The sequence below is a fragment of the Huaxiibacter chinensis genome (genome assembly GCF_022171985.1).
GTDB lineage: Bacteria > Pseudomonadota > Gammaproteobacteria > Enterobacterales > Enterobacteriaceae > Enterobacter > Enterobacter chinensis_A.
The window spans coordinates 114,700-224,159 of the sequence record NZ_JAJVHF010000003.1 but is presented as its reverse complement, the minus strand read 5'-3'; the positions used below and the strand labels follow the sequence as shown (position 1 = coordinate 224,159).

Below are 109,460 nucleotides of genomic sequence, written 5' to 3'. Positions count from 1 at the left end.
GCCTGCCGCTACCTCAGCGCTATGGCGCCATTGCCACCATTATTATCGGTATTTCAATGGCCGTGCTGGATGGCGCGATTGCTAACGTTGCCCTCCCGACAATTGCTCACGACCTCAACGCCTCACCTGCCAGTTCTATCTGGGTGGTTAACGCGTATCAAATTGCCATTGTCGTTTCGTTGCTCTCTTTCTCTTTCCTTGGGGATATGTTTGGCTATCGCCGCGTGTACCAGTGCGGGCTGGCGGTATTTACCGTCACCTCGCTTTTCTGCGCCCTTTCCGACTCTCTGCATACCCTTACGCTGGCACGAATTGCACAGGGTTTTGGTGGCGCGGCGTTAATGAGCGTCAATACTGCGCTGATTCGCCTGATTTATCCCCAGCGGCATTTAGGTCGCGGAATGGGAATAAACTCCTTTATTGTGGCCGTCTCTTCCGCCGCAGGCCCGACCATCGCCGCTGGGATACTGTCGGTTGCCTCATGGCAGTGGCTCTTTTTAATTAACGTTCCGCTGGGCATCGTCGCGCTATTCTTTGCGCTGCGTTACCTTCCGGGAAATGGCAATAAAAGCGCCAAACCGCGCTTCGACCTGCCGAGCGCCGTGATGAATGCGCTGACGTTTGGCCTGTTAATCACGGCCTTAAGCGGCTTCGCTCAGGGGCAATCGTTGCGTATTATTGCCGCAGAATTCATCGCAATGCTCATCGTTGGATACTTCTTTATTCGTCGCCAGCTGGCGTTGCCGGTGCCTTTGCTGCCGGTGGACCTGCTGCGTATCCCTCTCTTTTCCCTGTCGATTTGCACGTCGATTTGTTCCTTTTGCGCCCAGATGCTGGCGATGGTCTCTCTGCCTTTCTTTTTGCAAACAATCATTGGCAGAACGGAGGTGGAAACCGGGCTGCTGCTCACTCCCTGGCCGCTGGCGACAATGGTCATGGCTCCGCTGGCAGGCTACCTGATTGAGCGCGTACATGCGGGATTACTGGGGGCGATTGGGCTGACGGTGATGGCGACCGGGTTATTTGCGCTGGCAATGTTGCCCGCGGCGCCTTCGGATCTCGATATCGTCTGGCGTATGATTCTGTGCGGCGCCGGATTCGGTTTATTCCAGTCGCCGAATAACCATACTATTATCTCTTCTGCCCCCCGCGACCGCAGCGGGGGTGCCAGCGGCATGCTGGGTACGGCGCGTCTGCTTGGGCAAAGTACAGGGGCCGCGCTGGTTGCCCTGATGTTTAATCTTGCCGGAAATGATGGCACGCATCTCGCGCTGTACACCGCAGGCGCCCTCGCCACCCTGGCGGCCATCATCAGCGGGTTTCGCATTACCCAGCCCCGCGCCGAGGCATAAAAAAAACCGGGCAACATGCCCGGCTTTTAAAAGTATAAAGCGGTTACTTCATGTATGCGCCGCTACGCAGTGCTTCAATGCGTTTATCCAGCGGCGGGTGCGTCATAAACATTTCGCTCAGCGACTTGTTCTTGCCGTTGATGCAGAACGCCATCATGCTGCTCGCTTCCTGCGGCTCATAGCTGGTTTTCAGACGCTGTAGCGCAGCGATCATCTTCTCGCGACCCACCAGTTTCGCTGAACCGGCATCCGCATGGAATTCACGATGACGTGAGAACCACATGGTAATAATGCTCGCCAAAATCCCGAAGAGCAGTTCAAGCACCATGGCAACAACAAAATAAATCATCGGGTTGCCGTTACTCTCTTCACCCTCATCGCGGTTGCCGCCCATAAAACCTGCGGCAATTTGCGCAAGAATACGTGAGATAAAGATAACGAAGGTGTTCACCACACCCTGAATCAGGGTCATGGTGACCATGTCACCGTTGGCAATATGGCTGATTTCGTGCGCGATGACCGCTTCCGCTTCATCACGGCTCATGTTTTGCAATAACCCGGTACTGACCGCAACCAGAGACGCATCGCGGCGTGCACCGGTGGCGAAGGCATTAATATCCGGCGCGTGATAGATAGCAACCTGAGGCATAGCGATGCCCGCCTGTTTCGATTGCTGTGCCACCGTACTCATCAACCAACGTTCCATATCGTTACGTGGTTGCTCGATGACTTCACCTCCCACTGATTTTAATGCCATCCATTTGGACATCAGCAGGGAGATGATAGAGCCACCAAAACCGAACAGCAGCGCCATAATCAGCAGGCCTTGAACGCTGCTCGATTGAATTCCCGTCAGGCTTAGCACCAGCCCAAAGACCACCATAACCGCAAGGTTAGTGGCCAGGAAGAGCGCGATTCGCATCATAATTTTCTTTTAACCTCTGTTTAACAAAACGCACTATGCGATTACCCACATCGTATGGGTATTGTGGCTATTTTCAAGGATCCGAGCGGCGTAAGTCACCAGAAAGACACAACTTTACATTGTTAAACGGCTTCCTGACGCGAGGATGCAGAACTAAAAAAACAGGCACAATTTCTTGTGCCTGTTGGGGGGATTATTTAGCCGGAGCGGGTTGCACGGCAGGTTTCTCTTTTTCCTGCTTCGCAAGGTCGAGAGCGATGTGTACCGTCTCGTCCAGATACGGATCGGGTTCCTGATAATCCTTCGGTAAATCATCCAGTTTTTTCAGCAATGGTTTACCTTCACGTTTTAGGCGATCGTTGATACGCGCCAGACGTGTTGCATCATCTTCGGTGTTCTCTTTCTCACGCTGGGCGTAATTGAGAGACACAATATTCCGTTTATCCTTCATGGCATTGAAACGCGCAATATCTTTCATGATGTACTGGAATTCAGGATCTTTCGCGATACGCTCGTTGTGCAACTTAAGCAACTCAGGACCGAACTGCTTCATGTCGCCTGATTTAACGAATGTCGCGGCATTAATGCTGTCCCACGGCAACGCGTTATCTTCAAACTTCTCGCCGGTTTCCGTCTCTTCCGTGCCGGTTGGCATCATGATGTCAGGCGTCACGCCTTTACGCTGCGTACTGCCGCCATTCACGCGGTAGAATTTCTGAATGGTGTACTGTACTGAACCCAGCGCAGGCCATTCCGGACGCAGCATCTGGTCGTAGATGCGGTTCAACGAACGGTACTGCTGGACGGTCCCTTTACCAAAGGTCGGTTCGCCCACAATCAGCGCACGCCCATAGTCCTGCATAGCAGCCGCAAAGATCTCCGAGGCAGACGCACTGAAGCGATCGACCAGCACCACCAGCGGGCCTTTGTAGTACACCACGCCATCGGTATCGGCATCTTCACGCACTTTACCGTTGTTATCACGAACCTGTACTACCGGGCCCGACGGAATAAACAGGCCTGAAAGCGAAACCGCTTCCGTTAAGGCGCCGCCGCCGTTAGTACGCAAATCGATGATCACGCTGCTGACATTCTGCTTTTCAAGCTTTTGCAGCTGCACTTTAACATCGTCAGTCAGCCCGACATAGAACCCAGGGATATCCAGCACGCCGACCTTTTCTTTGCCGACCGTTTTCACCGACATCTTCACGGCACGGTCTTCAAGACGGATGCGCTCACGCGTCAGCGTGACCGTACGGGTTTTGGTCCCCTTCCCGGCAGGCAGGATCTCAAGGCGGACTTTGCTGCCTTTCGGGCCTTTAATCAGCGCAACGACGTCATCCAGACGCCAGCCAATGACATCGACCATACTCTGGCCGGTCTGACCCACGCCCACGATCCTGTCGCCCACGCCGATCGCTTTGCTTTTCGATGCCGGACCGCCTGCCACCATCGAATTGATGACGGTATAGTCCTCGTCCATTTGCAGCACCGCGCCAATCCCCTCCAGAGACAGACTCATCTCTGTATTGAACTGCTCGGTATTACGTGGTGAGAGATAGTTGGTATGCGGATCGATTTCGTGCGCAAAGGCGGTCATCGCCAGTGAGAACACATCTTCACTGTTGGTTTGCGCCAGACGACGAAGAGCAGATTTGTAACGACGAGTGAGCGTGTCACGAATCTCTTTCTCATCTTTACCCGCCAGTTTCAGGCTCAGCTCGTCAAACTTAACTTTACCGTCCCACAGCGCGTTAAGCTCGGCTTCATCTTTCGGCCAGGGCGCTTTACTGCGGTCCAGATTAAAATTGTCGTTGCCGGTGAAGTCCATAGGCCGTTCCAGCACTTTTAGCGCGTACTGGTAACGTTCAAAACGGCGCTTCTGCGACAAGTTATACAGGTCATAGAACAGATCCAGTTTACCGCTGCGAAGCTCATCGCCCACTTCGGATTTACGTTTTGCGAACTGTTCAATATCACTGGCTAACAGCACGTTATGGCTGTAGTCCAGTAGGTTCAGGTAGCGATCGAAGATTTTGGCCGAAAAAGCCGGATCAAGATCGAACTGACGATAGTGCGAGCGGGTGAAGCGCGAGGTTACGCGCTCACTCACCGTCGCATGCTGAGTCTCTTCCTTTAGAACAGGAATTTGCTCAACGCGCGTTATATCGTCCACAGCAAAAGCATGGCCTGTTATCGCAAACAGGCCAGCCAGCGCGGTGATCTTAAAAAGAGTGTTCATGCCAGGCTCGGCCTCCGTTTCAGAACACCAGGTGTTCTGCGCGTACAATCATTGACAAACCAGAAGTCAGCTGCACACGAACGCCATCTTTGGTGATTTCCAGCACGGTGGCATCCATCGCGTTGTTGCCCGCTTTCACTTTCAGTGCCTGACCGACGTTTAACGCGGTAATGTCAGATACTGGCGTGAGGCGCTGCTCTTCGCGTGGTGCACGAGGTGCTTTTGCAACGGCTTTTTCAGCACGCGGCTTGCGATCGCTGTTTTCGTTACGACGTGGCGCAGGACGCGGTTTGCGTTCGCGGCGAGGCGCTTCTTCCTGGCCGTTCGCTGCTGCAGCTTCGCGTTTTTTCGCCTGCTGCTCAGCACGCTGTGCCTGAACACGCGCTTTGGCTTCTTCAAGCTGTTTACGCGCATGTTCAACGTGCTGCTCATCCAGCTCACCGCAAGGGTTGCCGTCGAGATCCACACGCGTTGCACCCGCTTTGATACCGTACAGGTAACGCCAGCTTGAAGTGTAAAGACGTAAAGCAGAGCGCAGCTGGGTTTTGCTGAGATTCATCTCACCCTCAACGCGCGCTACCAGATCCTGAAAAATACCGACTTTCAGGGGGCGTGCTTCACCTTCCGCGGTGAAACACTGGGGGAAACGTTCCGCCAGAAAGGCGATAACTTCTTTACTACTGTTCAACTTAGGTTGATTTTCCATGAAATTTCCTGATTACAACGGACGTTGCCAACAAGCGCAGGCATGAACAGGCGTCATTATAATGACGCTATCAGTAAATGCTACGTTATCCGTTGATTATCCTGCGACGCTCGCAAAGAATTTTTGATAATCGGTCGCGGTTAAGACATTTTCCAGATTCACGACCAACTCGCGCAGCCCCTGCTCATCCTCGGCGGTGAAGCGACCGAAGGCGGTGCTGTCGATGTCCAGAACGCCAATAATCTGATTTTTGACGACCAGCGGCAGGACGATTTCAGAATTGCTCGCGGCATCGCAGGCAATGTGTCCATCGAAGGCGTGAACATCTTCTACGCGCTGCACCTCATTTTGCGCAACGGCGGTCCCGCAGACGCCACGCCCCACCGGGATTCTCACGCAGGCGAGTCGGCCCTGAAAAGGCCCAAGCACCAGCGTATCGCCTTCCAGCAGATAAAAACCGGCCCAGTTGACCTCCGAAAGACGTTCAAATAACAGCGCACTGGTATTGGCCAGAGTGGCGATAAAACTGGTTTCCCCTGCCACTAATGCCTTAAAATCGCGGTTCAAATCCGCGTAAAATTCTGTTTTGTTCATTATTCAATCACTTGGTTGTCGTACAAAAAAATGAAGCATAGCCTAATAAAATAAACATTAAATGCGCTCATGCTCAAGATGATTCCCGAGATGAGTTAATATAACGTTAATTATTACTTTAATGCGTGAATGATGGCACTCAAAAATCCCAGGATCACTCCGGCAAAAAAGATCACTGTTCACTCGGTCAGCGATGCGCTACCCCGTGCACATTATCAGCGTTGCCCACAGTGCGATATGCTTTTTATGTTGCCGAAGATGAAATCGCACCAGAGCGCATTTTGTCCACGATGCAACGCGAAAATACGTGATGGTCGCGACTGGTCGCTTGCCCGTCTGGCGGCCATGGCGGTCACCATGATGTTGCTGATGCCCTTCGCCTGGAGCGAACCGCTTCTCAAGCTGTACCTGTTAGGCGTGCGAATTGATGCCAATCTTTTACAGGGCATCTGGCAAATGACCCGTCAGGGCGACCCGCTCACCGGCGCAATGGTGCTGTTCTGTACCGTTGGCGCGCCGGTGGTGCTGGTGCTGGCCATTGCTTATCTGTGGTTTGGTAATATTCTCGGCATGAACCTGCGCCCGGTCTTGTTGATGCTTGAAAAGCTCAAAGAGTGGGTCATGCTTGATATCTATCTCGTGGGTATTGGCGTGGCGTCAATCAAAGTCCAAGACTACGCTTTCCTGCAACCGGGTATTGGTCTGTTTGCCTTTATCGCGCTGGTGTTGCTGAGCGTGCTTACCCTGATCCACTTAAACGTAGAGCAACTCTGGGAACGCTTTTACCCCCAGCGCCCCGCCACGCGTCCGGATGAAAGTCTGCGCGCCTGCCTGGGATGTCATTATACCGGTCTACCCGATGCGCGCGGTCGTTGTCCTCGTTGCCACATCCCCTTGCGGGAACGGCGCAAAGACAGCTTACAAAAATGCTGGGCGGCACTGATCACCTCGATGGTGCTGCTGATCCCTGCTAACCTCATGCCGATTTCGATTATTTACGTCAACGGCCAGCGGCAGGCAGACACCATCATGTCAGGGATTATCTCGCTAGGAAGTAGTAATATTGCCGTGGCGGCTATCGTGTTTATCGCCAGTATTCTGGTGCCCTTCACCAAAGTGGTGGTGATGTTTACCCTGCTCATCAGCATTCACTTCAAGTGTGAACAGGGATTGCGCACAAGGATTCTGCTGCTGCGTTTCGTGACCTGGATTGGCCGTTGGTCAATGCTGGATTTGTTTGTTATTTCGTTGATGATGTCGCTCATCAATCGCGACCAGTTGCTCGCATTTACCATGGGACCCGCGGCTTTTTATTTCGGCTCTGCGGTGATATTGACTATTCTTGCAGTGGAATGGCTGGACAGCCGCTTACTTTGGGACGCACATGAGTCAGGAAACGCCCGCTTCGCCGACTGAAGCGAGAATTAAAACAAAACGTCGTATTTCTCCTTTCTGGTTACTGCCAGTCATCGCCCTCTTGATCGCGGGCTGGCTTATCTGGACCAGTTATCAGGACCGCGGCAATACTATTACCATTGATTTCCAGACAGCGGACGGCATCGTAGCCGGACGCACGCCTGTGCGCTTCCAGGGCGTCGAGGTGGGCACCGTTGAGGATATCCGGCTGGGTAAAGAGCTAAATAAAATCCAGGTTCGCGCCAGCATTAAATCCGATATGAAGGATGCGCTTCGCAGCGAAACGCAGTTCTGGCTGGTCACGCCTAAGGCCTCCCTTGCCGGGGTGTCCGGTCTGGATGCGCTGGTTGGCGGTAACTATATCGGCATGATGCCCGGCAAAGGGGAACCGGAAGAGCATTTTACCGCGCTCGACACGCAGCCCAAATATCGGCTCAACAATGGCGATTTGATGATTCATCTTCACGCGCCAGATTTGGGTTCCCTGAACAGCGGTTCGCTGGTCTATTTCCGTAAGATCCCCGTCGGTCGCGTGTACGATTACGCGATTAACCCCAATAAGCAGGGCGTCACGATTGATGTCCTGATTGAGCGCCGCTTTACTTCACTGGTGAAAAAAGGCAGCCGTTTCTGGAACGTCTCAGGCGTGGACGCTGACGTCAGCCTGAGCGGGGCCAAAGTGAAGCTGGAAAGCCTGGCCGCGCTGGTAAACGGGGCTATCGCCTTCGATTCACCCGAAGATTCCCAGCCGGCAGCGGCAGAAGATAGCTTTGGTTTATATGCAGACTTAGCCCATAGCCAGCGTGGCGTGATCGTCAAACTGGCTCTGCCGGATGCTAAAGGCCTGAAGGCCGGTAGCACCCCGCTGATGTATCAGGGGTTAGAAGTTGGGCAATTAACCAAACTCACGCTTAACGCGGGCGGTTCGGTGACGGGCGAAATGACCGTCGATCCGAGCGTGGTCGATCTGTTACGTGAAAACACGCGTCTGGAGATGCGGAGTCCGAAGCTTTCGCTGAGCGATGCCAGCATCAGTCGTTTGTTGACCGGCAATACCTTCGAACTGATCCCCGGCGGCGGTGAGCCGAAGAAAAGCTTCGTGATTGCCCCGGCCGACAAAGCGTTATTACAAAAACCGGGCGTCCTGACCCTCACCCTTTTCGCGCCAGAGAGCTATGGCATCGAGGCCGGACAGCCGCTGATCCTGCACGGAGTCCAGGTGGGTCAGGTCCTTGAGCGCACCTTAACCGAAAAAGGCGTCACGTTCTCGGTGGCGGTCGATCCGCAATATCGCGACCTGGTTCACGGTGACAGTAAATTCGTGGTGAACAGCCGTGTCGATGTCAAAGTGGGTCTGGACGGGGTGGAATTCCTGGGCGCCAGCGCCAGCGAGTGGATCAATGGCGGCGTGCGTATTCTGCCGGGCACCAAAGGCGCGATGCGGGATTCGTATCCGCTGTATGCCAATCTGGATAAAGCGATTGAAAACAGCACGAGCGATCTGCCTACCACGACCTTAACCTTAAACGCGGACACCCTGCCCGATGTGCAGGCGGGTTCGGTGGTGCTTTATCGTAAGTTCGAAGTGGGTGAAGTCATTACCGTGCGGCCGCGCGCGGAGGCGTTTGATATCGAACTGCATATCAAACCGGAATATCGTCATTTGTTAACGTCAAACAGCGTCTTCTGGGCCGAAGGCGGCGCAAAAGTACAGCTTAACGGTAATGGATTGACGGTACAGGCCTCGCCGCTCTCCAGAGCGCTGCGCGGCGCCATTAGCTTTGATAACTTAAGCGGAGCCAGCGCCAACCAGCGTAAAGGGGACAAGCGGATTCTGTATCCTTCTGAAACCGCCGCCCGTGCCGTTGGCGGCCAGATCACGCTGCATGCCTTTGATGCGGGTAAACTGGCAGAGGGGATGCCAATCCGTTACCTCGGCATTGATATCGGCCAGATTCAGAAGCTGACGCTGATTACCGCCCGTAATGAGGTGCAAGCCACCGCGGTGCTTTATCCGGAATATGTGCAGAATTTTGCCCGCACCGGCAGCCGGTTCTCGGTGGTCACCCCGCAGATTTCTGCAGCCGGCGTCGAGCATCTTGATACCATCCTGCAACCATACATCAATGTCGAGCCAGGCCGGGGTAACGCGCGCCGCGACTTTGAACTTCAGGAAGCCACCATCACCGACTCGCGCTATCTGGATGGGTTAAGCATTGTGGTGGAAGTGCCTGAAGCCGGTTCACTGAACATTGGCACCCCGGTCCTGTTCCGCGGGATAGAAGTAGGTACCGTCACCGGCCTGACGCTGGGAACAATGTCCGATCGCGTGATGGTGGGAATGCGCATTAGCCAGCGCTATCAGCATCTGGTGCGCAACAACTCCGTGTTCTGGCTGGCATCCGGTTATTCACTCGACTTCGGTATTATCGGAGGCGTCGTGAAAACAGGGACCTTCAACCAGTTCATTCGGGGCGGCATCGCCTTCGCCACCCCGCCAGGCACACCGCTCTCGCCTAAAGCCCAGCCCGGAAAACACTTCCTGCTGCTTGAAAGCGAACCAAAAGAGTGGCGTGAATGGGGCACCGCCCTGCCACGGTAATGGTAATGCTCCGGTGTCAACGCACCGGAGCGTTTGTGGTACACTGCGCGCCTGAATGTTTCCCGGTGGTACGCTCGTGGCTCAAAACTCTGTATTTCTCCCTGATGAATTCCTGGCGCAAATGCGCGAGGCCCTTCCTGCCCATCTCTCAATGGATGATTTTATTGCCGCCTGCCAGCGCCCCTTGCGCCGCAGTATTCGCGTCAATACGTTGAAAATCAGCGTTGAAGATTTTTTGCAGCAGGTCGCGCCCTGGAACTGGCAATTGACGCCGGTACCCTGGTGCGCCGAAGGGTTCTGGATCGAGCGAAACGACGAAGATGACCTGCCACTGGGCAGCACCGCAGAACATCTCGGCGGCCTGTTTTACATCCAGGAAGCTAGCTCAATGCTGCCCGTCGCTGCGCTATTCGCCGAGGGGAATCAGCCTTCTCGCGTGATGGACGTTGCTGCCGCGCCAGGTTCTAAAACCACTCAAATTGCGGCAAAAATGGGCAATCATGGGGTGATTCTGGCGAACGAATTTTCGGCCAGCCGGGTAAAGGTATTGCACGCGAATATCAGTCGCTGCGGCATCCGTCATGTCGCCCTGACCCATTTTGATGGCCGCGTTTTTGGCGCAGCCTTACCGGAAGCCTTCGACGCTATTTTGCTCGATGCCCCCTGCTCTGGCGAGGGCGTCGTGCGCAAAGATCCCGGCGCGCTGAAAAACTGGTCGGTTGCCAGCATTCTGGAGATCGCCGCGACCCAGCGGGAGCTGATTGATAGCGCCTTCCATGCGCTGCGCCCCGGCGGCACGCTGGTTTACTCGACCTGCACCTTAAACCGCGACGAAAACGAAGCGGTCTGTCATTGGCTGAAAGCGCGCTATCCGGATGCCGTGGAGTTTCTTCCCCTCGATTCGCTGTTCGACACCGCGAAAGAGGCCTTAACGCCAGAAGGCTTCCTGCACGTTTTCCCACAAATTTATGATTGTGAAGGCTTCTTTGTTGCCCGTCTGCGTAAAACCGCAAGCGTAACGCCGCTTCCTGCTCCAACCTTTAAGGTCGGTAATTTTCCCTTCACGCCAATGAAAACCCGCGAATCGGCGCAGGTCACAGAGGCGGCGCATCAGGCAGGGCTCATCTGGGATGACGGTCTGCGTCTCTGGCAACGCGATAAAGAGATTTGGCTGTTCCCGTGCGAAATCGAACCGATGATTGGCAAGGTGCGTTTCTCACGTATCGGGCTTCGTCTGGCTGAAGTGCACAATAAAGGCTATCGCTGGCAGCATGAAGCGGTTATCGCCCTGGCCGGCAGCGAGAACACTTTTGCACTGAACCATGCCGAGGCAGAAGAGTGGTATCGCGGGCGTGATGTCTACCCCGAATCAACCCCGCAGCGTGATGAAACGATCGTCACCTACCAGGGCTTCCCGCTGGGCATGGCGAAAAAAGTCGGCTCGCGGCTCAAAAACAGTTACCCACGAGAACTGGTCCGCGATGGGCGCTTGTTTACCGGTAACGCCGACACTGAATAAAAAAACGCACGTTTTGACTGGCACTTTCGCGCGCCTTAGCTAGGCTCAAAAATGGGCGATCATACTGGTCGTACCAGATTCTTCTGATTTTTGGAGCGTACTATGACGAAAACCAGCGTGCGAATTGGTGCTTTTGAAATTGATGACGCCGAATTACAAGGCGAATCTCAGGGTGAGCGAACGTTAACCATTCCCTGTAAGTCCGATCCGGATTTATGCATGCAGCTGGATGCCTGGGATGCCGATACCAGCATTCCGGCCATTCTTGATGGCGAACATTCCGTTCTTTACCGTGAGCACTACGATCAATCTTCCGATGCCTGGGTCATGCGCCTTGCGTGATTCAAAAAGAACCCGCCCGAAGGCGGGTTATTTATAGCAGATCGTTTCCCCCGCCGTTAATCCTCTCCTACACTAACCCTATGGAAGTCAGAACTGAGGATGCGATGTTCGCCCTGGTACTTTTTATTTGCTATCTGGATGGGGGTTGTGACGACATCGTGATTGACGTCTACAACACGGAGCAACAGTGTGTTGTTTCAATGAATGAACAGCGTATCCGACATGGAGGCTGCTATCCCATTGAGGATTTTGTCGATGGATTCTGGACGCCTGCGCAGGAGTACAGCGATTTTTAACTACTGCAGTTGTGCCAGGGTGAGTACGCCGCCAAACACTGCGCCGGTATCGATATAATGCAGATTGCCAAAATCATAGCGCTTATCCACCGGGGTATGGCCAAACCAGAAGTGATCGGCACCTGAAATCCCCTCGCCTTTGCCGCACATAAACGTGGTGAGACGATGCCTCTCCCATAAAACCTGCTGCTTATTCACCGATTTATCCCACGCGTAATGGTCGGAGGGATAATCCGCGTGCGCCACCACGTTCCTGCCGTTGTCACACGTTATTTCAATAATATGCGGTAAAGCAGAGGTTTCTTTTAGTAATTCCATGGCGAGTAATTTCTGCGGATGAGAAAGCGATGAAAACCATATTCCACCGTTAAGCGTCCACAGTGAAAAATCATTTTTGCTTATCGCATCCAGAGCCATTTGCTCATGATTACCCCGCACGGCGTAAAACCAATTTTCGCGCATTAATTCTAAACATTTAATGCTATCCGGCCCGCGATCGATCAGGTCGCCCACGGAAATAAGGAGATCCTGTGCGGGAATAAAATTCCGGCGCGCCAGTTCATCCATAAGCCATTGATAACAGCCATAAATATCACCTACTATCCAGATATGCCGCCAGTTCCTGCCGTCGAGTTTCTGATACATAAGCCCTCCCGTTATCAGTATAGCTGGCCGGTTTATTTAAACGATCAGCCAGGCTGTGGCGCAAACTTCAATCATCATTAAACGAAGCCGAAATAAAGATGTAGCCGCACTTAAATTCATGGAATGAGGGACCTAAAATAGCGCCATAACGTATAAAGAGGTCTCCATCGTGACGAACACCACCCTGCAAATCGATGTGCCTGACGCACAGCCCGTCAATATTATTTCCGCGCTGACGAATGGGCAGCTCGTTCCAGGCCCAATCTGGAATAAGCGTGAATACCGCTTAAAATTCTTTCTTCGTTCACTGATTTTCTGGTCTTCCACCAGACGCATGCTCAGTGCGCTGTCCCGTCGGGCCGATTTCGGCAAGCTCTTGTCCGCACAGGTGACGTTACCCAGCAAGACGCATCGCCAGTATCTTAGCCGCGGCTTAACGCCCGGTCAGCGCGCCGATGCGATCATTCATCACTATGAGTGGCTCGATACGTTACCCGATACCGAACTCCGTCATGCGCTGACGCAGCCGACGGCCCAGCCTGTTTTTCAGTTTACGGCAAAAGAAGACGCCCGTTATTCCGTTTCCGTCTCCTCGGCCAGCAAAGCCGAACGTGAAGGTGAATGTACGTTATGGCTGCGTGACGAAGAGGACACCCTGCTGGCAAGCCTGACCTTTAGCGTGGTCAATGAAGACGGACATCCTGCTCTGGTCATAGGCGGTCTGCAAGGGCCACGCCGAAACGTCACCCGTGACGCGATTAAAAAAGCGACCCGCGCCTGCCACGGTCTTTTTCCAAAACGCGTGCTGATGGAAGTGGTGTTCCAGCTTGCGGCGAAAAGCGGCATTCACTCTCTTTACGGAGTCAGCGATGAGGGCCACATCTTCCGCGCCCTGCGCTACCGGCTGAGTAAAGGTCGACACTTCCATGCCAGCTATGATGAATTTTGGGCCTCCCTCGACGGCGAAAAGACCTCTGCCTTCCGTTGGGCGCTCCCGCTGTGCATGGAGCGAAAATCCCTTGAAGAGATTGCCAGCAAAAAACGCGCCGAATACCGCCGCCGCTTTGCGCTGCTGGACGAGATCGCCGGGTCAGTGGGATCGCGCTTTTAATCGTCCTGATAGCGAATAAAGCCTGCACACTAAAATTTAACAAAATCGCCAAAAAGCGCTGGACTTCCGCCTGCGGGGTTGTGGTATGGTTAAAAGCGCAGCACAGGACGCGCTGGCTGATGCAGAAAGCGATAAACCAAAAAGTTTACTTTCATGCAGATAAAAAGAGACCGAATACGATTCCTGTTTCCGTTTCATCCAGCGCTTTTTGTTTATATTCAATAGTTTAACACCAAAAAACCCATTAAATATGGGTTGCAATACTTATCATTGCATCCATTCAAGATCAGACCCTTACCAATGTTTTCGAGTGAGCGACGAGTAATCTTCGTGAACGCCTCGCTTCGATACGCCTTTCAAACTTTGCGTAGCTCCTTCCAGTTTCGCAATGCCTCGCTTTACGCCAAAACTTCACATCTGCATAATCGCCATCGATCCGTTTGTATGACTTAAACAGCGCGCGCTATTTTTTTCTATGAGGAATGCTCAAAACGGACAGCCATCATCCAACGCCCTGTTGATGAAGAATGTCACTTTCCCGAGAACCTCGACATCTGCGAGTACATCCCCTTCTATCGCTTCACCATCATCGGTGATGAGCGCCCCACCCATCAATTTTGCAAACTGCGTGTGCCCGTCACTCAATATGAGAAATACATCGCCGGGGAGTTTCTTGCTGGCAGGCTCAATAACAGCAAATCCCAAATCAGTTTCAAGCACCCGGCTTTCATCCCCGATGTTGCAGATAACCTCAGGTGACAAGGAGCGCTCGATATAGTCCATGGCCGGAGAAGGAAACCCCATCAGTGAACCCTCCCCATGTTGCGAAGAATCCAGTAACGGTTCTCGCCCTGACCGTCTGTCTTGTCGGCGAAGTCCGGCTGGTATCGCTCAATCCAGGCATTTGCGTCTGCACGGCTAAAGTGCCAGTTAAGATCACGCAGCTTCATAACGAAGCTGTCTGTGTCAAGGTAGCGGTAGCCCTTCGGGTTTTGCTGTATTGCCGCAGCAAAGGCTGCATTGATATCTGATGTGCGTGGCATGATGCCCCCAATATAACTGTACATACATACAGTATATTCATAGGGCAATGTTGATCAACTTCAATTACCAGCTTTTGCGCGTTGCTTGTAAGAATCATACTGTTATTATTACTTATTATTTTTCTAGGAGTTATCTCATGGTTGTGACATGGCTTGTGCGAGTAGCCGCTTTGATATCACTGATAGGCTTTATCTTTCAATGGCCTGACAAAGAAATGTCAACAAGGCTTATGGAGGTGGTAATGATCGCCATTTGGGCGCAGATGGAATATTCTGCATACAAAATAAAGCGAAACGAATAAATAATGTGCACTTATTAACTGAGATAAGAACTATTGTAAAAACATTAAACGATAATGTTGAAATAGTTTCTTTTCTTCAGATCTAATCGCTTGCATTGACCATAGATACATCCTGCCTAAGTGTTAGGGTCGATCAGATGCCAATCGAGTGCTAAACTTCACGCCTTTCTCAGAAAGCTGATTTCTACCATGTTAAAGCTATTCGCCAAGTACACATCAATCGGCATTATCAACACACTCATTCACTGGGTGGTGTTTGCTGTCTGCGTCTATATTTTCCAAACAAACCAGGCGCTGGCGAACTTTTCTGGGTTCGTTGTTGCTGTATCATTTAGCTTCTTTGCAAATGCCCGCTTCACCTTTAACTCTTCAACCACGACGATGCGCTACATGCTGTATGTTGGGTTCATGGGTACTCTGAGCGCTGCCGTTGGCTGGGAGGCTGACCGTGTGTCAATGCCTCCAGTCTTTACCCTTATTCTTTTCTCCGCGATCAGCCTAGTCTGCGGTTTCTTTTATTCAAAATATATCGTCTTCAGGGATAAGAAATGAAAATCTCTCTGGTCGTACCGGTCTTCAATGAAGAAGACGCAATTCCAATTTTTTATAAAACCGTCCGCGAATTCGAAGCATTAAAAGAGCACGTCATCGAAATCGTGTTTATCAATGACGGAAGTAAGGATTCAACCGAGTCGATAATTAACGCACTTGCCGTAGCTGACCCGCTTGTGATTCCACTCTCTTTCACACGCAACTTTGGGAAGGAGCCAGCGTTATTTGCAGGGCTTGATCGCGCGACAGGTGATGCAGTTATTCCAATCGATGTAGATCTCCAGGACCCTATTGAGGTCATCCCACATCTTATTGAGAAGTGGCAAGCTGGGGCGGATATGGTTTTGGCGAAGCGGACTGACCGATCTACTGATAGTCGTTTAAAGCGTAAATCAGCCGAGTGGTTCTATAAGCTGCACAACAAGATAAGCAATCCACAGATAGAAGAGAATGTTGGTGACTTCCGCCTGATGTCCCGTGAGGTCGTCGAAAACATCAAACTTATGCCTGAACGCAACCTGTTCATGAAAGGCGTTTTGAGCTGGGTTGGAGGTCATACTGATGTCGTGGATTATGCCCGGGCAGAACGAATCGCGGGTGACTCGAAGTTTAACGGCTGGAAACTTTGGAACCTTGCTCTTGAGGGGATCACCAGCTTCTCCACATTCCCTCTAAGAATGTGGACTTATATTGGTTTGCTGGTAGCTGGTGCAGCGTTCCTATATGGGTCATGGATGATTATAGATACCCTTGCCTTTGGAAATGCAGTTAGAGGTTATCCGTCCCTCCTCGTTTCCATCCTGTTCTTAGGTGGGATCCAGCTTATTGGCGTTGGCGTCCTTGGTGAATATATTGGAAGAATATATGTTGAAGTCAAAGCAAGACCTCGCTACATATTAAGGAAGAAATAGTCATGACCACGACAAATAAACGGATTTTTGCATCATTATTTATGTTCATATTCACAACATTAATATTTGCGATGTATGTTGGTGTGAATGTTCTGGACTTCAAAAGAGTAGGATGGCTTATGATAGGAGATCCAGGTCAGAGCTGGTCTGGATGGAATTTTTTCCGAAACACTCCTTTGTTGCAGTGGCCTCTTGGTCTCAATTACAACTATGGGATGGGCGTGGGTGGGTCAATAGTCTACACAGACTCCATTCCCATTATGGCGTTTATATTTAAGCCTTTTAGTGACATTCTTCCCGCAAGATTTCAGTATCATGGGCTTTGGATGTATCTTTGCTTTTTGCTTATGACTTTTTCAGCATATCTTCTTCTTATTAAATCAACCAAGAACGAGATATTTTCTGCTGTTGGCTCATGCTTCTTTTGCATCGCCCCCATTTTTCTAAACCGCGCCGGCGGTCACTTCGCATTAGGCGCTCAATGGCTAATTTTATTTGGATTTTATTTATACATTCATAAGTCATTTTGCTTCAAGCGTTGGGCCTTACTTTTAGTTCTCGCTACAACAATTCACGCATATCTCCTCATAATGGTGTATGCGATATTTTCTTTTGACGTTTTAAATAAGCTGCTATCAAAGAAGATATCTTTAAAGAGAGCTTGTGTGTTTTTTGCAACTTACTCTTTAATGATATTTTTCGCAATGCAAGCAACCGGATACTTTGTTATAAAAGGCTCTGACCCATACCCTGGCTTCGGGTTCCTTAACATGGATCTTGCTGGCTGGTTCAATCCAGGAGACCAACGATACTCTCACCTTCTTTTAAGCCATGGAAGTCAACAGGCTAACTTTGAGGGCATAAACTATCTAGGTATAGGCATCATTACGCTATTATTGTTTATGCTGGTTGACTCCTCTATGCGCAAAGTGGTCGATTTAAAGATAATCATAAAGTCTCCAGTATTTTACTTCTGCTTAGTTTTGGCTGCCGTTTCTGTAACATATCGTATAAACTTCTATGGTTTTAATCTCATTGAAATTCCGATGACTGATTTTATCCTAAAAATTGGCGGTATTTTCCGGTCTTCAGGAAGGTTCTTCTGGCCGGTAACAATGATAATGATGATGATTGTTTTGATTTACTTAACAAAAAGGTCAAAAAGAGCTACCTATGTATTGATTCCTATTCTTTTAGTATCTGTTGCTGATGAAAGTAACTTTTTCAAAGCTGTACGAGATATATATTCAGGAAAGCCATACAGTTCTCAGATGCTGAGTAAAGAGTGGGAGGTAATATCAAAAGGAAAGGATACCATCATTACTACTGATTACGATGAGTTCAGCCTAAATCATTGGCTGCCCTTTGCAGAATTCGCTTCGTCTGAAAAGATGAAACTTAATTTCGGTTACTTTGCTCGAGCTGACAAAGAAGCGATTAATAATAATAAAAGATACATAGATGAAATTAAAGAAACTGGAAATTTAAGAAATAATGAGATTTATGTCGCCACAAATGAGGACTGGCTTAAAAAGCCAATATCCATCTATGGCGACAAGCTAAAGATTAAAAAAATTGACGGTTTTATTGTCGCATATTTGTAACATATGACGGCCGCTTATGCGGCCTTTCAATGGGCTGAATTACATGACCATAACATATTAGGATCTAATTACAGTGAACGATTGGCCTTTTGTATCAAGCTTAAGTTTTGACAAATCAACAGTTAGACTTAGAGTTGTCTGTAATGTGCCAACCGTTACTATCACACTCTTCGATGTAATACCGAAAGATGTGTAATATGTTCCAGCGGTTACTGACGTACTCATATTTACTCCAGATAACTCCACCCCATTTGCCCAGTAAGCAGCTCTGAGAGTGCTACCAGACAGAGTGACAACAATGACTTTATTGTTTGGCAATGTCGAGCTTAGGTCTTTAAGCGAAACTTCTGTTCCTGTTGCCCATGACTGAACGATCGCAATGGTATCTCCATTAAGTACATAGTCACTTGGAGGATAGTTTCCACCCATATCCGTTACGGAAGTAAAGCTCGGACCAAGTACGGTTAGTCCCGAATACGTTGCCCCTGTCCCAACTGACGCTCCAGAAGATACCAGGACACCAACCACACATAAGCCAGCAAATATATTTCCTGATATTTTTGTGATCCCATCCCAGTCTAAAAATGAAGTAGACCCTGTAGTTTTTCTTGGCTCATAGTTGGCAAGAACAGATGTAGCATTGATGAAGTAGTTATGTATACCTGAGGATGGCCAATACAGTTCATTAACACCAAGATATTTAAATCCTTGGTCAAGAATTACTGCGTGATTTATCCCCGTTTGTGTTGATTCTTTTTCCCAAATGAATGTTTCTCCACAGCGTGCCGCATGATCTTCTATTCTAGAATTTGTTGAGTTTGTATAGAAACTACTGCTGTTAATTCCGGCGGTATCGCCTGAAGATCGTAGCGTATGTGCATTGACCAAAGGTATGGCTAGATTGTAACCATATTGCCTATATGCAGCCGCACTAAGATGAACGCCATCTGGAATGACTACCAATGGCTGGTATACATTGAATGATCTTGACATGTAATAGAAATTGTCAACCAAATCAACCGCCATGTCTTTGGCAACGCTTCTAATGGTTTCTACAAAGTATCTAAATCTCTTCCCGTTTGTAGGGGTTCCTGTTAGTACGTTTAACTGTGGGTTTGGAGTTACGAGCACTGGCGTGGCGTTATTCTGTCTTGATTGCTTAACAAAGGTAATGAGATCTTTTCTGTATTGTAGAATGTCTTTACCAGTTTGGTTATCGTTGATGCCATGGTTACAGTAAACGATATCACATGGCGATTCGGTAAGTCTTTGCTCATAGGTCTTCCCATCCGGGTTATCCGTCCCTCTAATCATGTCATAAAGAGTTGTTCCTGGTAGGGCGTAGTTTGAGGTGATTGGTGTGGCAGATGTTCCAAATAGTGCAACCAATGCTTCCTTGCACATTTTTGGTGGGTTATTAACGCTTTGTGTTAATGATGGTGGCTCGGAGCCATACATTGTTGAATCGCCAAAGAACTTAATATTTTTAATCACTCCTGCAACCATGTCTTTCCCATGCGTCGCTGCAGTTTTACCAGAGTAAAAAATCGATTCTTCTACATCATCGACACGATCAGCAAGGGCATTTAAGTCAGTTTGCTTTGCGGCCCCGTTCACCAGATTCACCCCACCGGGAGCGGCTAATGCGGCTCTCAGTGAAGCATCACCCACTCCAATCCATACTCCCGGGCCAATTCCGCCTGTAGAAGCTGGTGTTGAGTTTTCAGGCACAACCTTCCCACCAGAGGCAAATGAACCGGTCCATTTGTAATATTCGCCGTCAGCAGTGTTCAACAAAACTTCGTTAGGATTATTGATGGTGGCGCCGGTTGTGAATGTCTTGCCGGTCAGGATCACGTAACCGTACGCAGCCATTGCCTGCTGAGACAGATAGTTGATGCCCTCAATGGTGTAGTGTTTCTGCCCAAAGCGATCGGTGTATGTCCAGCCCATCGATGTGACGAATTCGTCAATTTTCCCCGCGTTAAATTTCAGGTCGCGAGGTGACTCACTTGGAACAGGAAGGTTTGTTGGTTGCGTAGCCATATTGATTCCATAAAAAAACCCGGCGCAGTGGCCGGGTTGTGGTGATCGGGATGGGTCTCATTGGTAAATCAGATCGCTGTACTCAGCGAGGGTTAAAGCGGTGCTGCCTTTTCCGTCTGGCTGCTTGCCTGTGATAGTCCACTGTCCGTAATCCAGTTCTTCGGAGGTTGCTATCACGTACCGCGAAGGCGACTGAACATCAAGCCCGTCATACAGATTGAGCTCGATATTCGGTACAGCGGCTGTGAAGCCGAACTGAGTATCAGCTCGAGGCGATGCGGGATATCTGGCTGTTGTTGCGCCCAGATAGTCTGTTATCTGCACAAACATTTGACCTGAGAAGTTGATGCGCTCACTGGTTTCAAAGTCGTTCCCGTTCCTGGCAACGATATACCCCGCCTGCTGATTGGTGTCGTAAGTGTCCGGCACTTGAACCATATCGCCAATGTTTACCCACTCGCCGTCTGCCATTGCAGTGACAGACATAGTCATGCGCGAATATATGAGGCGCCTACATTCGCGTAATGCCCTTTCGTTGGCCTGAAACCTGTTCCTGATATACAGCAGCTCAAATTTCTTAGCCTTCGCTGGCGCCCCCTCTACAATGCTATTACCTGACACCCTGTAGCGAACAAAGTCCTGTTTATTCGTATCAGGGTTACGGAACTGCACTTCGACACCGTCATACCCGCCGGGCAGCGTCATATCGAAAGAGAGGGAATATCCGTCTGGCTTTGTATTGGACCGGTTGAATATCGTTGCAGCTGACGTTTTACGACTATCCCTGGTAAAAGAAAGCACACCGTTATCGTCATATACCGACACGCTTGCAGCGTCACAGATACTCTCCATTCTCGAACCGAGCGAAACATCTTCATCATCAAAGGTGTAATCGAAATAGCCCAGCCTCGGGTCAATCGCGTCGATTTCAGCCTGAATCTGATACAAGCCGTAAATATCAATGCTCGATTCCGGCTGCTCACCGACCATTAACCAGTTATGAATGGCTATATCGGCAAACTTTCGTGACGGGCGGATCGTGTAATCAACCTGCTGAGTAGTCATGTTGTAGCTGATGACATGCCGGGTGATCAGCGCGTTATATTTGCGGTCACGTGAGCCGGTGGCATTCTCCGTGGCCCTGACCTTGACCATAACCAGCGTATCGTCAGGATGGACGACGTTGTTCCGCACGTTAACCGCATGAATTTCTTCAACCTGAAGTTTGCTGGCGTCGCTGCTGTTATCGGTGCGCTGGAATGATATTGCGTATCGCCCATATCCGCCCGTCGGCGTAATTTTATCCGTTCGATAAAACGTCTCCGACGTGTGGTCGTGTGGCGTTGTCTGCTTATAGGTGAAAGTCTGTTCGGTACCGGGTATCTGGGCATTGTCATCGTCGACTTTCCAGATCGTCACCTTCCAGTTCGTCTCACTGTCGCCACCAAGCCCGGATTGCGTATGCAGCCACAACTGACTCGACGGCAGTGGGGAGAAGAACGGACCCACGATAAGGGCTGCGTTGTCATTCAGGATGAATTTGGTGGTGTTGATTGTTGCGCTCTCGATCGGGATGTTTGGTCCGTTGAGGCGGTCGAACGTGAATGTGTAATAGTAAACCGGGTTAACTACTGCACCGTTATTTGTCTCTGCAAAGCTGATGAGGTTTGCGGACAGAGTTATGTCCTCTGTCTTCGTGCCGCCCCCAGCAACGGGATATGACACGTTGATCGTAAAGGTTACCGGGTGCGGAAATGCAAGGTCGGCAAAGTAATCAAACGAAGCCTGCTTGACTATCTTCATGGCTATCTGACCGCCAGCATAAACACCGCTGACGACAGTATTTGCAGTTGCGGTCTCAATCGGGAAGTCGCCGCTCTCATTAAGGCCGGGAACCTCCTGACCATCGACGTCATCAAACTGATAGCCTTCGAATACCTGCGGTATAACAGCGCCGGGGTTGTAGATGGTATACGTCGCGCCGGCCATCGACCCGAGGTTGGTTTCAGAGAATCTCACCGAGGAAATGTCATAACGGCCAAGACCGAAGCTCATCAGCTCTGTGATGTATTTCAGGTTGCTATCGTACTCAAAAAGCGACTCTTGCGTCAGGTCCGGATAAGCTCTGATCTGGCCGAAGTTATCAGGCTTTGCTTCACCGTTGCGCGCGATGTTTGTCTGGCCCTTGAGGCTGTTGTTAGGTGACGTCTTACTGCTGCCACTTGCGGCGCTTGCGTTGGGCTTAGGCATAAGCCCTGAGAGGACTTTTTGCGTGAACTTGATTGGGTTGAGATGCTCGAGCGGGTTCAGGATAGTGCCTATCAGGCCGCCGCTTTTAGGCTGATCAAAGATGATGACGCGGTCATTTTCCTGAAGTGTGAAAGCGAGCTCGTCATCTGCCGCCAGTTCATTGCCATTTACGTTGATGCGGATATCGCGATGAAAGCTTTCCTGCATTAGCCAGTCATAAAACACCGTCCCTGCTTCAACTACCGCCCTGTCCTTCGGCATCCCCGGGACGCGCTGAATTTCGATTACCGGCATACTGGTAAAACTCCACTCTGGTGAATAACTTCTGAATTGTCCGTATAGCGTCAGGCCTGACGTGCCCGTTTTCCCCGCGACTGTGGAGCGCCCGTCCGTCAATAATCAGGCCAACGTGAACCGGCTTGCTGCCAATCCAGGCGACAAAGATCCCGTCTTCGGTAAACGTGTCGACACGATGCCAGAACACAACATCAGAGTCATAACACGTCATGAACTCGCGGCCGGCTTCGTAATCGGCAGTCTGATGAATCTCAATGCCCAAAACGTGTCGGTAATAAAGCACCACCACTGCCCAGCAATCCATCGCGTCAAAGGTACAGGCGCGGTTCTTCCATGGCTTACCGATGACAACCTGGAGAAAATCATCTTTAAGCATTCTGGAGCCCCGGATATTCTTCGACGGTGTAAAGCCGTCCAACGTTACGATTCAGAGGGTTAATCTTCGTCAGGCTACATGTCACGTCCTGATCATCCATAGAGCAGTCACTGACATAGAGCGTCCATGTTTTCTGCGGCGTTGCTGTGTCTGCTGCGTCGAACCGCTGATACGTCGCCGATATTGGCGTGATGCGGGCGAAGGCCTTCCACAATTTCAGCTTCTGTTTAAAGTCCTGCGCCAGTCGGCTGAACTTCACTGAGCTGTCCAGTATTGGCGTATTGCTTTGCTGGCTTTCAGTAAGCTCCATGCGGCACGGCGTGTAGACCTGGCCGCCGAGCGTTTTCGGGAATATCTGGTTGTTCACCAGACGCACATATCCGAACGTCTCGTTGTAGAAAGTGATCGTCTCGTACAATATCCGGTTCGGTCTCTGGCTCTGAAATTCTCTAAGTGTGGGCATTACGGAACCCTCGGTAGTGATTCCGGATCTCGTCCGTCCGGGTAACCGGTGACGATGATATCGAGCCATGAGCCCCACGGTGGCGGAAGCTCGACGATAATGTCGTCAAACTCATCATCCGAGTTAACCAGTTCCCGAGCGATAACATCACCACTCCAGGTGAATATTGAACCGCTCTGTGACCACGTCGGCCATGACAGGAAGTGCAACTCCTGCACTTCCAGCCCTGTGTCACCTGTTCCGGTACCGAGCGGCATCGTGAACCACTGATTGCAGTTGTCCAGATAGTTCGGACTCCGCAACCATTGCATGAAGGCCCGATGCTGATCCCGGGTAAATATCCACGTCAGATTGAAAGTTGTCTTCAGGTCATCGGTGAGCTTCTGGAAAATGGGAGCGCCTACTGCGGGCTGATCTGTACGAAAGCCAGTGTCAGTTGTCGGGGTCTTCGCCTTCTGTGCCAGAGGGAGCCAGTCTGGATAAGGGATGGGCATTAAATATCTCCAGGTAATAAAAAACCCGCCGGAGCGGGTTTCATACTACTTCTGTTGGGCCTTTGGGTTTATCGTAAATATTGACGTTAATAGCCTCTATATCGCCAGCGCTGGTCACCTTAAACTCGATGCCTCCAGGAAGTTCAACTTCAATTACTGAACCGCTGGCTGTAATAACCTTATAGGTTACCGGCCTGTTATGAATTAATACCGTTTCTTTACCCAGCGGCAGTTCTATCTTTCCTTTCTCACCCGGACCTATTTCCATTATTCTCTCGCCTTTCTTGGTGCCTGAAGATTTCTGGTTATTGACTGACTCATCTGCCCTCCCCGATCCATATCCATAATAAAGGCCTGGACAGTTAAGGCGTTACCATTTTGCGTAGCTTGCGCATCAAAAGAATGCGTACCCGAAGAATAGTCATTGAATTGGATGGATACCTGAATTTGACCACCACCAGAACCTATATCTTTGTTGCTGATCACCTTACCATTGTCGCCGGGGATCATGTATTGCTTGCCGGTACTGGCCTGATAGATTTCAGGCATGCCGCCCTCACCCACCTGGTACATCGAGCCTGCTGATACCGGTCCGCCGTTCTTACGCTTGCCTGCAATCCCGCCAGCCATCGCCATCGCTGCTATCAGGGCCGCAATACCGATCGCCGCCGCGCCGCCGAAAGAACCGATTGAGGCTACGGCCGCCGCTGGCGTCCATACCGCCATCGTTGTTGTGGCCGCCGCTGTGCTTGCCGCAGTGGTTGTCGCTAAGCCTGCGGTTTGCGCCGCAGTGGTTGTCGCAATCGCAGACGTTTGGGCCGCAGCACCCATCACTGCGGATTTAACCCACTCAATGCCCATTTGAACGAACGTATTGATGACGTTGTTCAGAACGGTGCTACCGATGGATTGCAGAGCTTCAGAAGCTGACATGCTGCCAGTAATGATCCCGGTCAGAGCATTGGATGCGTTGTTGCCAAAAGCCTCAAACGCAGCTGATGCGGCCTGAGTGGCGGCATTTTGCTGCGACCACTCTTGCCACATAGCAGCATTACGCTGTTCACGGTATTGCTGCTCGATTGAAGCGCGCGCCGCTTCTGCCTCAGCAACTTTTTGCGGGTAAAGCTGGGCATACAAATTAAGATCGGCCATATCCTGCTGATACTGGCTATCAATACCGGCCGTCTTGTTTGCTCGACCCTGAATGGAGCTAAACTTATTGGCCGCATCAGTTCGCTGCTTCTCAGCCTTAGCCTGCTCACGCAACGCATTTGCGCTATCCCATGCTTTGGCGGCGTACTGCCCGGCCAGCGCAAACTGGTCCTGAGTTGCGTCCTTGCCGAGTGATTGCTGCGCGTTGAGGATTGACTGTGCCCTGGATAGTTCGCCAACGCTATTGGCTGCCAGTTCAGATTTCTGCTTCAGTTCGTCAAGTTTGGAATTAACCGACTCCTGAGCCTTAGCGTATTGCTCTGCTTCTTTCTGCGCGGCAGACTTTCCGCCTTTCGCTTTACTTCCAGTAGCGGAGCCGGTGGTTTTGATCTCGATCGGCTTTGTGTTGGCCGCGTTCTGAGATGCCTTGGAAACAGCAGCCAAGTCGCCAACCAGCATCGCGGCCTTATTGCTTAGTCCGGCAAGCGCTTTGTTTTGAGCCTCCCAACCATCAAGCCCAAGCCATGACCAGGTACGCGCCCGGCGGTTAAACATATCTGCAGTACTGTTCAGATCAGAGATCTGGGCATCTGCGGAAATAGCTTTACCTGCCAGTCGATCTAACGCTGCAGTTAGCGAGTCAATTACCGTTACCATTCCTGAGCTTGCGCCAGTCGCCTGGTTAACGGAGTCAATCATCGAAAGGAATGAGTTGGTCAGTGCGTTATTGGCTTGAGCCAGAGTACGAGGAAGTTTTTCAAACTCTGCATTTACTGAGCCGGTTTGTTTCTGGATGGCGTTCAGTGCGTCTTCAGCAGTCAGTTTCCCGTCCAGCATAAGCTGGCGAAGCTCTCCAACACTTACGCCCATCCCCGCGGCAATCTGACGCGCCAGCTCAGGCATTTGTTCAAGGATGGAATTGAATTCCTCAGCCCGGATAGTACCCGAGGATATCGACTGGCCGAACTGACGAAGAGCATTAGCCATTTCCTCGGTTGAAGATCCGCCGATGCGCCCGATTTTCTGAAGTGTCTCGGTGAGCTGAATTATCTGCCCGTTAGTCGCTCCAGTGTCACGCAGAGCTGTACTGAGGGTTTCCCACAGTTTCGCTGTGTCCTGCAATGAGCCACCCGTTGCCGAGCTTATGCGCATCAAGCCCTGCATCGTCTGGGTTGCTGTTGCTGCGCTGCCGGTTAACCTCTCTATCCTGGCCTGCATTTGAGACATGGCGTCAGCCGCTTCAAGGAAGCGCTTACCATAATCAACTATTTGAGACACAGCGATCGCGGAAGCTATTGCAGACAGCCCTGTCTTTAACCCGACTGAAGATTTTGCTGTCTGATTTTGCGCTTGCTTGAGGTCGTATAATTTCCCGGCAAGCTCGCCAATTTCTTTCCTTTGAGCCGCAGTAGCAGATGAACCAGCCTGGAGTCTGGCCGATAGCATTGCTGCACTTCTCGCTCCATTCTTCTGCTCTTCATTGAGAACAGCTATCTGCTGGGTAAGGCCTGAAGAAATGGAGCGCAATCTTGCAGCGTCATTGGCCTGCTGCGCCGCCTGCTTTGCTGCTTCAGACGATGCTTTAGCTGATGCATTTTGTGCAGATTTTAGGTCATAGAGCTGGCCGGCAAGCTGAGAAATGCGCGCCTTTTGCTCGTCAGTTGCCCCATTTCCCGCTTTCATTTGGGCAGACAGAATGGCGGCGCTGCGAGATCCCTCAATCATCTCAGCATTAAGGACGGACAACTCACCCTCTAAGGACGTGATCGCCGATTCTGAAGCTCTGAAAGCAGCGGCACTATCACTATTCGCCTTGGCTGCATCGATCGCAGCCTGCTTTACGTCAAAGAGCTTTACCGCAAGGTTCCCAATCTCCCTGCTCTGCGCCTCTGACGCATCACCTGACGCTGCAATCTGAGCCGCCAGGGCTGCGGAACTGCGGGCACCATTTTTATTTGCCTCTTCAAGAACGGCTATTTCATTTCCAAGCCGCTCCATAATTTTGGCTGCATTGCTCGCATCATCCGCAGCCCTTGCGATCGACTTTCCAGATTTATCAGCAGATTTTTCAAGCCCGGAAAAGTTATCGGCGGCTTTACCTGCGCCATCACCCATCCCGTCAAGTGACTCAATGGCTTGTCGGCCAGCCTGAAGTAAAGGTTCTATATCAGCGCTTACTGTATAGACGATGCTACCGGCATCTTTCTCACCTGCCATGTCATTCTCCGGTTATTGCTTTGCTTTTGCCCTGCGTGCGGCCTGTTTAGCCAGGTAATCGTCCGCGAGGTTGTCGTACTCTTCGCGAGTAAAGCCTTTCTGGTCAGGGTATTTCGCCGCCAGCAGCATCTGAAATTCGGTCATCGTTAACTGCGATGCTTCGTCGCGGCTCATGCCGAAATGGCTACGTGCCGCGCTGATGTAGTCGAAGGCTTTGAATTCGTTCGTTCTCGCGCCCGTTTCGTGGCGCTGCAACTGGCGAACCTTGGCCTTTCCGACGACGCCGTGCTGCATGAGGTGCTGCGCCAGCACGATGATGTCGTTCTTCGGCATCTGTCCGGGTCGGTATACAACGCAATGTCTCCAAGCCTTCCACTCGCCGATCATGGGCGTGAGATCGTCTTCGCAGCACGCCTGTAGCACCAGCATGCTCGTCGATAACAGCTTCTCAGCAGTCCGGTTGAATGATGGCGATAGCCAGGAAGGAAAACGCCCCAGCACGCCAGCACACACTTCAATGAGCTGAGCAACGTCATTCCCATGAATGGTGGCGTACATCTGCACAATCTCTTCCGGAGCGCCTATCCTCGTCATAGCCTCGAATGAAGGCCGGAGCAGGTAGTCTTTCCCGCCTTCGCGGCTATCGCTGATAGAGAGTTCGCCAATATCGGTTAAAGCGGTCATAGGCCTTCCAGTAAACGTTCATTATCAAGGGCAGCACGCCGCCCTTTGGAATGTCCGTTAGGTAACGGTAACCGTATGCACGGCCACAAAGTTGCCGTCTTCGGTATTGATGATGATCTGCGCGCTGCCGGTGGCTACGCGGTTCACCGTGACGGTGGTGCCGGTAGCGCTGGCAGTGGCTTTGGTTGAGTCGGTTGACGCAACGGTGAAGTCCTTGTTAGATGCGCCGGCTGGAGCGATATTCACCGTGAAGGTGCTGGTACCGCCAACTGCACCAGTGCTGGTTGCCGGGGTCACCGTTACGCCGTTCACCGCCACTGCCGTCACTTCGTTGACTTCGATGGTGCTAGCATCTCCGACTTTGAACTCGGTGGAGAACGTGACGATGTCGTTGGTACCACCATTAGAGCTCAGCGTCGTGATGTTCATGTAGCCGATGAATTCTACCGGGCCGTAATCCATGCGCACCCAGATTCCAGGCTGGCGCTTGGCCTTCAGCTCGTCAGCGAAATACTTGATGAACTTGCCGACACCGTACTGATCCAGTTTGTCCTTCTTGCGGACTTCACCTTCAAAGCTCAGGGTGAAATCACTGTTGGTGATGATGGTCTCGACATAACCGCCGCCGTCATCCGCATCAGAGGTAACCGAGTTCGGGTTAAAGTCGAAGCCTTTCGACGTACCAGCGGCCAGCGCCATCCACTCAGATTCAAGTGGTTTGACGTCCGGGCAGCCATCGGCGACTTCCAGCACGACCGCACCGCCGAACAGGCGCTCGTTCGAGTTCTGGCAATTAGCCATGTGAAACTCCTCTTTGACTTATAAAAGAAAACCCGCCGAAGCGGGTTATTTGGTTGGGATGGCTATTCGCCGTATGTGCAGGCGAACTGGAGTCGGAAGACTATTCGCCCCTCTTCTGTGAGCACCGGCGCGGGGATTGAGCCCATGTTCTGGATGTAGCCGACACACTCGTCAGCCATGGGATTGGCCTGGACGTAATCGACGATTCGCTGCACGGCGCTGAGCGCGTCTTTGCGCTTATCTTTCGCGCCTACGATGTCGACGAGGACGTGGTACTCAGAACCGAGGTCAGTACGGATATTCGATCCGCCGTTTGGCCTGAACACCATGATCGCCTTCGACAGGTCGCCCGGGTCGTCGTACATCAGCTGCTGCACCGTGAAACCGGTAGTTAGCCCAGCGTCGCCGAACATGTTGCGCACCCTCTCATGCATCATGGGTGTCATAGTGAAAGCTCCTTAAGCATCACTGCGTCAAGGTTTTTGCGCTCGTCATTCGCGCCTTTAGTCAGGAATTGCGGCTCACCATGCGGATCCCAGTAGTTGCCCTTTCCAGTTCCGCCGCCGAACTCTTTCGGTTTCTGCGGGCCAAACTCAGAGCGGTTGCTGGTCACGCCGAAGTGCGCGCGCGGCTGGCCTTTAAGCTTGCCTGACGCCTCATGCACGTACGCAGCATAGTTGGCTGAGTAGCCGATGCGCCCAGTAATGAAGACACCGCCAGCATCAATTTCACGGAACTGGCTGTTAATCAGCGTGGAAGTGTCGATCGGGGTGTAATAGGCTGCCCGGGTGCCGATAAGCATCATCGCCGACTGCAGCGCGCGGATTACCTTGCGGCCCTTAACTTCGTTGATGACATCGTTCAGGTGTTTCTTAGCCTGGCTGATGCCCTTCACTTTGATGCCCATGGCTTTCTCCAGGCGATAAAAAAGGCCGCAGGAGCGACCTTTTAGAGCCACGAAATTTTATAGACGATTGAATGCCGTAAAATATACGCTGCAATTATGCCGAGAGATTAACTCTTTGGTTTGCAAATCACCCATGACCTCTTCGGGGTCGCTAAAATCAATGGCTAGTATGTCTGCATCTTTAAAACATGCTTTCCCAGGGTAAACCCCTGAAAAACGTTGTATTACTTCACCTTCTTTGATTACTTCATAGGCGTAAAACCACTGCTGCATTCGAATAGTCCTTAGTTTGTTTTGGGTATCAACAGCAAACTTCTAGTACTGTCCACAGCCCTAATTCTATGAAAGTAATTTGCAGAAAGCATTGTCATACTCCTGTCATAATGGCGTAATCATCTGCCAGGCGCTCAAACGTATCGGCGTAGCGGATAACCTGCCGCACCTCGTCGGCACCGGCGACAACCGGATCGGCTTCGGTCGATATGCCAATCAGCAGGTAATCACCGGCTGCCGCCAGTGCAAACTCAGTCCAGACTGTGTTCTTCACGACGATTTCGGTGCCCAAGCTGGCTAACCTCTTGCTGAGCCCACCCTCGTAATCACAGAGGATTTGCTCAGGCTCGGCATAGCCCAGCGGATCGCCGTATTCGTCATTGCCCTCCAGCTTGCGCCAGATGGTCGCTGTCGCGGTATAGCTCCAGTTCGCTACCGATGACATCAGCCCTCCTTCCAGCGCAGCACCTTCGCGCCAGTCGCACGAATGCGCGGGCAGTTGATGAACCACTCACCGTCCGACTTCACGTAGCCGGTAGTCTCCCGCCCGGTGTCTGTCATCACCCAGACGCGGGTGAACGAGCGCGGAAGGCCGTGCTTAACTGATTTGTAGGTCATCAGCAGCCCCCGACCACATCGAAGAACCCGACACTGTTACCAGCGCTAATCGGCAACTCACCGGTGCAGCCGCTGGTATCGAGCCGGGCCAGCGAGTCGCGCAGCCAGGTGACGCCATCGTCGCCGTACTCAAATGAACGGGACGCGCCAGACGGCGCACCCTGTGATTTGATGCGGCGCGCACCGGACGACGTAGCCATGAGAGCGGCGGCGTACATCAGAATCAGCTTTGCGGAGCACTCGTCATACCCTGCGCCATCGAGACACGGGATAATCTTGTTCACCACGCAAAGAATCGGATCCAGCAGCGCGCCCGGGATGGAGTAACCCAATTCACCGAGGAACGCCTGCACGTCTGCCGCTGTGATTGGGTCAGCCATGGTTATTTCGCCTTCTTGGTTGCTTCCGCCAGTGCTGCTTCGGCTTCGTCAGCGCGTTTTGTTTCTGCGTCCAATTTAACTGCACTTTCCTGTTTCAACTGCTCAATCACCCCGGCATGCTCTTTATCCTTAGCCTCAATTTCAGATCTGGCATGTTCCAGTTGTACCAAAGCTTCGTTGAGTTTTGCCTGCAGATCGGATGCACCGGATGCAACAGGCGCAGACGGTGTCGCCACTTCGAAGACGAGCTTTTCACCCTTCTTCTCCGTAGATTTCTCAACCTTGCCCTGCTCAATCCACTTTTCAGCGATTGAGTCGTCGACGTCATAAACCTGTCCAGCCTCCAGCTTTTGAAGGCTGGCACCGGCAAAGAGGTTTGCTACCAATACCTTTACGAGTGCCATATTGTTTCCTTAGCTCGAAGCGTGAATAACAGAGTAGTGACCGTTGATGTCCTGCTTAACCATCAGGCCAGCAGCACCCCAGGTACGCCAAACGTAATCTGAGTTGTAGAACTGACGCGGATCAGCGACGGTGCCGAACGCCTGGCCGACGATGGGAGCAATCACGCCAGCCTGCAGCGGCACGATTACGATTTCATTGCCGGTAAGCTCTGCATCTTCTTTGATTGCCGAGATGCCTGACAGCTTGGAGATCTCTTCCAGAACGGTGCGGAGAGAGTTCACATCGAAGTACTGCTCCCAGTTGGACATGATTTCGCTGGAGACGTACCACGTCTGCTGCCCGTACTGCATGTTCTGCAGCTTGAGGACGTCACGTAGGGCGATCGCCGCCGCACGCATCGCTTTCGGGTCGGTGCTGGTTGCGAAGTTAACCGTCAGTGTGACCTGCGCTACACGCTCATCGTGACGCAGCCCTTTCCAGGTCTTGTCATCAAATTTGATGTAATTACCGGCCGCATCGCGGAAACCTTCCCAGATGTAGTCCACATACTGGCGACGAACATCATCAACAGATCCGGCCTGAGCGTCAGCTAGGGACGAGAGCGCAGAGCCTTTATTGAATACCGGATCACGCCAGTTGAACTTAAAGCCGCTGTCGTGGATCGGCACCATGGTGCCATCGAAGGTGTAAGACTTCGCATCCAGCGCAGCACCAATCTGACCGGACATTGAGGTATGCGCCCAGCCACGGCCGCCAGTGCGAGCGTATTCGTACACAGACTCTTCCAGACGAACAGAGCGAGACAACGGCATTAGGTCGTTCAGCAGCGTGAACTCGGTGTTCGGCTCAAACTGCTCGAGTACAGTCTGGTCATAGGCCTTGTACAGGCGGCGGATGTCGTCGACAGCATTGACTGCGTCAAGAGCTGGGGCATTCGCAGCTTCGCCGCGCACACGGGTGCGTGCGATGAAATCAGCCACAGCCTGAGCGCTTGAGTTACGAGCGAACTTCAGTTCTTTGAACTGAGCCATGTTGGCTTCGAGGTTCCCGCTTTCGGTCGCCTGCTTAGTGGAGAATACAAACATTCAGGTGCTCCTTATTTGATGACAACGCGCAGGAGCTGGCCTGCTGTCGAAATGGTGTATGAGCGGTCTTCTTCTACGTAGCAGCGGACCGATTCATCAGTGCCGACAGCTTTAACGCGACCGTTGGCTACAGAGAGTGGCTGCCCTTTTGTGTAAGTTCCTGCTGCAGCTGGAACGTTGAAGAAAACGCCCGGAGTTGGGTGGAAAGCAACAACCCAATCGCCAGCCTTGATGACGTCGTCTACAGTTTTGCAACGCAGGTAGTCATAGTTGGCTACGTAGAGGATCGCGGCTTCATTACCATCCACGGAAGCGGTGAATTTCTTCGTGGTGTTATCGAAGAAACCAATCGTACCGGGAAGAGTATCAGCGGCTGCAGCACCTTCACGATGAAGTTGTGGGTTCGCGAAGATACCGCCCGCGTGAATTACGTGTTTTCCATCTTTAGCCATTTTTTACTCCGGCATTTCGCTGACTGATTGAGAGGAATTGACCTGACGGAATGCACCATTCAGGCCGGTAGATTTCTGGCTGTTGGCATACAGCCGGTCGAGAGCCTTGCCGTCCAGATCTGCGACTTCGTCATCGCTCATGTTCAGTGCCAGTTTCACGGCCGCGCGCTTTTCGCCTTTCTCTTTGTCAGCGTTGGCGTTCAGGCTGTTGAAAACGACGTCCACGCGATCGGAGAGTTTCTGCGCCCACGCCGGCATGTCTTCACCATTGGTCGCGGTGTCTTTCGCCTTCTTGTCATCCGCCTCTTTCTTCTCGCGGGCGGCCTTCTCTTCAGGCGTTTCCTCTTTTGGCTTTGCCTTCTCGGCGGCCATCTGGTTGTAAGCGTCTATCAGCTCGGCATCAGACTTGCCATCAGTCGGCTTACCAGCGGCTTTCAGCGCATTGATAATCAGTTCTTTCATCGGATCGTTCTCTCCGTTGGTTTTAATCTCGTACTCAGTGGGTTTGCGCACGACTTCTACAGGTTCGCCGACGAACACGGCCTTGCCGCCATCATCGATGAGGTACTTCTGCTTCAGGTATTTGGTGTCATTGCGGTAGATGAAGCTGTCCGGCCACACCGTTTCAGGCCAAAGCCACTTATCTTCGGTATCACCCTCGCGCAGCTTGTCGCTGATAGCCTGGGAGATGTCGTCGAATGAGAAGTTTGAGGCGTTGGTGAAGAAGAATTTGGTCTTGTTGAGCAGTCCGTCGCGGGTGCAGTCGATACCATCGGAAAGGCGGGCAACTTCGATCTGCTGCTCATCACCTTCTGAGTTAACGAAGATGCCCACGCCCTCCTCCGGCGTTCCGGCGCCCGGCTCATCAAGCAGCACCGCCACATGGTCAAACATCATGTTGGTGGCGATCTCGTTGTACTTTTTGCCCTTCGACTCGCCATTGGCGGCAATGCCGGAATACAGCAGGCCGGTAGAGATATGGATCGGGTCGGCGTTGGTACCAGCCAGCATCTCATCCAGTCGGTTAATCAGGCGCTTGCCCTTCTCGCTGGATTCGGCGTACTGGCGGTTGACGTACATGTCGCCCGTCACCTTCCCGTCGTTATGGCTGACATTCTGTAGCCAGGCACCTACGTGATACTCATTCACCGCCCGGACATCGCGTGCCGACACATGCTTTCCGTCCACTTTCGGGTGGCCCAGCGGCATCGGGTTACGCTCAAGCGTGTTGTAGGCCTTTTCGATTTCTGCTGCCGGGTACAACTTCCGGTTCATCACGATATCGTCCACGACAGGCGTGATGCCGCGAACCACGATATGTGGCTTGCCGTCGATGGTTTCAGTGGTGATGTTTGAAGCGGAGTTGACGACGGTCAGCACGTTAACGCGGTTGCGTTTCATGCTGTGTCCTCATTAGTGGAGCTTGTTTTTACGCGCTTGGCGGAGTTGCTTCTTGGTTGGCCTGACAGGGAAGAAATGGCATAAGCGGACATTCTCAACGCTTCCATTGTCCCAGCGCATTTCTAAAGGCTTTGAGTAAACCCAGCCACGGATTGGGAAGTTAAGGTCATAGGATAATTGCCACATAGCGTCCTCATTGATGGATTTCAGGCAATAAAAAAGGCCGCCGGAGCGACCTATTTTGATTGTTATGCTTATTCGACTTCGCACTCTTCATAATATGCATAGCTAAGCGAATCATTATCTAAGGTGGCTAGCTTTTCCTTTGCCTTTTCTTCAGAAGAATAAACGCCCTCGATAGCTTCAGACGATTCATATGGAACCCCAGAGATTACAACCCATACCTTCATGCTGCCTCCTTAACTGGTTTCCAGTCCTTTCTCTCTTTGGCAAGTTTATCAGCCAACCCTTCATTGAAGATACTGCCGTCGTCGTTGAGCAGAACCGGGATCTGGCTGCAATAGCAGTTGTAGCGGTTGCCGTTCTCAGCGTAGAAGTCCCGCACTTCTTCCGTGGTGTAGACCCTGCCATGACGGCTGGCGTGCCAGAGGCGTGTCGTAGGCTTGAGCGCTGACAGCCACAGCAGGCCGGTATTCAGCCCCAGCCGATCAGCGGCCCAGTCCGTTTCATTCCATTGCGCCTGCCGCAGCGCGCCGACCTGCTCAGTCTGAGCGATGTTCTTGGCCTTCGACATCGACACATCGAGGCGCTTACTGATGACGCTTGCCGTTTCGCGTGGATTCACGCCGCGCGCTACTGCATCGGTGATGATACTTGTCAGATCGCCGCGGGCGGTGTCACTGATAACCTTCCAGTCACTGAACGTTGTCAGCCTGGCCGCCGCCACCTGATTAAGATGACCGGGGCTGCTTAAAAGCTGCTGCAATGTCGTCTGGCTGGCGTACACCTGCGACTGCACCGACAGGTTGGTGAAGGCGTTTAGCGTGCCGCGGTCATACTCCGCAATGACGTAGTCCATCGCCCAGAGGTTCTGACTGTCACCATCGAGAAGCTCATCATCCAGTATCGACTGCACAACCTGCAGCAGGTCAGCCAGTTCAGCGGCGGTCATGTTGTAGATGAACTTACCGGCATTGACCTGATACAGCGAAGGCTCTGCACCCTCGTTGTTGCACATCATCCATGACCGCTCGGCGTTAACCTCGTGCTGTTGCCCGGTCAGGCGCAGATCAAACAGAGCCTTAAGTCTGCGCTTGATGTTCAGATACCGTTCTTCGATATCGTTGAACATCCGGCTGACCTGCCGCGATGATTGCGTCGGGTCAGCCTTATTGCGCGGTACGATTGGCGTCCCGATTCTGGTTTGCGCTGTCATCATCATCTGTCAGCGGATCCTTATCGGTTTGCTTTACATCGGGGTTAGGGGTCTTGACGACCTTGCGAGGCTCCATCTCACCAACCGCGCGGATTTCGTTTTCATCCACCGCCGGTGTGCCGTATGCCTGCTGGGTATCTTTCGCCACGACAGCCATCGCCTGCATATTGGCAATCTTCTCTTTCTCGCTCGGTGCGAGCAGATCGGACCATGCCAGTGTGACCTCTCCGGATGATGGCGGGTCAATTACACCAACCGTCCAGAAGCGCTCAAGAACGCTCTCGACCACCATCGACTGGAATCCCCAGCGGCGTCCGTTACAGCGCTTCGCCCAGTCTGTTTTGTCCTCATCGGAGGCAAGGCGCCCCGTCTGTTGACCAAACAAGATAGTGAACGGGCACTGAATCGAAGATGCAAACTCGTTAGCGGCCACTGTCCAGGTAGGAGATGGATCGGCAGCTGCCACGGAGAGAACTGTCGGCGTCCCGGCCTGCATGACCAAGGCCGCATCGGTGCCACGGTTCATCTTGCCGACTTTGTCGTTTAGCGCTTCGCCAAGGTCTTTGTAGCCAGCGTCTGTTGCTGCCTTTGTCAGGTTGGCAATGTTGGTCTCCTTGTCGAACGCAATCCCGAGCTGGCGACTGGCGTTCTTCAGGAACCCTTCTGCGCTGCCGCCCGATACCTTTTCAAGGTCGAGCAGTTTGTTGTAGCCAGCGCGCAGGAAAGGTACGCCGGAGAGCATGCTTTCGTCTTCAGATCCTTCACTAAGGATGATGATTCTCTCGGGATGAACAGTTACGCCGCGCACCGGGCCATACGTGCCATCATCACCAACTGGCTGCTCGTTGAAGTTGTACGAAACAGGCTGCCCGTAGGTTTCTGAAAGAGTGTCTGTGTCGAAGTTGCCCGGTTTGACCTGCGATTCCCACGCGGGGATCAGCTTAACGATGGCCTTGTCTTTCAGCCTCGTCACCACTGACCTGTCTACCGGCTCACTCCACTCCCTGCCGTCGCGGAACTGAATGAGCAGCGCTGAATACCGACCGACAAGGTTACGGCGATCCGCATCCTTAATTTTCGGCCAGTGCTTCTTCAGCAACTTAGTGACTGACTTTTCCCAGTCCGTTGTCTCCGTTGACTCTTTGCCGTCGTCACCGTCGATGATCGTCGGGTTATCAGCCCAGCATGAATCGAGAAGCTTATGCACGGCGGCAAACGCCACAGCGTTGCGCTCATAAGCCCGATAATAGCGGTCGAACTCAAGATTGTTTGGATAGCCAAACTCATCCCACAGCTTCGTGCGTTTGGTATTCCCCGGCTGGCCTGCGTACAGCATGCGCTGCCGCCCGATAGCATCAGCAAGGGCATTAACGAGGAACTGCTCCCCGGTGCTTATTTCACTCACTGATGAGCTCCTTAGAAGAATACTGCGCCGACCTGCTTGTGGTTGTTCTTGGCTACTGCAAAGTAGCGGAAGCCGTCAGCGCCGTGTGATGTGAAGTCATGAAGCGGTTTATCTTTCCAGCAGCCGCGCTTGTCGTCCCACTCCTTGCGGTAGCCTTCGAGGTGAGATATGCCCTCGGCACACTTCTCCTCATCGAATACACAGGACGGGAGTATTTCACGCACCGACTCAATGCCGGTATCGACACCAGTTTTAGGCACAACGTTGAATGTCATCGAGTACACCTGGCCGTCGATTTCATAGCCTTCCTGCGCAAGCTCTTTGCGCGATTTAGCGTCAGCGCCGAACTCGCGGTTCTCGATATCATGCGGGCCCCAGTGCTCGCCGTACTCATAGCCGCGGTCTTTCAGCACCTTCATGTAGTGCCGCAGCCCTTCGCCTGAGTTTTCGTAGTAGTCGATGACATGGAACTCAGTACCAACCTCACGAACGAACCATATGGCCGTTGAGTCGCCCACGCCAATATCCCAGAAAGTGTGTACCGGGAGGTGCGAGTTGTCGGGGATTTGCCCGATCCGCTTGTTGGTGTAAAGCCAGCGGAACTGCTTGGCGTAATACGCGCCCTCGACCGACTGCTGGAATGCCTCGGCCGGAATGGTCGGGTATTCGCGCTTCATGTCGTCGCCGAGAGTTTTCTCTTTGGCGTAATACCAGGCCTTCTGCCGTTCGTTAACGACGACGCCGTGCTTCGCCTCCATTTCAGCGAAGTAATCAATCAGGCGTACCGGCAGATGCTCGACCGGGTCGATTGCGTACTGCGGATTCTTCCACCAGGAGAAGAAGAAAAACTTCCAGTCCAGTGCGGATAAGGCCTTGCCCTGAAGCAACGCTTTCTCTGCAGTCTGGCAGTAATCGAAAAAGTAACCTGCCCGGCCCTCAGCTGTGCTCTCGATTGTCGCAAAGCAACCCGTAGATACCGCCTCAAACGCACCAGTGACGATCTCACGGGCTTTGTCCGGATACTTGGCGCATATCTTCCCGAACTCGGAAACGTGCAGGTAACGCAGCGTACCGCCACGAAACGACGTGCTGACGTAGAGCGAGCCGCCCTTCTTGAATACGAGCTCTCCGGAAGAGTCATTGCTCGCCGGGTTGGCCGCCTTTATCTCTGCCGGTAGCTTGTCATATGCGTACTTCACCTTTTCGCGGAACAGGCGCTTTGCGTCATTCAGCGTGTGAGCAATCAGCGCGCACTTCGCAGACTCGAACAGCGCCGCGTCGAGCTGGATGATGCACACCTCGGTCGTGAAGCCGAGCTGACGAGCTTTAAGGATGATGTTGCGGGTGTGGATCCCCTCGAAGTATTCCCGCTGCTCAGGCGTCATCCTGAACCGCGTTGGCTTTCCCTCTTTGTCGGTGATCCAGTAGAGATTGTTCAGCCGCCAGTCTTTATCGGACAGCAGCTTGATGTGCTCAGGTTTCATTACGCCCCCTGAGACAGCGAATCCATCAGGTCAGAGAGTTGCTTAACAGAATTGTCGCCTTCCGGCCCGTCGATATCGTAGGCCTGGCGCTCAAGTCCAATCAGATTCTTCAGTGCGTCGCTAAGCGCCTTCACCGACTTAACGCGCTCCGGCATGCTGATGATCTTGTGGTAAATCTCATTGAGCTTGTCCTGACCTTTGTCGTCAGGGTTGAACATTAACTCACCGAGCGTCTCCAGCGCGGCCACGTCTGCGCACTCGGCGCCCAGTTCATCAAACAGCGCATTCGTTATCTGTCTGGCACGCTTAATGTCACCGCGATGCTCCATGCGGACGTTGGCGATTACCTCAGCCGTCGCCTCTATGAGTACGCGTTCGTTAAAAGTGACTTCACTGCGTACCTGTTTGCGTACCTCTGCTTTGCGTACCAGATCGTCAGCGCGTTCTTTCACCTTCGCATTGAGATCTCGCGACCAGTCGTCACGCTTGGCACGCTTACGGATAGCGCCTTCGCTGATACCGTGCTGTGATGCTATTTCACGGAGGGACATCACTCCGGCCCGGTACGCCGTCTCGATGGCCTCCCAGTCCGGTTTGCTCATTCGTTACTCCGTTTTGTCTTCTGATTCTTCCGCCACCGGAACAAAGTGGAACTGCTCCACACTATCAGGGCGGAAGTAACGCCACTCGCCTGTGTCTGTCGCCAGAGCCACGAATCCATTTACGATTTCAGGCTGGCTGCGCTTCATCAGGCCGGTGAAGGTTTCTTTCGATGTGGTGGTGATCGTAATTTGGTAGGTATCGGACATTGAGAGCCTCTTTATCCGCTTGCGGGTGTAATTTCGATTTATCCCGACAAGGGGATATTGAGCACTGAATTCTTGCAGCACATGGGCAGATTGCTCCTGTCGTTACTGCTTCCTAAGGTGCCCTGGGTCCGGTATCATTTCACCGCTCCTTAACTGCCGTGCAGGCAGCTTTTCAAAAGGAGAAATTATGAAAAAGTTACTATTGATTGAATGGCTTATTACTTACGAAAAAATCCTGAAACGCAGGCTTGATTCGGGTGAGATTAAGCAAAAGACGGCCAACGACTATAAAAGGATGATTTGGTTTTGCATAAATAAATGGCCCATGGTTCCTCTGATAGAGATAACGGTATCCGATATAACCGAAGCGATTATGGAAAAAGGCAAAGATGCGCCTTTTGCTGCCCGGCGGTTGCGTATCAACATTTCTGATGTGTTCGTGGAGGCGCAAAGAGCGGGCTGCATTCCTCTCGGGCATAATCCTGCGATCGTATCGAGAAAGCCTTTCACTTACGTAAGCACTGAAAGGCTCACGCTTGAAGAATTCCTGAGGATTTTCCGGGCCGCAAAGTATGTCGCTCCGGACTACTTTCAGGTCGCACTGCTTCTGGCGCTAGTAACCGGCCAGCGGCCTTCAGATTTATGCAAAATGAAGCGGTCAGATGTCATAGCTGGTTTTCTGCATATCAAGCAGTTCAAAACGGGAGAGCGTATTGCACTGCCGCTGGGTCTCACACTGGAGGCCATAAGCACCTCTTTGGAGGATGTACTGTCCATTTGTGAAGATCAGGGGCCACTTATTCAGAGTCGAGGGAAGCAAGTTAATACATGGACCCTATCCCGTTGGTTCAGGATTTGCAGGATGCAAGCCGGGGTTACAGCAATTAACGGAACGCCGCCCACCTTTAGAGAGCAACGATCTTTGTCTGAGCGTTTATACCGCGCTCAAGGCCTCGACACTCAAACTCTCCTCGGACACAAATCTCGAAAGATGACTGATTCGTACAATGCTATACGTGGAAAAGGGTACAGAGTGTTGAATTTGTAGAACTTTTTTAAGGTCTTTATCCCTTACAGTCATTTTCTTTTCGATTATGCGCTGTAGGGGATACTGTTATTACGATGGGACAGCCCACCGTGATGGCAGTAAAAAAACCGCCACGAGGCGGTTAAAAATAATCGTATAACTCAGGTGGAAAAACATACAACTCCTGAATTTTCATTTGAATTTCATCTCTTGTTGCTTTCCCTTCTTCGTAATTATCGAACATCTTAATTAATTCCAAGTAGGCTCTGGCATATTTTTCTAAAATATTTTTCCTTAACCTATGATTCTGCTCCAAAGTCACAAGAAGTGACGACCAGCAAGCAACAGACGCATCAATGAGAGCGCGGAGGTCTTCTCTGTGATATGTATCATAAGAAGCTGACCTCTGAGGGGTTACGGTTCCGAAAGCAGAGCTCAACCTCATGTTGAGATTAATTATCGATTTTTTCCATTCTCGTTTCGCTGTTTCAATAGCCTCATCCCTCCATGTACGCAAAGCGAAGAATGCTACTACAGCGGTTATTAAACTGATGAATGCAGCGCCAGTTGAAACTACGACAGACCAAAACGCCCATCTTGCAGATTCGAATGCAGCTACCATTGAACCTGCTGAAATTGGGTCAATATCCATGTTTTCATTTTGCCATTCAAAAAAGAGTAAGAGAAAACATTATCGCCAAACTAAATGGTTTGTTTACAGAGATTTTCCCTTTTCTTGTTTTTAAAACCTTTCAATCTTCGCTTATCTGAGGCACTGCTCTTTGATGAAGTCCTGCAGATAGCCAACCTGCTTCGTCACTGTGACGATTCGCTCTCTGAGGGTGAAATAATTTCGTTCAGCGGTGTCAGTAAGTCGGGGGCTGGTAGCATCGCCCATGCCGCCGGTGCCGGTCGTTCCGTTCGCGGGACAGTTTGCGTTGAGCTGCAGCCGCTTACGGCCAGCAATGACATCGCTATGCAGACGCTCAATGGTTTCTTTCGCATCAGCCAGTTCTCCTGTGTACTTGGCATCCAGTGCGGCCACATCACGCTGGCGCACCTTCATGTCATCGATGGTATTGTTCGCAAGGCTGAGATTCTCAGTTGCCTTGTCGCGCTGGTCTTTGAAGGTGATGGCGTTGTCGCGGTAGTGATTAACCGCCCATACCAATGAACCCAGCAGCACTATCCCTACAATCGGCAGCCATAGCTTCCTGATAATGGCGGCGATCATGATTTTGGCTCTGCCACAAAACCCCCTGCCTCTTTGAATTTCTTCAGGAGGTTTTCAATCTTGTGCTCGTGTTGGCCGTAACCTGCCCCGGGCAGTGATGCCCAAATGTTGCTACAGCGGTCAATGGCCTGGCGGATGTTACCGTTGTCGATCAAGTCCAGCGCGCGTCGCTCTTTAATCTGCTGCAATGCCACCGCATCCTGGCTGGCCGGGGAGAAGTCCTTCAGACCAAGCTGTGACCGGTAAGCATCCCAGTAGCGAGAAAGCAGCTGGTAGCGGCCGGCAGCCGTAGATTTCAGTCTGGGGTTAAGGGTGATCAGCTTGCGAGGGTGATCTGCGTAACTAGTGAAGAGCGAGCCGCCCACAATCACGTCATAGCCATGGTTCTTAGTTGGCTGACCTGACTTATCGGTTCCCTCTGACCATGCGAGCATATCCAGAAAGGCTTTCCGCTGTGCGTTGATTGCTTGCATGATTTACTCCGTGATAACGACCTTCGCCAGGTTCCCGCGCGCCAGCCACACCGCCATGCAGATGACGGAGTTCAGGAGAAGATCGCCGAGATTAACCTGCACGTAGTGGCCGAGCAGAATGTTGAAGGCGTTGAATCCGGCGGCAAGGATGACCAGATAGGCCAGCACCGCGACACTCAGGCGATGACGCTTTCCCTCTTTCCGGAAAAACATCAGCCTGACCATGATTAACAGGCAAACTAAGGCGTTTGCATCCATGAGAAGAAGTTGCCATGTCATTTATCTTGCTCCCCCAGCCCCGGCATCTTCCCGCTTTTGGATTTGCGGAGAATACGCAGCAGGACTGCCACGGAAATGGAAGCAGTGACAATTGCGCCAACAGCTGGCGATACCTCAATGCTGGCCGGTGGTTTCATCAGGCTTAAAGGCGTGTTGATGATTCCGGCCATGATTTTCGCCATGGGCGCAGAAAAGAACACGCCACTGATAAACGATATCAGCGCAAAGATAGCCTGCTTCCAGAGTTGATGGGGATCTGAGGTCAGAACGTATAACGCCGTTCCTGCAAGTGACCCGAGCATCACTGCTGGAGTCGCCTCCGGAAACAGCGTGGCAAAGGTTACACCGACTGATGACGATGTAAGACCAACGCCTACGATAGTGAAGGTCTCAGACATATTTATTCCGCGTGTAGTTGGTTCAAGCCCTCGGGACGATTTAACAAGTAGGCGTGTCGATGATGGTTCCCGGGGCCTGAAAATAAAAAACCCGGCGACAAGCCGGGAATGTGAGGGTGTGGCAATTTCGGCTCTTCGGCCTAAGGATCCCAGGTAGTGGGTTCTACATGCGGCGCGCCGCAAATAAAAAAGCCCCGCACGATGGCGAGGCTCTTAATTCTTTGTCGACCTGCGAAGCTATGGCGACGATATCAGATTTACATGAAATATATGCGTTTCAGTTCGGTTTTGCAAGACTTGCATCCAAATTTGTAGCCTTTTGTTGTGAACGTGATCGCGTAACCGATATAAGCGCACCACTATCGAGACACTTAAAACTGCACCGCATTGCTAGCCAGTGAGGCAGATACGTTTCTGTCCAGGTGGATTTCGCCACGCCCGCCAGCTCCGCCAGCGCCTGGTATTCGTACGTCTCACGCCCCGTCAGTTCCGCTTTGACGTCCTGCGCCGCCAGCCAAATAAGCTTCTTCAGGCGCTCCATTGTCTTGCCGGCCACCTTTTTCGCGCCGAGCTGCTCCGTGAACTCTGCCCATGCCCACTGGGTGATCGCAACCTGGTACTCGAAGCGGATATTCTCGCTGTAGTTCCAGAGCAGCCATGCTTTTTGATGGTCTTCCAGAGACAGGACAGCGCGGCGCCATGATGCTGTGCCAAACTCTACCGGGCTGACCAGCGCGATGGATGAGCCTTTGGCGCGGGACTGGCTGCCACTCATAGCCGGTCCGTCAGGGTTAACTTTCCGGCCGGTGACCGGATCGGTGATTTTCTTCCGCCCCCGACTGCGTGCCGTCGCGGTGAATTGCGCGTTCTCGGCGAAAGCTACCAGCTGCCCTTTCGTTGCCCCGCTCAGATCTGCGGTCGCCACAATGAGCTGCTGACGTACGTATTCCAGTTGCTGACTGTTCATGCGGCTTCCTTATGTGGCTGGTTGGTTTTGTCCTGGCTGTGCTTTGCTACTGGCGGCATGCTGGCGCGTTTAACGCTTTCGGCTTGATACCTGAGGAAGTCGACGTGGTTCATTCGGCCTCCAGTTCGGTGATGGTTAGTTCAAGGAGGCCACCTTTTACGATCGGCATCTTCACAACGCGATAATCAACAACCTGGACGTCATCAGCCCAAAAGCCGGCTTTAGTCAGTGCGTCGAATGCCGCCTTTTGCAGATTATCCAGGTCACGACGGCGGCGGTCAGGCATATAGCATTCAATGCGAACCTTAAGCGGGCTGGTAACGCCTATATCGAGCATTTCCTTCTTGATAACTTCCGCTACCAGATCACGGTAAGCTTTTCCCTCTGTGCTGATATGGGTCCGTCCGCGGTTATGCCGGTAGTAGCGGTTATTGCTAGGCGGCCACGCCAGACTAATTTGATATGTATTCACGCTTTCACCTTCCCTTCTTTCAGCCAGATAACCTGGGTGCGGGCCATACCTTCAAGAGCGCATTCCTTTGCATATTCCGCATCTACCAGGTGAGTTCGGCGATCAATCTCGTCGTGGCAGCTGCTGCATGCGATGGCGGCGATCAGGTCAGGCGGCTTAATTTCGGTACCGCACAGGCCCGCCAGGCGTATATGTGCCAGCACTGAGGTTTCAGGATTGCCATTGCACACACCTGGTATCCGGACTTGGCATTCACGTCCGCGTGCCGCTTTACGTAAGTCAGCCATGAGTCCTCCGTGCCGCCAGTCGCAGCCATTTCTGATCCACAAGGCGGGCGGTGTAGTCTTTAAGTGTCGGGATGTCGGACGGCTTAACCGCTGGCTTACGCTTGCGGCGCTCCGGTACGCGGAAGATTTCGTTCGTGATGACGCGGGATAGTGGAGTAGACATCAGGCCTCCTGCTTATCGCGCAGCTGCTGGTACTCGCAGCTCTGCGGAATGGTCAGGTGGCAGCCGATATTCATCGCCCAGGCTTCGACTTTGCACAGGAAAATGTACATCTCGCCGGTTTCCAGTTCTGACGTATGGCGGAGTGATTGAACCGTGGTTACCTCTCCGGACACGACGTCTACCCGGTCTTTGCTTTCGTAGCCGAGATAGGTGTGCTTCATCGCATCTTTGACCCACTCAGGTGTAGCGAAGGTCTTACCGCGGGCGATGAGATAGTCGCTAATTTCCGTGTACCACATGTGACTGAGCGCGTTCTGGGAAAGGCTACGTTTCTCGCACCACTCTTTCACCTGCAGGCGAAGTGATTGACCTGTTGCGAGGTGCTCACGGAGAATCTTTCCGATAGCATCGAAGTTACCGGAGTGCAGCTTTATGCCGCTTTGCGGGATATTCATGCGCCACCTCCGACAGGTAACGCAGAATGCAAAAAATCGCAGGTGCATTTCTGCATCTGTGACAAGGTGAGGAGTTCAGATTGTGGTCGCATTTAAGTCCCCTTAAATGCGCAGAAGTCACCGGAGTTGTTCAGGCTCTGGTGAAGTAATTATGGCTGGTTGATTATGGAAAATCAACGCGAGAAAAAGGCCTCCGAAGAGGCCACTTGGTTAGTCGTCTATGTGCTTAAAGCAAAGCGAGCATATATCGTTGCCACCATGCTCTTCGTACTTCATTTTGACGGTATCCGTCATGTCTCTAAAACTTTCAAATGGATGCAAGTCATTGCTTTTTTTATACTCTATAGCCGCATACTTATAGATTTCAGATTGCTCAATGCCCTCGTCAACGTAAACGCCTTCATGCCTATCGCATTCCGTTAACGCCCCACATCTGACCAGCACCATCATTGCCCAACTTTCTTGATCCATAGCCAAATCAGCAATACTCATAACGCCCCCTGTTGGTTTTGTTCAGAGCTATGAATGTACCACCAAAAAAGAATAATTAAAGTGCTGATAATGTAAATTATGTATATATATCAACATATTACTGAGCTAATACTCTACAGTAACTCCTCCTGCTGCGGTGCTGCTGAGGCGGCGCGATCGTATGATTCATCTGTCACATAAGATAGTGTTCCATACCCTGACAAGCTGTAGCCTATGAGCTGGGCCAGCTGCATCTGGTCTTCAGCGTCGAACTCCTCTCGCGCTATCTCATTGAGTCCGTAACCATGCTCTGTGGCGTAATCAAGCAAAGTCCTGACGATCGGGTTTTCTTTGAAGCGCAGCGTGCCATGAGAGTCGATTACTAACGGCTGCATGGGCAACTTGTAAGCCGTCGTTACAGGTTCGGCAGCCTGAAGCATGGCGGCGCGGTTGGCGTCTATCACTACTGCCAGCCGCTTGGCCATATGAGTAGCCTTTGGTGTTGGGCATGGAAGCAACAAAATCCAGTCGAGAATCGCTTCAAGCTCTTTCAAGTCAGGCACCACCGGCGCTAGCGGGGCGGTGTAAGGCAAGCCCGGCGCAACATCAAAACGACGCCAGCGAATATCACAGGTGCGCTCCTCTGATGGATGACTCCACGCAACAACATCAGCAACAGGCTCAGCTTCGAGCGATGCCAGCGCGATAGCAAGCAGCTCGTTATCCATCGCCAATCCATCAGCGTCAGGGTCCCTACTGATGCGGTATTTTTTGATTGCCGTTACCCGGTTGATACGGGCGATTAACTGCTCTTTGCTGAATTCTCTGGTAATAGTGCTCATGCTGTCGCTCCTTCCTGATACAGTTCGAACCAGAACACTACTGGTTTCTCCACTGCCTCGATAAGGCCGAAACGTTCTGCCGTGCGGAAGTTCATGCTGCTCTTGCGTCCGCGCTCGACCTGAAGAGATACCTGTTTTCTGAACATTTCCAGCGAATAGGACGTTTTCAGCAGGTTGCAGGGTGCACAGGCTGGGAATAGGTTTTCCAGCCTCTCAGCCTCTGGCCTGTAAAATTCACCCGTCGCCTTCAGTTTGAAGATGCCTTTCGCAGCGGCCTTCATACACTGCTCTGATTTACGCAGCACCGCCTCAACGTGGTCAGCATGCCAGCCCTTTTCGGGAAGCTCGCATCCACAATAAGCACAGCGACCACCGAACTTCATGCGCAGATCTGCGCGCTGTTTTTTCGTCAGTGCCATACTTACTCCCCCTCGATCTGCAATTTGATGCCAGCGGCTGGGTTATCTAACCCTGTCCCCATGCAGTGCTCGCAAGCGCCCCCCGGAAGCCCAGAATAAGAGCCATCAGAACAGTAACGGCATGACTCATCTTCGTCTGAGTTGATAATTTTCGGCATAAGATCGGATGTTGCCGCGTCGATATATGCGTCAGAAATATCTACGTCGCGACCGTCGAAAACGTAACAACTCTGATTGATAAACATTTCCAGCTCAGCAATCCGCTTCTCTGCCGCCTCAGCGCGGGCTTCCTGTTCATGCGCCTCCTTCCATCCAGCATTGGAGTGCGCCTCTGTTGCTTCAAGATCGACAATCTGCTTGTCTTTGGCTTCCAGCTCATCCAGCAGCACACGAATTACATCGGCAGATTTCTGGCACTGGTCAACAATGCTCACGTCACAACCTGTATCGAAACCGTCTTCAGTTTCAAAGCGAAGCTCTACAGTGTCACCGTCGATATCTGAAGGTTCAAACCCGGCAATGTTTTCCAGAATGCCGATAGTGCTTTCTGCGCTATCAAGTAATGCGCGTTTGTCGATGTTGCTCATGACTGCACTCCTTTTCGAAGCAGTGTTGCGAAAGATTGCAGCTCGTTAATCTGGCTGCGGATAAAATCGGCGGTAGCTCCGAAAGCATGAGTATCTGGATGCATACGTGCCAACTGATTAGTCTTGATATCTATCAGGCTATCTACCGCACTGGCCCGCACTTCAGCCATAAAAGCGTCGGTGGTTGGGGTTTCTGCCTTGATGATTTCAAGCGCTTGATGATGGCTGACGCTGCCGCGCATCTGATGAGTTGCCCATGCGTCTATGTCGTCTACTCCATCAGGGAAATCAAATCCAGGACCAGCAATAGTTCCGTACAGCCATTCCTGCGCGGCCTTCTGGTTGCCGTTATCCAGATACATAATTGCCGCTTGAATGCCGATGAGGTATTTATGCAGTACCCAGGCATTTGATAGCTCGCTCGCAGCCTTAGGCAGCAGCCCCGCATTCTCTGCAGCCAGCGCCGCGCACTTGGCTTCAAGTTCGGCGAACTTTTCTGCCACTGATTTCGGGCCATCTTCACCACAGGCCTGCATCATCGACGTCTCCCACACTCTCTCCGCCGCGATGGATGCCGACAACTGCTGCTCAAGTTCTTCGTAACTCGGTTTCATACCCCTACCCTCCCCCAAACCATCAAAACTCGCTTCATAGCCTTGCTGTTGCGGCACTCCTGGCAGATCACGTTTGACGCTGTGCGCAGCACCAGTTTCGTTGTGTCCGCACTCCTGGCGGGCACCGTGTCGGCCGCGTATTGCATTCCGTAACTGGTCAGCCGATAAAGGCGCTGGCCGTGCTTACCCTCACAGGCGATAAGTCCATCAGCAAGTAGTGCGCTGACGGTGCCTGACAGCTTTTTGGTGGTCATGCCAATCATGTTGGCTATACGAGCACTGTTCAGGCCCGGGTTGTTGCGCAGGGCTGCCAGCACCTGCCCACGGATTGTTATGGTCATGCTGCCCCCTTAGAACGGTATGAATCCCATGTGAATGACAGAGTGCATCCGCCGCCGTCGCTCATTCGGTCAAGAACGCGCTCACCGATGAATGCTGCCAACTCTTCCCTGGTCTGGTTACTGATCAGGATGGTTGGCTTCATGCGCTCATATCGGGTGTTGATGATTTCGAACATGATCAGCTTCTCGGCATCACTACCAAACTGGACGCCAACCTCGTCGATAATCAGCAGGTCAGGTTTGGTGAAATAACGGATCACCTCATCTTCAGTGCGGTTTGAACCCTTAGACCAGGTAGACTTGTACTCACGGGCAATTTTCAGCGCCGTGGTAAACACAGCTGAACTCTGGTGCTCAGTGATCGCATGTCGTGCGATAGCCAGCGCAAGGTGATTCTTTCCGGTCCCAGGCTTACCGCACATCACCAGGCCACCGCCTTTCTGCAGGCGCTCAGGCCAACGGCTGGCGTATGCCTGGCAGACCTTTAGCGCGCGTTTTGCGTCGTCGTTGACTGGCTCATAGTTCTGCAGCGTGCAGTTTTCGAAGCGTGCCGGGATGCTCAGGCCGTCCAGCAGCAGATCGATATTTCTTTTGCGTGCAGCTTCGTCGTTACGAATTTTTTCTCCCTGCAGGCGGATCAACTCGTCGGTAAGACAGCCCGGGCAAATGCTTGAACGAGGCGGTATCTTGATGAGCGAATTCGGGTACGTCCGGGTTCTGCACTCATACTGGCCATGCTTTTCACAGGTCTCTATGGCGATAGCAACATGGGTATCCTCAATCTCGACCGGTGGCTTACTGAGCTCATCGAGGTTTTTCTCAAGCTGTGTGATTTTTTCATCCAGCGTCATGATCAGTCCCTCGCCCAGGCTGGAATTTCTGTCTGGCCATAGTCCTTGCCAGCAAAGTTCTCAGCTACACGATGCTGGACTCGTGCAGTTTGCTTGGCGCCCTTCGGCTCAAACAATCCCTGCCAGCCATTCGCGATGCTCTGGTTGATGATTTCTTCAGGCTGGTAACCGCTGCACTTGCAACGCTCCAGCAGGTTAATTGCCTGGGTAACAGTTTGCTGAGACTTGATCGGTTTCTTCAGGTCACGGCGGTAATCGACCCATGACTTCCAGACTGAAACTGACAGCCATTCAGGAAGCTCAACACCAGCCGGATCGAACGAAGTCGATTTGGGGGATTTAGGGGGTTTATTAATATTGTCTTTATTGTCTTTTGTAATAGTGTCTTTTGTGTGTCCCCATTTTGGTGACAAGGCTGTCACTGTTTTGGTGACACTTTTTGTCACTACCGTAGGGACACTGTCACCACCATGGTGACAGTCACTACCGTGGTGACATTTTGGCGCAGGTTTGGTGCCTGGAATTACCCACTCACTCAGGTTTTTGTTAGGCCCGATCAGCATGCCGTCGGACATCAAAACATTCATCGCAATGAGCTCATTTTTGGCGATGTTAACCTTCTGACGAGGCAGCCTGGTCAACTCAGAAAGTTGTGAGTCTGCAATGCGGTCCATCTTCTTGTTGAATCCATAGGTTTTGCGGCAAACAGCATGAGCTACCTTGGCCTGATTTTTAGTCAGGTTCGCGCCGATAAGCTCCTCATACAACTCGTTTGCCAGACGGATATAACCATCGTCTGTATCGGCCACGCGTTGCTCCTGTATTCCCGAAACTACAGCGGGAAAGTTGAGAATTTCTGCGGTATTTGACATACTTACTCCCGTTACTTGGCGTAACACAGTGTGATAAGGGCCTTTGAAGTTACCGCTTCAAGGGCTTTTTCTTTTCTGGTGACTCTCACATAACCCCCAGCATCGACGTGACCATCGTCATCAACGGTCCTACCTGCTCCGGCATGAGGCGGAATAGCGACGCTATTCCCTCGCTTACCTCTTTCAGCTTCTGATGCTCCGGAGCGTCCAGCAGCACGGCTTGCTTAGCCTCGGCACACTCTTTCATCGCAGAGGCGATCAGCGACATCGTGTCGTTTTGCGTCGCCAGGCGGTTGCGGTATTCAATCGGCAAAACGGCCATGATTGCTGGCGCTAGTTGGCGAATGTTGTTGGCGGCGTATTCGGTATCGCCATCAATCCAGCGAAACACCTTCTGCATCTGGCGGTGCGAGTCAGTCGGGATATCAAGCCCGGTGCCGCCGGTAGCGCGCCACTCTTCCACAATCAGCGCTGCGACAAATTCACGGCTGCGGCAATCAGCTGCCCAGGCGCGAACAGCTGCGCGGATCCCATCGATGTTTAAGGCCGTGGAATCAGCTTCCCGGCGATTCTGGTAAATCATCGGCGTCACCGATAATTTGGTATTTTGTTGGTACGCAAGTGAATGCATTGCTTTCCCTTTCGTGGCTAAGGCCGCCGGTCAGGCGGCTGTATTATTCGCCCCAAGCAGCTGGGCGAGATCTGGGCGAATATCTGCTGGTTTGAGCTTGCCGTTGGTTGCACTAACAATCTTCATTACGTAGCGGGCATCAATGCCGCCACCGTGCAACCAGCGCCATACCGTCGGCTGCGCAACACCGCAGAGGTCGGCTAATTTCTTCTGGCTACCAGCGATATCAATGGCGCGCTGGATGGTTTTGTTCGTCATGTTCCAATTCCTATGAGTATTGGTGTGAATTGATAATAGCAATGCGTATTGATTTAGGCAATAGCTAAACGTGTTTTGACCATCAATACTCAAGCGTATAAATTTAAACTTATGAAAAAAGAAACTCTTGCAGAACGCCTGAATCAGGCAATGGAACTATCTGGCATGTCTCAGGGTGCTTTGGCTAAGGCATCTGGCGTTGCTCAGCCCACTATCTGGAGGCTGACCAGTGGCAATGCCCGGGGTTCAACTAAAATCGTTGAGATCGCAAACGCGCTTGGCGTTCGCACTGAGTGGCTTTCAACCGGAGTTGGCCCAATGCGTGGCGATGGTCAAATGCCCGCAATTTCGCAGCCAAAAACAGATCTGGCCCCTACTGACACCTTTCGTATTGAGGCGCTAGACTTCTACGTAAGCGCTGGGCCTGGAGCCATCAACAGCGAGTTTGTAGAGGTGCTTAGATCCGTGGAATATTCAGTCGAAGAGGCTCGCCGTATGTTTAATGGCAGGAAGGCTGAGCAGATAAGAATCATAAATGTTCGCGGCGACAGCATGGCCGGGACCATTGAGCCAGGAGACTTGCTGTTTGTGGATATCAGCGTTCAGCAATTCGACGGTGATGGCATATACGCTTTTATCTATGACGAAACATCCCATGTCAAACGCCTGCAGAAGATGAAAGACAAGTTGCTGGTAATATCCGACAACCAGACCTATCGCCCCTGGGAGCCGATCGAAAAAGAAGAGATGAACAGAATCCTCGTATTCGGCAAAGTGATTGGCAGCATGCCTCAGACATACAGAAAACACGGTTAACTTTTAGCCTCACGGCTTTTCACAGCAAGGATTATTATGAAAAAGTACTTTATTGCAGCGACAGCAGCTGCACTTCTATCTGGATGTATGTCCATACCTAAACCAGTTAACCTCCCAGCGTTCCCTCAGGCCGAGTATGACAAAGTGAAACTTGAAGGATCAGAAAAGCTGACTGGACAGGCCTTCCTAAAAACAATGGGCGGAGACGTTAAAGTAGCAGCCGGTAGTCAGGTTACCCTGATGCCAAAAACCTCTTATACCGACTTCCAGTTCGCTACATGCATGGGGCTCACCCGTTGCGACAAAGAAGATATGCGCGCTGCAAAGTATGAGAAAGTCACTATTGCTGATGCCCAGGGTAAGTTTGAGTTCGATAACATTGCCCCTGGCGAATATTACGTTCAGACCACCGTTACTTGGATGCGCCCATCCACGTACGGGCTGGTGACTGAAGGCGGCGCGCTGATGTCCGCCGCGTCAGTAAAAGCAGGTCAAAACAATACAGTGATGGTTACCCGGTAACCTTCACTGCCCTGAAGAACCCAGCCATAGTGCTGGGTTTTTTATTGCCTGCAGCTAGCCCGCCCATCACAGCAACCCTCACCCCAGAGAAAACACGCTCCGAATCTCATTCACACGAAAAAATATCAAATTAAATTCCTTTAGCTATCAACGCATTAATACTAATTGCTATTAATTAATATCAATACGTATTGCTATAAACAATACTCATCGCTATTATCAATTCATCGAAACGACATCGACAGCTGAGCGAAGTTAGCCAGCGGCGGACAGCAAGTCGCCTGCTTTTTAACAACATGCAAAGTCGGAACAGCACTCAGTAATCCTGTTTAGACCCCAACGCACAAATGCTGCGTATCACCGGCGGCGATCCGGTCGGTGAGAAGGCTACCCCCTCGCGAGAGCGATAAAGGCGTGGGAACGGGCAACACTGGCGGGATGAGAGGTGCGAAGCGCAAAGATTTTTTAAACATACATCAACAAGTGGGGTGGGCTATGTAGCAGTAAAGCGGATAGACCGCAGCAGCCAAGTGGCGGCAATCGCAGGGGCATAACCTGCGCCCGAGTCTCTAGTCGTGAGCCAGCTTCGCATCTGGTTAGGGTTAATGAATACAAGTGGCGCCGGGGAGGCATCAGGAAAGCCAAGCCTGAACTGGTTATGGGCGGCCATGGGGCGGCATACGACTCAAGGGCATGAGCGCGGCCACTGCGAGAGTGTGGCAAATTCGAATCAGCCGCCTAACCAGCGGCTTTTTTCATACCTCAGTCGCTTCACCGAGGCGGCTTAGTTATGACAACCGGCGGCCATCCACCGTCAAAATTGTTTGAATGTGCGATTGCGCAGAAGTCTTTAGTTCTGACATTCGGGAAAGACCGGGAGAGAAAATGAATTGGTCAAACTACTTTACTTACGATCCAAAGCTCGGCCTGCTGCGATGGAAGCAAAGACCAGCTGACATAGATGACTCAGCAGCAAAAATCAGATCGTGGAATAAGCGATACGCAGGCAAGGAAGCGGGAACCACGAGAGCCGATGGATATATCGCTGTTGAGATTGTTTTCCTCAAGCGAAAAATAAAGGCCCACAGAATTATATGGGAGATGCACAACGGTCCTATTCCTGACGGACTCGTAATTGACCATATAAACCGTAACCGATCTGATAACAGGCTTGAAAATCTCCGGGTGGTCACGCGTCGAGATAACTTTCTGAACTCGGAAAGATTCGACGGAAAGCCGCTGCCGCCAATCAAAACAGACGAACACCGTACCTTCAAAAAGCAGAGAACTCACGCCAAAGGCACGAGCAAGTTGAAGGTTAGCCGCCCCAAACCATGGTCGGCAAAGATATGGGTTGATGGACGCAACGTTTCCCTCGGCTATTACGCGACAGAATCTGAAGCGAGCGCTGCTTATCAAGCGGCAGTCGCCAAGTATCGAAACAACTAACCACCGGCGGCGCGGCCTTAAGCGCGGAGATGATTATGAAATACACCATGAAAGTTTACGCTAGCTCTCCTGAATATGGCGCCTACCTTAAAAGCCGATTTTGGGGCGATAAAAGGGGCCAGTCATTTGAATGGGCCGGTCACCGCTGGGCGTACGAAGTCACCAGCTTTGACGATGCTGGCGATTACGACCTGCTTTACCGCTTTGATGACAAGCCATATCCGGAAGAGGTTTCAGTCACTACAGATGAAATGACGATACGCGACTACTTCGCAACTGCTTATATGCAAGGAGTTGCTGCCAAATCTGGCGCTTTATATGACCGAAAGGACTTGGCTAATGAAGCTTATCAAATGGCCGACGCAATGCTCCTCGCCCGGGAGGCATTATGACAGTCACCCACAACGGCAAGCAGTACACCACCAAAAAGCTCAACGATAACGAGTGGCAGCTGACGTCGGTATCGAACCCGCGCGACAAGCTCACGCTGAACCGATGGCAGATGCACGTTGCTGACTTACTGGTACAGGTGGAGGGTAAGCAATGATTCATCACTATGGGTATGTTGAAGTTAACCGCGGCGCCGTTCAGCCAGGCATGCTTGTAAAGCACAAAGATGGTATGTGGACAGCATCAGCCCACAAGCGCGGCAAGCTTTACCTTCACCGCGGCTGTGAGCGGACCTTCACCAAAGAGTTGATCGTGGAGGTCTATCTCGACGGTCGCGGTAATGGCCTGAGCAATTAGCGAATCACTTATTCGGGCCGTGAGGCGCGAGCTTAAATTCCAGGTGATACAGCTTTCCATCCGGTGCCTGGAAGTCGACATCAAATGATTCGGGTGGGTTATACGGGTCTGGAGCGTTTTTAGCGATGCACGTCGAACGCCATGCAATATGCCCATTCTTGCCCAGGCCGAGAGAACGAGACTTCCACCAGTCATACCATGACTGATCGTTTGGTTGATCACTCCCCTTTTCTCTCACAAACCAGTGATTCCTCTTCGACCTTCTACCCATCTCATCGGTTGGGTACATCGGAGTAGGCAATTTTTTATTAATCAGCATTTTGTCACCTTAATTGTTGCCGCTGCGCTAATGACATTCTGCGCTGGCTTGCTGATTAATCAAGTTTTCTCAATTAAGTGTCCAGGCTGGCTTTAAGCGGCCGGGCTTCGTACGCACTTTTTAAGGAGTCTCTATGCAACCTTATGAGCGATTGACCTCTGAACGCCTGGCAAGTTTGCCAGAAGGATCCCGTCTCAAACTTGGTGGACAGGTCATCAAGCTTACCGGGCGCGGGTCATTCACTAACAGCGCCGGGCGCACCGAAAGCATGATCGAATATGTCGATTCGCGCGGTGTGCCGGGTAGTTTTTCCGAAAGCATCTTTCTCGACTCGGCCACCGAGCATCTCAACTCGGTGATGTGCGCCTGGTGCGGCGCGCGTCGACACAAGAGCGATTGCAACGTGCAGACCGTTTCGACCTACATGTCGTCGAAACAAGAACACTTCTGCACCGATAAAAAATGTGCAGAGAAACACTTCAGTCAGAACCCCTCACGCGCCAAAAATTCACGGAGAACGAAATGGTAACTCAGCAGTACGGATTGCTGATGGTTGCCCTTCTCTGCCTGCTGTATGACCTGCAGCCGGCAGACCTCGAATCTCTGGCCCACCAGCTCGCTGAATTTGACGCAGTTAACGACCACATTACGGAGATGAAGCATGTTGCGAGTCATTGATACAGAAACGACCAGCCTGGAAGGCAGCGTGCTGGAAATTGCCAGCGTGGATATTGTCGACGGTATTATCTGCAACCCTATGAGCGACTTTGTTAAGCCAACTGAGGCAATCAGCTTTGAGGCAATGGCTATCCATCACATCACCGAAGATATGGTTGCTGATGCCCCGCTGATTGGCGAGGTTATCGGTCGCTACCTCGGCGCGCAGGCTTACGTTGCACACAACGCGAAATTCGATAAGTCGAAGCTTCCACAAATTGACGGTCCCTGGATTTGTACGGCAAAGCTGGCGCGCGCCCTTCTCCCCGATCACCCAAGCCACAGCAACCAGTACCTGCGTTACAGCCTGGGCCTGAAACCTGAATTGCCTGAAGGTCTGTATGCGCACCGCGCGCTCTATGACTGCTACGTCACCGCGGAACTGCTTTTGTATATGGGCCGCCTGGCGAAGTGGACGATGGGCGAAATGCGCGCAATTTCAAACAACCCGTCACTGATAAAAGCGATCCGTTTCGGTAAGCATAAAGGGCTGACGTTCGAGGAGATTGCGAAGGTCGACGCGGGCTATCTCCGCTGGCTGTCCAGCAACAGCGACGATGAAGACATTCTCTTTACCATTAAACACTGGCTTAAGGGGTGATTTATGGCGGTGATGACTCTCATCCTTGCCGATTCCGGGTATGGCAAGACGTACAGCCTCCGCAACGTTAACCCGGAAAATGCCATTCTGGCACGCTGTATTCGTAAGGCTCTCCCGTTTCGCAACACTGGCTGGAAACTCCACGGTAAACGTCTGCCGGATAACTCGGTACAGCGCGGTAACGTGGTTGATATCCGCAATGGCCGGCATCTTCTTGACGTTATTCGTAACGCAGCGCAAAGCAGCCGAAAGATGCTGATTATCGATGATTTCCAGGCAGTGATGCAGCACGAGAACATGGACCGGGCCTACGAAACTGGCTACACCAAATTCACCGAAATGGCGGAGCACGCCTGGCGCATTATCGAAGCAGCAACCCAACTTCCGGACGACTTCCGCGTCTACTTCTTCGCTCACACAGAAGAGAGTGAAGGAAAAATCAGAATGAAGACCGTCGGCAAGATGCTCAACGAAAAGCTTACACCCGAAGGCTACTTCCCTATCGTTCTGCGCATCATCAAGCGCGACGGCAGTCACCTTTTCCTGTTGAAGGGCGACGACAACGACACCGTGAAATGCCCTCCTGACCTGTTCGGTCCAGAAGTGACTGACATGGACAACGACCTGGCCGCGTTCGACAACGCAATTTCTGAATTCACTGATTTATAAGAGAGATAACGATGAACCAACCAATCAGCTTTACCTGGAACCAGCAGTCGGCAGAAGCAGCACTGAAAGCAGGATCTTCCGCTGGCATTTCTGAAACCGGCGCATACGAGGGCATCATCACCTCTGCTGTGTATGAGTTCGGCAAGGATGGTTCACAGTCGCAGGCGCTTGTTCTTTCGCTTGACGCTGACGGCCAGAAAGCGAACTTCCTGCGCATCAATTTCCTCGGTCGCGACGGAAGCCAGACGTTCGGTATGGGCCTGATTGCTGCGATTATGTGGGTCGCGCAGGTTAAAGACGCTCAGGCGCAACAGCGTCAGGGGCAAAACGGGCCTGAATGGTGCCTTCCGGCACTGGAGGGTAAGCGTGTCGGCTTGTTCCTGCAAAAGCTCCTCACTACCAAGCAGGATGGCAGTGACAGCTACAAATTTGAAGTGCGCCACGTATTCCAGCCTGGCTCGCGCCTCACCTACAAAGAATTCACCGATAAAACGCCAGCCGAAGCGATCGCCACGCTTGAGCGCAACATGAAAGATAAAGATGACCGCAAGCCTCACGATTCTTCACGCAGCGGTTGGGGTGCATCTTCGAATAACAATAGCGGCTGGGGCAACAATCAGCATGACCCTAACGCGGTCCCTGACTCTCGCCTGCAGCAGGCTAATCGCCAGCTTGCGCAAAGCAATCAAAACCCGCAGTTCGACGATGACATCCCGTTCTAGGACACCTCGTTATGACCCACTCTCACGACGACATCAGGGTTGGCACACTGTGCCTTCCCTTCATTGGTAACGGCTGGCTAATGCCATGGGGTGAAGTGGTCAACAATCCATTAAAGGCGCAGCGGCTCGCTGAGGAATATCGGGAAAGGCAGGAGGCAGCTTGATACATTTCCATGGTGGACCCATCACGCCGGATACATGCGCGCTGAAGGCATGGAAAGGCAGGCATGCTTTCATCTCCTTCGCTAACCCCGGCCAATTAGCCCTTGCCAGCGAAGTCACCCAGTCTTTCGCGCTGGATAACGGCGCATTCAGCTTCTGGACGAAAAAGCGCGTTGTTAACTGGAATGACTACTACGCGTTTGTAGGTCGCTGGATGAATCACCCTCGCTTTGCTTTTGCTGTTATCCCTGACGTGATCGGCGGGACCAGTGAAGAGAACGACGCGTTAATCGCCGAGTGGCCGCACGGCAAAGTAGTCGGCGCGCCTGTGTGGCACATGAACGAGCCCGATGAACGTTTCTTCCGCCTGTGTCGAGAATTTCCGCGCGTATGTATCGGCAGCATGGGTGAATACGACGCGAAGCGCCCGCGATCATGTCGGGCAAAGTTACGCGATCTCATCCGTCACGTTGTCGACATAAACGGTTATCCGATAACAAAGCTTCACGGCCTGCGCATGCTGAACGCCGATATCTTCCGCCACATTCCGCTGTCGTCAGCAGACAGTACTAATGTGGCGCGCAATATCGGAATCGACAAGGCGTGGGATAAATCAGCCTACGCGCCGGCAAGCAAAGAAACACGCGCTGCGGTGCTTGTAGAACGCATTGAAGCCTTTAACTCTGCAAGTTCGCTGAATTACGACGCAGAACGCGATCGGTTCACGCCACAACTTGCTTTCGAGGTGTAATTCCATGACCGGAAAATACTCACTTATCTATGCTGATCCTCCCTGGTCTTACGGTAACACCATTAGCAACGGGGCCGCTGCCGATCACTACACCACAATGAAGCTAATCGACATCAAGCGCCTGCCGGTGTGGGAACTGGCGGCAGAAAACGCGGTGCTGGCGATGTGGTACACCGGCACGCATAACCAGGAGGCTATCGAACTGGCCGAGGCCTGGGGCTTTACCGTTCGAACGATGAAAGGATTTACCTGGGTGAAGTTTAACCAGAACGCGGAACTTCGCATCAACAAGGCGCTGGCCGAGGGTGTAGTCACCGACTTTTACGACTTCCTCGATCTGCTTAACGCCGAGACGCGCATGAACGGTGGCAACCACACTCGGGCCAACACCGAAGACTTACTGATTGCTACCCGCGGCGCCGGGCTGGAGCGAAAGCATGCCGGGATTAAGCAGGTGGTCTACAGCCCGCTCGGCGCGCACAGCGAAAAGCCGTGGGAAGTGCGCCACCGGCTGGAATTGCTTTATGGCGATGTGCCACGCATTGAACTTTTTAGCCGCAGCGCGGCGCCGGGCTGGCATCACTGGGGGAATCAGGCTGAATCACCGAATGTAGAGCTTTACCCAGCCAATATCCAGCCCATCTTCAAAGACGGATGGAGGGCAGCTTGATGCATACGACGCCTGAAACAGACAACGCCATCCGCGCTGCCTGCCGCCGCTGCACCAAGGAAATCCAGCAGGCCATGCGCAAGAAGCCAAAGCCTAACTGGAACGAAACGGTGCCTCCGATCATCAACAAGCATCACAAGAAAATTGAGCCTCTGGGAGTTAGCCTCCTGGAGTTCGTCTCATTCGCAGGACGCCTTAACGGGCGGTTTGGAGCAGAACAATGAGCAAATACAGAAAAGGCGCGGTATATCTTCGCAAAATGAAAGCCGGCGATAAATCGAATGACTTTCGCACTTATATGCGCATGGCGATGTTCAGTGACAAAAAAGCGTGGAAACACCCCGAGAAAATCAAGCCTGTCGTGCTCGTTCAGTATGGGCTGAAGAATATCGTAAGTATCTTCATGAATATGGATGACGCTACCGGTTGCCTGTTCAGTGGGGCGATTGAAAAGCGTGCGCGTAACTCCCGGCACAATCCGCGCCGCGGCATGCGTTACACAAAAGGCGACCTGAAGAAAGCTTTCCGAAAGTGGGCATTCAAACACAACACGGAGCGCGCCGCATGAAGGCACTAATCACCCGGGAGCTTAAGGCTCCTTTTTTATTGCTGGCGTTCACCTTCAACAGAATTAACCGACAGTTCCGGGAGCAATAATCATGAATGAATTTAAGGGTACTCTGGGAAAATGGAGCTTTTCTCACGGTAGCGCAAGTGACGACAATGTGGCTTGCATAGAAATTAATTCATCAGAATCGCTGCACGAAATCGCTTACCTCCAAAGTACACCAGCAAGCATCGGAAAATACGAACAGACATCTTTCGATAAAACAATCGCGAATGCGCACCTGATAGCAGCAGCGCCTGATTTGCTCGAGGCTCTGCAACTGGCACTTAACGCCATGAACGAGATGGGCGACATATTGAACTTTCACGACTTGGCGGAACAAAGCAAGGTTGATGAGCTAACGCCCGCGTTTGAAAAATCTCGCGCAGCCATCAGCAAGGCTCTGGGGGAGCATTAACCATGGCTGACATCATCGATACCGCAACAGAGATTGAAGAGCTTCAGCGTAACGCTGCCCTTTCCGCTCACCGCAGGAATAGAAACGCCGTATCGGCTGAGCGTTGTGAAGAATGCGACGAACCAATTCCCGAGCTGCGGCGCGCTGCCGTTCCCGGCTGCCAGACGTGCGCGGAGTGCCAAAGCGTCATCGAATTGAGGAATAAGCAGAGGGGGCTGTAAATTACCCTCACTCCCTTTTTAAACAGCAGTATTTACGTCCTTAACGGTGTCAGCCTAATATTTGTTAGTCTGTATTCAGGAGATCATAAGATGAAAGATATTATGCTTTTTGGTGCTGGACATGAAGGCACAAAGAAACAGGTTGAACCCGGGAAAGAATCCTACTACTTCAACAGCAAACCAGTATCATCGCCCACAGGCACTAATATAGTTAGTTATAGTGCAGAGCAGGTTTCATTCCGGGTTAGCACTGTTTATCCAGAAAAAGGAGGTTTTTTGATTGGAGTGCATGGTGAAGAACCTTCAGATAAAACGATAGTAGATGCGATATTTAAGTACAACCCTACCCCGCTAAACTGAAAACAGTGTACTGAAACGAACCTCTCCCTGGCGGGGTTTTTTATTGGATAAAACTCGCTGCGCCCAGCGTGCAGCATGAGGAGGGAGCGTGAAACCTTACGAATCGAAGAAATCGCAGTTCACCAGAAATCTGATCCGGCGGCGCCACGCTGAATGGTCTGAAAAAACCTTTGGCAATGTCGGCCCCGTCGGACCGCTTAAACACCTTTCAAAAGAGGCGCTGGAAGCTGCGGCCGATCCTGGCGACCTCAGTGAATGGGCTGATATGCAGTTCCTGCTATGGGACGCGCAGCGGCGCGCCGGTATCACCGATGAGCAAATCACCGCAGCGCTGGAAGAAAAGCTAAAGGTGAACATGACCCGCCACTGGCCTGAACCGAAAGACGGTGAGCCGCGCCTTCACATCAAGCCATGACGCAACTGATAGCCAGTTATGAGCTGGCTATTGGGTGCGAAAGCACTACTCCGTTATCCCCCTTTTTGCCCGGCCCCGCGCCGGGCTTCTTTTAACCTGATTTCGATTAATCAACACGTCAACGCGGCCTCGCTTATAATGCCTGGCGGCTAAGGAGTTCTCATGGCTAAGCTTCTCAACTTGCAGGAATGGGCTGCTGAGGTCTACACGACTCCACCCTCTCTTTCTACTCTGCGTCGCTGGACGCGGGAGGGGCGAATTTATCCTGCGCCGGAGCTGCACGGAAAGGAATATAAAGTTCTGCCTGACGCGATCTACGTTGATCCGCGCAAGAAGAACCTCCGTGTAAAACCGAAACACACTAAACTGCCGTCCGGCGGCACCTTACTGGAGAGACTGACTCATGGCGAAAAGGCCAGTACGTTACGACGCTAATCTGCCCCGTAACCTGACCTATCGTAAAAGAGACAGACTTTACAGCTGGCGCAACCCGGTCACCGGGCAGGAGATATCGCTTGGCCGGATTGATCGCAAGGATGCTGTCGCGCAGGCTATAGAGGCCAACAACTACATCGACCAGAATTACCTTCCCTCTTCTCTTTTGGATCGCATAAAAGACGTGCCCACTTTCACAGTGGCTGCATGGCTGGAGCGATACGAGGTAATTCTCGAGCGTCGCGAGCTGAAACCAAACACGATGAAGGTCAGGCGAAACCAGATCGCCACCATAAAGGATGAGTTCGGCAAAATACCCCTCACTTCCGTCACGACAAAAGACATCGCCTCATTTCTTGAAGCGTACATTCTCTGCGATAAAAAGAGCATGGCTTCGGGGCTGCGGTCTGTTTTAATGGACATATTCAGGGAGGCGATCGTGGAAGGACATGTGGACAGGAACCCGGCGGAACCTACGCGAACGCCGACGCCGAAAGTTAAACGAGAGCGCCTGTTGTTCGAACAATTCACCGTCATCCGTCAGTCCGCGGTAACTCATTCTGACTGGGCACCAAACGCATGCGATCTGGCACTGGTCACCGGACAGCGGCGGGAGGATGTCTCTCTGTTCAGGTTTAGTGACGTTAAAGACGGGAGGCTCTTTGTCACTCAGGAGAAAACAGGTCACAAACTGGCGCTTCCGCTTGATTTGAGGCTGGACGTCGCCGGGCTTATGTTGCAGGATGTCATTGACAGATGCCGGGTGAATAACCCTTCCGACTTCATGCTTTACTCGCCAGTTCGCCGCGGGGGAAGAAAGCCGGGGCCGCTAACTCCTGACGGACTCACCCAGGCATTTGCAGAGATAAGGGATTCGACCGGATTAAAATTCGGACCTAACCCACCTCCGTTCCATGAGATCAGAAGTCTGGCGAGCAGGCTGTATGAAAAGGAGCGTGGAGAGGATTTTGCGCAGCGATTGCTGGGCCACAAAAATTTAACAATGACGAAAAAATACCTGGACTCACGCGGTGCAGAGTATGTTATGGTTTAGACAGAATATGGATTGTTCGAGTAATTTTCGGGGGAATTCGTGTTGAGACCGAAAAAACCCTTAAAATACAAATAGATAAAAAGAGACCGAATACGATTCCTGTATTCGGTCCAGGGAAATGGCTCTTGGGAGAGAGCCGTGCGCTAAAAGTTGGCATTAATGCAGGCGAAGTCGCCTGACACCTTAAGAATAGATGACGTCGCCAGGTTTTCCAGTCCGCAGCCAAAGTGGTCGGAAAAAAAGCGTTTATACGTCGCAAAACAAAAAAACCGCAACGCCTCCAGAGAGAAGCCTGCGGTTTTTTTATGGCCTGTTACAGCCTCAGCAGAGCTTTTCTGCCCGTTCGATAAACGGAGCAAGGCTCATTTTTTGCCCAGGATTTTGCGGGTCATCTACCTGAATCACGCTGAGCGGCTGGCCAGTGCTTTTGCCGCTGGCGACCTGCTGTTCGGCGATATCATTCAGCGGATATTGCACCAGCGTGCTGGGGTTAATCACATAGAGCGCTTGCCCCGGGCGACAGGTGAGCATCACCTCTTCACGGTTAAATGCCCACTTGTCTTTACCCACTTCAAAGCGGCTGACGGTAATGACCTGCGGAGCGGCAAATGCAGAGCTGGCCGTGGCCAGCAGCACGAGAGAGAGCAGTGTTTTTTTCATTCGATGTTTAACCTTTAGAAGGGTTCCCAGGTGGCGAACAGGCTGACGGTTGCCAGCACCAGTGCCCCTGAAACAACCTCTGCCTTTGTCATCCAGATAAAAAGGTGTTGCGCGCGACCGTTTTCACGGTGAAAGCGTGGTACCAGAAAATACCGATTTACCAGCGCAATGACCACCATCAACGCCACCAGCGCACATTTGAACAAAAGCAGTTGTCCATAGTCCGACCGCCAGGGCCAGTTAACGCCCAGAATCAGCAGTGAATTAATGATACCGGTCAAAATCACGCCGGCAACCGCATAGTGCCCCACCCGCGAGAAACGCATCATGGTATAGATTGCGGGTGGACTCCAGCGCCCTTTTGCCAGCCGCATGCAAAACAGGAGCGGGAGCAGCCCCCCAATCCATGTTGCGGCGCACAGTAAATGCACCGCATGATTTACACGCTGCAACGCTCCGGGGAGCCCGTCCCGCATGGCGGCATGCCCGACGCCCGACATCAGCAGAAATTGTCCTGTCGCCAGCACCAGTAAAAGTCGCGCATTTCGTTCGGGCGCTATCCAGGCGGCGCAGGCGGTAAGCAACGCAACCAGGATTTGCCACAGCCAGACGCTGCCAAACTGCGTCCCGAGAACGGCAAGCCAGATATCCGGGCGGATAACGTCCCGCCAGCCCTCGCCCATTAAGCCGCCCTGTAACATCAGCAGGGCAACGGCGGAAAGAAGACTCACCACCACGGCCATTTTTTGCTGCCAGGCAAAGCGACGCGTCATCAGACGCTTAAGCGCAAACGGGGTCAGCCACGCACAGTAAAGCGCATTGCCGAAAATCACCATCAGCGCGGCAAAATGAACGAAACGCAGGCACACGTAGATCAGCGCGAGCATATTATTTCACGCTAAAGCGATAGCTGCCCTTCGTTTTATGACCGTCAACGGAAACCACGTGCCACTCAACGGTGTACGTGCCGGGCGTTAATGCCTGTTCAACGGGGACGATCAGCTGCGTCGCGTCATTTTCGGCACGCTTCGCTTTGCCCAGGCTCACTACCTGCTGTTTGTCTCCGCTGACGGTGACGCCACTGAATTTGGGTTCAATGCCTTCTGAAAAATTCAGGGTTAATGCCTGAGGGGCAGCCACGACCGCGGCGTCGGCGGCCGGGTATTGGTGTTTCAGATGGGCATGCGCCAGCGCAGAGGGGGCGGCGAAAACAGAAAAGAGTACGGCGAGCGCGCCAGCCGTTCGTGAGGCGGTAAAGATCATATCAATCATTCCTTTTTGTTATGTCTATATGACAGAGAATAACCTTCAATAATATCTGAGTCGAGCCTCATCCGGCGATGCCTTGCTAAAGAGGCGCAACCGCGCTAAGTTAGCGCCGCATAAAACAGGAGAAGCGTATGAACATCAATCTGGCAAACCTCCCGCAGGATGAGATGGACAAAGTCAATGTCGATCTTGCCGCCGCCGGGGTGGCCTTTAAAGAACGTTATAATATGCCTATCGTCGCGGAAGTGGTTGAACGCGAACAACCCGCGCATCTCCGCGACTGGTTCCGCGAGCGCCTGATTGCCCACCGGCTGACGTCCGTCAACTTGTCACGCTTACCGTACGAACCGAAAGTTAAATAACCTTAATGTGACGCTACACTTCCTTACACCGGTTGTGGCAGGATAAGAAACCCCTGAATCATTCATGGGTATTATTAATCCCTGCGACGAAGTGTATAAGGAAGTCACGATGTCCCAATGGAATATTGCCGCCGCTCAGTATGCCTCCCGGCACCACTGTATTGGCGAACACGTCAATCATCATCTTCATTTTATCTCTGCGGCGGCTGACCTGCGCTGCGATTTGCTTGTCTTTCCTGAACTCTCTTTAACGGGTGCCGCTGCCGATGCGTTTTCGCTTCCCTGCCCGCCGACTCAGCGGCAACTGAACCCGCTGAACCAGGCAGCCAGTGCCTGTAACATGACGGTCATCGCCGGAATCACCCTGGATACCGAAGCAGGACGACAAAAGGGGCTGGCGCTGTTTATTCCCGGGCAGCCGCACGCTGTCTGCACCCCTCTCGGCAGGCGTGCCTGTCCGGTGCCGGGAAAATCACAGGTCAACGTGCTCGGCGACCCCGACGATGCCCCTGGCCTCGATCCGCAGGCCATCCTGATGACCAGCTGTCTGGCCGTTGGGGAAAACCGCTGGACCGCTACCCTTAGCCGTATGCAGCGTTTTGCCCACCGTTATGCCATTGCGGTCCTTATGGCAAATGCCCGCAGCGGCAGCGCATTGTGGGATGCACGCGGGCAGCTTATCGTCCGTGCTGACCAGGGGGAGTTATTGTTGACCGGATCATTCGATCAGCGGGGTTGGCAAGGGGATATCATTCCTTTACGCTAAGCCTTTTACGGCCAGGAGTGTGCAATGCTACGCGTCATCGATACCGAAACCTGCGACCTTCAGGGCGGGATTGTGGAAGTCGCGTCTGTCGACGTTATCGACGGACAGATCGTCAATCCTGTGAGCCATCTGGTTCGTCCCGATCGTCCAATCAGTCCGCAGGCGATGGCGATTCACCGGATCACCGAATCCATGGTGGCCGATAAACCCTGGATTGAAGACGTTATTCCGCACTACTACGGCAGCACATGGTATGTAGCGCATAACGCCAGCTTTGACCGTCGCGTCCTGCCAGAGATGCCCGGCGAGTGGATATGTACGATGAAGCTGGCGCGCCGTTTATGGCCGGGGATCAAATACAGTAATATGGCGTTGTATAACTCCCGCAAGCTCAGCGTCAAAACGCCTGAGGGGTTGCACCACCACCGCGCGTTGTACGACTGCTATATTACCGCCGCACTGCTTATCGATATCATGAATGTCTCGGGCTGGACGCCAGACGATATGGTGACGATCACCGGACGCCCTGCGCTGTTGACCACCTTTACCTTTGGTAAGTATCGTGGCAAAGCGGTCTCGGAAGTGGCGCAACGTGACCCGGGATATTTACGCTGGTTATACAATAACCTCGACAAAATGAGCCCCGAATTGCGCCTGACGCTTCGCCACTATCTGGACGAGGCTTAATCCTCCTGTGGACCTGGCAAACTGCCCTGCGCCAGGCCAATGAGGAAGGCATATTCCAGCGCTACCCCTTCGTAGGATTTGAAACGGCCCGACTTCCCGCCGTGGCCCGAATCCATGTCCGTGCAGAGCAGAAGTAGATTGTCATCCGTTTTTAGCTCCCGCAGTTTGGCCACCCATTTTGCCGGCTCCCAGTACTGCACCTGGGAGTCATGTAACCCGGTCGTTACCAGCATGTGCGGATAGGCTTTTGCCTCTACGTTATCGTACGGGCTGTATTCCAGCATATAGTGGTAATAGACTTCATCCTGCGGATTCCCCCACTCTTCAAACTCGCCGGTGGTAAGGGGAATGGACTCATCCAGCATGGTGGTGACCACATCGACAAACGGAACCTGCGCGACGATACCTTTGAACAGGTCAGGACGGGCATTGATAACCGCCCCCATCAGCATCCCCCCGGCGCTGCCTCCCATACCAAAGCAACGCCCCCGGTCGCCATAGCCTTGCGCGAGCAGGGCATCACACACGTCGAGGTAGTCGTTAAAGGTATTTTTCTTCTTGAGGAATTTGCCGTTTTCATACCAGTGCTGTCCCAGCTCGCCGCCGCCGCGAATGTGGGCAATAGCATAGACAAAGCCCCTGTCGAGCAGGCTGAGTCGGCTGCTGCTAAAATCGGCATCCATACTGGAGCCATACGAGCCGTAGCCATATACCAGCAGCGGATTGGTCCCCTGGCGGAAGCAGTCGATGCGATACACCAGCGACACGGGCACTTCCACACCGTCCCGCGCCTTCACCCACACGTGCTCGCTGCGGTAAAGGCTGGAGTCGAATCCCGCTACGTCGGCCTGCTTCAACACCCGGCGCTGCCCGGTATCCATATCGAGTTCAAACAGGGTGTCCGGGGTGGTCATCGATGAATAGCCGTAACGCAGGCGTGAAGACTCAGGCTCAGGGTTAAAGCCAATCCAGGTCACGTAGGCCGGATCGTCAAAGGCGATGCCCGTCACTTCGCGGGTTTTACGGTTGATCTGGCGGATGCTGGTGAGGCCGCGCTGACGCTCCTCAACCACCAGCCAGTCAGTGAACAGGGTAAATCCTTCCAGCATCACGTTTTCGCGTGCCGGGATCAGCACTTCCCATTTGCGTTCATCGCGCACTTTTGTTTTGTAAAGACCGAAGTTTTTACCTTCACGGTTCGAACGCAAATAAAACGAATGCTGGAAATGATCCAGACTGTATTCATGATCTTTACGCCGCGGCAGGAAGCAGAGCGGCTGGGCGTCGGGTAGTTCGGCATCCAGCAGCAGAACCTCGGTGGTGGTCGCGCTGGCAAGGTAGATCATCACGTAATGTCGCGAGGTTGTTTTAGAAAGACTGACGTAAAACGTCTCGTCTTTTTCTTCATATACCAGCTCGTCATCCGTCGCGGAGGTGCCCACCGTATGCCGCCACACCTGGTAGGGCAACAGCGTAGAGGCATGTTTCTTGATGTAGTAGACCGTCTCGGAGTCATTTCCCCAGACAAAGTCGGACGAGACGTTATCCAGCATTTCTGGATACCAGTTTCCGGATTCCAGATTGCGAAACCGCAGGCCGTACTGGCGACGGGAGAGATAATCCTCGGCCAGCGCCATAATGGTGTTGTCAGGTGAGACGGCCATGCCCCCCAGCGTATAGAACTCGCTGTGCGCAGCGCGCTGGTTAGCATCCAGCAGCGTTTCCCACTCATCCCACTCGGCACTGAGCACGGATTGGCGCTGATAAATCGCATATTCCTGTCCCGGCTCGTAAATATGCCGATAGCGGTAGCCGTTTTTGGTCCAGGGAGCGGAGATATCGCGCTGGGGAACGCGCGCGATCATTTCGCTCAACAATGTATCCTGAAGCGCTTGCTGGCTTTCCATGACCTGTCGGCCATAGTCGTTTTCCTGATGCAGGTAGTCGAGAACCTCTGGCTGCGAGCGAGAGTCGTCCCGCAGCCAGTAGTAGTTGTCTGTGCGCGTATCGCCATGGGTGACGATCGCTTTGGGAATGCGTCGGGCTTTTGGAGGCATATCAGTTATTCTTTTACGTTTTACACCCTATAAGGGTGGCAAAACACACGCATGATGCAAGCGAAACGTGATAGCCAGTGGGAATTTTTAACCCGGTAACGCCTGTTTTTGCTGTTTAATGTCGTTTTCGATCCCTTCGCGCACGTCCTGAGGGATCTTCAGGGCATCGCCCAGACCCTGCAGATAGCTGCGTTCCATAAAGTGATCGATGTCGATAGCCGCGCAACTCAGAAAATAGAGTTCCAGCGCTTCCTCTTCATTTTTTACGCCATTAGCCAGCCGTTGCGGATCGAGAGGTTGCTCAATAGCCTGGGCGATAAGGGCCCGTCCCTCATTTTCCACTCCCGCTTCACGCAACTGTGATTCAATGGCGGCACGTTCGCTGTCATCAATATGGCCATCGCTTCTGGCGGCAAACACCAGCGCAAGAATGAGTCGCTCCGTACGTTCATCAAGCGCGGAGCTTTGCTGACCGAAGTCTGGCTCACCCTGATGCGCAGCGCGGATCTTGTCCTTGTATTTATTCCATAACACCGTTCCGGCTACCGCCCCGCCGCCTGCCAGCAGCGCGCCTGTGCCATATTTTGTCAGCAGTTTACGCGACGATTTATTCGCTACCAGCAGCCCCGCAAGGCCGCCCAGAGCACCCGGAACCAGCATTTTGCTCAGCCCCTGCTCCCCCGATGCCGGTCCTTTTGACCCCAACACAGATTGCAATTGTTTCATCCAGCCTGACATAGATTTCCTCACTAAACGGTGCATGTATTGTTCAGACTAAGCGAGAAGGTGTCAGGAAACGTCTTCCCCCGCTAAAGAAGCGCAAATTCCTGGGCCACAATTCCGCCGCAGGCAAGACAGACGCAAACGTTTTCGTTTATACTGCGCGCAACTTTTTCAGGGGGATTTTATGACTCGTTTGGGAACTGCTTTGCGTCCGTCCGCGACGCGTGTGATGCTGCTGGGTTCGGGTGAGCTGGGCAAAGAAGTGGCCATTGAATGCCAGCGAATGGGTATCGAGGTGATTGCCGTTGATCGTTATGCCAACGCACCTGCGATGCACGTCGCCCATCGCTCGCACGTTATCAATATGCTCGATGCGGATGCCTTGCGTACGCTTATCGAACAGGAAAAGCCTGATTATGTCGTCCCGGAAATTGAAGCCATCGCCACCGATACCCTGCTGGCGCTGGAAGCGCAAGGACAACGCGTGGTCCCCTGCGCCCGGGCGGCGAAGCTGACCATGAACCGGGAAGGTATTCGGCGTCTGGCGGCCGAAACCTTATCGCTCCCCACCTCAGCCTATCGTTTTGCGGAGGATAAAGCGGCGTTTTTACGCGCTGTCGACGAGATAGGGTTCCCGTGCATCATTAAGCCTGTAATGAGCTCATCCGGTAAAGGCCAGAGCTTTATCCGCGATGCCGAAAGCCTGGATACCGCGTGGGATTACGCGCAACGTGGCGGACGTGCCGGAGCCGGACGGGTCATTGTCGAGGGCGTTGTTGCCTTTGATTTCGAGATTACGCTTCTGACCGTCAATGCCGTCGATGGCGTGCATTTCTGCGATCCGATTGGACATCGTCAGGAGGACGGGGATTATCGCGAATCCTGGCAGCCGCAGCAGATGAGCGCCCTGGCGTTAAAACGTGCCCAGGAGATCGCCCGCGACGTCGTGCTGGCGCTGGGAGGATATGGCTTGTTTGGCGTGGAACTCTTTGTCTGCGGTGATGAGGTTGTCTTCAGTGAAGTCTCCCCTCGTCCGCATGACACCGGCATGGTGACGCTGATCTCACAAGATCTGTCGGAATTTGCCCTGCACGTGCGCGCGTTCCTTGGGTTGCCGACAGGCGGCATTCGTCAGTACGGTCCGGCAGCCTCGGCGGTGATCCTGCCGCAATTGACCAGCCAGGACGTCACCTTCGATCGCGTGGATGGCGCGCTGGGTGCGGGTATGCAGATTCGTTTGTTTGGTAAGCCTGAAATAGATGGCGTGCGCCGTTTAGGGGTGGCATTAGCGATGGCCGATAACGTCGAAGATGCCATTGAACGGGCGAAGATGGCCGCGGCAAGCGTGAAGGTGGAAGGATAACAAAACGGGCCAGATGGCCCGTTTTTTCGTCTGCTTTACTGCTTCGCGCCTTCGACAGCTTCACGCGCCAGCTTAGTGATGCGATCCCAGTCGCCTGCTTCCAGCGCATCCGCCGGCACCAGCCAGGAGCCACCAATACACAGCACGCTTTTCAGCGCCAGGTAATCGCGGTAGTTGGCAGGAGAAATACCGCCGGTCGGGCAGAAACGCACCTGAGAGAACGGCCCTGCGATGGCCTGCAGCGCTTTGGTGCCGCCGTTGGCTTCTGCCGGGAAGAATTTAAACTCTTTCAGACCGTAGTCCATACCCAGCATCAGTTCAGAAACCGTGCTGATGCCCGGGATCAGCGGGATAGTCCCTTCCGTTGCCGCTTTCAGCAGAGGCTCGGTCAGGCCTGGGCTGATGGCGAACTGCGCGCCTGCTTCAGTCACTTCCGCCAGCTGCTGAGGATTCAGCACCGTTCCTGCACCAATAATGGCATCCGGCACGTCTTTCGCAATGGCGCGTATCGCGTCCATGGCACAGGCAGTACGCAGCGTTACTTCCAGAACACGCACGCCACCGGCCACTAACGCTTTCGCCATCGGCACCGCGTGTTCCAGCTTATTTACCACGATAACCGGGACTACAGGACCCGTGGTCAGGATTGCTTCTGCACTTGTTTTCCAGTTTTTCATCAGAGTTTTCTCTCGCCAGATCGATAAATCTTTCGTCTTAAAACGTAATACAGGTTGCGCCCTGTTCAGCCCCGGAGAGTTTCTCACGCAGCGCACTGAACATTTCGCGTCCTGTTCCCACACGCGACGCGCTCAGGTCAGGAATATGCGGCTTGCGGGATTCAAGTTCTGCTTCATCCACCAGCAGGGTCAGTTCACCTGTCTGGCCATTCACGCGGATGAGGTCTCCATCGCGGACTTTTGCCAGTAACCCACCATCGTATGCTTCGGGGGTCACATGAATTGCAGAAGGTACTTTACCCGATGCGCCGGAGAGTCGTCCATCGGTAACAAGTGCAATTTTGAAACGGCGGTCCAATAATACACCAAGTGGCGGCATAAGTTTATGTAATTCTGGCATGCCGTTCGCTTTTGGCCCCTGATGGCGCACCACAACGACGCAATCCTTGTCGAGCAAGCCCGCATCGAAGGCCGGTAAAACGTCGTGCTGGCTTTCAAATACCACGGCCGGGGCTTCGATAATCTGGTTCTCTTCCGGTACGGCAGAGGTTTTCATCACCGCGCGTCCCAGGTTACCGCTCAGCACTTTGGTACCGCCATGGTGAGAGAACGGGTGTTCAAAGGTGGCAATGACCTGCTTATCCAGCGAATCCTGCGCCCCTTCGCGCCAGTCCAGCTCGCCGTTGTTCAGCCACGGTTCAAGGGTATAACGCTGCAGGCCATGACCTGCGACAGTATTCACGTCTTCGTGCAGTAATCCGCCTTTCAACAGTTCACGGATCAAGACAGGCACCCCGCCCGCCGCCTGGAAGTGGTTAATATCAGCGGGACCATTAGGATAAAGGCGCGCCATCAGGGGCACCACGGAGGAGATCTCCGAGAAATCATCCCAGTTGATTAAAATACCCGCCGCGCGCGCCATCGCCACCAGGTGCATGGTGTGGTTAGTTGACCCACCGGTTGCCAGCAGCGCCACAATCCCGTTGACGATCACTTTTTCGTCGACCATTTTACCCAGCGGCATCCACTCGTTGCCGTTGCCCGTCAGACGGGTCACCTGACGCGCTGCCGCCTCGGTTAACGCCTGGCGAAGAGGGGCATCAGGCTGAATGAACGACGAGCCAGGCAACTGCATCCCCATAAATTCCACCACCATCTGGTTGGTGTTGGCGGTGCCGTAAAACGTGCAGGTGCCGGGCGCGTGATAGGACGCGGCTTCGGCTTCCAGCAGTGCCGCGCGATCGGCCTTGCCTTCGGCATAGAGCTGACGAATTCGGACTTTTTCTTTGTTCGGCAAGCCGCTCGCCATCGGACCGGACGGCACAAAGATGGCAGGCAAGTGACCAAACGACAGCGCCGCCATGGCCAGCCCCGGGACAATCTTATCGCAGACGCCCAGGTACAACGCACCGTCAAACATATTGTGCGACAGGCCAACCGCAGCGGACATGGCGATGACTTCGCGGCTCAGCAGGGACAATTCCATGCCATCCTGCCCTTGCGTCACACCGTCGCACATGGCCGGCACGCCACCAGCCACCTGCCCGACGGCATTGGCGCTGTGCAGCGCTTTACGAATAATTTCCGGATAGTGCTCGTAGGGCTGGTGCGCCGAGAGCATGTCGTTATAAGAGGTGATGATCGCAATATTGTTACGCAGCATGCTTTTCAGCGACGCTTTATCGTCTGGCTGACAGGCGGCGAAACCGTGGGCCAGGTTGCCACAGGCCAGCTGTGAACGATGGACTGTATCCGTTTTGGCCTGCTCGATGCGTGCGAGGTAGGCAGAGCGTGTCTTTTTAGAGCGTTCGATAATACGATTTGTTACCCGTAACATTACTGGATTCATAGCGGCTCCTAAAATTTATCTCTCCGGATCCGGGATGTTAACAAGGTAAGTCGTAAGTATTAACACGGCTGAAACGCTTGCAGTCCGGAGCCAGGGGGCAAAATCACTGTCACCAGTGTAATAAAAAAAGCTCCGTGGGTGAATCCACACGGAGCTTAAATGATTAAAAAGTGGGCCAGAATCTGTGTCAGATCATGTTACCGGTAAAATAACCCGTTTGGATTACCGACAGGCTTACTCGAACTCGTTCCAGGAACGGCCATCACGGGTGATCATCGCAACGGAAGCGACAGGCCCCCAGGTGCCGGCCTGATACGGTTTTGGCGCATCCTGATCCGCCGCCCAGGCTTCAGTGATTGAATCTACCCATTTCCAGGCTTCCTCTACCTCATCACGACGCACGAACAGCGCCTGAATGCCGCGCATGGTTTCCAGCAGCAGGCGCTCATAGGCGTCGGCCAGATGCGTTTCATTGAAGGTTTCGGAGTAGCTCAGATCGAGCTTGGTGGTCTGCAGGTTATGCTTATGGTCCAGACCCGGCACCTTATTCAGCACCTGAATATCCACCCCTTCGTCAGGCTGCAGACGAATGGTCAGTTTGTTCTGCGGCAGCTCCTGCCAGGACTCTTTAAACAGGTTCAGTTCCGGGTTTTTAAAGTAGACCACGACCTCTGAACATTTGGTTGGCAGACGTTTGCCGGTGCGCAGATAGAACGGAACCCCCGCCCAGCGCCAGTTATCAATATCCACGCGAATCGCAACGAAGGTCTCCGTGTTGCTGGACTTGTTCGCGCCCTCTTCTTCCAGATAGCCAGGGACTTTTTTGCCCTGAGCAAAACCAGAGGTGTACTGACCACGGACCGTTTTTTCACGCACGTTCGAGCGATCGATACGGCGCAGCGATTTCAGCACTTTCACTTTTTCATCGCGAATGTTGTCAGCAGAGAGGTCGGACGGCGGAGACATGGCAATCATGCACAGGATTTGCAACAGGTGGTTCTGGATCATGTCGCGCATCTGACCGGCCTGGTCAAAATAACCCCAGCGCCCTTCAATCCCCACCTCTTCGGCCACCGTAATTTCAACGTGGTCGATGGTGCGGTTATCCCAGTTGTTGGCAAACAGCGAGTTGGCAAAACGCAGCGCCAGCAGGTTCAGAACGGTCTCTTTGCCCAGGTAGTGGTCAATACGATACACCTGGCACTCTTCGAAATATTCGCCCACCTGATCGTTGATTTCACGTGAGGTCGCCAGCGAATTTCCGAGCGGTTTTTCCATGACGACGCGCGCGGGCTTGGCGTTCAGCTTCGCTTCGCCGAGGCCTTTACAGATCGCGCCGAAGGTGCCTGGCGGCATGGCAAAATAGTTAATCGTGACGCGATTTTCCTGGTCAAGCATATCGCCCAGACGGGTAAACGCCTTAACGTCGTTCACGTCGAGATTGCAGAAATCAAGACGGCCACTGAGGGAATCCCACAGGCTCTCGTCGATTTTCTCTTTCATGAAGGTTTCAAGCGCTTCACGCACCACCTGGGTGTAAGCGTCTTTATCCCAGTCAGCACGCCCTACGCCCAGGATACGCGTATCCGGATGGAGCTGGCCTGCTTTTTCCAGTTGATACAGGGAAGGCAGCAATTTACGGCGTGCAAGATCGCCTTTCGCGCCGAAAATGACCAGGTCACATGCCTGGGCTGTTTGCGTTACCGCCATGTCATTCTCCTCAGTTAGATATCCTGATGCTTGTGCCAGGAATCGTTGTAATTTTATTACAATGCACTGTACTGCTTTTACGTCATTCCCGAAACCATTAGCGCTTAACCTCGCGTGCGATAACGCGAAATTGCGCCCTTTTTCGACAGCAGGCTCGGCAGTCGGCATGAAACGGGCGAATCATTGTTCAGTCAGGTTGTCGTCAAAACCCGACAGCGATCAAGTAATGAAAAAAAACAACGACATTTCTGCACGTTCATTACCCTTATGCCACGGCGCAGGGGTATATTCTTGCTAATTCGAATTATGATTTCATCAATTTATGAAATCGTTTCCACCCGCGAGCGTTTTGTCATAATGAACATGCTGGAAAAAATCCAGTTTCAACTGGAACACCTTAGCAAATCCGAGCGAAAAGTGGCCGATGTTATTCTTGCCTCCCCCGCTCAGGCTATTCATTCAAGCATCGCTGCGCTGGCGCAAGAGTCCGGGGTTAGCGAACCCACGGTGAACCGTTTTTGCCGCAGTCTGGATACCCGGGGTTTTCCCGATTTTAAACTGCATCTGGCACAAAGTCTGGCAAACGGGACACCTTATGTAAATCGCCATGTCGATGAAGACGACAGCGTCGAGGCCTACACAGCAAAAATTTTCGAATCCGCGATGGCCACGCTCGACCAGGTCCGTCAGTCGATGGATATGGCATCGGTCAATCGCGCAGTGGATCTGCTCACGCAGGCTAAGCGTATCGCCTTTTTTGGGCTAGGTTCTTCGGCCGCGGTGGCGCATGATGCCATGAACAAGTTTTTCCGTTTTAACGTCCCGATTATTTATTCAGACGACATCGTGCTGCAACGCATGAGCTGTATGAATTGTAACGAAGATGACGTGGTTGTGCTCATCTCGCATACCGGGCGCACCAAAAGCCTGGTAGAACTCGCGCAGCTGGCGCGTGAAAACGATGCCATGGTCATCGCATTAACCACCGCGGGTACGCCGCTTTCGCGCGAGGCGACCCTGGCTATTACCCTGGACGTGCCGGAAGACACGGATATGTATATGCCCATGGTCTCCCGTCTTGCTCAGCTCACCGTCGTTGACGTGCTGGCAACGGGATTTACGCTCCGGCGCGGCGCGAAATTCAGAGATAACTTGAAGCGGGTCAAAGAAGCGCTCAAGGAATCGCGTTTTGATAAAGAGTGATTCGAACGAGTGGTAGTCCCTAATCTTATATAACAAGGTTGTTACTTTTTTCGGTATTCGGTAAGTTTTACACAGCACCGAATCTTATGTTCACGCAACACCAAAGTTGTTTCAGTCAACGGAGTATTACATGTCCAGAAGGCTTCGCAGAACCAAGATCGTTACTACCTTAGGCCCGGCAACAGACCGCGATAATAATCTCGAGAAAATTATTGCTGCGGGCGCCAACGTAGTGCGCATGAACTTCTCTCACGGTACCGCAGAAGATCACAAATTACGTGCAGATAAGGTCCGTGAGATCGCGGCAAAACTGGGGCGTCACGTGGCCATCCTCGGCGACCTTCAGGGTCCGAAGATCCGTGTTTCGACGTTTAAAGAAGGCAAAGTTTTCCTTAACATCGGCGATAAATTCCTTCTCGACGCCAACCTGGGTAAAGGTGAAGGCGATAAAGAGCGCGTCGGTATCGACTATAAAGGCCTCCCGGCTGACGTGGTGCCTGGCGATATTCTGCTGCTCGACGATGGGCGCGTGCAGTTAAAAGTGCTGGACGTTCAGGGCATGCAGGTCTTCACCGAAGTGACCGTCGGTGGCCCTCTTTCCAACAACAAAGGCATCAACAAACTGGGCGGTGGCCTCTCTGCGGAAGCGCTTACCGAAAAAGACAAAGCGGACATCATTACCGCGGCGCAAATTGGCGTGGACTATCTGGCCGTCTCCTTCCCGCGCTGCGGCGAAGATCTGAATTATGCTCGCCGTCTGGCGCGTGATGCGGGTTGCGATGCAAAAATCGTGGCAAAAGTGGAACGTGCAGAAGCAGTGTGCAGCCAGGATGCGATGGATGATGTGATTCTGGCGTCAGACGTCGTGATGGTTGCCCGTGGCGACCTGGGCGTGGAAATCGGCGACCCGGAACTGGTGGGTATCCAGAAGGCGCTGATTCGTCGCGCACGTCAGCTTAACCGCTCGGTGATTACCGCGACCCAGATGATGGAATCGATGATCACTAACCCAATGCCAACGCGCGCCGAAGTGATGGACGTCGCCAACGCCGTGCTGGATGGCACCGATGCCGTAATGCTGTCTGCTGAAACCGCAGCGGGTCAGTATCCGGCAGAAACCGTGGCGGCAATGGCGCGTGTGTGCCTGGGCGCTGAGAAGATCCCAAGCATCAACGTCTCTAAGCACCGTCTGGACATTCAGTTCGACAACGTGGAAGAAGCGATTTCCATGTCGGCGATGTATGCGGCAAACCATCTGAAGGGGGTGACTGCGATCATCACCATGACCGAATCGGGGCGTACCGCGCTGATGACATCCCGCATCAGCTCCGGCCTGCCTATCTTCGCCATGTCGCGTCATGAACGTACCCTGAACCTGACCGCCCTCTATCGCGGCGTCACCCCGGTTCACTTCGACAGCGCTAACGATGGCGTTGCGGCGGCTAATGATGCGGTTAACCTGCTGCGCGACAAGGGTTATCTGGTGTCCGGTGATATCGTTATCGTTACCCAGGGTGACGTAATGAGTACCATTGGCTCTACCAATACCACGCGTGTGATGACCGTCGAGTAAGTCATCCACTCGTGAAGCACATAAAAATCCCCCATACCGGGGGATTTTTTATTTCTTCGGGAATAACTCTTTCCGCTTATAAGGCTCTTTTTCACCCGGTTTGCGCGTTTTGAGCAGCTTTAAAATCCAGGTGTACTGTTCTTTATGCGGCCCCACCAGGATCTCAACCTCTTCGTTCATCCGACGGGCGATGGTATTATCATCCGCTGTCATCAGGTCATCCATCGGCGGGCGAACCTCAATCGTCAGACGATGCGTTTTTCCATCGTAGACCGGGAATAACGGTATCACCCGTGCATCGCACACCTTCATCAAACGACCAATCGCGGGAAGCGTGGCTTTATAGGTCGCAAAAAAATCCACGAATTCACTGTGCTCGGCGCCATGGTCCTGATCGGGAAGATAATAACCCCAGTAACCCTGACGTACAGATTTGATAAACGGCTTAATACCATCGTTACGCGCATGCAGACGACCGCCAAAGCGACGACGCACGGTGTTCCAGGTGTAATCGAAAATTTTGTTCCCCTGGTTGTGGAACATTGCCGCCATTTTTTGCCCCTGCGATGCCATCAACATCGCCGGGATATCGACTCCCCAACCATGAGGAACCAGGAAAATAACCTTTTCATCGTTACGCTGCATCTCATCGATGATTTCCCGCCCTTTCCAGTCGACGCGGCTCATCAGCTTCTCTGGCCCACGTAGCGCCAGCTCTCCCATCATCGCCATCGCCTGCGGGGCGGTGGTGAACATCGCGTCAATAATGGCTTCACGCTCAGCGTCGGTTTTTTCCGGGAAGCAATACAGAAGGTTGATCTGCGCACGGCGGCGGGCGCTTTTACCTAACCGCCCTGCCAGACGGCCCAGCTTGCCCAATACCGGATCGCGGACCGAGGCCGGCAGCAAGGCGATTCCGGCAAACGCGTACACGCCCAGCCAGGTGCCCCAGTATCGTGGATGGCGAAAAGATTTCTCAAACTCAGGAATATACTCAATGTTGTTTTTTTTGGTTTCCATGCGGGTTCCAGGGTCTGGTGACGCAAAAAGATAATGAGATAGTGTAGCGAGGCTGATTGCTCCGCACAAAAGAAAAAGCCGGCGCAAAGAGCTGCACCGGCTTTAAAACATCGGGGGTTAGTCGAAGCGCAGCTGCGGCATTACCTCTTTGACCTGCGCCAGGTAGTCCGTTCTGTCCTTACCGGTCAACCCTTCTGTGCGCGGCAGCTTCGCCGTGAGCGGGTTCACCGCCTGCTGGTTGATCCACACTTCATAATGCAGATGCGGCCCGGTAGAACGACCGGTGTTGCCTGAGAGCGCAATGCGATCGCCGCGTTTCACTTTCTGTCCAGGTTTGACCAGCAATTTACGCAGGTGCATATAGCGGGTGGTGTAAGTACGCCCGTGACGCACGGCAACGTAGTAGCCTGCGGCTCCGCTGCGTTTCGCCATCACCACTTCGCCGTCACCCACCGAGAGCACCGGTGTCCCCTGCGGCATCGCAAAATCAACGCCACGATGAGGCGCAACACGCCCTGTCACCGGGTTCAGACGACGCGGATTAAAGTTGGAGGAGACACGGAACTGTTTAGCCGTTGGGAAACGCAGGAAACCTTTTGCCAGACCCGTACCGCTACGATCGTAGAATTTACCGTCTTCAGCCCGTATCGCGTAGTAATCCTTTCCTTCTGAACGCAGACGCACACCGACCAACTGGCTCTGCTCGCGTTTACCGTCCAGCATTTCGCGGGACATCAGGACGGCGAACTCATCGCCTTTTTTCAGCTTGCGGAAGTCCATTTGCCACTGCATGGCTTTAATCACAGAGCTAATTTCACCGCTCGTTAGCCCGGCCTGACGCGCACTGGCAACGAAGCTTCCACCAACGGTACCTTTCAGCACGCTGTTAACCCAGTCGCCCTGCTGCATCTCGCTGGTCATCTTGAAGCCGTTTCCGGCGCGATCGTAGGTGCGGGTTTCCCGGCGGGAGACTTCCCAGGTCAGACGTTGTAAATCGCCATCATCGGTGAGCGTCCAGGAGAGTTGCTGACCAATTTTAAGGTTGCGCAGTTCTTTATCAGAGGCCGCAAGCTGGCTGATTTCGCCCATCTCGATGCCGTACTGATTGAGCACGCTGCTTAAGGTATCGCCCGTTGAAACCACATATTCATGAATACCGGCTTCGTTGGCTGTTTTATCATCAAGTTCATCCTGCGGGATAGCTTCATCTTCCTGGGCCGCCTGATCGATAGGTTCACTGGCCTCGGGCAACAAGGAACGAATTTCACTCTTTTCCAGCTCAATGGTTTTGATGATCGGGGCAGAACTCGGGTGGTAAACATAGGGTCGCCAGACGGCGACCGCTAAGGTGAGAACTGTAAGAGACCCCAGCATAACGCGATGGGGTCGAGGCAGATTATTAAATGCCAGGGCGACAGAGCGGGCTATCTGTTGCACGTATCCACTTCCTCGTTAATCTCCTTTCAGGCAGCTCGAATATTGGTTCGCTAATTGGCTGAGAAACTGAGAATAGCTCTGTTTACTCAGCTGAATAGAGGTACCTAACGGGTCAAGGGTTCCCATGCGCACGGATGTCCCCCTTGCCACGGCTTCCACGACCGCTGGCCTGAACTGTGGCTCAGCAAAAACGCATGTCGCCTTTTGCTCAACCAACTGTGTTCTGATTTCATGTAAGCGCTGCGCACCGGGCTGAATGACGGGGTTGACGGTAAAATGCCCCAGCGGGGTCAAACCGTAGTGTTTTTCGAAATAGCCGTAAGCATCATGAAAAACGAAGTACCCTTTACCTTTCAGCGGTGCCAGCTCGTTACCAACCTGCTTATCGGTTTGGGCTAATTGTGCCTCAAAATCCTTCAGGTTGGCGTCAAGTTTGGCTCGACTTTGCGGCATAAGTTCCACTAATTTATCGTGGATTGCAACCGCCGAGAGCCGCGCTATCTCTGGTGAGAGCCACAGATGCATATTGTATTCACCGTGATGGTGATGCTCGTCACCTTTTTCAGCCGCACCATGATCGTGGCCGTGTTCATGTTCGTCCTCTTCTTCACCTTTCATCAGCAGAGGTTTCACACCTGGCAGGGCGGCAATTGTCACCTTTTTTTGCTCAGGAAGCTGATTTGCAGACTTCTGCATGAAGGCTTCCATCTCAGGGCCAATCCATACCGCTAAGTCCGCGTTTTTTAAGCGCTTTACATCAGACGGGCGCAACGAATAATCATGCTCCGACGCGCCATCAGGCAGCAGAACTTCGGTCTCTGTCACGCCATCAGCAATCGCCGAGGCAATAAAGCCCAGCGGCTTAAGCGAAGCGACGACGGCGGCGTTAACATCTTGTGCTGTTGTACCCCAAAGGGCAGCGGATAATGCTGCGAAAAGAAGCGTATTTTTATGTAACATAATGCAACTTATTATCGAAATGAATGTGTGGAATGTGATATTATAACATTCGATGACTTCTGCAAGCATAAATTGACATGACGACTTTAGTTTCACTCGAAAATATCTCCGTCTCTTTCGGCCAACGCCGCGTCCTGTCGGATGTGTCACTGGATCTGAAACCCGGTAAAATTTTGACCTTACTCGGCCCAAACGGCGCGGGTAAATCAACGCTGGTGCGCGTGGTACTGGGCCTGGTAGCACCTGAAAAAGGCGTTATCAAGCGAGATAGCAAACTGCGCATTGGCTATGTTCCTCAAAAGCTGCATCTGGATCCCACGTTGCCGCTTACGGTCAGCCGCTTTCTGCGTCTGCGCCCTGGCACACGTAAAGCGGATATTTTGCCCGCGTTAAAACGCGTACAGGCCGGCCATCTGATGGATGCGCCGCTGCAAAAACTCTCCGGGGGTGAAACCCAGCGCGTGTTGCTGGCGCGAGCGCTACTGAGCAAGCCTCAGTTGCTGGTGCTGGACGAACCGACTCAGGGTGTGGATGTAAATGGTCAGGTCGCACTTTACGATCTGATCGATCAGCTGCGCCGTGAGCTGGACTGTGCGGTGCTGATGGTATCCCACGACCTGCATCTGGTCATGGCGAAAACCGATGAAGTGCTTTGCCTTAACCATCACATCTGCTGCTCTGGCACGCCGGAGGTTGTCTCCATGCATCCGGAATTTATCTCAATGTTTGGTTCTCGCGGGGCTGAGCAACTGGGCATTTATCGCCATAACCATAATCATCGCCATGATTTGCAAGGACGAATTGTTCTGCGTCGGGGAAATGGACACTCATGATTGAATTGTTACTGCCCGGCTGGCTGGCCGGGATTATGCTCGCCTGCGCGGCGGGGCCACTTGGCTCATTTGTGGTCTGGCGCAGAATGTCTTATTTCGGTGATACGCTGGCCCATGCCTCGTTACTGGGCGTGGCCTTTGGGTTGCTTTTAGATGTTAATCCTTTTTACGCGGTCATCGTGGTCACGCTTCTGCTTGCGGCCGGGCTGGTCTGGCTCGAAAAGCGCCCTCACCTCGCCATTGATACGCTGCTTGGCATTATGGCCCACAGCGCGCTCTCACTGGGTCTGGTGGTGGTCAGTCTGATGTCGAATATTCGCGTCGATCTGATGGCCTATCTTTTCGGCGACCTGCTCGCCGTCACGCCGGAAGATTTACTCTCCATCGCCATCGGCGTGGTGGTGGTACTCGGTATTCTGCTCTGGCAGTGGCGGAATTTACTGGCCATGACCGTGAGCCCGGACCTGGCCTTCGTCGACGGCGTGAAGCTGCAGCGCGTTAAGCTGCTGCTGATGCTGGTAACGGCGTTAACCATTGGCGTGGCGATGAAGTTTGTCGGGGCGCTGATTATTACGTCGCTGCTGATCATCCCTGCGGCAACGGCGCGTCGTTTTGCCCGTACGCCGGAGCAGATGGCCGGTGTGGCCGTGGTTATCGGGATGATTGCCGTAACGGGCGGGTTAACCTTCTCGGCGTTTTATGACACACCTGCGGGGCCGTCGGTGGTGTTGTGTGCGGCGGTGTTGTTTATTTTCAGTATGATGAAAAAACAACCGAATGCCTGAATGACCCATTACCACCATAGAGTGTAGCGCTTCGCTTCATGTGCTGTGATCAACTCATGGCGAGACTTACACCCACCGGAGTGCGCCCATGCCGGGCGCATATATAAATAAGCACAGATGTAATTATCTGTGCTTATTTTATTTATTGGTACAGGTTGCTAAATGTAATTTGGCACCAGGGACGTTTATTCCGCCTTCAATATCAAGACATTTAAGAACACCATCGGTATCCACTTTTTTCAGTTGTCCGTTAATATGATCCCAGTTGCTCCCAATTGGGTCATACTCGCGCAAATAAATTTTCCCGCTTAAGGGTGCGAAAGCATAGTCTGGATAGGTATCCAGAAGCAGCGCTCCATTAATTGAGAAATTAGGCTCACGAATATCCTGCGTAGTGGGTTTAATACCACATGTCTCCATCGTCGCCTGCTCGAACGCAGCGCCAGTCATACATAATGTTTGCCCGTTACTGGTGTTTTCAAGTTTGTGATCGACCATTTTCCATATCTGGGTTTGGGAAATAGCGGCATTCGCTACGCCAGACATAGCCGCCATTGTCAGCGCGACAATAGTCAGAGTCTTCATTGCTTTCATTGTATTATTCCTCATGAGGTGATGAAATTAATATATAGCAGGGATATCGCTATAAATTCATCTTAGAGACATGAGTGAATTATCTAAAATAAAAGAGAGGCTAAATTTATCCAAAAATAATATGGATAATAACCTGGATGAGGTAAATAATCGGTCAGTATCACAGGCGGAATTGAACATCCCGCCTGCTCATCATTACGGCATTTCGGGCGGAGTGATCCCGAAGTGGTCCCACGCGCGCACCGTCGCCATACGTCCACGCGGGGTACGCTGTAAGAATCCTTGCTGAATCAGATAGGGTTCCAGAACATCCTCAATGGTCTCGCGCTCTTCACCGATTGCCGCCGCCAGGTTATCCAGCCCAACCGGCCCGCCGAAGAATTTATCCAGTATCGCGAGCAGTAACTTGCGATCCATGTAATCAAATCCTTCAGCATCTACATTGAGCATGTCCAGCGCCTGGGCAGCGATGTCCAGCGAGATGGTGCCATCGTGCTTCACTTCGGCAAAGTCACGCACGCGGCGCAGCAGGCGGTTGGCGATACGCGGCGTACCGCGCGAACGTTTTGCCACTTCGTACGCCCCGTCATCGCTCAGCTCCAGGCCCATGAAGCGCGCACTGCGCCCGACGATGGTTTGTAAATCAGCCACCTGATAGAACTCAAGACGCTGCACAATGCCAAAACGATCGCGCAGAGGGGACGTCAACGAACCCGCTCGCGTCGTCGCACCAATGAGCGTAAAAGGCGGCAGATCGATTTTAATCGAGCGCGCCGCCGGTCCTTCACCAATCATGATATCGAGCTGATAATCTTCCATCGCCGGGTAGAGAACTTCTTCCACCACGGGGGATAAACGGTGAATTTCATCAATGAACAGCACGTCATGCGGTTCGAGGTTGGTCAGCATCGCCGCCAGATCGCCCGCCTTCTCCAGCACCGGACCGGAGGTGGTGCGTAGATTCACCCCCATCTCATTGGCGACGATATTGGCCAGGGTGGTTTTGCCCAGCCCTGGCGGGCCGAAAATCAGCAGATGATCGAGCGCTTCTGAGCGAAGCTTCGCCGCCTGAATAAAGATTTCCATTTGCGAGCGAACCTGTGGCTGACCAATGTACTCCTCCAGAAGCTTTGGACGGATCGCGCGATCCACCACATCTTCCGGTAGGGTACTGACGGCCGATATCAGGCGGTCTGCTTCAATCATCCTTTACCTCACAATGCAGCGCGTAGCGCTTCACGAATCAGAGTTTCACTGTTAGCGTCAGGCTTAGCAATTTTACTCACCATACGGCTCGCCTCTTGTGGCTTATAGCCGAGCGCTACCAGCGCCGCCACGGCTTCCTGCTCCGCGTCGTCTGCAGACGGACCTGAAGGCGACGTGAGTACAAGGTCAGAGGCAGGCGTGAACAGATCGCCGTGCAGACCTTTAAAGCGGTCCTTCATTTCGACAATCAAACGTTCTGCGGTTTTCTTACCGATTCCAGGCAATTTAATCAGCGCCGCCGGATCTTCACGTTCAACGGCATTCACAAATTGCTGAGCAGACATGCCGGATAAGATAGCCAGGGCCAGCTTCGGGCCGACGCCGTTAGTTTTGATCAGCTCACGGAACAGCATACGTTCCTGCTTGTTGTTAAATCCGTACAGCAGCTGCGCGTCTTCTCGTACCACGAATTGGGTGAAAACAATCGCCTCTTTCCCGGCGTCCGGCAGTTCGTAGAAGCAGGTCATTGGCATATGGACTTCATAACCCACGCCCCCCACTTCCAGCAAAACTAAAGGGGGTTGTTTTTCAAGGATGGTGCCTCTGAGTCTGCCTATCACATGACGCTCCTGCGCATTAAAATAAGAACTGCCGCCATAATAAAAAAAGGCTGGATAAACATCCAGCCTGATTTGTGATTATCGTAACCTGCCTCGTGCCAGATTGAGCCGCGTGTCACTCATCTGCATTGCATTCTGGCTGACATGGCAATGCGTAATGGCAATCGCCAGGGCATCGGCGGCATCGGCCTGCGGGTTCGCAGGCAGTTTCAGCAACGTACGCACCATGTGCTGTACCTGGCTTTTTTCTGCGCTACCAATCCCGACAACGGTTTGTTTCACCTGCCGCGCAGCATACTCAAACACGGGCAGATCCTGATTCACCGCCGCCACAATGGCAACCCCGCGCGCCTGGCCCAGCTTTAATGCCGAATCGGCATTTTTTGCCATAAAGACCTGCTCTATGGCGAAATAGTCGGGCTGGAACTGGGTGATGATTTCCGATACGCCAGCGTAAATAAGCTTAAGACGCGAGGGTAAATCATCGACTTTGGTGCGGATACAGCCGCTGCCAAGGTAGGTTAACTGGCGTCCAACCTGACGGATAACGCCATAACCGGTAATGCGTGAGCCGGGGTCAATCCCGAGGATAATCGACATCACGCATCTCCCGTAAACGGTTTAAGCGCTCTCATCAGAGAGTCGCTGCAACCTCATCAGAGATTTCACCGTTGTGATACACTTCCTGCACATCGTCACAGTCTTCGAGCATGTCGATCAGACGCAGCAGTTTCGGTGCCGTTTCCGCATCCATGTCCGCTTTCGTTGACGGAATCATTGAGACTTCAGCGTTGTCCGCTTTCAGGCCAGCAGCTTCCAGTGCATCACGCACTGCGCCCATCTCTTCCCATGCCGTGTACACGTCAATCGCGCCATCGTCGAAGGTCACCACGTCTTCAGCACCGGCTTCCAGAGCGGCTTCCATGATTGCATCTTCGTCGCCTTTCTCGAAGGAGATCACGCCTTTTTTGCTGAACAGGTAAGCCACGGAGCCGTCAGTACCCAGGTTACCACCGGTTTTGGTGAAGGCATGACGCACTTCTGCCACGGTGCGGTTACGGTTGTCAGACAGACACTCAACCATCACCGCCGTACCGCCAGGACCGTAACCTTCATAAATGATGGTTTCCATGTTCGCGTCGTCATCGCCACCCACGCCACGCGCAATCGCACGGTTCAGGGTGTCACGCGTCATGTTGTTAGACAGCGCTTTATCGATAGCCGCACGCAGACGTGGGTTGGAACCCGCATCGCCGCCGCCCAGACGCGCCGCCGTCACCAGCTCGCGAATGATTTTGGTAAAGATCTTACCGCGCTTGGCATCCTGTGCCGCTTTGCGGTGTTTAGTGTTGGCCCACTTACTATGACCTGCCATAAAAATTTCCTCAAAGAGCGCGCCTTTTCAGGCTGCGTTAATTACAAATTCTTCAATCGCCTGCCGGTTGCTCCACGATTTGGTTAACGCGGCGGCATCCGCCGCATCCACCCAACGGTAGGTCAGGTGTTCCGTGAACTCGACCTCCCGCTCGCGTGGCAGCGCAATGCAAAACCAGGATTCTTTATTGCGCACAACGCCCGGCGCATAGCGATGACGTAAATGGCTAAATATTTCAAACTCCACCGTTCGCTGGCAGTCTTTCAGGGTCAGCTGCTCGGCGGCAACATCAATCAAGACTTCTTCCTTCACTTCGCGCGCGGCGGCTTGCGACGCGGTCTCACCCTCCTCCAGGCTGCCGGTAACCGACTGCCAGAAATCAGGATCGTCGCGCCGCTGTAACATTAGCACCCGCTTCGTGTCCTGGGCATAAATCACAACCAAAACAGAGACCGGGCGCTTGAACATCATATTATTTATTCTCCGACGACTCTTTTTTCACCACATCAATGCCCAGTTCAGCCAGCGAGGCCGGGTTAGCAAAGCTTGGTGCTTCAGTCATCAGACAGGCTGCCGCCGTGGTTTTCGGGAAGGCAATAACGTCACGAATGTTGTCGGTACCGGTCAGCAGCATGGTCAGACGATCCAGACCAAACGCCAGGCCCGCATGTGGAGGCGTGCCGTATTTCAGCGCGTCCAGCAGGAAGCCGAACTTCTCGCGCTGCTCCTGCTCATTGATACCCAGAATACCGAAGACGGTCTGCTGCATGTCGCCGCTGTGAATACGCACGGAACCGCCACCCACTTCGTAGCCGTTGATCACCATGTCGTACGCGTTGGCGACAGCCTCTTCCGGTGCCGCTTGCAGCTCTGCCGCGCTCATCTCTTTTGGCGACGTGAACGGGTGGTGCATCGCGGTCAGGCCGCCTTCACCGTTGTCTTCGAACATAGGGAAGTCGATCACCCACAGCGGAGCCCATTTGGTTTCGTCGGTCAAGCTCAGGTCTTTACCCAGCTTCAGGCGCAGCGCACCCATCGCATCGGCAACCACTTTCTTGTTGTCCGCGCCGAAGAAGATCATGTCGCCGTCCTGTGCGCCAGTGCGCTCAAGGATAGCGTCCACGATTTCCGCGTTCAGGAACTTCGCCACCGGGCTGGTAATGCCTTCCAGGCCCTTCGCACGCTCGGTCACTTTGATATAGGCCAGGCCTTTCGCGCCGTAAATCTTGATGAAATTACCGTAGTCGTCAATCTGCTTACGGCTCAGGCTGGCACCACCCGGAACGCGCAGCGCAGCGACACGCCCTTTCGCATCGTTAGCCGGGCCGGCAAAGACCGCGAACTCAACGGATTTCACCAGGTCAGCCACGTCCACCAGCTCCATTGGGTTACGCAGGTCTGGTTTGTCGGAACCGTAGCGGCGCTCGGCTTCGGCAAAGGTCATGATGGGGAAATCACCCAGTTCAACGCCTTTCACTTCATTCCACAGATTACGCACCAGGGCTTCCATCACTTCACGCACCTGCTCAGCGGTCATGAAGGAGGTTTCCACGTCGATCTGTGTAAATTCTGGCTGACGGTCAGCACGCAGGTCTTCGTCGCGGAAGCATTTAACGATTTGATAGTAGCGATCGAAACCAGACATCATCAGCAGCTGTTTAAACAGCTGAGGAGACTGCGGCAGCGCGTAGAATTTCCCTTTATGAACGCGGGACGGGACCAGATAGTCGCGTGCGCCTTCCGGCGTCGCTTTGGTCAGCATCGGGGTTTCAATGTCCAGGAAACCATGGTCGTCCATGAAACGACGCACCAGGCTGGTAATTTTCGCACGCGTCTTCAGACGCTGCGCCATTTCCGGGCGACGCAGGTCAAGGTAGCGGTATTTCAGGCGCGCTTCTTCGGTATTGACGTGATTGGAGTCGAGCGGCAGTGCGTCTGAACGGTTAATGATGGTCAGATCGGAGGCCAGCACTTCCACGGCGCCGGTAGCCATATCGGTATTCACGTTTTTTTCGTCACGCGCACGCACGGTGCCGGTAACCTGGATGCAGAACTCATTACGCAGTTCGGAGGCCAGTTTTAACGCATCGGCACGATCGGGATCGAAGAAGACCTGAACGATCCCCTCGCGGTCGCGCATATCGATAAAGATAAGGCTGCCGAGATCACGACGACGGTTGACCCAACCACACAGGGTAACCTGCTGCCCAACGTGGGACTGACGCAGCTGCCCGCAATATTCTGTACGCATGAGATATCCCTTAATTTAGCCGCAGGCTAAATGTCGCCTGTTGAACAGGCCACTATGTCGCAGCTTTCTGTATGTCACTAATGGGTGAAAAAAGGCGGCTATTATACTGGAAATTCCGCCGCACGATAAGAGAGAAGCGCGCCAGAGGCGCGATTGCTGCGCTCTTATTGCGCATTCTCACAAAAATTAACAAAATTATCCGATCTTCAACAGGCTTTCTCGTCGTAAGGTGTGACGAAGCAATTCATTTAACCGGAGTTATCATGTTTACACTCGACGCTGCCAAAACCGCCCTCGTGGTCATTGACCTCCAGGAAGGCATTCTTCCTTTTGCTGGCGGCCCTTATACCGCTGATGACGTAGTGGCCCGCGCCGCCCGTCTGGCAGAGAAATGCCGCACCGCTGGCGCACCGGTCATCCTGGTGCGGGTCGGCTGGTCGGCGGATTTCGCCGACGCGTTAAAACAACCTGTCGACGCCCCCGTCCCTGGCGCCTCCTTACCGGAAAACTGGTGGACCTATCCCACGGCGCTGGGCAAACAGGACAGCGATATCGAAGTCACTAAACGTCAGTGGGGCGCGTTCTACGGTACCGACCTGGAACTTCAGTTGCGTCGCCGCGGCATTGATACGATTATTCTCTGCGGGATCTCCACTAACATCGGCGTGGAATCGACCGCCCGTAACGCCTGGGAGCTGGGCTTTAAGCTGATCATCGCTGAAGATGCGTGCAGTGCAGGCTCCGCTGAACAGCACCAGGGCAGTATGACCCACATCTTCCCTCGCCTGGGTCATGTGCGTTCCACCGACGAGATTTTGAACGCGCTATGATGTACGTGGGCCTGCCCCAGTGGTCGCACCCGAAATGGGTGCGGCTCGGGATCACCAGCCTTGAAGAGTATGCGCAATACTTTAACTGCGTTGAGGGCAATACCACACTTTATGCCCTGCCCCGTGCAGAAATCGTCGATCGCTGGTATGCACAGACCACCGATAATTTTCGCTTTTGTTTCAAGTTCCCGGCCACCATCTCCCATAATGCGGCGCTGCGCAACTGCGGTGATTTAACCGAGGCGTTTTTCAACCGTCTATCGCCGCTGGCCGGGCGTATTGGACAATACTGGCTGCAATTACCGGCGACCTTTGGTCCCCGGGATCTGCCGGCGTTATGGTCGTTTCTTGACGCCCTGCCCCGCGAATTTACCTATGGTGTTGAAGTCAGACATCAGGCGTTTTTCGCCAAGGGAGAGGCTGAAATAGCGCTTAATCGTGGACTGCATGAGCGGGGAGTCAATCGCGTTATTCTCGACAGCCGCCCCGTACACAGCGCCATCCCCCATAGCGAAGCCATCATCGAGGCCCAGCGTAAAAAACCCAAAGTTCCCGTTCATGCCGTCCTGACGGCGCAAAACCCCATGGTGAGGTTTATCGGCAGCGATAACATGCAGCAAAACCAGGCGTTATTCGCCGTCTGGCTGCAAACGTTGCCGAAATGGGAACAAACCACCACGCCCTACCTCTTTTTGCACACGCCGGATATCGCCCAGGCGCCGCAACTGGTCGATGTTCTTTGGCACGCCTTGCAGCGCGCGGTTCCGTCGGTCGGTCAGCCGCCGTCCATTCCACAACAATCTTCTCTTTTCTAATTACAGCCCCTATCATAGAAGTGCCATCTGCCAATAAAAAAGGAAGTTTGTATGGTCAGCGCGTTGTATGCGGTGTTAGGTGCATTACTGCTGATTAAGTTTTCGTTTGATGTTGTGCGCCTCAGAATGCTGTATCGCGTTTCCTATGGCGACGGCGGATTCTCCGAGCTGCAAAGCGCTATCCGCGTTCACGGCAATGCGGTGGAGTACATTCCCGTGGCGTTGATTTTGCTGCTGTTTATGGAAATGAACGGCGCCGAAACCTGGATGGTGCACGTCTGCGGTCTGTTATTGATCGCCGGACGCCTGATGCATTATTACGGTTTTCACAACCGTCTGTTTCGCTGGCGTCGCTCGGGCATGAGCGCCACCTGGTCAGCCCTTGTGCTGATGGTGCTGGCTAACCTGTGGTATATGCCGTGGGAGTTGGTTTTCTCGTTTCATTAGCGCACAATACGCCACTTTATTTTTCCCGGATTTTTACGTTATGTCTGATCGCGACACGCTTTTTTCCGCGCCTATCGCCAGCCTGGGCGACTGGACCTTTGATGAACGGGTAGCCGAAGTCTTCCCGGATATGATCCAGCGCTCTGTTCCCGGTTATTCCAATATTATCTCTATGATCGGCATGCTGGCGGAGCGTTTCGTTCAACCCGGCACGCAGGTCTATGACCTGGGGTGTTCACTGGGCGCCGCGACGCTGTCCGTTCGTCGTAATATTCATCACGACGGCTGCAAAATTATTGCGGTCGATAACTCTCCGGCAATGGTTGAACGTTGCCGTCGCCATCTTGACGCGTACAAAGCGCCTACCCCGGTGGATGTCATCGAAGGCGATATTCGCCACGTCGAGATCAACAACGCTTCAATGGTGGTGCTCAATTTCACCCTGCAATTTCTGGAGCCAGACGATCGCCAGCTGTTGCTGGACAAAATTTACGCGGGGCTGAACCCCGGCGGCGCGCTGGTGCTGTCAGAAAAATTCAGCTTCCAGGATGCCACGGTGGGCGAACTGCTTTTCAATATGCACCATGATTTCAAGCGGGCAAATGGCTACAGCGAACTGGAAATCAGCCAGAAACGCAGCATGCTGGAAAATGTCATGCTCACCGACTCTGTCGAAACCCATAAAGCCCGACTGCATCAGGCAGGATTTGCCCACAGCGAGCTGTGGTTCCAGTGCTTTAACTTCGGGTCACTGGTGGCACTGAAAGGCGGTCAGGCATGATTGAGTTCGGCAACTTCTATCAGCTTATCGCTAAAAACCATCTGTCCCACTGGCTGGAGACGCTGCCCGCGCAGGTGGCCGCCTGGCAGCGCGATCAGCTTCACGGTCAGTTTAAGCAGTGGAGCAACGCCGTTGAATTCCTGCCGGAAATGACGCCTTACAAACTGGATCTGTTGCACAGCGTCACCGCCGAAAGCGAAGAGCCGCTGAGCGAAGGCCAGATGATTCGTCTTGAAAAGCTCATGCGCAACCTGATGCCGTGGCGTAAAGGGCCGTTCTCGTTATATGGCCTGAATATCAATACCGAATGGCGTTCTGACTGGAAATGGGATCGTGTATTGCCGCATCTGTCTGATTTGACCGGTCGCACCATCCTCGACGTGGGCTGCGGTAGTGGCTATCACATGTGGCGGATGATCGGCGCAGGGGCGCATCTGGCCGTGGGTATTGACCCGATGCAGCTCTTCCTGTGCCAGTTCGAAGCGGTGCGTAAACTGCTGGGTAACGATCAGCGTGCGCATTTGCTGCCGCTGGGGATTGAACAGCTCCCTGCTCTTGCCGCATTCGATACGGTCTTCTCAATGGGGGTGCTCTACCATCGCCGCTCCCCGCTGGAACATCTCTGGCAGTTGAAAGACCAGCTGGTCAGCGGTGGCGAGCTGGTACTGGAAACGCTGGTCATTGAAGGGGATGAAAACGCCGTACTGGTTCCGGGTGACCGCTACGCGCAAATGCGTAACGTCTATTTTATTCCCTCTGCACTGGCGCTGAAAAACTGGCTGGAAAAGTGCGGATTTGTGGACGTGCGTATTGCTGATGTTTGCGTCACCTCGACGGAAGAACAGCGCCGTACCGAGTGGCTCACCACCGAATCGCTGGCTGAATTCCTGGACCCGAACGATCGCAGCAAAACCATCGAAGGCTATCCGGCACCCATGCGCGCAGTGCTGATTGCGACAAAACCCTGAACGTCTGCGACGCCACTGCGGGTGAGCGCTAAGGCGAAAAAAAGGCCCCTGTTGAAATTGCAGGGGCCTGGTACGAGCAAGCATCATATTGGGCGACATGATGCGCGGTAAAAATCGTTACGTTGCTACACGTGATAACGGTCAATCATCGATTTCATTACCGCAACCGACTCTCCATCTACGCTATAGCGGGAGTACTCATCCGCTTCGGCGTCAGTCGACATTGACAACCCTGTATTGCGATACCGCATGGGCGAAGGCATCCACTTACCCGCTGAGCTATGAAGCTCTTCAACCCCTGCGTTTAAAAACATCTCCAGATTGCTGGCACGAACACCTGCACCCGCCATTATTATTGGAACACGGGAATGTGCTTTTAGTTCCGTAATTAATTGCAGTCCTTTTTCAGCAGAGGATTGCTGACCGGAGGTGAGGATACGCGCCACACCCAGTTCACCTAGCTTTTCAAACGCTTGTAGCGGATCGACGCACATATCAAAGGCTCGATGAAAAGTAACCGCCAGGCCCCCGGCGGCCTGCATAATTTGACGCATACGCGGCATATCCACATGCCCATCCGCATCCAGCAGGCCCGTTACCAGACCCGGAAACCCCAGCTCGCGCACGAGGGCGATATCATTGAGCATGGCGTCAAATTCACTGCCTGAATAACAAAAATCTCCGCCACGGGGGCGAATAATAGGATGAACCGGAATGGTCACCGTCTGGCGCACCGCGTTTAACACGCCCCAGGACGGCGTTAACCCCCCCTCTTTTGGGGCAGCACAGAGTTCTACGCGGTCGGCTCCGCAGCGTTGTGCGGTCAGAGCACACGCCGCGCTGTAACAACATATCTCCAGCAGCGCCATTCATTCCTCCTTAAATTTTGGTCACGCGCCATTTTGCCATGCCGATTCACGGAGTAACCGGCGCGACGTCACAGGCTCAGGCTTCGCTGGCAACAATTTGTTCAATCGTCCAGGGATGGAATTTAACGGTCACCTGCCCATCGGTTACCGCAAGCGTCGGGTTCGGTAATCGCTCACGCTCGCCCTTCGGTGAGCTGGTTTTAACAAAAATGCCCGGTTTGCTTAAGCCTTCATCAGACAGCAGCGCGAGCGCACGCGCATTCAGCGTGTCCGGATCGCCCGGCAGCACAATCTCGATATGCTCCCAGCCTTCGTGGGGATAGCGTTTTTCACCCGGCCAGGGCAGCTCAATAACAGTGAACTGCCAGTGCGCGACGCAGACGGGCTCGTGCAACCTGAACAGGCAGATAGGACGCCCGTTGATGATGTTTTCAGAGAGCAGCTCTCCGCACTGTTCAAATCCGCGACGCCAGCGTTCCGCTGTTGCATTTTGATGGCAGCGCAAAGAGATGTGATCGGCATCAAGAGGCGCAATATCCAGCCCCAATCGGGTGGCAAGTTCTGTGAACGCCAGGGTGAATCGTGGTAAATCTGCGGAAATATCATGCAGTTCGTCAAGGGTTTGCCAGTGCGCCATCAGGGTTCTCTCATCCACGTACAAAACCGTTAATTTACTCTGTTGAGCAGCCCTAACCAACCGTCAATTTGTCCCTTTCTTCTCTGCATGTTTATGCAGCTTTGCTTTGCTTAATTTCTGCGCACTGTTGAGCGCCTGCAATGCTGACGCCAGGTGCCATTTGCAGTATACTCCCGCCCTAAATTCTAAAACGGGTGCGGGTGGTCGTTAACCCTCATCAATAAGGTAAGGTATCCAGGTGAATATTCAGGCTCTTCTCTCCGAAAAAGTCAGTCAGGCACTGATTGCCGCAGGCGCCCCTGCGGATTGCGAACCGCAGGTTCGTCAGTCAGCAAAAGTACAGTTTGGTGACTATCAGGCCAATGGCGTGATGGCCGTAGCGAAAAAACTGGGCATGCCGCCACGACAACTCGCTGAGCTGGTGCTGACGCATCTGGATCTTGACGGTATCGCCAGCAAAACGGAAATTGCCGGGCCGGGCTTTATCAATATCTTCCTGGAGCCTGCATTCCTGGCGCGTCACGTTGATGACGCACTCAAGTCGGATCGCCTGGGCGTTGCTCAACCCGATGTGCAGACTGTGGTGGTTGACTACTCGGCACCCAACGTCGCCAAAGAGATGCACGTAGGCCACCTGCGTTCAACCATTATCGGCGATGCTGCGGTTCGTACGCTCGAATTCCTGGGGCACAAAGTCATTCGCGCTAACCACGTTGGCGACTGGGGTACGCAGTTCGGGATGCTTATCGCCTGGCTCGAAAAGCAGCAGCAGGAAAATGCCGGCGAAATGGCGCTGGCCGATCTGGAAGGTTTCTATCGTGATGCGAAAAAGCATTACGACGAGGACGAAGCCTTTGCTGAACGCGCCCGTAGCTACGTGGTGAAGTTACAGGGTGGCGACGCCTACTTCCGCGAAATGTGGCGCAAGCTGGTTGACATCACCATGTCCCAGAATCAGCTCACCTACAACCGTCTGAATGTGACCCTGACGCGTGATGATGTCATGGGTGAAAGCCTGTACAACCCGATGCTGCCGGGTATCGTTGAAGATTTAACCGCCAAAGGGCTGGCGGTGGAAAGCGAAGGCGCAACGGTCGTCTTCCTGGATGAATACAAGAACAAAGACGGCGAACCGATGGGCGTTATCATCCGTAAAAAAGATGGCGGCTATCTCTATACCACCACCGACATTGCCTGCGCGAAGTACCGCTACGAAACGCTGCACGCCGATCGCGTGTTGTATTACATCGACTCCCGCCAGCACCAGCACCTGATGCAGGCGTGGACCATCGTGCGCAAAGCGGGCTACGTGCCGGATTCCGTTCCGCTGGAGCACCACATGTTCGGCATGATGCTCGGAAAAGACGGCAAGCCGTTTAAAACCCGTGCGGGCGGTACGGTGAAGCTGTCCGATCTTCTGGACGAAGCGCTGGAACGCGCCCGTCGTCTGGTGGCGGAAAAGAACCCGGATATGTCCGCAGACGAGCTGGAAAAACTGGCGAACGTGGTCGGTATTGGCGCGGTTAAATATGCCGACTTGTCAAAAAACCGTACCACAGACTACGTGTTTGACTGGGATAACATGCTGGCCTTTGAAGGGAACACGGCGCCTTATATGCAGTACGCCTACACCCGCGTACTCTCTGTATTCCGTAAAGCCAATATCGATGAAAGCACGCTGGACCACGCGCTCGTCGTTATCAACGAAGATCGTGAAGCCCAGCTCGCGGCGCGTCTGTTGCAGTTTGAAGAGACGCTCACCGTGGTCGCGCGCGAAGGTACTCCGCATGTGATGTGTGCTTACCTGTACGACCTGGCGGGATTGTTCTCAGGCTTCTACGAACACTGCCCTATTCTCACCGCAGAGAACGAAGAGATCCGCAACAGCCGCCTGAAACTGGCGCAGCTTACCGCGAAAACGCTGAAGCTGGGTCTGGATACGCTCGGCATTGAAACCGTAGAGCGTATGTAATCGCAGGCAAATAAAAAACCCGGCAATCGCCGGGTTTTTTATTATCAGAAATACTTTCTCAAATACTCCGTTAAACACAAAATCGCCATGGCCTGACCGTAAGGCATAGACGTTAACGGGATCTGGCGATAGAACTCCAGATTGCTACCCATGCCGGTGCCAAATGACGTCTGGAGCAACTCCCCTTCAGGTGAAATGTTTTTCACGATGCCACGAATCGCCTTCTCAGCGACCTCTGCATACTCCGCCCCGACATAGCGCTTGCGCACGGCTTTCAGAATTCCGTAGGCAAAGCCTGCCGTCGCCGATGCTTCAAGATAGGAGTCAGGATCGTCGAGCAGGGTATGCCACAACCCGCTCTCATCCTGACATTTGGCCAGCGCCGCGATTTGCGCATTCAATACCTGGACCAGATAACGGCGAACCGCACTGTTCTCCGGTAAGTCCACCAGTTCCAGGAAGTCCGGGATAACGATGGTCAGCCAGCTGTTACCGCGCGCCCAGCGTGCTTTCGCAAAGTTATGCTGCCCGTCGTAGTTCCAGCCGTGGAACCACAGACCCGTCTCCCGATCCATCAGATTCTGTACGTGCAGCAAGAACTGATAGATCGCTTCTTCCACATACTCCGGGCGATTGAGCAACTTACCAATCTTCGCCAGCGGCAGAACCGTCATCATCAGGGTGTCATCCCACATCTGTTGATGATTCTCTTCCGCCAGCGTAATGTGCTGCATGCCGCCGTGATCCGTGCGCGGCATCTCGTTCATGGCCCATTCCGCCCAGCTCTCCAGCCACGGCAGCCAGGCTGGGGTGGGCTTCTCTTCGTAGCAGTAGGCAAGCGTCAGGAACGGGGCCATGGTATTCACGTTTTTGGTCGTGGCGCCTTCCGCGAAGCGATCGGTAAACCAGTTGTCGATAATGGCGCGCATGGCAGCATCCCCGGTCTGGCAGTAATACTGCCAGATACCGTAGAGGCCCACACCGTGCGTCCATTCCCAACCCGCCCATCCTTTGGTGTCGATAACGCGCCCGTCGTCCAGCCGCAGCAGAAATTCGCCGGTTTTATCGTGGATATTGACCAGGCTAAATGTCACCTTCTCAATCAACGATTTCAGTTCATCCCGGGCAATGAAATGCTCTGGCTGACGCAGTAATGGGCTATGTTTGACAGGCCAAACCTTCATATTCTTAACCTCTGTGATATGTCGAATTCAGTACCGCGCGATCCTTCAGGGAAGGTGCAACCGGTTTATTACGATTCAGATAACCAATATTGTTGTTTCCCCACAATGATTCGTACGGCATACCGGCCAGCAGTTCAACGGTAGCTCGCGCCTCCGGCGTCGCGGTTTCCGGCATGGCATGACCAGACTCACGCATTTTGGCGGTCTCTTCGCGAAGGGTACTGTGGGTTTGAAGATTGAGTTTGAAGCGCAGCGAGACCAGGAAGCCACAAATCAGTACCAGAATGGTCCCGACGCTCAGGATCATCAGAATGGTGTGGCTGACTTCCTCAGGCTGCGTTTTCTGTCCGCTCACGAAGCCGGACATCTGCATGACGATCCCGACCAGCATGATGGCGCCAGCCTGTGAGGCTTTACGGGTCAGGGTCATAATACCGGCGAAGATCCCTTCACGGCGCTGCCCGGTAATGACCTCATCCACATCGGCAATATAGGTGTAGATGTTCCAGGGCACATAGTTGATCCCCCCGCGACCTAAACCGGCAACCGCAGAGACCAGCAGCAGCAGAGCGTAAACGTCGCTCAGCCCGGCGTAATAGAGCACGGCGTAAGAGACAGACGCCAGGCCAAACAGCACCACCACCATGCGATACGACGGTGCCGGTCCAAAGCGGATGCACAGCGGTATCATGGCGATAACGGCAATAAACTGGAATATAGCCATGGTGCCCAGCAGGTTTGAAGCCACTGACGCTTCCTGCATCAGCACGAACACCACGTAGTAGGTAAAGACCGCGTTGAAGACGTCCTGGGCAATATAGCCCCCCAGATACATCCCCAGATGCTGGCGGAAAATCTTCACCCGCAGCGTGGAGCTTAACTCGACGAACAGGCGATTCAGGCTCTGGCCCAGCGTCAGTTTTTTCTTCTCCTCTTCTGCGCGCAGCGCAGCTTCAGACCACTCTTCACGCGGACGTTCCCAGGTGAAGAACCAGACAAAGGTCAGCATCATCGCGCACAGCACCGAGAAGACCAGGCTCGCGTAGAAGAAAGAGACCGCATTATCTTTACCGAAATGCGTCAGCAGAATGCCTGGCAGGAAGGAGGCTAAGATAGCCGACATCTGCGCCATTGAGATACGGGCACCGGAGAATTTGGTTTTTTGTTTAAAATCGTCGGTCATTTCCGGCACCAGCGTTTCGTACGGGACCAGAATCATGGTGTAGACGATATCAAAGATCAGGTAGGTGAGAAGGTAATACCAGAAGCTCATGTCCCCGACCCACATTAATGAGTAGCTGAACACGAACGGAATACCCAGCAGGATAAAGAACTTACGTCTGCCAAAGCGTTTGCCAAGCCAGGTGGTGCCGAAATTATCGGTAAGGAAACCCATTAACGGGCTGACAACCGCATCAAGCACCCTTGCGGCGGCAAAGATAAAGGTCGCCTCTATCGGCGTGAGTCCACAGAAGGTTGTGTAGAAGTACAATAGCCAGGCGGCGGTCAGCGCTGTCGTGCCCGCTCCCAGAAAATCGCCCGACCCATAAGCAAGATAATTTGCGAGTCCTATTTTACGTGTTTTCATTGCCGTCAACCCTTTAAGTGTTGGGAGACTCCCTGTAAGCAAATCTCGTCCGGGAGTTTTTACACGGCTACAGTAAAAGTATCGATGTGTTGATACCTTTCTGTTTCTGCCATCACGCGGGAGGCGATGGCAAAAATGCAAAGAGTATCGCTACGCGTGTCACTGATTTATAAAACAGCGTTTCTTTTGCATCAAAAGGCAGGGTCATATTTTGCGAGCCAGTCATCAGAATCACCTGATGACTGGTGAAAAGACAGGCAATTAGCGGTAGTTAACAATCACCTGGTTACTTTGCACTTTCAGGGCAGGGATCAGACGTCCCCCACCGGGAACTTCCCAGATAAAGCGCAGCGGCTCAATGGCGGGCACGCCGGTAAAAGCGTGCGTTGTACCGCTTTCACCGTCCAGCTCGGTGCAGCGCGTCTGGGAACATAGCCGCACCCGCAGGCCTGCCGGGGTCGGGCCAATCAGCTGATAGCGCCAGACCACCAGCGTCATTAAACCGGACACCTGTTCACCAGCGGCAAGCGGACGCGAGGAAGCAGCCACGCCCCGATTGCTCAGGGTGATCCCCGTACTGCTTGCCTGCCACGCGCCTTCTCCGGCGGCATGTGCCATCAACGGGAAGAGTAAAATCCAGAGCCATTTACGCATCACTGGCCTCCAATGGTGGCGGTCATACGAATATGGCGGTTGTCTGACAACTCCATGTTCGACAATACAACCAGCTGCGTCAGGCTGCGGCGCAGGAAGCGTGAAAGCAGAGGACGCAGCGCATGATTGACCAGCAATACCGGCGGTGCGCCCAGCATCTCCTGTCGCGCCAGCGCTTCTTGTGTTTGTGCCAGCAGGCGATCCGCCAGACCCGGCTCCAGCCCGCCACCGCCCTGCAGGGCTTGCAGGAGCAAGCGTTCCAGCGGGGTATCCAGGCCAATAACTTGTACTTCGCCGGTTCCCGGGAACCACTGCTGCGTAATCGCGCGTCCCAGCGCCACGCGAACCACGGCGGTCAGTTCGTGCGGATCGTTTTGCAGAGGGGCGTGCTCGGCAAGCGTCTCCAGAATGGTACGCATATCGCGAATCGGCACCTTCTCATCCAGCAGATTTTGCAGGACTTTATGCAGCGTGGTTAATGTCACAACGCCCGGGACCAGGTCTTCCGTCAGTTTTGGCATCTCCTGAGTGACGCGATCCAGCAGCTGCTGCGCTTCCTGACGCCCAAACAGCTCGGCGGAGAACTGACCAATCAGATGGTTGAGATGCGTTGCAACCACGGTACTGGCTTCCACCACGGTGTATCCCTGAATTTGCGCCTGCTCTTTCAGGGCGCTCTCGATCCAGATTGCCGCCAGGCCAAAGGCCGGATCGGTGGTCTGCTCGCCCGGCAAGGTTCCGGCGGCCGTGCCCGGGTTGATGGCCAGCCAGCGTCCCGGGTACGCATCCCCGCTGCCAATTTCCACCCCTTTCATCAGGATACGGTAACGGGCTGGGGGTAAATCCATGTTGTCACGGATATGCACCACAGGGGGTAAGAAGCCCATATCCTGCGCGAATTTCTTACGAATACTGCGAATACGCCCCAGCAGTTCACCATCCTGCTGAAAATCCACCATTGGGATCAGCCGATAACCCACTTCCATGCCCAGTGAATCTTCGAGCTGTACATCATTCCAGGTGGCTTCTACCGCCTGGGTATTTTCCGGCAATTTTACCGGAGTCGGATCGACCGCCGGTTTATCTTCACGTCCGCGCATCCACCAGGCGAGGCCCAGAAGTGCGGCCGTAAACAGCAGGAAGACCAGGTTTGGCATGCCCGGCACAAGGCCAAGGAGCCCCAGAACAGCAGCAGACAGCAACATCACGCGTGGGTTGCTGAACAACTGGCCTACCATCTGCTGACCCACATCCTGATCGGTGCTCACGCGGGTCACAATGACACCCGCCGCCGTGGAGATCACCAGCGCCGGGATCTGCGCCACCAGACCATCACCAATGGTCAGTAGCGTATAACTCTCTGCCGCATGTCCCATGTCCATGCCATGCTGAAGCACCCCGACCAACAGCCCGCCGACCACGTTGATCACCATGATCAAAATGCCTGCAACGGCGTCACCGCGCACAAACTTACTCGCACCATCCATGGAGCCGTAGAAGTCGGCTTCCTGGGTTACCTCGGAGCGACGTTTTTTCGCTTCATCTTCTGCGATAAGCCCGGCGTTCAGATCCGCATCAATGGCCATCTGTTTACCCGGCATCCCATCCAGAACAAAACGCGCGCCTACTTCGGCGATACGCCCTGCCCCTTTGGTGATAACCATAAAGTTGATAATCACCAGGATGACAAACACCACAATACCGATCGCGAAATTGCCGCCCACCAGGAAGTGGCCAAACGCCTCGACAACTTTACCCGCCGCCGCCGCCCCGGTGTGGCCTTCCATCAAAATGATACGCGTCGACGCCACGTTCAGCGCCAGTCGCAGTAAGGTGGTGAAGAGCAGAATGGTCGGGAACGCCGCAAACTCCAGCGTACGCTGGGTGAACATCGCCACCAGCAGCACCATGATGGAGAGCGCAATGTTGAAAGTGAAAAGCAAATCGAGGATGAATGCCGGTAAAGGCAAGACCATCATCGACAGAATTAGCAGGATGAGAATCGGTCCGGCCAGGATCTGCCATTGGGTCGATTTCAGGTTGCTCGGCAGGCGCAACATTGCCACCAGATTAGCCATCAGAGTCCTTCTCGTTCAAGAAATCCAGTGCGTCAGGCACAGGAAGATTATCAGGTTTCACAGGGCGTTGACCGCCTGCTAAACGCCAGCGTTTAAGTTGCCATACCCAGGCCAATACCTCTGCCACTGCGGCGTAAAGCTGGCCCGGGATCTGCTGTCCAATTTCGGCATGTCGATAGAGCGCACGCGCCAGAGGGGGCGCTTCAAGGATCGGCACGCGATTTTCAGTGGCGATTTCGCGGATACGCAGCGCAATCAGCCCTGCCCCTTTCGCCACCACTTTTGGCGCACTCATTTTGTTTTCGTCGTAACGGAGCGCCACGGAGTAATGCGTCGGGTTCGTCACAATCACGTCCGCTTTTGGCACATCTTCCATCATGCGACGACGCGCCGCGGCGCGCTGCATTTGACGGATACGCCCTTTAACATGCGGGTCGCCTTCCATCTGCTTATATTCATCACGAATATCCTGGCGTGACATCCGCAGCTTTTTGATATGGCTGAATATCTGGAAGATGACATCAAAACCCACCATCGGGATGATGCTCAGCACCACGAGCAGCGCACACATGCCGGCCAAATCCAGCGCATTGCTCATCGCCGTCATGGGCGATTCACTGATCAGACGCATCATCTCTGGCCACTTGTGCCACAGATAAAAACCGGCCGCGCTGCCCATCAGCAGTGATTTCAGGACGGCTTTTAACAGTTCCGCGCCCGTCTGAGCGGAAAACATCTTCGCAATACCTGAGATGGGATTGAGCTTGGAGAACTTGGGTTGCAGTGATTTGCCGCTAAAGACCAGCCCACCTAACATGACAGGGGAGATCAAAGCCACCAGAACCACGCCGGTGATGAGCGGCAGCAACGCTACCATCGCGCCTTTAATCAGCAGAATAATCTGGCTTAGAATCAGATTGGGATCGTTGACCATGCTGTGGTCAAAACGCAGCCCCGCCGTTAACATCCCGGCCAGTCTGCGGGCAAGCGACTCCCCTCCCCACCAGATGATGCACACCCCTACCACTAAAATCAGTAAAGATGTCAGCTCCCTGGATCGGGGGATTTGCCCGTCCTCACGCGCCTTTTCTAGTCGGTGGGGTGTGGGGGCTTCTGTTTTGTCGTCGCTGTCTTCTGCCACAGTGCGCGCTCGCTGCCCATTTAATCTGCCTAATAGTGCCAGACCCCGGCTTCATCAATGCCCCGAAAAGCCCCCATAACCCGCCCTTTTTAGCCAGTTTGAGGTAAGAACACCGATGGGCAGGCGCGATGCTGTTAACAAAGCAGGGTCGTTTAGCCCACGCCATCCACCGTGATTTATTTTACAAAATGGTTTTAACTCTTCTGAAAATGATCAATTTATATTCAGATGATTTTAAAAAAAACCGCATTAAAACATTATTCAGGCCGCTACTATTTATTACGATGATGTAAGAGGCCGGAAAAGATAAATATTTAACATCAAAATCCCGTCAAATGGCATTTTACGCCTCACGGCCATCCGCCCTATGATAAATAATATCAGACGAGACATGCTTTTATTCACAAATGATAAAGCGTTATACTCTTATGCGAAGGGAAGAATTAAAGGTTACATTTTTCACGCGCTTTATTGAATTCTCAGGACAAAGGATTTCTTACAGATGGATTTTAAGAAAAATATTGTTGCAGGTGCTGTTATGGCACTGGCAAGCGTCAGCGTATCGGCTGCTGATATGAATGCAGGCGTTGTTCATTTTACGGGTTCGATTATTGAACCGAGCTGTACGATTGAAGGAAATAACGGAAACGATAATAACGTTCCGTTAGGAACTTTTATGAAATCGACCTTTGATACAGTGGGGAAAGAAACCGCGCTGTCTCCATTTTCAATCATTTTAGCCAACTGCCCTTTGAGTAGTGAAGGCTTGCGGTCTATACAGCTTACATTCACAGGAACGACAGCAGTAACCAAGTCGCCCACTCTGTTAGATGTCAGTAAAATCAACTCATTAGGTGATACGGCCGCAACCGGCATTGGTATTGCCGTGAGTCCGGCTGGACAAAATACGCGGTTCATTACCATGGATGGCGCCGAAGGACAGATTTACATCCAGCTTACACAAGTGACCAATGATACTATAAGAGCCGATTTTAACGCACGTTATAAATCATTCTCTGCAGACGTTACGCCAGGTCCTGCGGATGCGGATATGACAGTTAATATTTTATACCGGTAATAACCTGCCTCGTTATTATTCATTGCATCTATAGCCTCCAGGGTTTTTTTAATTTCCTGAGCGCTTTTTTGGAAATAGTCCAGGTCTGAACCCGGACTATTACTCGTTTATCGCAGATGCTTTTTATTAAAGGTTATTGTATGCGTACAGTAGTGCACTTATTTCTCTGTCTGCCTTTAGTGGCGGGTTCCTTTTGCCATGCCAAAGGGATCCAGATTGGCCGCACACGTATCGTTTATGAAGCGTCAAAAAAAGAAGTGCCTCTTCTCCTGCAGAATAACGATAACGAATTGCCATGGCTCATCCAGTCCTGGACGGATACCGGTGATGGGAAAACCCGTGGGCCGTTCATTGTCACGCCGCCGCTTTTTCGCCTGGATCCACAGAAAGAGCAAAGCCTGCGCATCACCTGGAACGGCACGCCGTTGCCCAGGGACAAAGAATCGCTGTTTTATCTGAACGTACGGACGATCCCGGCCACTGCCGCAGAGGATGACACGAAAAATGTGTTACGGCTCATCTATAAAACCCGGCTGAAGCTTTTCTGGCGCCCTACGGAGCTGACGGGTTCCCCTACGCTCAACTGCAAAAACCTGCGCTTCGTACGCCAGGGGAATCAACTCGTGGCGATCAACGAGGGCGCTTATTACAGCACGTTTGACATGCTGAACGTCGGTAACCAGCAGGTCGATAAAGCTGACATGGTGGCCCCGCATTCCCGCGTCACTCTTCCGCTGCCCGAACGAGCGAATGACGTGCACGTTACCTGGCGCTGTATTACGGATTACGGCAACGCCTCTGAAAAATTTACCACCACTCTGGCTCAGGAATAAAAGAACAAGATGACTTATGGACAACGTCTCTTGCTTGCGCGACACGGCTTACGACTGAATCCGCTTATCCAGTGTCTGGGCGGTATTCTGATGCTCACGAGCTGTTCGTTGGCCGCCCGTGAATACCGTTTCTCCCCTTCTTCGCTGGAAGGTGAGATGCTCACGCAGCAGGACATTGACCTCTCGCTCTTCTCCCGGGCAAATGCCCAGCTTCCCGGCGTTTATCCCTCCCGGGTCCGTTTGAATGATAACCGGCTTGATGATGCCGATATTACCTATATCAGTACGCCGCAGGGGGCGCTGGTCCCGCAGCTCACGCCGGACATGCTGCGCACATGGGGTGTCAATATCGACGGTTATCCGGCGCTGGCCGCGCTGGATGCTAAAAAACCGCTGCCGCGTTCCCTGGAAACGTACATTTCTCAGGCATCCGCCACGCTTGATTTCACGACCATGACGCTGCAGTTAAGCATTCCTCAGGCGGCTATGACGGGCCATGCACGGGATTACATCGATCCTTCCCGGTGGGACGATGGAGTGCCGGTCCTCTTTACGGATTACACCTTTTCGGGGGCGCAAAACGAAGATGAAAACCACAATACCACCTCGAACCAGTATCTGAACCTGCGGACCGGTGCCAACCTGGGCGGCTGGCGCCTGCGTAATTATTCCACCTGGAGTGATTCAGAGGACGAAAGCCACTGGGACACCATCAATACCTACATCGAGCACGATATTGATGCCCTGAAAGCTCAGCTCACCGCCGGTGAAAGCAGCACGCGCGGCGAGGTTTTCGACAGCCTGCAATATCGTGGGGTCAGTCTGGTCTCCGATGAAGAGATGCTGCCCTACAGCCAGCGTGGCTACGCCCCGGTTATACGCGGTATCGCCAGCTCGAATGCGGAAGTGTCGGTCAGGCAAAATGGGTACCTCATCTATCAGCAAAACGTTGCGCCGGGGGCCTTCGAAATAAGCGACCTCTTCTCCACCACCAACAGCGGGGATCTTGAGGTTACGGTGAAAGAAGCGGACGGCACGGAACATCGTTTCACCCAGCCCATCTCCAGCGTGGCGGTAATGCAGCGCCCCGGGCAGATGAAATATGAATTTACCGCTGGCCGTTATCGTGCGGACAGCGGCAGCGAGCAGAATGAGCCTGATTTTGTTCAGGGAAGCCTCATCTATGGGATCAATAATATTTTGACCTGGTTTGGCGGGCTGACGGTGTCAAAAGATTATCAGGCCGCCAACAGCGGTGCGGGGATTGCGCTCGGCGCGCCTGGCGCGATCTCGGTCGACGTCACCCTGGCCAACACGAGACTCGACGACGGCTCGGAAAGCACCGGTCAGTCCTGGCGGCTGCTCTACTCGGGTAAAATTGACGCCACGGATACCTATTTCACCTTAGGCAGCTACCGTTACTCAAGCAGCGGTTATTACAGCTTTGCCGATGCCAACCAAAAAGTCGAACACAATGACGATGACGACAATTTGTTGTATCGCTACAACAAACGTCACCGTATCCAGGCCAACATTAGCCAGACACTTTCCGGGGTCAGCCTCTATCTGAACGGCTATCAGCAGGATTACTGGGGCACCTCAAAAAAAGAACGTAGCGTATCCGCAGGTTTAAATACTGTTTGGGCGGGCGTCAGTTTCCATCTTGCCTATAGCTACAGCAAAACCAATGGCGAAGCGAGCGATCGGATGGTCTCCTTTGGCCTGAGTCTGCCGTTAAGCAAATGGCTGCCGCATGCCTGGAGCAGCTATAACCTCAGCAATAGTAAACACGGGTATACCCAGCACAATCTCGGATTAAGCGGCACCTTGCTCGACGATCAGCGTCTGAGCTATTCCCTGCAGCAGAGTCTTTCGAACCACGACGGGAATGACTCCAGCAACCTCTACGGCAGCTACCGATCGCAGTACGCCAATATCAACGCCGGTTATTTTAGTTCGTCCGACCATTCACAGCATCTGAGTTACGGCGTGAACGGCGCCATCGTGGCGCATCCTCATGGCGTGACGCTAGCCCAGCCCCTCGGCGGTCAGTTTGCCATCATAAACGCCAATAACGCGCCGGGGGTACGTTTCCAGAACCAGCGAGGGATCCAGACCGACTGGCAGGGTAACGCGGTGATCCCGTCATTAACGGCATACCAGGAAAACCGCATTCGCATCGATACCACCAGTCTGCCAGAGGATGTGGATTCCAGCGATACTGCCGTTACGGTGATTCCCTCCCGCAATGCGGCGGTCATGGCCCATATCGATGCACACGTGGGTTACCGCCTGCTGATTACCCTGACGCGGCCAGACGGTAAGGCGGTCCCCTTTGGGGCGATTGCCACAACTTCAGGCACCCCTGTCCTGAGCGGCATCGTTGACGATAGCGGAATCCTCTATCTTGCCGGCGTCAAAGAGACGGCAGAGCTGGACGTTAAGTGGGGTCATGAATCAAACCAACAGTGCCGTGCCAGCGTAACGCTGGATGCGACAAACCCATCCACTCGAGATGCCGGAATACGCTCCGTCAGTGCGCGTTGTCAGTAGGGAATTGTCATGTTTATGAACAAACAAAATATCATTATTGGCGCCATGCTTTGCATCATGCTGCCGGCTACCGCGCAGGCGGCCACAATCCTGCGCAACTGCTTTAGCTCGCCGCAGGATTACTACATTTCTTTTAATCGGGAATTAACGGCGTCAGAGAACGTCGCAAACCGTAACATCCCTCTTAACCAACATCTGATCGGCGATGGGCCGGACGTCGAGGCCAACTGCTCCTGTCCCCTTAACCTCTATCCTGACACGATAATTAAGGAGTACGTTCAGGCTGGCAGCCCGTTACGCCCGGGCATCAGCGGTTTCGGTTATCTGACCGACAGCATTGACGTAGATGTAGGAGGCTACAGTGATGCTGTGCGCTCACCGGACGGCGGCGGCCTGTTTCCTCTCGACATCAACGAATACCCTACCCCGGTTGGGTCGCGCAAAAATGAGATTGAAATCTGGCAGGTGACGGAAGGTGAAGCGAGCGTATGCAGCGAGAGCACCCGACCGTCAGGGTCGACGTCCGTTAAACGCCACTTTCGCTGGAATGTGATTAACATGACGATGCATGTAAAAAAATCCATTCTCGGTGAAGAGGTCATCCCCCCTACTATTGTCGTGCAAAATTTTGCCTGCCTCTTTTTTGACACCGGCACCTGCGATGCGACCCAGGCAGAGCTGGTCTCTAACATCTGGCTGGGCGGCGCGATTACGGCGCCGTTAAGCTGCACGATCAACGAAGGCAGCACCATCGAAGTCGATTTTGGCACCCTGGTCAGTAAACAGTTTATTGAGAAAGGACAGCCGCCAGGCGGCTTCGCCCTGAAAAATGTCGATATTCGTTACCATTGCGATGCCAACGCCGTAGGGAGTGCGGGCCGGATCAAGCTGACGTTAACGGCCGATCAGGGCATCGCGGACAGCAGTATGCCCTCTGTTGCAAAAATGCTGAATAAAGAGGACCTCGGCGTACGCATTTATGATGAAAACAGCCAGGATGTGGCGCTGGATGGAAGCTATGAATTTCCTGTCGCGCTGGATGATTCTGGCAACGGGATGATAAAAATACAGGCTGCCCCGGTCAGCACAACCACGGCAACGCCGACGGCGGGCGCCTTTGAAGGGAACGTGACGGTTAAGATGGATCTGCGCTAAATCACGCGGCCTCAAGGGGTATCACTCCCCTGAGGCCGCATAAAGATCAGAAGCCGAGACTGTCCAGCAGATCGTCGACCTGATCCTGACTCGCCACCACGCCCGCTTTGGTCGTGTCAAGCTGAGGCCCGTTAAGCAAGCTCTCATTCTCACGCTTAGGTCGCGCCGACGGTTCTGGCATGTTCTCCAGCAGCACCATCAGAAGCTGACGCTCGATTTCCTGAATCACGTCCATCATGCGCTTGATAACCTGACCCGTCAGGTCCTGGAAATCCTGCGCCATCATGATGTCGAGCAATTGCGCATTGGTGAAGCTGGTGTGCCCTGGCACGTCGCCAAGATACTGACGCGTGTCGGTGACCAGCTCACGTGCATCGGCAAGCTCAATCGGGTTTTCAAACCACTCATCCCAACGCTTGCTCAGCGCTTTAGCGCCTTTCTCCATCTCATCCTGATGCGGCTGAGAAGCCTCAACGCTGTTCAGGGCACGTTCGGCGGCCTGTGCCGTCATCTGGACCACATAGTCCAGACGGTCGCGTGCGTCAGGAATCGCCTCTGCCGCTTCAGCAATCGCCTGATCCAGACCCAGCTCGCGCAGGCTGTCACGCAGCATGCGCGTCAGGCTACCGATACGGGCAATAATGTCGCTTGGCGAATGTTCTTCAACAGGTTTCATAGCAGGTTGCAACATGACCAACACCTCACATGCCGAGTTTCTCGAAGATTTTGCCGAGCTTCTCTTCCAGAGTCGCCGCGGTAAATGGCTTCACCACATAACCGCTTGCGCCCGCCTGTGCTGCCGCAATGATGTTCTCTTTCTTCGCTTCTGCCGTAACCATCAGAACCGGCATAGAGGACATCTTGCCGTCAGCGCGAATGGTTTTCAGCAGTTCCAGACCATCCATGTTGGGCATGTTCCAGTCAGAAATCACAAAGCCAAAATCACCCGCCTGCAGCTTGTTCAGCGCGTCCACACCATCTTCTGTTTCTTCAACGTTATTAAAACCTAGCTCTTTTAGCAGGTTGCGCACGATGCGACGCATG

At 53.1% G+C, this 109,460-nt stretch carries 131 protein-coding genes and 2 pseudogenes (2 of these 133 only partly in view); 51 read left to right on the top strand and 82 right to left on the bottom strand.

The features are described 5' to 3' along the window. On the top strand, positions 1-1,352 hold the 3' portion of the coding sequence (locus tag LZP96_RS09945) for an MFS transporter (protein ID WP_064326430.1). The gene continues 22 nt to the left of window position 1, outside the view; the window shows 1,352 of its 1,374 coding nt (coding positions 23-1,374); its start codon lies beyond the left edge, outside the window; the stop codon is at positions 1,350-1,352. 43 nt (positions 1,353-1,395) lie between these two features. Here LZP96_RS09945 and htpX read toward each other — a convergent pair whose 3' ends face one another. The 4 genes from htpX to msrC form a co-directional block, all read right to left on the bottom strand. Beyond that, entirely contained in the window at positions 1,396-2,277 is an 882-nt protein-coding gene (gene htpX, locus LZP96_RS09940) for a protease HtpX (RefSeq protein WP_258925922.1), read from the bottom strand. Between the two features lie 193 nt (positions 2,278-2,470). Continuing rightward, entirely contained in the window at positions 2,471-4,519 is a 2,049-nt protein-coding gene (gene prc / locus LZP96_RS09935) for a carboxy terminal-processing peptidase (RefSeq protein WP_064326432.1), read from the bottom strand. Positions 4,520-4,538: 19 nt separating this feature from the next. Further along, positions 4,539-5,225 carry an RNA chaperone ProQ gene (proQ, locus tag LZP96_RS09930; protein ID WP_064326433.1) on the bottom strand — a complete coding sequence of 229 codons (687 nt, stop codon included), beginning with the start codon at positions 5,223-5,225 and terminating at the stop codon, positions 4,539-4,541. 96 nt (positions 5,226-5,321) lie between these two features. Further along, positions 5,322-5,819, bottom strand: coding sequence for a free L-methionine (R)-S-oxide reductase MsrC (gene msrC / locus LZP96_RS09925; protein WP_064326434.1), 498 nt, complete (start codon positions 5,817-5,819; stop codon positions 5,322-5,324). Between the two features lie 132 nt (positions 5,820-5,951). Here msrC and yebS point away from each other — a divergent pair, with 132 nt between their 5' ends. From yebS to LZP96_RS09900, 5 genes are all read left to right on the top strand, one after another. Beyond that, positions 5,952-7,235, top strand: a complete 1,284-nt coding sequence (yebS, locus tag LZP96_RS09920; protein ID WP_064326435.1) for a membrane integrity lipid transport subunit YebS — start codon at positions 5,952-5,954, stop codon at positions 7,233-7,235. Continuing rightward, entirely contained in the window at positions 7,204-9,837 is a 2,634-nt protein-coding gene (locus tag LZP96_RS09915) for a PqiB family protein (protein WP_064326436.1), read from the top strand. The genes yebS and LZP96_RS09915 overlap by 32 nt, the downstream gene beginning before the upstream one ends. Before the next feature lie 76 nt (positions 9,838-9,913). Next, positions 9,914-11,356: a 16S rRNA (cytosine(1407)-C(5))-methyltransferase RsmF gene (rsmF, locus tag LZP96_RS09910; protein ID WP_258925921.1), complete on the top strand. Its 1,443-nt coding sequence runs from the start codon at positions 9,914-9,916 to the stop codon at positions 11,354-11,356. A 102-nt stretch (positions 11,357-11,458) separates the two neighbouring features. Next, entirely contained in the window at positions 11,459-11,698 is a 240-nt protein-coding gene (locus LZP96_RS09905) for a YebV family protein (RefSeq protein ID WP_064326438.1), read from the top strand. Positions 11,699-11,802: 104 nt separating this feature from the next. Further along, positions 11,803-11,994 (top strand): YdfD/YebW family protein, encoded by a 192-nt coding sequence (locus tag LZP96_RS09900; protein WP_258925918.1) that lies wholly within the window; start codon positions 11,803-11,805, stop codon positions 11,992-11,994. Here LZP96_RS09900 and pphA read toward each other — a convergent pair whose 3' ends face one another. Beyond that, positions 11,995-12,639: a protein-serine/threonine phosphatase gene (gene pphA, locus LZP96_RS09895; RefSeq protein ID WP_258925917.1), complete on the bottom strand. Its 645-nt coding sequence runs from the start codon at positions 12,637-12,639 to the stop codon at positions 11,995-11,997. It abuts the gene before it with no gap. Positions 12,640-12,808: 169 nt separating this feature from the next. Here pphA and LZP96_RS09890 point away from each other — a divergent pair, with 169 nt between their 5' ends. After that, a complete protein-coding gene (locus LZP96_RS09890) occupies positions 12,809-13,750 on the top strand; it encodes a VirK/YbjX family protein (RefSeq protein WP_258925916.1) in 942 nt (313 codons plus the stop codon). A gap of 486 nt (positions 13,751-14,236) precedes the next feature. On the opposite strand, the gene LZP96_RS09885 is transcribed toward LZP96_RS09890, so the two are convergent. Together LZP96_RS09885 and LZP96_RS09880 are read right to left on the bottom strand one after the other, a co-directional pair. Then, positions 14,237-14,554 carry a hypothetical protein gene (locus tag LZP96_RS09885; RefSeq protein ID WP_258925915.1) on the bottom strand — a complete coding sequence of 106 codons (318 nt, stop codon included), beginning with the start codon at positions 14,552-14,554 and terminating at the stop codon, positions 14,237-14,239. Continuing rightward, positions 14,554-14,793 carry a hypothetical protein gene (locus tag LZP96_RS09880; RefSeq protein ID WP_258925914.1) on the bottom strand — a complete coding sequence of 80 codons (240 nt, stop codon included), beginning with the start codon at positions 14,791-14,793 and terminating at the stop codon, positions 14,554-14,556. Before LZP96_RS09880 ends, LZP96_RS09885 begins: the two co-directional genes overlap by 1 nt. Positions 14,794-15,284: 491 nt before the next feature. On the opposite strand from LZP96_RS09880, the gene LZP96_RS09875 reads away from it, so the two are divergent. From LZP96_RS09875 to LZP96_RS09865, 3 genes are read left to right on the top strand one after another with little or no spacing between them, the layout of a single operon-like run. Beyond that, positions 15,285-15,647, top strand: a complete 363-nt coding sequence (locus LZP96_RS09875) for a GtrA family protein (RefSeq protein WP_258925913.1) — start codon at positions 15,285-15,287, stop codon at positions 15,645-15,647. Further along, positions 15,644-16,558 carry a glycosyltransferase family 2 protein gene (locus LZP96_RS09870; protein WP_258925912.1) on the top strand — a complete coding sequence of 305 codons (915 nt, stop codon included), beginning with the start codon at positions 15,644-15,646 and terminating at the stop codon, positions 16,556-16,558. Before LZP96_RS09875 ends, LZP96_RS09870 begins: the two co-directional genes overlap by 4 nt. 2 nt (positions 16,559-16,560) lie before the next feature. Further along, a complete protein-coding gene (locus LZP96_RS09865; RefSeq protein ID WP_258925911.1) occupies positions 16,561-18,162 on the top strand; it encodes a DUF6311 domain-containing protein in 1,602 nt (533 codons plus the stop codon). A gap of 57 nt (positions 18,163-18,219) precedes the next feature. Here the strand turns inward: LZP96_RS09865 and LZP96_RS09860 are convergent, their stop codons facing one another. The 26 genes from LZP96_RS09860 to LZP96_RS09740 form a co-directional block, all read right to left on the bottom strand. Next, the gene (locus tag LZP96_RS09860; RefSeq protein ID WP_258925910.1) at positions 18,220-20,208 is read right to left on the bottom strand and encodes an SGNH/GDSL hydrolase family protein; all 1,989 of its coding nucleotides are present in this window, start codon (positions 20,206-20,208) and stop codon (positions 18,220-18,222) included. A gap of 57 nt (positions 20,209-20,265) precedes the next feature. After that, positions 20,266-22,752, bottom strand: a complete 2,487-nt coding sequence (locus tag LZP96_RS09855; RefSeq protein ID WP_258925909.1) for a host specificity factor TipJ family phage tail protein — start codon at positions 22,750-22,752, stop codon at positions 20,266-20,268. Then, positions 22,694-23,131: a peptidoglycan endopeptidase gene (locus tag LZP96_RS09850; protein ID WP_258925908.1), complete on the bottom strand. Its 438-nt coding sequence runs from the start codon at positions 23,129-23,131 to the stop codon at positions 22,694-22,696. Before LZP96_RS09850 ends, LZP96_RS09855 begins: the two co-directional genes overlap by 59 nt. Beyond that, positions 23,124-23,594, bottom strand: coding sequence for a hypothetical protein (locus LZP96_RS09845; RefSeq protein WP_258925907.1), 471 nt, complete (start codon positions 23,592-23,594; stop codon positions 23,124-23,126). Before LZP96_RS09845 ends, LZP96_RS09850 begins: the two co-directional genes overlap by 8 nt. After that, positions 23,594-24,088 (bottom strand): hypothetical protein, encoded by a 495-nt coding sequence (locus tag LZP96_RS09840; RefSeq protein ID WP_258925906.1) that lies wholly within the window; start codon positions 24,086-24,088, stop codon positions 23,594-23,596. The genes LZP96_RS09845 and LZP96_RS09840 overlap by 1 nt, the downstream gene beginning before the upstream one ends. Before the next feature lie 40 nt (positions 24,089-24,128). Further along, positions 24,129-24,356, bottom strand: coding sequence for a hypothetical protein (locus LZP96_RS09835; RefSeq protein WP_258925904.1), 228 nt, complete (start codon positions 24,354-24,356; stop codon positions 24,129-24,131). Then, a complete protein-coding gene (locus LZP96_RS09830; protein ID WP_258926032.1) occupies positions 24,356-26,629 on the bottom strand; it encodes a tape measure protein in 2,274 nt (757 codons plus the stop codon). The genes LZP96_RS09835 and LZP96_RS09830 overlap by 1 nt, the downstream gene beginning before the upstream one ends. Positions 26,630-27,469: 840 nt before the next feature. Next, a complete protein-coding gene (locus LZP96_RS09825) occupies positions 27,470-28,141 on the bottom strand; it encodes a DUF6246 family protein (protein WP_258925902.1) in 672 nt (223 codons plus the stop codon). Positions 28,142-28,198: 57 nt separating this feature from the next. Further along, the gene (locus LZP96_RS09820) at positions 28,199-28,942 is read right to left on the bottom strand and encodes a phage tail tube protein (protein ID WP_258925901.1); all 744 of its coding nucleotides are present in this window, start codon (positions 28,940-28,942) and stop codon (positions 28,199-28,201) included. Positions 28,943-29,004: 62 nt separating this feature from the next. Continuing rightward, entirely contained in the window at positions 29,005-29,388 is a 384-nt protein-coding gene (locus LZP96_RS09815) for a phage tail termination protein (RefSeq protein ID WP_258925900.1), read from the bottom strand. Continuing rightward, the gene (locus LZP96_RS09810; protein ID WP_258925899.1) at positions 29,385-29,849 is read right to left on the bottom strand and encodes an HK97 gp10 family phage protein; all 465 of its coding nucleotides are present in this window, start codon (positions 29,847-29,849) and stop codon (positions 29,385-29,387) included. Before LZP96_RS09810 ends, LZP96_RS09815 begins: the two co-directional genes overlap by 4 nt. 57 nt (positions 29,850-29,906) lie before the next feature. Continuing rightward, positions 29,907-30,122 carry a hypothetical protein gene (locus LZP96_RS09805; protein WP_258925898.1) on the bottom strand — a complete coding sequence of 72 codons (216 nt, stop codon included), beginning with the start codon at positions 30,120-30,122 and terminating at the stop codon, positions 29,907-29,909. A 94-nt stretch (positions 30,123-30,216) separates the two neighbouring features. Further along, on the bottom strand, positions 30,217-30,567 hold the full coding sequence (locus tag LZP96_RS09800; protein WP_258925897.1) for a hypothetical protein: 351 nt from the start codon (positions 30,565-30,567) through the stop codon (positions 30,217-30,219). Further along, positions 30,567-30,740 (bottom strand): hypothetical protein, encoded by a 174-nt coding sequence (locus LZP96_RS09795; protein WP_006820518.1) that lies wholly within the window; start codon positions 30,738-30,740, stop codon positions 30,567-30,569. Before LZP96_RS09795 ends, LZP96_RS09800 begins: the two co-directional genes overlap by 1 nt. Then, the gene (locus tag LZP96_RS09790; protein ID WP_258925896.1) at positions 30,740-31,120 is read right to left on the bottom strand and encodes a DUF7370 family protein; all 381 of its coding nucleotides are present in this window, start codon (positions 31,118-31,120) and stop codon (positions 30,740-30,742) included. Before LZP96_RS09790 ends, LZP96_RS09795 begins: the two co-directional genes overlap by 1 nt. 2 nt (positions 31,121-31,122) lie before the next feature. Then, complete coding sequence (locus LZP96_RS09785; RefSeq protein WP_258925895.1) at positions 31,123-31,524, bottom strand: hypothetical protein; 402 nt, start codon at positions 31,522-31,524, stop codon at positions 31,123-31,125. Between the two features lie 9 nt (positions 31,525-31,533). Next, on the bottom strand, positions 31,534-32,610 hold the full coding sequence (locus LZP96_RS09780) for a major capsid protein (protein WP_258925894.1): 1,077 nt from the start codon (positions 32,608-32,610) through the stop codon (positions 31,534-31,536). A gap of 11 nt (positions 32,611-32,621) precedes the next feature. Then, positions 32,622-33,062, bottom strand: a complete 441-nt coding sequence (locus LZP96_RS09775; RefSeq protein ID WP_258925893.1) for a hypothetical protein — start codon at positions 33,060-33,062, stop codon at positions 32,622-32,624. Positions 33,063-33,065: 3 nt separating this feature from the next. Then, positions 33,066-34,463, bottom strand: coding sequence for a DUF2213 domain-containing protein (locus LZP96_RS09770; RefSeq protein ID WP_258925892.1), 1,398 nt, complete (start codon positions 34,461-34,463; stop codon positions 33,066-33,068). 12 nt (positions 34,464-34,475) lie between these two features. Beyond that, on the bottom strand, positions 34,476-34,583 hold the full coding sequence (locus LZP96_RS24285; protein ID WP_445297877.1) for a DUF7279 family protein: 108 nt from the start codon (positions 34,581-34,583) through the stop codon (positions 34,476-34,478). A gap of 134 nt (positions 34,584-34,717) precedes the next feature. Beyond that, a complete protein-coding gene (locus LZP96_RS09765) occupies positions 34,718-34,873 on the bottom strand; it encodes a DUF7336 domain-containing protein (protein WP_155954362.1) in 156 nt (51 codons plus the stop codon). Continuing rightward, on the bottom strand, positions 34,870-35,859 hold the full coding sequence (locus tag LZP96_RS09760; RefSeq protein WP_258926031.1) for a phage minor head protein: 990 nt from the start codon (positions 35,857-35,859) through the stop codon (positions 34,870-34,872). The genes LZP96_RS09765 and LZP96_RS09760 overlap by 4 nt, the downstream gene beginning before the upstream one ends. Further along, complete coding sequence (locus tag LZP96_RS09755; protein ID WP_258926030.1) at positions 35,813-37,195, bottom strand: DUF1073 domain-containing protein; 1,383 nt, start codon at positions 37,193-37,195, stop codon at positions 35,813-35,815. Before LZP96_RS09755 ends, LZP96_RS09760 begins: the two co-directional genes overlap by 47 nt. A gap of 80 nt (positions 37,196-37,275) precedes the next feature. Then, a complete protein-coding gene (locus LZP96_RS09750) occupies positions 37,276-38,748 on the bottom strand; it encodes a terminase large subunit (RefSeq protein WP_258925891.1) in 1,473 nt (490 codons plus the stop codon). After that, entirely contained in the window at positions 38,748-39,350 is a 603-nt protein-coding gene (locus tag LZP96_RS09745; protein ID WP_258925890.1) for a hypothetical protein, read from the bottom strand. Before LZP96_RS09745 ends, LZP96_RS09750 begins: the two co-directional genes overlap by 1 nt. 3 nt (positions 39,351-39,353) lie before the next feature. After that, positions 39,354-39,557 (bottom strand): hypothetical protein, encoded by a 204-nt coding sequence (locus tag LZP96_RS09740; RefSeq protein WP_258925889.1) that lies wholly within the window; start codon positions 39,555-39,557, stop codon positions 39,354-39,356. Positions 39,558-39,744: 187 nt separating this feature from the next. On the opposite strand from LZP96_RS09740, the gene LZP96_RS09735 reads away from it, so the two are divergent. Then, positions 39,745-40,605, top strand: a complete 861-nt coding sequence (locus LZP96_RS09735; RefSeq protein ID WP_258925888.1) for a tyrosine-type recombinase/integrase — start codon at positions 39,745-39,747, stop codon at positions 40,603-40,605. 121 nt (positions 40,606-40,726) lie between these two features. Here LZP96_RS09735 and LZP96_RS09730 read toward each other — a convergent pair whose 3' ends face one another. The 21 genes and pseudogenes from LZP96_RS09730 to LZP96_RS09630 all read right to left on the bottom strand — a co-directional run bounded on the left by LZP96_RS09730 (position 40,727) and on the right by LZP96_RS09630 (position 51,198). Next, complete coding sequence (locus LZP96_RS09730) at positions 40,727-41,236, bottom strand: hypothetical protein (protein WP_258925887.1); 510 nt, start codon at positions 41,234-41,236, stop codon at positions 40,727-40,729. Positions 41,237-41,347: 111 nt separating this feature from the next. Next, the gene (locus tag LZP96_RS09725) at positions 41,348-41,818 is read right to left on the bottom strand and encodes a lysis protein (RefSeq protein ID WP_258925886.1); all 471 of its coding nucleotides are present in this window, start codon (positions 41,816-41,818) and stop codon (positions 41,348-41,350) included. Next, positions 41,815-42,291: a glycoside hydrolase family 24 protein gene (locus tag LZP96_RS09720; RefSeq protein WP_258925885.1), complete on the bottom strand. Its 477-nt coding sequence runs from the start codon at positions 42,289-42,291 to the stop codon at positions 41,815-41,817. Before LZP96_RS09720 ends, LZP96_RS09725 begins: the two co-directional genes overlap by 4 nt. Positions 42,292-42,294: 3 nt before the next feature. After that, positions 42,295-42,570 carry a phage holin family protein gene (locus tag LZP96_RS09715; protein ID WP_129541394.1) on the bottom strand — a complete coding sequence of 92 codons (276 nt, stop codon included), beginning with the start codon at positions 42,568-42,570 and terminating at the stop codon, positions 42,295-42,297. Beyond that, a complete protein-coding gene (locus tag LZP96_RS09710; RefSeq protein ID WP_258925884.1) occupies positions 42,567-42,968 on the bottom strand; it encodes a putative holin in 402 nt (133 codons plus the stop codon). The genes LZP96_RS09715 and LZP96_RS09710 overlap by 4 nt, the downstream gene beginning before the upstream one ends. A gap of 277 nt (positions 42,969-43,245) precedes the next feature. Further along, positions 43,246-43,935: a bacteriophage antitermination protein Q gene (locus tag LZP96_RS09705; protein WP_258925883.1), complete on the bottom strand. Its 690-nt coding sequence runs from the start codon at positions 43,933-43,935 to the stop codon at positions 43,246-43,248. Continuing rightward, complete coding sequence (locus LZP96_RS09700) at positions 43,932-44,048, bottom strand: PPVAKH motif-containing phage-derived small protein (protein WP_258925882.1); 117 nt, start codon at positions 44,046-44,048, stop codon at positions 43,932-43,934. The genes LZP96_RS09705 and LZP96_RS09700 overlap by 4 nt, the downstream gene beginning before the upstream one ends. Further along, positions 44,045-44,407 (bottom strand): crossover junction endodeoxyribonuclease RusA, encoded by a 363-nt coding sequence (rusA, locus tag LZP96_RS09695; protein WP_258925881.1) that lies wholly within the window; start codon positions 44,405-44,407, stop codon positions 44,045-44,047. Before rusA ends, LZP96_RS09700 begins: the two co-directional genes overlap by 4 nt. After that, positions 44,404-44,694, bottom strand: a complete 291-nt coding sequence (locus LZP96_RS09690; RefSeq protein ID WP_258925879.1) for a DUF1364 domain-containing protein — start codon at positions 44,692-44,694, stop codon at positions 44,404-44,406. The genes rusA and LZP96_RS09690 overlap by 4 nt, the downstream gene beginning before the upstream one ends. Beyond that, positions 44,687-44,857 carry a NinE family protein gene (locus LZP96_RS09685; protein WP_258925878.1) on the bottom strand — a complete coding sequence of 57 codons (171 nt, stop codon included), beginning with the start codon at positions 44,855-44,857 and terminating at the stop codon, positions 44,687-44,689. Before LZP96_RS09685 ends, LZP96_RS09690 begins: the two co-directional genes overlap by 8 nt. Then, entirely contained in the window at positions 44,857-45,312 is a 456-nt protein-coding gene (locus tag LZP96_RS09680) for a YbcN family protein (RefSeq protein ID WP_258925877.1), read from the bottom strand. The genes LZP96_RS09685 and LZP96_RS09680 overlap by 1 nt, the downstream gene beginning before the upstream one ends. A 210-nt stretch (positions 45,313-45,522) precedes the next feature. Then, positions 45,523-45,804, bottom strand: coding sequence for an Ea8.5 family phage-derived protein (locus LZP96_RS09675; protein ID WP_258925876.1), 282 nt, complete (start codon positions 45,802-45,804; stop codon positions 45,523-45,525). 113 nt (positions 45,805-45,917) lie between these two features. Further along, positions 45,918-46,625 (bottom strand): hypothetical protein, encoded by a 708-nt coding sequence (locus LZP96_RS09670; RefSeq protein ID WP_258925875.1) that lies wholly within the window; start codon positions 46,623-46,625, stop codon positions 45,918-45,920. Next, complete coding sequence (locus tag LZP96_RS09665) at positions 46,622-47,044, bottom strand: HNH endonuclease (protein ID WP_258925874.1); 423 nt, start codon at positions 47,042-47,044, stop codon at positions 46,622-46,624. The genes LZP96_RS09670 and LZP96_RS09665 overlap by 4 nt, the downstream gene beginning before the upstream one ends. 245 nt (positions 47,045-47,289) lie before the next feature. Next, positions 47,290-47,631, bottom strand: a pseudogene (locus LZP96_RS24135) (ead/Ea22-like family protein); the annotation flags it as partial. After that, a complete protein-coding gene (locus LZP96_RS09655; protein WP_258925872.1) occupies positions 47,628-48,245 on the bottom strand; it encodes a hypothetical protein in 618 nt (205 codons plus the stop codon). The gene LZP96_RS09655 and the pseudogene LZP96_RS24135, both read right to left, overlap by 4 nt. Continuing rightward, the gene (locus LZP96_RS09650) at positions 48,242-48,586 is read right to left on the bottom strand and encodes a winged helix-turn-helix transcriptional regulator (protein ID WP_258925871.1); all 345 of its coding nucleotides are present in this window, start codon (positions 48,584-48,586) and stop codon (positions 48,242-48,244) included. The genes LZP96_RS09655 and LZP96_RS09650 overlap by 4 nt, the downstream gene beginning before the upstream one ends. Beyond that, positions 48,583-49,437, bottom strand: a complete 855-nt coding sequence (locus LZP96_RS09645; protein WP_258925870.1) for an ATP-binding protein — start codon at positions 49,435-49,437, stop codon at positions 48,583-48,585. Before LZP96_RS09645 ends, LZP96_RS09650 begins: the two co-directional genes overlap by 4 nt. A 2-nt stretch (positions 49,438-49,439) precedes the next feature. Beyond that, positions 49,440-50,309, bottom strand: coding sequence for a replication protein (locus tag LZP96_RS09640; RefSeq protein WP_213788681.1), 870 nt, complete (start codon positions 50,307-50,309; stop codon positions 49,440-49,442). An 85-nt stretch (positions 50,310-50,394) separates the two neighbouring features. Next, entirely contained in the window at positions 50,395-50,940 is a 546-nt protein-coding gene (locus tag LZP96_RS09635; RefSeq protein ID WP_258925869.1) for a toxin YdaT family protein, read from the bottom strand. 30 nt (positions 50,941-50,970) lie between these two features. Beyond that, positions 50,971-51,198: a helix-turn-helix domain-containing protein gene (locus LZP96_RS09630; RefSeq protein WP_025913385.1), complete on the bottom strand. Its 228-nt coding sequence runs from the start codon at positions 51,196-51,198 to the stop codon at positions 50,971-50,973. Positions 51,199-51,309: 111 nt separating this feature from the next. On the opposite strand from LZP96_RS09630, the gene LZP96_RS09625 reads away from it, so the two are divergent. The 6 genes from LZP96_RS09625 to LZP96_RS09600 all read left to right on the top strand — a co-directional run bounded on the left by LZP96_RS09625 (position 51,310) and on the right by LZP96_RS09600 (position 54,732). Further along, complete coding sequence (locus LZP96_RS09625; protein ID WP_258926029.1) at positions 51,310-52,014, top strand: XRE family transcriptional regulator; 705 nt, start codon at positions 51,310-51,312, stop codon at positions 52,012-52,014. Between the two features lie 36 nt (positions 52,015-52,050). After that, positions 52,051-52,536 (top strand): lipoprotein, encoded by a 486-nt coding sequence (locus LZP96_RS09620; RefSeq protein ID WP_258925868.1) that lies wholly within the window; start codon positions 52,051-52,053, stop codon positions 52,534-52,536. 885 nt (positions 52,537-53,421) lie between these two features. Continuing rightward, positions 53,422-53,985: an HNH endonuclease signature motif containing protein gene (locus LZP96_RS09615; protein WP_258925867.1), complete on the top strand. Its 564-nt coding sequence runs from the start codon at positions 53,422-53,424 to the stop codon at positions 53,983-53,985. 35 nt (positions 53,986-54,020) lie between these two features. Next, positions 54,021-54,377, top strand: a complete 357-nt coding sequence (locus LZP96_RS09610) for a hypothetical protein (protein WP_258925866.1) — start codon at positions 54,021-54,023, stop codon at positions 54,375-54,377. Further along, a complete protein-coding gene (locus LZP96_RS09605) occupies positions 54,374-54,532 on the top strand; it encodes a hypothetical protein (RefSeq protein WP_258925865.1) in 159 nt (52 codons plus the stop codon). The genes LZP96_RS09610 and LZP96_RS09605 overlap by 4 nt, the downstream gene beginning before the upstream one ends. Further along, on the top strand, positions 54,529-54,732 hold the full coding sequence (locus tag LZP96_RS09600) for a cell division inhibitor protein (protein WP_258925864.1): 204 nt from the start codon (positions 54,529-54,531) through the stop codon (positions 54,730-54,732). The genes LZP96_RS09605 and LZP96_RS09600 overlap by 4 nt, the downstream gene beginning before the upstream one ends. Before the next feature lie 4 nt (positions 54,733-54,736). On the opposite strand, the gene LZP96_RS09595 is transcribed toward LZP96_RS09600, so the two are convergent. Beyond that, positions 54,737-55,051 (bottom strand): hypothetical protein, encoded by a 315-nt coding sequence (locus LZP96_RS09595; protein ID WP_258925862.1) that lies wholly within the window; start codon positions 55,049-55,051, stop codon positions 54,737-54,739. Positions 55,052-55,184: 133 nt separating this feature from the next. Between LZP96_RS09595 and LZP96_RS09590 the strand changes: the two genes are divergently transcribed. From LZP96_RS09590 to LZP96_RS09515, 16 genes and pseudogenes are all read left to right on the top strand, one after another. Next, positions 55,185-55,580: a hypothetical protein gene (locus LZP96_RS09590; RefSeq protein WP_258925861.1), complete on the top strand. Its 396-nt coding sequence runs from the start codon at positions 55,185-55,187 to the stop codon at positions 55,578-55,580. Next, positions 55,574-55,729 carry a hypothetical protein gene (locus tag LZP96_RS09585; RefSeq protein ID WP_258925860.1) on the top strand — a complete coding sequence of 52 codons (156 nt, stop codon included), beginning with the start codon at positions 55,574-55,576 and terminating at the stop codon, positions 55,727-55,729. The genes LZP96_RS09590 and LZP96_RS09585 overlap by 7 nt, the downstream gene beginning before the upstream one ends. After that, entirely contained in the window at positions 55,713-56,369 is a 657-nt protein-coding gene (gene exoX / locus LZP96_RS09580) for an exodeoxyribonuclease X (protein ID WP_258925857.1), read from the top strand. The genes LZP96_RS09585 and exoX (LZP96_RS09580) overlap by 17 nt, the downstream gene beginning before the upstream one ends. 3 nt (positions 56,370-56,372) lie before the next feature. After that, on the top strand, positions 56,373-57,038 hold the full coding sequence (locus LZP96_RS09575; RefSeq protein ID WP_258925856.1) for an ATP-binding protein: 666 nt from the start codon (positions 56,373-56,375) through the stop codon (positions 57,036-57,038). Positions 57,039-57,049: 11 nt separating this feature from the next. Beyond that, positions 57,050-57,760: a hypothetical protein gene (locus tag LZP96_RS09570; protein WP_258925855.1), complete on the top strand. Its 711-nt coding sequence runs from the start codon at positions 57,050-57,052 to the stop codon at positions 57,758-57,760. An 11-nt stretch (positions 57,761-57,771) separates the two neighbouring features. Continuing rightward, a complete protein-coding gene (locus LZP96_RS09565; RefSeq protein ID WP_258925854.1) occupies positions 57,772-57,924 on the top strand; it encodes a DUF1317 family protein in 153 nt (50 codons plus the stop codon). After that, a complete protein-coding gene (locus tag LZP96_RS09560; RefSeq protein WP_045418776.1) occupies positions 57,921-58,673 on the top strand; it encodes a hypothetical protein in 753 nt (250 codons plus the stop codon). Before LZP96_RS09565 ends, LZP96_RS09560 begins: the two co-directional genes overlap by 4 nt. Before the next feature lie 4 nt (positions 58,674-58,677). Next, complete coding sequence (locus tag LZP96_RS09555) at positions 58,678-59,343, top strand: MT-A70 family methyltransferase (protein ID WP_258925853.1); 666 nt, start codon at positions 58,678-58,680, stop codon at positions 59,341-59,343. Further along, on the top strand, positions 59,343-59,567 hold the full coding sequence (locus LZP96_RS09550) for a hypothetical protein (RefSeq protein WP_258925852.1): 225 nt from the start codon (positions 59,343-59,345) through the stop codon (positions 59,565-59,567). Before LZP96_RS09555 ends, LZP96_RS09550 begins: the two co-directional genes overlap by 1 nt. Then, positions 59,564-59,911, top strand: coding sequence for a hypothetical protein (locus LZP96_RS09545; protein WP_258925851.1), 348 nt, complete (start codon positions 59,564-59,566; stop codon positions 59,909-59,911). The genes LZP96_RS09550 and LZP96_RS09545 overlap by 4 nt, the downstream gene beginning before the upstream one ends. A gap of 91 nt (positions 59,912-60,002) precedes the next feature. Beyond that, entirely contained in the window at positions 60,003-60,368 is a 366-nt protein-coding gene (locus LZP96_RS09540) for an XkdD/Y8K6 family phage-associated protein (protein ID WP_258925850.1), read from the top strand. A gap of 2 nt (positions 60,369-60,370) precedes the next feature. After that, the gene (locus tag LZP96_RS09535; protein WP_258925849.1) at positions 60,371-60,589 is read left to right on the top strand and encodes a TraR/DksA family transcriptional regulator; all 219 of its coding nucleotides are present in this window, start codon (positions 60,371-60,373) and stop codon (positions 60,587-60,589) included. A 90-nt stretch (positions 60,590-60,679) separates the two neighbouring features. Continuing rightward, positions 60,680-60,949 (top strand): hypothetical protein, encoded by a 270-nt coding sequence (locus tag LZP96_RS09530; protein ID WP_045341760.1) that lies wholly within the window; start codon positions 60,680-60,682, stop codon positions 60,947-60,949. Between the two features lie 136 nt (positions 60,950-61,085). Next, positions 61,086-61,358, top strand: a pseudogene (locus LZP96_RS09525) (DUF550 domain-containing protein); the annotation flags it as partial. A 168-nt stretch (positions 61,359-61,526) separates the two neighbouring features. Next, positions 61,527-61,799, top strand: a complete 273-nt coding sequence (locus LZP96_RS09520) for an excisionase (RefSeq protein ID WP_258925848.1) — start codon at positions 61,527-61,529, stop codon at positions 61,797-61,799. Further along, positions 61,768-62,853, top strand: a complete 1,086-nt coding sequence (locus LZP96_RS09515) for a tyrosine-type recombinase/integrase (RefSeq protein ID WP_258925847.1) — start codon at positions 61,768-61,770, stop codon at positions 62,851-62,853. Before LZP96_RS09520 ends, LZP96_RS09515 begins: the two co-directional genes overlap by 32 nt. Before the next feature lie 321 nt (positions 62,854-63,174). Here the strand turns inward: LZP96_RS09515 and LZP96_RS09510 are convergent, their stop codons facing one another. Genes LZP96_RS09510 through yobA form a run of 3 tightly spaced genes read right to left on the bottom strand, consistent with a single transcriptional unit; the run spans position 63,175 to position 64,776 of the window. Next, positions 63,175-63,513 carry a YebY family protein gene (locus LZP96_RS09510; protein ID WP_064326493.1) on the bottom strand — a complete coding sequence of 113 codons (339 nt, stop codon included), beginning with the start codon at positions 63,511-63,513 and terminating at the stop codon, positions 63,175-63,177. A gap of 14 nt (positions 63,514-63,527) precedes the next feature. Further along, positions 63,528-64,400, bottom strand: a complete 873-nt coding sequence (gene copD, locus LZP96_RS09505; protein ID WP_064326494.1) for a copper homeostasis membrane protein CopD — start codon at positions 64,398-64,400, stop codon at positions 63,528-63,530. A 1-nt stretch (position 64,401) separates the two neighbouring features. Continuing rightward, a complete protein-coding gene (gene yobA, locus LZP96_RS09500; RefSeq protein ID WP_064326495.1) occupies positions 64,402-64,776 on the bottom strand; it encodes a CopC domain-containing protein YobA in 375 nt (124 codons plus the stop codon). A 137-nt stretch (positions 64,777-64,913) separates the two neighbouring features. On the opposite strand from yobA, the gene LZP96_RS09495 reads away from it, so the two are divergent. From LZP96_RS09495 to exoX (LZP96_RS09485), 3 genes are all read left to right on the top strand, one after another. Then, positions 64,914-65,144 carry a DNA polymerase III subunit theta gene (locus LZP96_RS09495; protein WP_064326496.1) on the top strand — a complete coding sequence of 77 codons (231 nt, stop codon included), beginning with the start codon at positions 64,914-64,916 and terminating at the stop codon, positions 65,142-65,144. Positions 65,145-65,253: 109 nt separating this feature from the next. Then, a complete protein-coding gene (locus LZP96_RS09490; protein ID WP_064328153.1) occupies positions 65,254-65,910 on the top strand; it encodes a nitrilase-related carbon-nitrogen hydrolase in 657 nt (218 codons plus the stop codon). Positions 65,911-65,934: 24 nt separating this feature from the next. Next, positions 65,935-66,597: an exodeoxyribonuclease X gene (exoX, locus tag LZP96_RS09485; protein WP_064326497.1), complete on the top strand. Its 663-nt coding sequence runs from the start codon at positions 65,935-65,937 to the stop codon at positions 66,595-66,597. Here the strand turns inward: exoX (LZP96_RS09485) and ptrB are convergent. Both ptrB and LZP96_RS09475 read right to left on the bottom strand, forming a co-directional pair. Then, positions 66,594-68,654: an oligopeptidase B gene (ptrB, locus tag LZP96_RS09480; RefSeq protein WP_064326498.1), complete on the bottom strand. Its 2,061-nt coding sequence runs from the start codon at positions 68,652-68,654 to the stop codon at positions 66,594-66,596. The two genes, exoX (LZP96_RS09485) and ptrB, sit on opposite strands and share 4 nt — an antisense overlap. 87 nt (positions 68,655-68,741) lie before the next feature. Further along, positions 68,742-69,392 (bottom strand): tellurite resistance TerB family protein, encoded by a 651-nt coding sequence (locus LZP96_RS09475; RefSeq protein ID WP_064326499.1) that lies wholly within the window; start codon positions 69,390-69,392, stop codon positions 68,742-68,744. A 169-nt stretch (positions 69,393-69,561) separates the two neighbouring features. On the opposite strand from LZP96_RS09475, the gene purT reads away from it, so the two are divergent. Next, the gene (purT, locus tag LZP96_RS09470) at positions 69,562-70,740 is read left to right on the top strand and encodes a formate-dependent phosphoribosylglycinamide formyltransferase (RefSeq protein ID WP_064326500.1); all 1,179 of its coding nucleotides are present in this window, start codon (positions 69,562-69,564) and stop codon (positions 70,738-70,740) included. 35 nt (positions 70,741-70,775) lie between these two features. Here the strand turns inward: purT and kdgA are convergent, their stop codons facing one another. The 3 genes from kdgA to zwf form a co-directional block, all read right to left on the bottom strand. Continuing rightward, positions 70,776-71,417 carry a bifunctional 4-hydroxy-2-oxoglutarate aldolase/2-dehydro-3-deoxy-phosphogluconate aldolase gene (gene kdgA / locus LZP96_RS09465; RefSeq protein ID WP_064326501.1) on the bottom strand — a complete coding sequence of 214 codons (642 nt, stop codon included), beginning with the start codon at positions 71,415-71,417 and terminating at the stop codon, positions 70,776-70,778. A 37-nt stretch (positions 71,418-71,454) separates the two neighbouring features. Further along, positions 71,455-73,266 (bottom strand): phosphogluconate dehydratase, encoded by a 1,812-nt coding sequence (edd, locus tag LZP96_RS09460; protein WP_064326502.1) that lies wholly within the window; start codon positions 73,264-73,266, stop codon positions 71,455-71,457. A gap of 234 nt (positions 73,267-73,500) precedes the next feature. Further along, positions 73,501-74,976: a glucose-6-phosphate dehydrogenase gene (gene zwf / locus LZP96_RS09455; RefSeq protein ID WP_064326503.1), complete on the bottom strand. Its 1,476-nt coding sequence runs from the start codon at positions 74,974-74,976 to the stop codon at positions 73,501-73,503. Positions 74,977-75,333: 357 nt separating this feature from the next. Here zwf and LZP96_RS09450 point away from each other — a divergent pair, with 357 nt between their 5' ends. Both LZP96_RS09450 and pyk read left to right on the top strand, forming a co-directional pair. Then, complete coding sequence (locus tag LZP96_RS09450; protein WP_064328154.1) at positions 75,334-76,179, top strand: MurR/RpiR family transcriptional regulator; 846 nt, start codon at positions 75,334-75,336, stop codon at positions 76,177-76,179. 130 nt (positions 76,180-76,309) lie between these two features. After that, on the top strand, positions 76,310-77,752 hold the full coding sequence (gene pyk / locus LZP96_RS09445) for a pyruvate kinase (RefSeq protein ID WP_064326504.1): 1,443 nt from the start codon (positions 76,310-76,312) through the stop codon (positions 77,750-77,752). 48 nt (positions 77,753-77,800) lie between these two features. Here the strand turns inward: pyk and lpxM are convergent, their stop codons facing one another. The 3 genes from lpxM to znuA form a co-directional block, all read right to left on the bottom strand. Further along, a complete protein-coding gene (lpxM, locus tag LZP96_RS09440; RefSeq protein WP_064326505.1) occupies positions 77,801-78,772 on the bottom strand; it encodes a lauroyl-Kdo(2)-lipid IV(A) myristoyltransferase in 972 nt (323 codons plus the stop codon). Positions 78,773-78,889: 117 nt separating this feature from the next. Beyond that, on the bottom strand, positions 78,890-80,209 hold the full coding sequence (mepM, locus tag LZP96_RS09435; RefSeq protein WP_064326506.1) for a murein DD-endopeptidase MepM: 1,320 nt from the start codon (positions 80,207-80,209) through the stop codon (positions 78,890-78,892). A 15-nt stretch (positions 80,210-80,224) separates the two neighbouring features. Then, entirely contained in the window at positions 80,225-81,169 is a 945-nt protein-coding gene (znuA, locus tag LZP96_RS09430; protein WP_064326507.1) for a zinc ABC transporter substrate-binding protein ZnuA, read from the bottom strand. Between the two features lie 77 nt (positions 81,170-81,246). Here znuA and znuC point away from each other — a divergent pair, with 77 nt between their 5' ends. Then, positions 81,247-82,002: a zinc ABC transporter ATP-binding protein ZnuC gene (gene znuC, locus LZP96_RS09425; protein WP_064326508.1), complete on the top strand. Its 756-nt coding sequence runs from the start codon at positions 81,247-81,249 to the stop codon at positions 82,000-82,002. After that, positions 81,999-82,787, top strand: a complete 789-nt coding sequence (gene znuB / locus LZP96_RS09420) for a zinc ABC transporter permease subunit ZnuB (RefSeq protein WP_064326509.1) — start codon at positions 81,999-82,001, stop codon at positions 82,785-82,787. Before znuC ends, znuB begins: the two co-directional genes overlap by 4 nt. Positions 82,788-82,925: 138 nt before the next feature. Here the strand turns inward: znuB and LZP96_RS09415 are convergent, their stop codons facing one another. From LZP96_RS09415 to aspS, 7 genes are all read right to left on the bottom strand, one after another. Then, positions 82,926-83,381 carry a hypothetical protein gene (locus LZP96_RS09415; protein ID WP_064326510.1) on the bottom strand — a complete coding sequence of 152 codons (456 nt, stop codon included), beginning with the start codon at positions 83,379-83,381 and terminating at the stop codon, positions 82,926-82,928. Between the two features lie 195 nt (positions 83,382-83,576). Continuing rightward, the gene (ruvB, locus tag LZP96_RS09410; RefSeq protein ID WP_064326511.1) at positions 83,577-84,587 is read right to left on the bottom strand and encodes a Holliday junction branch migration DNA helicase RuvB; all 1,011 of its coding nucleotides are present in this window, start codon (positions 84,585-84,587) and stop codon (positions 83,577-83,579) included. Positions 84,588-84,595: 8 nt separating this feature from the next. Next, positions 84,596-85,207, bottom strand: a complete 612-nt coding sequence (ruvA, locus tag LZP96_RS09405; protein WP_064326512.1) for a Holliday junction branch migration protein RuvA — start codon at positions 85,205-85,207, stop codon at positions 84,596-84,598. Between the two features lie 78 nt (positions 85,208-85,285). Then, on the bottom strand, positions 85,286-85,807 hold the full coding sequence (gene ruvC / locus LZP96_RS09400) for a crossover junction endodeoxyribonuclease RuvC (RefSeq protein ID WP_045444124.1): 522 nt from the start codon (positions 85,805-85,807) through the stop codon (positions 85,286-85,288). A 34-nt stretch (positions 85,808-85,841) separates the two neighbouring features. Beyond that, positions 85,842-86,582, bottom strand: coding sequence for a YebC/PmpR family DNA-binding transcriptional regulator (locus LZP96_RS09395; RefSeq protein ID WP_064326513.1), 741 nt, complete (start codon positions 86,580-86,582; stop codon positions 85,842-85,844). A gap of 27 nt (positions 86,583-86,609) precedes the next feature. After that, complete coding sequence (nudB, locus tag LZP96_RS09390) at positions 86,610-87,053, bottom strand: dihydroneopterin triphosphate diphosphatase (protein WP_064326514.1); 444 nt, start codon at positions 87,051-87,053, stop codon at positions 86,610-86,612. 1 nt (position 87,054) lies between these two features. Further along, positions 87,055-88,833, bottom strand: coding sequence for an aspartate--tRNA ligase (gene aspS / locus LZP96_RS09385; RefSeq protein WP_064326515.1), 1,779 nt, complete (start codon positions 88,831-88,833; stop codon positions 87,055-87,057). Between the two features lie 263 nt (positions 88,834-89,096). Between aspS and LZP96_RS09380 the strand changes: the two genes are divergently transcribed. Genes LZP96_RS09380 through cmoB form a run of 5 tightly spaced genes read left to right on the top strand, consistent with a single transcriptional unit; the run spans position 89,097 to position 92,674 of the window. Next, on the top strand, positions 89,097-89,663 hold the full coding sequence (locus LZP96_RS09380) for a hydrolase (RefSeq protein ID WP_064326516.1): 567 nt from the start codon (positions 89,097-89,099) through the stop codon (positions 89,661-89,663). Then, a complete protein-coding gene (locus LZP96_RS09375; protein ID WP_064326517.1) occupies positions 89,660-90,478 on the top strand; it encodes a DUF72 domain-containing protein in 819 nt (272 codons plus the stop codon). Before LZP96_RS09380 ends, LZP96_RS09375 begins: the two co-directional genes overlap by 4 nt. A gap of 51 nt (positions 90,479-90,529) precedes the next feature. Next, entirely contained in the window at positions 90,530-90,925 is a 396-nt protein-coding gene (locus LZP96_RS09370) for an MAPEG family protein (protein WP_064326518.1), read from the top strand. Between the two features lie 40 nt (positions 90,926-90,965). Next, complete coding sequence (cmoA, locus tag LZP96_RS09365) at positions 90,966-91,706, top strand: carboxy-S-adenosyl-L-methionine synthase CmoA (RefSeq protein ID WP_064326519.1); 741 nt, start codon at positions 90,966-90,968, stop codon at positions 91,704-91,706. Then, positions 91,703-92,674 carry a tRNA 5-methoxyuridine(34)/uridine 5-oxyacetic acid(34) synthase CmoB gene (cmoB, locus tag LZP96_RS09360; RefSeq protein WP_064326520.1) on the top strand — a complete coding sequence of 324 codons (972 nt, stop codon included), beginning with the start codon at positions 91,703-91,705 and terminating at the stop codon, positions 92,672-92,674. The genes cmoA and cmoB overlap by 4 nt, the downstream gene beginning before the upstream one ends. 125 nt (positions 92,675-92,799) lie before the next feature. On the opposite strand, the gene cutC is transcribed toward cmoB, so the two are convergent. Both cutC and LZP96_RS09350 read right to left on the bottom strand, forming a co-directional pair. After that, positions 92,800-93,543, bottom strand: a complete 744-nt coding sequence (cutC, locus tag LZP96_RS09355) for a copper homeostasis protein CutC (RefSeq protein ID WP_064326521.1) — start codon at positions 93,541-93,543, stop codon at positions 92,800-92,802. Positions 93,544-93,619: 76 nt separating this feature from the next. Then, positions 93,620-94,180, bottom strand: a complete 561-nt coding sequence (locus LZP96_RS09350; protein ID WP_064326522.1) for a VOC family protein — start codon at positions 94,178-94,180, stop codon at positions 93,620-93,622. A gap of 238 nt (positions 94,181-94,418) precedes the next feature. On the opposite strand from LZP96_RS09350, the gene argS reads away from it, so the two are divergent. Then, complete coding sequence (gene argS, locus LZP96_RS09345) at positions 94,419-96,152, top strand: arginine--tRNA ligase (RefSeq protein ID WP_064326523.1); 1,734 nt, start codon at positions 94,419-94,421, stop codon at positions 96,150-96,152. A 44-nt stretch (positions 96,153-96,196) separates the two neighbouring features. Here the strand turns inward: argS and bglB are convergent, their stop codons facing one another. The 5 genes from bglB to flhB form a co-directional block, all read right to left on the bottom strand. Continuing rightward, complete coding sequence (gene bglB / locus LZP96_RS09340; RefSeq protein ID WP_064326524.1) at positions 96,197-97,336, bottom strand: beta-galactosidase BglB; 1,140 nt, start codon at positions 97,334-97,336, stop codon at positions 96,197-96,199. Positions 97,337-97,340: 4 nt separating this feature from the next. Continuing rightward, positions 97,341-98,924 carry an MFS transporter gene (locus LZP96_RS09335; protein ID WP_064326525.1) on the bottom strand — a complete coding sequence of 528 codons (1,584 nt, stop codon included), beginning with the start codon at positions 98,922-98,924 and terminating at the stop codon, positions 97,341-97,343. Between the two features lie 261 nt (positions 98,925-99,185). Next, positions 99,186-99,578, bottom strand: coding sequence for a flagellar protein FlhE (gene flhE / locus LZP96_RS09330; RefSeq protein WP_064326526.1), 393 nt, complete (start codon positions 99,576-99,578; stop codon positions 99,186-99,188). Beyond that, a complete protein-coding gene (flhA, locus tag LZP96_RS09325; protein ID WP_064326527.1) occupies positions 99,578-101,656 on the bottom strand; it encodes a flagellar biosynthesis protein FlhA in 2,079 nt (692 codons plus the stop codon). Before flhA ends, flhE begins: the two co-directional genes overlap by 1 nt. After that, the gene (gene flhB, locus LZP96_RS09320; RefSeq protein WP_064326528.1) at positions 101,649-102,797 is read right to left on the bottom strand and encodes a flagellar biosynthesis protein FlhB; all 1,149 of its coding nucleotides are present in this window, start codon (positions 102,795-102,797) and stop codon (positions 101,649-101,651) included. The genes flhA and flhB overlap by 8 nt, the downstream gene beginning before the upstream one ends. Before the next feature lie 502 nt (positions 102,798-103,299). Between flhB and LZP96_RS09315 the strand changes: the two genes are divergently transcribed. The 4 genes from LZP96_RS09315 to LZP96_RS09300 all read left to right on the top strand — a co-directional run bounded on the left by LZP96_RS09315 (position 103,300) and on the right by LZP96_RS09300 (position 108,416). Then, positions 103,300-103,875, top strand: a complete 576-nt coding sequence (locus LZP96_RS09315) for a fimbrial protein (protein WP_064326529.1) — start codon at positions 103,300-103,302, stop codon at positions 103,873-103,875. A 140-nt stretch (positions 103,876-104,015) separates the two neighbouring features. Further along, positions 104,016-104,708, top strand: coding sequence for a fimbrial biogenesis chaperone (locus tag LZP96_RS09310; RefSeq protein WP_064326530.1), 693 nt, complete (start codon positions 104,016-104,018; stop codon positions 104,706-104,708). 9 nt (positions 104,709-104,717) lie between these two features. Continuing rightward, entirely contained in the window at positions 104,718-107,261 is a 2,544-nt protein-coding gene (locus LZP96_RS09305) for a fimbria/pilus outer membrane usher protein (protein ID WP_064326531.1), read from the top strand. A gap of 9 nt (positions 107,262-107,270) precedes the next feature. Next, positions 107,271-108,416: a fimbrial protein gene (locus LZP96_RS09300; RefSeq protein ID WP_064326532.1), complete on the top strand. Its 1,146-nt coding sequence runs from the start codon at positions 107,271-107,273 to the stop codon at positions 108,414-108,416. Positions 108,417-108,462: 46 nt separating this feature from the next. Here the strand turns inward: LZP96_RS09300 and cheZ are convergent, their stop codons facing one another. After that, a complete protein-coding gene (cheZ, locus tag LZP96_RS09295) occupies positions 108,463-109,107 on the bottom strand; it encodes a protein phosphatase CheZ (protein WP_064326533.1) in 645 nt (214 codons plus the stop codon). 10 nt (positions 109,108-109,117) lie between these two features. After that, positions 109,118-109,460: the 3' portion of a chemotaxis response regulator CheY gene (gene cheY / locus LZP96_RS09290; RefSeq protein WP_258925846.1), read on the bottom strand. 47 nt of this gene lie beyond the right edge of the window; only the last 343 of its 390 coding nucleotides appear in the window; the start codon falls outside the window, past its right edge; the stop codon is at positions 109,118-109,120.

Coding starts and splice junctions, on each gene's coding strand:
- LZP96_RS09515 (WP_258925847.1), top strand. CDS start 61,768: ATGGCGAAAAGGCCAGTACGTTACGACGCTAATCTGCCCCGTAACCTG.
- LZP96_RS09700 (WP_258925882.1), bottom strand. CDS start 44,048: ATGAACCACGTCGACTTCCTCAGGTATCAAGCCGAAAGCGTTAAACGC.
- LZP96_RS09820 (WP_258925901.1), bottom strand. CDS start 28,942: ATGGCTAATTGCCAGAACTCGAACGAGCGCCTGTTCGGCGGTGCGGTC.
- LZP96_RS09780 (WP_258925894.1), bottom strand. CDS start 32,610: ATGTTTGTATTCTCCACTAAGCAGGCGACCGAAAGCGGGAACCTCGAA.
- yobA (WP_064326495.1), bottom strand. CDS start 64,776: ATGATCTTTACCGCCTCACGAACGGCTGGCGCGCTCGCCGTACTCTTT.
- nudB (WP_064326514.1), bottom strand. CDS start 87,053: ATGATGTTCAAGCGCCCGGTCTCTGTTTTGGTTGTGATTTATGCCCAG.
- LZP96_RS09800 (WP_258925897.1), bottom strand. CDS start 30,567: ATGTCATCGGTAGCGAACTGGAGCTATACCGCGACAGCGACCATCTGG.
- LZP96_RS09720 (WP_258925885.1), bottom strand. CDS start 42,291: ATGCAAGCAATCAACGCACAGCGGAAAGCCTTTCTGGATATGCTCGCA.
- LZP96_RS09595 (WP_258925862.1), bottom strand. CDS start 55,051: ATGCTGATTAATAAAAAATTGCCTACTCCGATGTACCCAACCGATGAG.
- LZP96_RS09850 (WP_258925908.1), bottom strand. CDS start 23,131: ATGCTTAAAGATGATTTTCTCCAGGTTGTCATCGGTAAGCCATGGAAG.
- LZP96_RS09640 (WP_213788681.1), bottom strand. CDS start 50,309: ATGTCAAATACCGCAGAAATTCTCAACTTTCCCGCTGTAGTTTCGGGA.
- LZP96_RS09790 (WP_258925896.1), bottom strand. CDS start 31,120: ATGGCTGACCCAATCACAGCGGCAGACGTGCAGGCGTTCCTCGGTGAA.
- LZP96_RS09815 (WP_258925900.1), bottom strand. CDS start 29,388: ATGACACCCATGATGCATGAGAGGGTGCGCAACATGTTCGGCGACGCT.
- yebS (WP_064326435.1), top strand. CDS start 5,952: ATGGCACTCAAAAATCCCAGGATCACTCCGGCAAAAAAGATCACTGTT.
- LZP96_RS09840 (WP_258925906.1), bottom strand. CDS start 24,088: ATGCCCATCCCTTATCCAGACTGGCTCCCTCTGGCACAGAAGGCGAAG.
- LZP96_RS09540 (WP_258925850.1), top strand. CDS start 60,003: ATGAATGAATTTAAGGGTACTCTGGGAAAATGGAGCTTTTCTCACGGT.
- LZP96_RS09680 (WP_258925877.1), bottom strand. CDS start 45,312: ATGAATATCCCGCAAAGCGGCATAAAGCTGCACTCCGGTAACTTCGAT.
- LZP96_RS09315 (WP_064326529.1), top strand. CDS start 103,300: ATGGATTTTAAGAAAAATATTGTTGCAGGTGCTGTTATGGCACTGGCA.
- exoX (WP_258925857.1), top strand. CDS start 55,713: ATGTTGCGAGTCATTGATACAGAAACGACCAGCCTGGAAGGCAGCGTG.
- LZP96_RS09665 (WP_258925874.1), bottom strand. CDS start 47,044: ATGGCACTGACGAAAAAACAGCGCGCAGATCTGCGCATGAAGTTCGGT.
- LZP96_RS09350 (WP_064326522.1), bottom strand. CDS start 94,180: ATGGCGCACTGGCAAACCCTTGACGAACTGCATGATATTTCCGCAGAT.
- LZP96_RS09735 (WP_258925888.1), top strand. CDS start 39,745: ATGAAAAAGTTACTATTGATTGAATGGCTTATTACTTACGAAAAAATC.
- LZP96_RS09690 (WP_258925879.1), bottom strand. CDS start 44,694: ATGGCTGACTTACGTAAAGCGGCACGCGGACGTGAATGCCAAGTCCGG.
- LZP96_RS09370 (WP_064326518.1), top strand. CDS start 90,530: ATGGTCAGCGCGTTGTATGCGGTGTTAGGTGCATTACTGCTGATTAAG.
- msrC (WP_064326434.1), bottom strand. CDS start 5,819: ATGAACAAAACAGAATTTTACGCGGATTTGAACCGCGATTTTAAGGCA.
- LZP96_RS09760 (WP_258926031.1), bottom strand. CDS start 35,859: ATGACAGCGCAAACCAGAATCGGGACGCCAATCGTACCGCGCAATAAG.
- LZP96_RS09605 (WP_258925865.1), top strand. CDS start 54,374: ATGACAGTCACCCACAACGGCAAGCAGTACACCACCAAAAAGCTCAAC.
- ruvB (WP_064326511.1), bottom strand. CDS start 84,587: ATGATTGAAGCAGACCGCCTGATATCGGCCGTCAGTACCCTACCGGAA.
- purT (WP_064326500.1), top strand. CDS start 69,562: ATGACTCGTTTGGGAACTGCTTTGCGTCCGTCCGCGACGCGTGTGATG.
- LZP96_RS09375 (WP_064326517.1), top strand. CDS start 89,660: ATGATGTACGTGGGCCTGCCCCAGTGGTCGCACCCGAAATGGGTGCGG.
- LZP96_RS09545 (WP_258925851.1), top strand. CDS start 59,564: ATGAGCAAATACAGAAAAGGCGCGGTATATCTTCGCAAAATGAAAGCC.
- LZP96_RS09860 (WP_258925910.1), bottom strand. CDS start 20,208: ATGGCTACGCAACCAACAAACCTTCCTGTTCCAAGTGAGTCACCTCGC.
- LZP96_RS09730 (WP_258925887.1), bottom strand. CDS start 41,236: ATGGATATTGACCCAATTTCAGCAGGTTCAATGGTAGCTGCATTCGAA.
- lpxM (WP_064326505.1), bottom strand. CDS start 78,772: ATGGAAACCAAAAAAAACAACATTGAGTATATTCCTGAGTTTGAGAAA.
- edd (WP_064326502.1), bottom strand. CDS start 73,266: ATGAATCCAGTAATGTTACGGGTAACAAATCGTATTATCGAACGCTCT.
- LZP96_RS09450 (WP_064328154.1), top strand. CDS start 75,334: ATGAACATGCTGGAAAAAATCCAGTTTCAACTGGAACACCTTAGCAAA.
- LZP96_RS09535 (WP_258925849.1), top strand. CDS start 60,371: ATGGCTGACATCATCGATACCGCAACAGAGATTGAAGAGCTTCAGCGT.
- LZP96_RS09670 (WP_258925875.1), bottom strand. CDS start 46,625: ATGAGCACTATTACCAGAGAATTCAGCAAAGAGCAGTTAATCGCCCGT.
- bglB (WP_064326524.1), bottom strand. CDS start 97,336: ATGAAGGTTTGGCCTGTCAAACATAGCCCATTACTGCGTCAGCCAGAG.
- LZP96_RS09600 (WP_258925864.1), top strand. CDS start 54,529: ATGATTCATCACTATGGGTATGTTGAAGTTAACCGCGGCGCCGTTCAG.
- LZP96_RS09335 (WP_064326525.1), bottom strand. CDS start 98,924: ATGAAAACACGTAAAATAGGACTCGCAAATTATCTTGCTTATGGGTCG.
- LZP96_RS09495 (WP_064326496.1), top strand. CDS start 64,914: ATGAACATCAATCTGGCAAACCTCCCGCAGGATGAGATGGACAAAGTC.
- LZP96_RS09615 (WP_258925867.1), top strand. CDS start 53,422: ATGAATTGGTCAAACTACTTTACTTACGATCCAAAGCTCGGCCTGCTG.
- LZP96_RS09490 (WP_064328153.1), top strand. CDS start 65,254: ATGTCCCAATGGAATATTGCCGCCGCTCAGTATGCCTCCCGGCACCAC.
- LZP96_RS09510 (WP_064326493.1), bottom strand. CDS start 63,513: ATGAAAAAAACACTGCTCTCTCTCGTGCTGCTGGCCACGGCCAGCTCT.
- LZP96_RS09555 (WP_258925853.1), top strand. CDS start 58,678: ATGACCGGAAAATACTCACTTATCTATGCTGATCCTCCCTGGTCTTAC.
- LZP96_RS09785 (WP_258925895.1), bottom strand. CDS start 31,524: ATGGCACTCGTAAAGGTATTGGTAGCAAACCTCTTTGCCGGTGCCAGC.
- LZP96_RS09305 (WP_064326531.1), top strand. CDS start 104,718: ATGACTTATGGACAACGTCTCTTGCTTGCGCGACACGGCTTACGACTG.
- cmoA (WP_064326519.1), top strand. CDS start 90,966: ATGTCTGATCGCGACACGCTTTTTTCCGCGCCTATCGCCAGCCTGGGC.
- LZP96_RS09620 (WP_258925868.1), top strand. CDS start 52,051: ATGAAAAAGTACTTTATTGCAGCGACAGCAGCTGCACTTCTATCTGGA.
- LZP96_RS09725 (WP_258925886.1), bottom strand. CDS start 41,818: ATGATCGCCGCCATTATCAGGAAGCTATGGCTGCCGATTGTAGGGATA.
- cheZ (WP_064326533.1), bottom strand. CDS start 109,107: ATGTTGCAACCTGCTATGAAACCTGTTGAAGAACATTCGCCAAGCGAC.
- LZP96_RS09900 (WP_258925918.1), top strand. CDS start 11,803: ATGTTCGCCCTGGTACTTTTTATTTGCTATCTGGATGGGGGTTGTGAC.
- pphA (WP_258925917.1), bottom strand. CDS start 12,639: ATGTATCAGAAACTCGACGGCAGGAACTGGCGGCATATCTGGATAGTA.
- htpX (WP_258925922.1), bottom strand. CDS start 2,277: ATGATGCGAATCGCGCTCTTCCTGGCCACTAACCTTGCGGTTATGGTG.
- LZP96_RS09685 (WP_258925878.1), bottom strand. CDS start 44,857: ATGTCTACTCCACTATCCCGCGTCATCACGAACGAAATCTTCCGCGTA.
- flhA (WP_064326527.1), bottom strand. CDS start 101,656: ATGGCTAATCTGGTGGCAATGTTGCGCCTGCCGAGCAACCTGAAATCG.
- LZP96_RS09835 (WP_258925904.1), bottom strand. CDS start 24,356: ATGGAAATAGGTCCGGGTGAGAAAGGAAAGATAGAACTGCCGCTGGGT.
- LZP96_RS09575 (WP_258925856.1), top strand. CDS start 56,373: ATGGCGGTGATGACTCTCATCCTTGCCGATTCCGGGTATGGCAAGACG.
- LZP96_RS09750 (WP_258925891.1), bottom strand. CDS start 38,748: ATGAAACCTGAGCACATCAAGCTGCTGTCCGATAAAGACTGGCGGCTG.
- LZP96_RS09755 (WP_258926030.1), bottom strand. CDS start 37,195: ATGCTGTACGCAGGCCAGCCGGGGAATACCAAACGCACGAAGCTGTGG.
- LZP96_RS09520 (WP_258925848.1), top strand. CDS start 61,527: ATGGCTAAGCTTCTCAACTTGCAGGAATGGGCTGCTGAGGTCTACACG.
- LZP96_RS09565 (WP_258925854.1), top strand. CDS start 57,772: ATGACCCACTCTCACGACGACATCAGGGTTGGCACACTGTGCCTTCCC.
- LZP96_RS09880 (WP_258925914.1), bottom strand. CDS start 14,793: ATGCCACGCACATCAGATATCAATGCAGCCTTTGCTGCGGCAATACAG.
- LZP96_RS09915 (WP_064326436.1), top strand. CDS start 7,204: ATGAGTCAGGAAACGCCCGCTTCGCCGACTGAAGCGAGAATTAAAACA.
- proQ (WP_064326433.1), bottom strand. CDS start 5,225: ATGGAAAATCAACCTAAGTTGAACAGTAGTAAAGAAGTTATCGCCTTT.
- pyk (WP_064326504.1), top strand. CDS start 76,310: ATGTCCAGAAGGCTTCGCAGAACCAAGATCGTTACTACCTTAGGCCCG.
- LZP96_RS09530 (WP_045341760.1), top strand. CDS start 60,680: ATGAAAGATATTATGCTTTTTGGTGCTGGACATGAAGGCACAAAGAAA.
- LZP96_RS09395 (WP_064326513.1), bottom strand. CDS start 86,582: ATGGCAGGTCATAGTAAGTGGGCCAACACTAAACACCGCAAAGCGGCA.
- LZP96_RS09740 (WP_258925889.1), bottom strand. CDS start 39,557: ATGTCCGATACCTACCAAATTACGATCACCACCACATCGAAAGAAACC.
- cmoB (WP_064326520.1), top strand. CDS start 91,703: ATGATTGAGTTCGGCAACTTCTATCAGCTTATCGCTAAAAACCATCTG.
- LZP96_RS09870 (WP_258925912.1), top strand. CDS start 15,644: ATGAAAATCTCTCTGGTCGTACCGGTCTTCAATGAAGAAGACGCAATT.
- LZP96_RS09775 (WP_258925893.1), bottom strand. CDS start 33,062: ATGGCTAAAGATGGAAAACACGTAATTCACGCGGGCGGTATCTTCGCG.
- LZP96_RS09705 (WP_258925883.1), bottom strand. CDS start 43,935: ATGAACAGTCAGCAACTGGAATACGTACGTCAGCAGCTCATTGTGGCG.
- LZP96_RS09300 (WP_064326532.1), top strand. CDS start 107,271: ATGTTTATGAACAAACAAAATATCATTATTGGCGCCATGCTTTGCATC.
- LZP96_RS09625 (WP_258926029.1), top strand. CDS start 51,310: ATGAAAAAAGAAACTCTTGCAGAACGCCTGAATCAGGCAATGGAACTA.
- LZP96_RS09715 (WP_129541394.1), bottom strand. CDS start 42,570: ATGACATGGCAACTTCTTCTCATGGATGCAAACGCCTTAGTTTGCCTG.
- prc (WP_064326432.1), bottom strand. CDS start 4,519: ATGAACACTCTTTTTAAGATCACCGCGCTGGCTGGCCTGTTTGCGATA.
- LZP96_RS09825 (WP_258925902.1), bottom strand. CDS start 28,141: ATGACCGCTTTAACCGATATTGGCGAACTCTCTATCAGCGATAGCCGC.
- aspS (WP_064326515.1), bottom strand. CDS start 88,833: ATGCGTACAGAATATTGCGGGCAGCTGCGTCAGTCCCACGTTGGGCAG.
- LZP96_RS09885 (WP_258925915.1), bottom strand. CDS start 14,554: ATGGGGTTTCCTTCTCCGGCCATGGACTATATCGAGCGCTCCTTGTCA.
- LZP96_RS24285 (WP_445297877.1), bottom strand. CDS start 34,583: ATGCGCTGGGACAATGGAAGCGTTGAGAATGTCCGCTTATGCCATTTC.
- LZP96_RS09585 (WP_258925860.1), top strand. CDS start 55,574: ATGGTAACTCAGCAGTACGGATTGCTGATGGTTGCCCTTCTCTGCCTG.
- LZP96_RS09865 (WP_258925911.1), top strand. CDS start 16,561: ATGACCACGACAAATAAACGGATTTTTGCATCATTATTTATGTTCATA.
- znuB (WP_064326509.1), top strand. CDS start 81,999: ATGATTGAATTGTTACTGCCCGGCTGGCTGGCCGGGATTATGCTCGCC.
- LZP96_RS09905 (WP_064326438.1), top strand. CDS start 11,459: ATGACGAAAACCAGCGTGCGAATTGGTGCTTTTGAAATTGATGACGCC.
- copD (WP_064326494.1), bottom strand. CDS start 64,400: ATGCTCGCGCTGATCTACGTGTGCCTGCGTTTCGTTCATTTTGCCGCG.
- LZP96_RS09805 (WP_258925898.1), bottom strand. CDS start 30,122: ATGCAGCAGTGGTTTTACGCCTATGAAGTAATCAAAGAAGGTGAAGTA.
- LZP96_RS09380 (WP_064326516.1), top strand. CDS start 89,097: ATGTTTACACTCGACGCTGCCAAAACCGCCCTCGTGGTCATTGACCTC.
- LZP96_RS09590 (WP_258925861.1), top strand. CDS start 55,185: ATGCAACCTTATGAGCGATTGACCTCTGAACGCCTGGCAAGTTTGCCA.
- LZP96_RS09610 (WP_258925866.1), top strand. CDS start 54,021: ATGAAATACACCATGAAAGTTTACGCTAGCTCTCCTGAATATGGCGCC.
- LZP96_RS09635 (WP_258925869.1), bottom strand. CDS start 50,940: ATGCATTCACTTGCGTACCAACAAAATACCAAATTATCGGTGACGCCG.
- LZP96_RS09770 (WP_258925892.1), bottom strand. CDS start 34,463: ATGAAACGCAACCGCGTTAACGTGCTGACCGTCGTCAACTCCGCTTCA.
- LZP96_RS09550 (WP_258925852.1), top strand. CDS start 59,343: ATGCATACGACGCCTGAAACAGACAACGCCATCCGCGCTGCCTGCCGC.
- LZP96_RS09475 (WP_064326499.1), bottom strand. CDS start 69,392: ATGTCAGGCTGGATGAAACAATTGCAATCTGTGTTGGGGTCAAAAGGA.
- flhE (WP_064326526.1), bottom strand. CDS start 99,578: ATGCGTAAATGGCTCTGGATTTTACTCTTCCCGTTGATGGCACATGCC.
- znuC (WP_064326508.1), top strand. CDS start 81,247: ATGACGACTTTAGTTTCACTCGAAAATATCTCCGTCTCTTTCGGCCAA.
- kdgA (WP_064326501.1), bottom strand. CDS start 71,417: ATGAAAAACTGGAAAACAAGTGCAGAAGCAATCCTGACCACGGGTCCT.
- LZP96_RS09415 (WP_064326510.1), bottom strand. CDS start 83,381: ATGAAAGCAATGAAGACTCTGACTATTGTCGCGCTGACAATGGCGGCT.
- LZP96_RS09855 (WP_258925909.1), bottom strand. CDS start 22,752: ATGCCGGTAATCGAAATTCAGCGCGTCCCGGGGATGCCGAAGGACAGG.
- LZP96_RS09655 (WP_258925872.1), bottom strand. CDS start 48,245: ATGAAACCGAGTTACGAAGAACTTGAGCAGCAGTTGTCGGCATCCATC.
- ptrB (WP_064326498.1), bottom strand. CDS start 68,654: ATGCCTCCAAAAGCCCGACGCATTCCCAAAGCGATCGTCACCCATGGC.
- exoX (WP_064326497.1), top strand. CDS start 65,935: ATGCTACGCGTCATCGATACCGAAACCTGCGACCTTCAGGGCGGGATT.
- LZP96_RS09570 (WP_258925855.1), top strand. CDS start 57,050: ATGAACCAACCAATCAGCTTTACCTGGAACCAGCAGTCGGCAGAAGCA.
- cutC (WP_064326521.1), bottom strand. CDS start 93,543: ATGGCGCTGCTGGAGATATGTTGTTACAGCGCGGCGTGTGCTCTGACC.
- LZP96_RS09675 (WP_258925876.1), bottom strand. CDS start 45,804: ATGAGTATTGCTGATTTGGCTATGGATCAAGAAAGTTGGGCAATGATG.
- LZP96_RS09810 (WP_258925899.1), bottom strand. CDS start 29,849: ATGGGCATCAAAGTGAAGGGCATCAGCCAGGCTAAGAAACACCTGAAC.
- LZP96_RS09310 (WP_064326530.1), top strand. CDS start 104,016: ATGCGTACAGTAGTGCACTTATTTCTCTGTCTGCCTTTAGTGGCGGGT.
- LZP96_RS09650 (WP_258925871.1), bottom strand. CDS start 48,586: ATGACCATAACAATCCGTGGGCAGGTGCTGGCAGCCCTGCGCAACAAC.
- LZP96_RS09795 (WP_006820518.1), bottom strand. CDS start 30,740: ATGACCTACAAATCAGTTAAGCACGGCCTTCCGCGCTCGTTCACCCGC.
- LZP96_RS09710 (WP_258925884.1), bottom strand. CDS start 42,968: ATGTCTGAGACCTTCACTATCGTAGGCGTTGGTCTTACATCGTCATCA.
- LZP96_RS09645 (WP_258925870.1), bottom strand. CDS start 49,437: ATGACGCTGGATGAAAAAATCACACAGCTTGAGAAAAACCTCGATGAG.
- LZP96_RS09745 (WP_258925890.1), bottom strand. CDS start 39,350: ATGAGCAAACCGGACTGGGAGGCCATCGAGACGGCGTACCGGGCCGGA.
- LZP96_RS09845 (WP_258925907.1), bottom strand. CDS start 23,594: ATGCCCACACTTAGAGAATTTCAGAGCCAGAGACCGAACCGGATATTG.
- LZP96_RS09875 (WP_258925913.1), top strand. CDS start 15,285: ATGTTAAAGCTATTCGCCAAGTACACATCAATCGGCATTATCAACACA.
- zwf (WP_064326503.1), bottom strand. CDS start 74,976: ATGGCGGTAACGCAAACAGCCCAGGCATGTGACCTGGTCATTTTCGGC.
- ruvC (WP_045444124.1), bottom strand. CDS start 85,807: ATGTCGATTATCCTCGGGATTGACCCCGGCTCACGCATTACCGGTTAT.
- LZP96_RS09630 (WP_025913385.1), bottom strand. CDS start 51,198: ATGACGAACAAAACCATCCAGCGCGCCATTGATATCGCTGGTAGCCAG.
- znuA (WP_064326507.1), bottom strand. CDS start 81,169: ATGTTACATAAAAATACGCTTCTTTTCGCAGCATTATCCGCTGCCCTT.
- LZP96_RS09765 (WP_155954362.1), bottom strand. CDS start 34,873: ATGAAGGTATGGGTTGTAATCTCTGGGGTTCCATATGAATCGTCTGAA.